The following is a 115,343-nucleotide window of genomic DNA, read 5'->3' on the forward strand; positions in this document are numbered from 1 at the left end:
GGACCGCGACTACGCTTGCGGCGAAATCCAGACCAAGCAGCGCTTCGGCTACGGCACCTACGAGGCGCGCATGAAGACCGACACCGGTCCCGGCCTCAACGCGGCTTTCTTCTCCTATATCGGACCGTCGGACAAGCAGCCCTGGGACGAGATCGACTTCGAGATCCTGACCAAGGACACGTCCAAGGTGCAGGTCAATGCCTACATCGCCGGCAAGGGCAAGAACGAGAAGCTGGTCGACGTGCCGGGCGGCACGGAAAAGGCCTTCAACGACTACGCCTTCGTCTGGCAGAAGGACAGTTTGCGCTGGTACGTCAACGGCCAGCTGGTGAACACCATCACCGATCCGGCAAAGCTGCCCAGCCATGCTCAGAAGATCTTCTTCAGCCTCTGGGGCAGCGATACGATGACCGGATGGTTGGGCGCATTCGCCGATCCCGGACGCAAGCTTTCGCTGCAAATCGAGCGCGTCGCCTTCACCGCGCAGGGCGAACCCTGCCAGTTTCCGGAATCGCTGGCATGCAGCGTAAAGTAGAACCTATTGGGAAAGTCGATTTGAACCGGCCGGGCCGACCACGGTCCGCTGCCCTGGACAGGAACAAAACAGAATGAATTTGACGGTGTTTGGTATCGGCTATGTCGGTCTCGTGCAGGCTGCTGTGCTTGCCGAAGTGGGCCACCAGGTCGTCTGCGTCGACATCGACGCGAACAAGGTCGAGCGGCTCAATCAAGGTCTCGTCCCAATTTTCGAGCCGGGCCTGGAAAGCATCGTCAGGGAGAACCATGCCGCCGGCCGCATCAAGTTCACCACCGACGCGGCCGCCGCCGTCAGGCATGGTGAAATCCAGATGATCGCGGTCGGCACGCCTCCCGGCGAGGATGGCTCGGCCGATCTCAAATATGTGCTGGCGGTCGCCGAGGCGATCGGCCGGGAAATGGATGCGCCCAAGATCGTCGTCGGCAAGTCGACCGTGCCGGTCGGCACCTGCGAGAAGATCAAGGCCAGGATCGCCGAAACGCTGAAGAAAAGAGGCCGCGAGGACCTGACCTTCGACGTCGCTTCCAATCCGGAATTCCTCAAGGAAGGGTCCGCCGTCGCCGATTGCATGAGGCCGGACCGCATCATCGTTGGCACGTCGAGCGAGGCCACCGAGGCGGTGATGCGCGAGCTCTACGCCCCCTTCAACCGCAACCACGAGAAGATGATCGTGATGGATGTGCGCAGCGCCGAATTCACCAAATACGCGGCCAATTGCATGCTCGCCACCAAGATCAGCTTCATGAACGAAATGGCGAACCTTGCCGAACAGCTCGGCGCCGACATCGAGGAGGTTCGCAAGGGCATCGGCAGCGATCCGCGCATCGGCTACCACTTCATCTATCCGGGCCTCGGCTATGGCGGCTCCTGCTTTCCCAAGGACGTGCGCGCCCTGATCAAGACCGCCGAAGGCGTCAAGTTCGACGCCAAGCTGCTGCGCGCCGTCGAGGAGCGCAACAACGAGCAGAAATCCGTGCTGTTCGACAAGGTGAACCGCTATTTCAAGGGCAACCTCAAGGGCAAGACCTTCGCGCTCTGGGGCCTGGCTTTCAAGCCCAACACCGACGACATGCGCGAGGCGCCCGCCCGCACGCTGATGGAGGCACTCTGGAACGTCGGCGCCACCGTGCAGGCCTATGATCCCGAGGCGATGCAGGAATGCCAGGCCATCTATGGGCTGCGCGACGACCTGCTTCTGTGCGGCACCAAGGAAGCGGCGCTGCGCGGCGCCGATGCGCTGCTGATCGCCACCGAGTGGAAGAGTTTTCGCGCGCCGTCCTTCGACGCGCTGAAGGACGCGCTGACCACGCCGATCATCTTCGACGGCCGCAACCTCTATGATCCCAAGGTCATCGCCCGCCACGGCATCGAATATCACTCGATCGGCAGGATGGCGGCATGAGACCGGGTTTGGGCAATCCAATGTGGGATCGCCGCGGCCGGCCGGTGTGCTTGCCATGACGAACGCACAAGACCCGGAAAGGAGTTGCGGCTGATGGTGCTGGACGTAAAGCCGGAGCAGATCACCAAGGACCACTTCGACGTTGTCGCGATCGGTTCCGGTTTCGGTTCGGCCTTCTTCCTGCACGAATTCACGAAGCGGCGTAAGGCGCGCATCCTGCTCCTGGAATGGGGCCGGCACAACACGCATGAATGGCAGCTCAAGCAGAACGTCAACACCGACATCGAGGACGAGTCGACCTACAAGACCAATTCCGACAAGCCCTGGAACTACACGATCGGGCTGGGCGGCGGCACCAACTGCTGGTTCGCGCAGACGCCGAGGTTCCATCCCAACGACTTCAGGCTGAAAAGCACTTACGGCATCGGCAATGACTGGCCGATCAGCTATGACGACGTCGAGCCGTTCTATTGCGACGCCGAAGACATCATGTCGATCTCGGGCGATCCCGACATGGCGGCGATGCTGCCGCGCTCGAAGCCCTTTCCGCAGCCGCCGCACCGCATGTCGACGCCCGACCGGATGATGAAGGCGGCGCAGCCAGGCCAGCATTTCGTCATGCCCACCGCGCGCGCCCGCGTGCCGACCGCGCAGCGCACCTCGTGCTGCGCCAACCTCAGATGCTGGCTATGCCCGGTCGACGCCAAGTTCACCGCCAATAACGGCCTGATGCATGTCTTCGAGCATCCCGACGTGTCGGTCTGCCTCGGTTCGGAAGTGCGCCGGCTCGACCATGTCGGCGGGACGGTCCGCTCGGTCACCTTCGTCCACGCCGGCAAGGAATATCAGGTCAGCGGCGACCTCTTCGTTCTCGGCGCCAATGCCATCCAGAGCGCGGCGATCATGCTGCGTTCCGGCCTGGGAGGCGAATTCGTCGGCCGCGGCCTGCATGAATCCTATGGCTGGAATTTCGAGGTCTATCTCGACGGTGTCGACAATTTCGACGGCAGCACCATCACCACCGGCTTGAATTTCGGCCTCTATGACGGTCCGCACCGGTCCGAGCACGCCGCGGCGCTGGTCTATTTCGAGAACCGCTGGCAACACGGCATGCGCGCCGAGAAGGGGCGGTTGCGCCAGGCGCTGCCGCTCGTCGTGGTGACCGAGAACCTGCTCGACCATGAGAATTTCGTCACGCTCGACGAGGACGACAACGCCTTCGTCAGCTTCAAGGCGCCGTCGGACTACGCGGTCAAGGGCATGGCGCGGGCGCTGGAGAAACTGCCCGGGCTGCTCGCCCCGCTGCCGGTCGAACAGCTTTTCGATCGCGGCATCCGGCCAACCGAATCGCATGTCCAGGGTACGCTCCGGATGGGAACGGGCCCGGCCGATTCGGTGGTCGACAGCTGCATGATTCATCACCAGCTCAGGAACCTGGTCGTGGTCGGAACCAGCACATATCCGAGCTGTTCATGCGCCAATCCGAGCCTGACCGCGGCAGCGCTGTCCCTGCGGGCGGCGAGCCGGATGGCGTGAGAGGAGCAAACCAGATGATAGAGATCTCGCGACGCTCCGCACTGGCCGTCATGGCGGGCGGGGTGGTATCGACCGGCATTGCCTACGCGGCAGTGTCCTCGTTTTCGGATGAGGATCTGGTGCGCGTCACGCTCGAGAAATATTTCGGCAAGCTCAACATGCGCATCGAGCATTTGCAGCAGTTCGTCCTGGCGTTCCGCGACAGGAACCCGTGGATATTCCCGAGCAAGAAACTCAGCGACGCCGTCACCTTGCTCGAGGAGACAAGGCTGGGCAAAGCCCGCGCTCTGCTGCCGGAGCAGAAGAAGCAGGACCTCCTACATTTCGACCGCTGGCTGATCGCCGAATTCCACATGCTGACCGACTACGCCTGGCGCAGTTCGCCTGGCGATCCGATCCGGTTCACCGGATGGCAGCCATGCACCAATCCGTTCGCCAATCTCGAGCAACAGAGTGCCTGAGGCGGTGCCGGAGCAAGCTCTCCGGCCACATTGAACGAAACGCGAAAGAACCAGGAGCCATGACCATGAAAGTTCTTTTTGCAGGCGGCAACGGATACACGCCCGAATTCAGCGGCGGCGTCCAGTCGAGCACCCATCATCTGGCCGAGCAGTTGATCGAGCACGGCCATGAGGCGGCCGTACTGGCCGCCCTGTTCGGCGACGGTGTCTTCGGCTTCAAGGCGCGCGCCAAGATGAAGCTGCTGCGTCAGCCGGCGGTCATCGACAGTTTTCCCGGCTATCCGGTGGTGCGGGCCTGGTTTCCCTGGAAGGCGGCCGACTTTGCCGTCCGCAGATTGAAGCCGGACGTGGCCGTCGTCCAGTGCCATAAGTCGGTTCCGGTGGGCAAGGCGCTGCAGGCCGAAGGCGTGCCGCTGGTCGTCTATCTCAGGAATGTCGAGTTCCATGAGCTGGGCGGCGATCTGCGCGAGCTGCATTCGGCGCTCTACATCGCCAATTCGCAATTCACTGCGCGCGCCTACAAACAGAAGTTCGGCATCGATGCGGCGGTGCTGCCGCCGACCATCAATGCCGCCCTCTACAGCACGCCGACCACGGGCCAGTTCGTCACCTTGATCAATCCGTACGAGGAGAAAGGCTTCGAGCTCGCCGTGCGCATCGCTGGCGCCTGCCCCGAGATTCCGTTCCTGTTCGTGGAGAGCTGGAAGCTTGCCGACGATCATCGCGCCCGCATCGAGAAAACCATCGCCCCGTTCTCCAACATCAGGCTGGAGAACCGCACCGGCGACATGAAGACCGTCTATGGCCGCACCAGGATCCTGCTGGCGCCCAGCAAATGGGAAGAGGCCTGGGGCCGTGTGGCCTCGGAAGCCCATTGCAGCGGCATTCCCGTCATCGGCTCGCGGCGCGGCGGGCTGCCCGAAGCGATCGGCCCGGGCGGCGTGGTGCTGGATTACGATGCGCCGCTCGCCGACTGGATCGCGGCTGTCAGGCTGCTGTGGAACGACCGCCAGGAATATGACCGGCTCTCGGCCACGGCGCGCAGCTTCTCCGAGCGTCCGGAGCTCGATCCGGACCGCCAGTTCCTCACCTTCTTTTCCATACTGGACAAGGCCACACAGCAGCGTTCGCGACAGGCGGCGTAGCCAGGGCTCAGGCTGGCACCGGACCTGGCAGCCCTGTAATAGGAATTTTTTCTTGACAGGGTGAAGGCAGCTATGGTAGATTTTTGGTCATGGTGCTGAGTTGCGCCGGAAACCCGCCGCACAGGCGGGTTTTTCGTTTGATGCTTCTCGACCGGCACGCCGGCGAAACACTCCGAAGGAACCCGTTAATCTGGATTCGCAGCCTTGGCGGATCAGGCCAGGCGCTTGACCCGGCTTTTCAGCGTCTCGTAGCCGCGGGCGCCAAGCAGCGCGCGGGCAAGGGCCTTGGCGGCGCCCTTGCGGCCTTCCTGTGATTTGGCCTGTCGCAACCTGGCCGGCAGGTTGCGCGCCGCCTGGCCGAGCGCCGGGAGCGACAGCGCGTTGGGAAAGCTGACCATGTGCGTTTCGACGCACAGCACCGGTTTGCCCGACAGCTCGGTGATCCTCAGCGCCTGCTCGTGCTCGCTCTCGATGAACAGGATGGCATCGGATTTGCGGTAGAATTCGGCCTTGAAACTGCCATGCGCGCCAAGCCGCTGACGCTCCGCCTTGCTCGGCAGGTCGAGCATGATCAGATGATCGTACTTGATCTCGTGCTTGGCCAGCCATGCCTCGGTCAGCGCGCGGTATTTCTCCAGCCGGCTGGTCACCAGCCAGCCGATCTTGCGGGTCGCAGTGTGGAGCGGCCGCGCTTCGCTAAGGAATTTCTCGTAGGCCGGACCATCGTCGTTTTCCGCCTCGGTCGGATCGAGGCACAGCACCCCGTCTATGTCGACGCAGCATTGCGCCAGGAATTTGTGGTGCATGAAGTTCCACTGGAACATGCGCGGATGCGGCACGACCTCGAAGACGACATCGGTCTCGGCATGCTGCGGCTCAAGCCCGAACACGGCGGCAAAGGTGTAGTCGGCCTCGATGCCGGCACCCTCTATGCGGGCGCGGGCGTCGCGCATGGCGTTGCCGCCGGAGACGCTGTCGTCGATCACCAGCACCTTGCGCATTTCCGCGACCTTGCGGTCGAGCACCGCACGGCGCTTGGTGATGCCCGATGTGTAGACGCGACCCTCGAGGAAGGAGTCCAGGTCGGTCATAGGTATGTTCGCCGCGAGACTGACCAGCGTCGCCGCCAGCACGCCGCTTCTGGGGACGCCGACCACCAGGTCGATGTCGCGCGGCAACCGGTGAAGGTTGCTGACGATCGCGTCGTTCATGTCTGAGATCGATCGGTAATGCATGGATCAGGCCTGATGCTCGGGTGAACGGTAAGGGTCGAAAGCGCCAAAATTATTGCGCCTCGCGCGGTGCTGCCGCCGGCGGCCTTGCCGGCAGCATTTTCAAGGCCTCGCGCAAGGCTTCACGGCCGGCTGCGAAGGCCAGCGCGATGACGATGGTGATGAGATAGGCAAGGATCGCGCCGCTGGCCAAGGCAATGACATGCTGCTGCGGCAGCAGCGGCTTGACCAACCAGACCACCGCCAGCGCCACATGCGCGCCGAGCACGAACGGCGTCGCCGCGCGAAGCACGTGGCTTGCCCGCAGCGGCCCGCTCCTGCCGACATAGAGCCACAGGAAAGGCGTGCGCAGATATTCGCTGACGGCATAGGCGATCGCCACGCCGAGCGCGCCATAAGGCAGGCCCAGCACGAAAGCGAGCACCGACGTCGCCGCCGTGATGATGCCCCAGCGCATGAAGTCGCCGGAACGGCCCTGGCTGACGAACAGCCATCCGGCCGGATTGTTGAGCGGCTGCAGCAGCCCGGCGAAGCCCAGCGCCAGGAAAATCGAGGCGCTTGCGCGCCATTGCTCACCGAGCACGAAGGGGATGAGTATGTCGGACATGGCGGTGGCGAAAGCGACGCCGGGAAGCGCCACCAGCAGGATCAGCGGCATGACGCGAAGATAGGCGCTGCGGTAGCGGTCGGGCTCGTCCTTCAGCCTGGAAAGGGCCGGCACCATCACCTTCGACAGCGGGTTCGTGATCTGGCTCAGCGGGAACAGGAGCAGCTTGTAGGCACGGTCATAGAGGCCGAGCTGCGCCTCGCCCCAGTATTTTCCGATCAGCACGTTGTCGAGATTACGGGCAAAGAAATTGGCGAAGTTGAAGCCGGTTATGCCGGCGCCGAAATTGATCAGCTCGCTGATCCCGGCGACCTTGCGGGGCAGGCTGGGCCGCCAGCGCGAACTGGCCCAGTAGCACAGCGTCGGCAGCACGGCTCCGGTCAAGGTGCCGGCGAAAAGTGCCCAGTAGGAGCGGTCGACGAATGTCCAGGCGATCGACACGGCAAGACCAGCCACGGCGCCTGCGACATCGATGATGGCCAGGCGGCCGAACTGCATGCGGCGGGTCAGGAGCGCCAGATGCTGCGCACCGAGGCCGTAGGCCATGATCTGCAGGCCCAGCGCCGCCACCAGGCCAGCCACACGCGGTTCGCCGTAGAAGGCGGCGACCAGCGGTGCCGCGCCGGCAAGCACGCAGGCCAGGATGGCGCTGACGGCGACGTTGATCCAGAACAGGTAGTTCACCTCGTCGTGCCGTATGCCCGATTTCTGGATGGTCGCCTGGGTGAGGCCGAAATCCTGGAACAGCGCGATGAAGGCCAGCACCGGCGCGCACATCGCCACGACGCCGAAATCCTGCGGCAACAGGAGACGCGACAGCACGATGACGGAAATGATCTGCGTGGCGACCCGCACGGACTGCGACAAGGCCGTCACGACCGCGCCACGCCCGACCGATTTGCGCAGCGAGCCTTCTGGCGGATCGAATGGATTGGCTTCCAAATTCAGGATTCCTGATTCTTGTGCAGGTTCCGACCAGGAACCCTGCAACCGCCGCCGCGGCCAAATTACGGCATTTATTTTGCAGTGCAACAAAAAACGTGGATTTTGCTACGCTGCACCAAAAATGTTGCGATGCAGCAAGACCTGTACTAGGTTCGCCGTGGGTGGGCCAACAGCGGTCGAGTTTTCATGCTGAATGTCTTGTACCTTGTGCATGACGTTTCCGACCCGGCAGTGCGCCGGCGGATTACCATGCTCAGGGCAGGTGGCGCCCAGGTCACGCTCACAGGCTTCCGTCGCACGGCAAATCCCATTGCCGACGTCGAGGGATTGCGGCCGCTGGATCTCGGCGCGACGCGTGACGGGCGATTCGCCCAGCGTCTGACGGCAGTCGCCAAGGCGGCGGTTTCGATCGGCACCAGGCTCCGCGGCATGCCGAGACCCGATCTCATCATCGCGCGCAACCTGGAAATGCTGGCGCTCGCCCGCCGCGCCAACACGGCGTTCGGCGCGGCGGTGCCGATCGTCTATGAATGCCTCGACATCCATCGCCTGATGCTTCGCAGCGATGCGGTCGGCAGGGCGCTGCGCGCCACGGAACGTTACCTTGCCAGGGACGTAAAGCTGCTGGTGACCAGCTCGCCCGCGTTCACCGCCAATTATTTCGCGCCGTTCGGCCAGGTGACGGCGCCGGTCGAACTGGTCGAAAACAAATATTTCGAGGCAGCGGCGATCCTGCCGGCCGAGCATGAGATGGCCGAGGCGCCTGTCGCGCCACCCTGGCGCATCGGCTGGTTCGGGGCATTGCGCTGCCGCCGCTCGCTCGAACTCCTGGCCGATTTCTCGCGCCGCGCCGACGGCCGGTTCGAGATCGTGCTGCGCGGCCGCCCGGCGTTGACCGAATTCCCGGATTTCCACGCCTTCGTCGAGGCCGAGCCCTGGCTTTCGTTTCGCGGACCCTACCGCAACCCGGAGGACATGGCGGCGATCTACCGGGACGTGCATTTCTCCTGGGCGATCGATTTCTTCGAGGCGGGCCAGAATTCCGAATGGCTGCTGCCCAATCGCCTCTATGAAGGCTGCCGATTCGGCGCGGTGCCGATCTCGATGGCCAACACGGAAACTGGGCGGTTCCTCGGCCGGCAAGGCATCGGCATTCTGTTGCCCGAAGCCTCACCCGACGCGCTCGAAGCCGCCATCGGCAAGATGGAGGAGCGCCGCTTCAGCACGTTGAAGGAGCGCGTTCTGTCGCGCAACCCCAGGATATGGAGCTATGATCGCAGCGATTGCCAGGCGCTGGTCGACAAGCTTCGAAGCCTGGCCGCCATGCGCCAACCCTTCGCGGCCGAGGCTTTGGCCTAGGATGGAGATCGCCCGATGATGCAAGCGCTCCCCTCCAGCCTGATCGTGATTCCCTGCCTCAACGAGGCAGCCCATATCGGTGTGCTGCTCGACCAGCTCAGCCCCGCGGCCGCGAGGCTCGGCGCCAGGATCGTCGTTGCCGATGGCGGCAGCACCGATGGTACCCCGGCCATTGTCGGCGAGCGTGCGAAGGAAGATCCCCGCATCATCCTGCTCCACAATGAAAAGCGCATCCAGAGCGCGGCGATCAATCTTGCCGTCGCCAGATTCGGCGATGGTGCCGAATATCTGATCCGCATCGATGCCCATGGCGGCTATCCCGCCGACTATTGCGACCGGCTGGTCGAGGAAGCGCTGGCCACGGGCGCCGATTCTGTCGTGGTCTCGATGCTGACCAGCGGCAGCGGCACCGTGCAGAAGGCGGCCGCGGCGGCACAGAATTCAAAGCTCGGCACCGGCGGTTCCAAGCACAGGCATCTGTCCGCCGGAGAATGGGTCGATCACGGCCATCACGCGCTGATGCGGATTTCTGCCTTCCGGGCCGTCGGCGGCTATGACGAGACGTTCAGCCATAATGAGGACGCCGAGCTCGACTACCGGCTGAGACAGGCCGGCTACAGGATCTGGATGAGCGGCAGGACGCAGATGGTCTACTATCCGCGCGCGTCGCTCAGCGGCCTCTATTTCCAGTATCTCGGCTACGGCCGCGGACGCGCCAAGAATGTCCTGAAGCACCGCGTCATCCCGAAGGTCCGGCAGATGGTGCCGCTGCTGGTGTTCCCGGTGGTGGTGCTCGCGGCCTTTTCCTTCGTGCACTGGCTGGCGGCGGTGCCGCTTTTGATCTGGGCATCCGTATGCCTCGGCTATGGCCTGTGGACGGCGGTAAGCCAGCGCAATGCCGACATCGCGCTTGCCGGCGTCTCGGCGATGGTCATGCATTTCGGCTGGTCCGTCGGTTTCTGGCTGCAGCTTCTCGGCCTTGGCAAACAGCGCGGGGTCGCGTGATGGCGGTTCCAGGCAAGAACCGCAGCATCGATATCGGCGTGTGCACGTTCCGCCGGCCGGAATTGGCCCACACGCTGCGCTCGCTCGACGCCATGGACAGGCTGGCCGGTTTCGATGTCCGTGTCATCGTCGCCGATAATGACGACACGCCGAGCGCCAGGGATCTGGTGACGACGCTGGCGCGCGAACTGACGCTGCCGATCAGCTATCACCACTGCCCGGCGCGCAACATCTCGATCGCCCGCAATGCCTGTCTTGACGCCAGCACGTCGGATTTCGTCGCCTTCATCGATGACGACGAGACGGCTTCGCCGCGTTGGCTTGCCGAGCTCGTCGCAACAGCCCAGGCAAGTCGCGCCGCCGCCGTGCTGGGCCCGGTCAAGGCGCGCTATGGGGCCGATGCGCCGGACTGGATGCGGCGTGGCGACTTCCATTCGACCTTGCCGGTCTGGGTGCGCGGCGAGATCCGCACCGGCTACACCTGCAACGTGCTGCTCGACATGGGGTCGGACAGCCTGCGCGGGCGCCGCTTCAGCCTGGCGCGTGGCCAGACCGGCGGCGAGGACACCGAATTCTTCGACCAGATGCACAAGACAGGCGGCACGATCGCGTTTTCTCCGGAGGCTTGGGTGGACGAGGTCGTGCCACGGACCAGGGCCGCGTTCGACTGGCTTGGCCGCCGCCGCTTCCGCGTCGGGCAGACGCATGGCCATCTCCTGGGGCGCAATGCGAGCGGCATTGGCCTGCTCAAACAGGTCGCCATTGCCTCGGCAAAGGCAGCCTATTGCTTCGCCGCGGCGTTTCCCTTCCTTGCCAGCCCCGTGCGGCGGAACCGCAGCGTGCTGCGCGGCATTATGCATGTCGGCGTCGTCAGCGGCCTTGTCGGCATCCGCGAGATTCGTCTCTACGGCCAGCCCTCGCCACAGGAAGGAGGCAAGCGTGCAGCCTGACGTCAGCTTCGTCCCGGACGTTTCCTTCGTCATTGCAGCCTACAACGCCGAGGCGACCCTCGACCGGGCGATCGCCAGCGCCATCGCGCAGAAGGGTGTCAGCATCGAGGTCGTCGTCGTCGACGACAAGTCGCGCGACGCCACGCTCGACGTGGCAAGGGCCTATCCGCAGGACATCGTGCGCGTCGTGGCGCTCGCGCAGAACAGGGGCCCCGGCGGCGCCAGGAACGCCGGCCTCGAGGCTGCCCGCGGCCGCTGGGTCGCGGTCCTCGATTCCGACGACGCGGTCTATCCCGGCCGCATCGCCGCCATGATCGCGCGGGCTGAAAGGGCGGGCGCGCAAATCGCCGTCGACAACCTCCAGGTCGTCCGCGAGGACGGCGTGATCGAGGATGCGATGTTCCCGACGCGCTATCTGGAGGAATTGGGCGAGATCTCGCTGGCCAGCTATATCGCCGGCAACGTCGTCTTCGAATCGAAGTTCAATCTCGGCTATCTCAAGCCGATCTTCGAGCGCCGCTTCCTGGAAGAAAACGGACTTCGCTACGACGAGGACCTGATCATCGGCGAGGATTACATTTTCCTGGCCAACGCCCTGGCCAAGGGCGGCAGGTGCGTGGTCGAGCCTGACATCGGCTATGTCTATCACATCCGCAGCGGCTCCATTTCGCGCGTGCTCGAGCCTCATCACGTCGAGGCGATGCGCAAGGCCGATGCGATTTTCGCTCAAAGCCATCAGATGGACGCGGCCGCGCAAGCGGCCTTCGCCCGGCGCAGCCGCAGCCTGCGCAAGGCGGCTTCGTTCCTGTCGATGGTCCAGCACATCAAGGCGCGGTCCCCGCTCAAGGCGATCCGGACGGCGCTCAGCGACCCGGCGGCGGTCAGCCATATGGGCATGCCGATCGCCGTGCGGTTGCGACGAGTAGCGGCACAATTTGCCGTAGGGGCGGGGAGGTGAAGATGCAGGCACATGGAGGGATTTTTCCTGGCCTGCGAATGGACTGAAGTCGATCTCCTCAGAAGGAATTTGCGATGAAGAAAATCAGGAAGGCCGTGATACCGGTGGCGGGGCTTGGAACGCGGTTCCTGCCGGCGACCAAGTCGATGCCGAAGGAAATGCTTCCCGTCGTCGACCGGCCGGTCGTGCAATACGCCGTCGATGAGGCCTTCGAGGCCGGCATCGAGCACATCGTGTTCGTGACCGGCCGCAACAAAGCGGTCATCGAGGATTATTTCGACCTGCATCCGGAATTGATCGGAACACTGGAGCAGAGCGGCAAGAAGGCGCAATTGCAGTCGTTGGAAAGCCTGCTGCCGGTGGCCGGCGCCACCAGCTTCATCCGCCAGCAATCCCCGCAAGGCCTTGGCCACGCCGTCTGGTGCGCGCGCGAGGTCATCGGCAACGAGCCCTTCGCCCTGCTTTTGCCTGATATGGTTTCGTTCGGCGGCCGCGGCTGCCTGGCCGAGGTCGCCGACCTCTATGCCGAGACCGGCGGCAACGTCATTGCGGTCGAGCGCTGTGACCCGACCGAGACCAACAAATACGGCATTGTCGGCCGAGGCGCCGACATTGGCGGCGGTTTCGAGGTGACGGCGATGGTCGAAAAGCCGGCGCCGGCCAACGCGCCGTCGAATTTCTACATCAACGGCCGCTATATCCTGCAGCCCGAGATCTTCGCCCTGCTCGGCAACCAGCAGCGCGGCGCCGGCAACGAGATCCAGCTGACCGACGCCATGGTCCGCCTGGCGCAGGAGCAGTCCTTCTTTGCCCAGCCTTTCAAGGGTCGCATGTTCGACTGCGGCTCGAAGGAGGGCTTCATCCAGGCCAACATCGCCTTCGCCTTGGCGCGCGATGACATGAAGGGTCCGGTTTTCGAGATGCTCCAGGAGTTCGTCCGGTCGCATGAACGACAGGAAGAAGCCGCATAATGCCCATCTTTCGGGAGCATTGTCGGACGGCTGACGGTGCGATGCGCGGAACGCCCTGTGGCGTCCGGCATGGAATTTGCGTTGCTTTTTGGCAATGCTCCCGATCTTCGAAGTGCCTGGGAGCCAAGGCATGATCCCGGAAAGCGCAAGGCGGTTTTCGGAAAAGATCATGTTCAAACAGTGAGATAGAGCCCATCCCGATGATTGGGATGGACGGGCTCTGGAATTGGACCGAAGATGAACTATGCCAACTTTCCTCTCGACAAGAGGATGCCATTGCCGAATTCGGAAGCAGGAGACGGCGAAGACTTCATCGATGTCGAGCGGCTGCTTGGCATGGCAGCGCGGCAGGCCAAGGTGGTTGTCCTGGGCGCGGTCATTGGTCTTGTCCTGGGCCTGCTCTATCTGCAGACCACGCCGCCCAAATACCAATCGGTCTCGAGCGTGCTGATCGATGAGGGGCTGAACAAGATCGTCGATGACATTTCGGCGGCGTCGACGACCATGCAGACCGATTCGGCCATCCTGAGCCAGATCGAAATCCTGACCTCGACGCGGCTTGCCGCCGTGGTCGTCGACAAGCTGAAGCTCGACCGCAACGACGCGTTCATGAACCCGCCCCAGTCGGCGCTCGCCCAGGGCATCGGCCTGATCCGCGGCCTGATCCAGTATGTTCGCCCCAGTCCTCCCATGCCGGGCGTCGGCGACGTCACCAAGCTCGACCCCGCCACCCGCGATGCGCTGATCGCGACCTCTCGTCGCGACTACGCTATCCTCAAATTGCAGAACGAGGTGCAGGCGGAGCGCGTCGGGCGAAGCTATGTCATCGCGCTCGGCTACCAGGCGACGGACCCGGCACTGGCGACCGCGATCACCAAAGCCTATGCCGATGCCTATCTCGCCGACCAGCTCGACGCCTCCTTCGATGCCACCGAGCGCGCAGCGGTCTGGCTGCAGGGCCGGCTGACGGAACTGCGCGAAAGCTCGCAGGCGGCATCGCTCGCGGTCGAGAAATTCAGGGCCGAGCACGGCCTGTCCGCCAACAGCGACGGCCAGCTGATGAGCGCCAAGCAGCTTGCCGACCTCAACGCCCAGCTTATCGTGGCGCAGGCCGATACGGCCCGGGCCAGCGCCCGCTACCAGCAATACAAGTCCATCGTTGAAAGCGGTTCGGAGAACGCCTTCAAGGATGCCGCCATATCGAGCGACCAGCCGAGCAGCTCGGTCATCGCGGCGCTTAAGACGCGCTATCTCGCCGTCGCCAAGCGGCAGCAGGATGTCGAGGCCAATTTTGGGCCGCAGCATCCGCAGGCGGTGGCGCTCGCCAAGGAGAAGGCCGACATATCGGCGCAGATATTCGGCGAGTTGAAGCAACTGACCGAAAGCTATCGCAACGAATATGAAGTGGCGCTGGCGCGCGAGACCGCGCTCAGGGCCAATGTCGCCGCGGCGCAAGGCAAAAGCGCCATCGACAACCAGTCGCAGGTCAAGCTGCGTGAACTCGACCAGAAGGCGACGGCGCTCTCCACGCTCTACCAGACATTCCTCGGCCGCTACGAGGAAGCCGCCCAGCAGCAATCCTTCCCGGTCGGCAAGATCCGCATCATCTCGGATGCATCGACGCCGCTCAGCGCCTCCAGCCCGCGCACGGTGGTTGTGCTGGCGCTCTCGCTTGTGCTGGGCACGTTGATGGGTGCCGGGCTCGGCGGCCTGAACGAATTCAACGAGCGTTTCTTCAGGACCGGCGAGGATGTCCGCGACCGCGTCGGCCTCAAATTCCTCGGTTATCTGCCTGTCATCGGCGGCAAGACCGCCAGGGAGGAAAAGCCGGCCGACCCGGATCTCAAAACCGCCAAATCGCCGGCCGCGGCCGAAAAGCGCGCGCGCATGCGCGTCAGCGTCGATGCTCCGGCGTCGATGTTCTCCGAGACGCTGCGCAGCGCAAAGATCGCCTTCGACGTCGTCATGGAAGGGCAGGGCAGCCGCGTCATCGGCGTCATCTCGGTCCTTCCCGGCGAAGGCAAGTCGACGGTCGCGGCCAATCTGGCCGGACTGCTCGCCGCCAACGGCGCCAGGACGCTGCTGATCGACGGCGACCTGCGCAATCCGGGCTTGAGCCGCAGCCTCGGCATGGAGGCCGAGCAGGGACTGATGGAAGCGGTGGTGAGCGGCCAGACCTGGCAGTCGGTCGGCAAGATCGACCGGCAGACGAAGCTGGCGATCATTCCGGCCGTGCTGCGCGGCAATTTCTCGCATACCAGCGAGCTTCTCTCCTCGGCCGGCATGCGGCGCTTCATCGACAACGCCAAGGAGACCTTCGAATACATCGTCGTCGATCTGCCGCCGCTGGGGCCTGTGGTCGACGCCAAGGCCTTCGCGCCGCTTGTCGACGGCTTCGTGCTGGTCACCGAATGGGGCCGCACGCCGCGCGCGATGGTGAGGTCGATGCTCGAATCCGAACCCTATGTCGCCAACAAGATCGTCGGCGCGGTGCTGAACAAGGTCGATCTCAAGAAGCTCGCCAAATACGGCTCGTTCGGAGCGTCCGAAAAATTCTTCGGCCAGTACTCGAGCTATTATCTCGACAAGACCGAAGTGCGCAGCAAGACAACGGTCTGAGTTCAACCGTGGCGATTTCCGTGCCTGAGTGACGAGGCAGGTCATCGCCTATGTGGCCACGGCGGGCTACAGTGGGAGTCTAAACCCGGGCATCATCCGGCAGGCAATGTCAGCTTACGCGGCCAATAGCGGCTGGCCACCAAAAGACTGAGATGGACGACAACTATTCCGAGGATGCCTGCCAAAGCCTTCAGCGAGCCGTCCGAAAGGCGCGCATGCCGTCCGGGTTCGAGGAGCTGCATCAGCTCCAGCACAGTGGCTACGACGACAACTATAGTGACAGTTCCAGCCAAGCGGTTTGGAAAGCCGAGCCCCATCGCCACGCCGAACAGAACGTAGGCGAGGGCGCGTTCGAAATCTGGGTCACCCAGGTGGGGCCGCATCTGGATTGGCGACAGCGTCGCGAAGACAATGACGGCGAGCAAAGCAAGGGCGGCAATGCGAGAGATGAGGGTCATTGCCGTTCGTAAAGCGAACAAGCCGGCGAAACAAGTACGGGCATCTTCAAGGGTCGAATTTATAACGAGGTAGCTTCCGTACTGCTTGGCGGATTCAAGCAGCCGCGCCCGATCCAAAGACGCCATGCTAGCCCGTGACGCCCGGTTTCTTTGGCTGATTGGCGATGTCTATGAAATGACATCCGGAGCAATATCGGATTGTGCGGAATCGACGCGCTTTGAGGTTGGCGACATGGATTGGAAGCAGGTCGGCCCCAGAGCAGATCAGTCTATTTCGCTTGCCAGCGATTTCGACGGCAGGTCGGTCGTCCGCTCTGGATGGACGGCGGTGTCGATCCAAGCCCTGGTCAGTTTGAGTTCTGACCGGGTTTCGCAGACAGCGCGATCGGGTCGGTTTCGATAAGCCGAAGCGACCGCACCATGTTCGCCGTTTGCGTCTTGTACTTGAGAAAATGCGGTGTGGTCAGATGGGCTTCGTACGCCGTCTGATCGGCGTAGCATTCGATCACGCGCACCTTTTCAGGCGCACCTTTTTCCGACACGGCATGAAGGAAAAGCACGCCCGGCTCGATTCGCACGGAGGCCTCGATCTCTTCGGCAATCAGGGCCTTGTAGCTGTCGATCTGGTCAGGATCGATTTCCAGTTCGGCTATCCTGACGATCCGCATCGATTGGTCCCTAACTTTGTACAGGGCCGCGACTCACTATCCAGGCCTCGGAACCCTGCGGCTGGACAGTGCGCTCCTGCGAGGAAGGCACCGAGGTGCCCGTTGGTCAATTGGTCAACAAGATCGCGACTAGGCGGCCCTGAGCCGGTAGCGGAACACCGTGTGGTCGAGCAGCAGCCGGATGCGCGGTTCGGCTTCGGTCGCCACCAGCCAGCTTGCCGCGATCATGGTCGCGCCGACCATTGCCATCGACAGGAGATAGGGAAATCCCGCGCCGACCATCGCGCCGAGCATCGCCGCGCCGATGACGTCGTGGATCAGATAGAGCGGGTAGGTCATCAAGCCGATCCGGCGCCAGCCGCTCCAGCTGAGGTCGAGCCGCAGCGACCACGCCATTAGGGCGATGGCGACCAGGAAGACAAGGATCGGCGGCGCATAGGGCATCGCGGCACCGACCTTGATGCTGTGGACGTCGACCGAGCTGGCGATTTGCAGCACGCCCCCGCCCAGGAACAGCAGGCAGAAGGCCAGGCGCGAGGCCGTCACCGCCTTGAACCGCATCAGCCAGATGAGCACGCCGACGGCGAAAAAAGAGCCATGGTGCACCAGGACGAGCTGCAGCCAGCGTGTCTCGGCGAGGTCGGACCAGCCGAGCGGATAATAGAGGCACCAGAACAGCGTGCTGACGAGGCCGATCGCGATTGCCACCGTCTCCATCAGGTGGAAGCGGCCAAGCCGCAACAGGGTCCAGACGACAGCGTAGAAGGCGATCTCGATGCCGAGCGTCCAGTAGACGCTGTCCACCCAAGGGCCGTAGGGCGCGAAAAGGCCGGTGCGAACGAGCCTGATCACGGCATCGGTTGGCCAGCTCAGACCGGTGAGCAGCAGCACCGCCGCGGTCACCGGCGCGCAGATCCAGACCGCCGGCGCCAGCCTTTTCACCCTTGCCTCGAAAAACCGCAGCGGCGTCGAATTCTCGGCGCTGAAGGCGATGACGAAACCGCTGATGACGAAGAATATCTGCACGCCGACCCAGCCGGAGCCGACCAAGGCCATTTCGGGATGGGGCGGGATGCCGCCGGTCGCGCGCGCCGAAACCCCGTCAGGGAATGCCCATACCCAGAAGCCATAGTGATAGAACATCACCATGACGGCGGCCAGGAAACGCAATATGTCGACGCCGCCGAATGTCGCCTTGTGCTGAGCCATGCCGTGCCTTTGGAATGGCCCCCCAAGCCAAACCCTAGAGTCTGTTGTTGCATTGCACAACAAAAGATTGGCCAGATGTGACAGTTGGCGCCGACCGCTCAACAAACGGAAGGATCGGGTCTGCTGCGCCCGATCATCTAGACCCCGATGCCGCGCTCCTTCAGCACGGCCGTGATCTCGTCGAGGATGACCGGGTCGTCGATCGTCGCCGGCATGGTCCAGTCTTCCTTGTCGGCGATCTTCTGCATGGTCCCGCGCAGGATCTTTCCCGACCGCGTTTTCGGCAGCCGCTTGATCGTCACCACCGTCCTGAAGGCGGCGACCGGGCCGATGCGCTCGCGCACCAGCCCCACCACTTCGCTCTCGATAAGGCCGATCTCGCGCGAGACACCAGCGTTGAGCACGACGAAGCCGAGCGGAACCTGGCCCTTCATCGCATCCGCGATGCCGACGACGGCGCATTCCGCGACATCGGGATGCGTTGCCAGCACCTCTTCCATGGCGCCGGTCGACAGCCGGTGGCCGGCGACATTGATGATGTCGTCGGTGCGGGCCATCACGTAGAGGTAGCCGTCCTCGTCGATCATGCCGGCATCGGCCGTCTTGTAGAAGCCGGGGAACTCGTCGAGATAGGCCTGGCGGAAACGGGCGTCGGCGTTCCACAGCGTCGGCAGGCAGCCCGCCGGCAGCGGCAGCTTGACCACGACATTGCCGAGCGTGCCGCGCGGCACCTCGTGGCCGGCATCGTCGAGCACGCGGATGTCGTAGCCGGGCATCGGCACGCCGGGTGAGCCGTATTTTACCGGCAGCAGGCCAAGGCCCGCGGGGTTGATGGTCATTGGCGAGCCGGTCTCGGTCTGCCACCAATGGTCGATGACCGGCACGTTCAGTTTTTGCTCCGCCCATTTGATGGTTTCGGGATCGGCGCGCTCGCCGGCGAGGAACAGCGTTCGGAATTTCGACAGGTCGTATCTGGCGACGAATTCGCCCCTGGGATCCTGCCCCTTGATGGCGCGGAACGCCGTCGGCGCGGTGAACAGGGCGACCACGCCATGCTGCGCGATCACCCGCCAGTAGGTGCCGGCATCGGGCGTGCCGACCGGCTTGCCTTCGAACAGGATGCTGGTGCAGCCATGCAGCAGCGGCCCGTAGACGATGTAGGAATGGCCGACCACCCAGCCGACGTCGGACGCCGCCCAGAACACTTCGCCGGGCTTGACGCCGAACTCGTTTTCCATCGTCCATTCGAGCGCCACCATGTGGCCGCCATTGTCGCGAACGATGCCCTTGGGCTGGCCGGTCGTGCCTGACGTGTAGATGATGTAGAGCGGGTCGGTGGCAAGCACCGGAACGCAGTCGACATTGGCGCCGGCCGCCCGCTCGCGCGCGACCGCGTCCGCATAGTCGATGTCGTAATTGTCCCTGAGCTCGCAGCGCAATTGGTCGCGCTGCAGGATCAGGCAGGCGTCTGGCTTGTGGCGGGATATCTCGATCGCCTTGTCGAGCAGCGGCTTGTAGGCGACGACGCGGCCGGGCTCCAGGCCGCAGGAGGCCGAAATGATCACCTTCGGCCTGGCGTCGTCGATGCGGGTGGCGAGCTCATGCGAGGCAAAACCGCCGAAGACGACCGAATGCACGGCGCCGATGCGGGCGCAGGCAAGCATGGCGATGGCCGCTTCCGCCACCATCGGCATGTAGATGATGACGCGGTCGCCCTTGCCGACGCCGCGGTTCTTCAGCACCGAGGTCAGCGCCACCACTTCGCGTTTGAGCTCGGCATAGGTGAATGTCTTCACGGTGCCGGTGATGGCGCTGTCATGGATCAGCGCGATCTGGTCGGCACGCCCGCCGGCGACATGCCGGTCGAGGGCATTGTAGCAGGTGTTGCAGGTGGCGCCGGTAAACCAGCGGCCATAAACGCCGGCTTCCGCATCGAACACCTTGTCATAAGGTGTGTACCAATCGATGGCGTCGGCGGCATCCGCCCAGAACTTTTCCGGGTCGCGTTTCCAGCCGTCATAGACCTCGTGATAGCGTGAAGCCATCCATTTCCTCCCCAGGAAGATTTGCCGTCCTGGCGATAGCCTATGCTGTTTTTTCCGGCGATGTCTTCCCTCAATTCGTCTGATCCGGTCCGGTCCTGGCCACAAAGGTGCGACATCGTGGCCTCCGGGAAGAAAAGCACGGTCCGGCCCGGGCGTTCCCATGTGGCCGTGTGCACCGGCGCGTCAGCCGGTGGTCTCGTCGTCGGGCATGGTCACCGCGATCGAGCAGCCGTCTTCCGGGTCAGTCGATCCTTTTTGTGCTCACCATCACCGGCCGGATCGGCGGCGCCGGCGGCAGCAGGTCGCGAATGTCGGCGAAGGGAAACATCGGCTCGAAGCGGAAGGCTTCGGCCTGCGATCCCGGCGCGCCGTTGCACTGGCCGGCGCGAAAAAAATTCTGCGTGCGGGCGATGTCGACGAAGCGCTCCGGATCCTGCGACTGGTGCAGGCGGATCGCCTTGGCCTTGATCTCGGCCTGGGCTGATATCTCGACATAATGGGTCGGGGAGAATCCGGTGCCGCCCATCGTGTCGGCATGCAGCACCGGTACGGCGAACGACGCCGCGATGCGCACGGCGTCCGACAGCGCGCGGTGGTCGGCGTGATAGTCGTTGGACGCATGGGTAATCACCAGATCCGGTCCGGTTTCGCCAATCAGCGTCTTCAGCGCGCCGATCAGCGCGTTATCCGCCACCAGCCTGCCGTCGGGAAAGTCGAGGAAGCGCGGCGCCGCCCCGAGCAGCGCGGCCGCGGCCGTTGCCTCCTCGCGACGGACACGGGCGAGAACCGTGGGATCGCTCTTGCCGCCCCTGGCACCATCCGTGGCTATGGCAAAAGTCAGTTCTGCGCCTTGCGCCGCATAGGCCGCCATCGTACCGAACATGAATATCTCGATGTCGTCAGGATGCGCGCCGAGCGCCAGTATTTTCAACGCTTCTCTCCCCGGAAATGGAAAAACGTGACGAACGGAATCCTGCTCGCCCTGATCGCCTATGCAAGCTATTCGGGCAGCGATGCCGTTGTCAAAAGCCTGGGCGGGCAGTTCACGGTGTTCGAGATCGGTTTCTTCTCGATATTGTTCGCCGGCTGCTTTCTCTTCTTCACCCGGCCGGCGGACGAGCGTTGGCGTGATTTCTGGCGCACCAAACGGCCTTGGGCGGTGCAGGCGCGCGCCTGGGCCGGCATCGCCTCGGGCGTGCTCAGCGTCTATGCCTTCACCACCATTCCACTGGCCGAAGTCTACGCGCTCGTCTTCCTGGCGCCGCTCTGCGTCACCATCCTCTCCACGGTCGTCCTCAAGGAAAAGGTCGGGCCCTGGCGCTGGCTGGCGGTGGTCGCCGGCTTTGCCGGCGTCATGTTGGTGGTGCGACCGGGTTTTCGCGAACTCAATCTTGGGCACCTCGCCGCCTTTGGCGTGGCCTTTCTGGCAGCCGCCAGCGTCATCCTGATGCGCTCGCTGGCAAAGCAGGAAAAGCGCACGACCATGCTCGGCGTGCTGATCGGCTACGGCCTGTTGTTCAACGGCATCGGCATCGCCGCCACTTCGTTCACGCTTCCCGACGCAAGGCAGCTTGCATGGCTGATAATGGCCGGCGCCTTCACCGCATGCGGACAATTGCTGCAGCTGCTGGCCGTCAAATACGCGCCCGCCAACCGGATCGCGCCGACGCATTATTCGCAGATGGTCTGGGCGGTCATCCTCGGTGCGCTGTTCTTCCGGGAATATCCTGACTGGCTGTCGCTGGTCGGCCTCGCGGTCGTCGGTGGGTCCGGCCTGCTCACCATGGTGCGCGAGGAAGTACGGTTGGGCACGGTGCGCTGGAACCCGTTTTCGCGCACCCGGCTTTGATCTCGCGCCGGTTGCATCGCGACCACGAGCGCTGATATGCGGGCGCGATGACGACAAAAGCCTTGCCGGAGCTTCCGGTATCCGCCGTGCTGCCGGCGCTGGGCCATGCGCTCGGCTCCGGCAACGGCGCCGTGCTTGTGGCGCCGCCCGGCGCCGGCAAGACGACGCTGGTGCCGCTGGCGCTGCTCGATGCGCCATGGCTGGGCACGGGCAAGATCGTGCTGCTGGAGCCGCGACGGCTCGCCGCCCGCGCCGCCGCCCGCCGCATGGCCGAATTGCTTGATGAGGAGCCCGGCGGCACCGTCGGCTATGCCATGCGCATGGAGAACCGCACTTCGGCCCGGACAAGAATACTGGTCGTCACCGAAGGTGTGCTGGCGCGGATGATCCTTGACGATCCCGAACTGCCCGGAATCTCGGCCGTGATCTTCGACGAATTCCACGAGCGCTCGCTCGACGGCGATTTCGGCCTCGCTTTGGCGCTCGACGTGCAAGGCGCGCTGCGGCCGGACCTGCGCGTCTTGGTGATGTCGGCGACGCTGGACGGCGCCCGTGTCGCGAAGCTGTTGTCGGGCGCGCCGGTGATCGAAAGCGAAGGCCGTGCCTTTCCCGTCGACATCCGCTACGACGAACGGCCGGCCGGCATCGCAATCGAAGATGCCATGGCCAAGGCGATCCGCTCCGCTCTTGCCGACGAGAGCGGCAGCGTGCTTGCCTTCCTGCCCGGCCAGCGCGAGATCGAGCGCACCGCCGAGCGGCTTGCCGGCAAGGTCGGCGCCGACACCAATATCGTGCCGCTCTACGGCATGCTCGATGGCAAGGCGCAGGACGCGGCGATCAGGCCGGCGCCGGCGGGCCGCCGCAAGGTGGTGCTGGCTACGTCGATCGCCGAGACCTCCATCACCATCGACGGCGTGCGGGTCGTCATCGATTCCGGCCTGTCGCGGCTGCCGCGCTACGAGCCGGCCAGCGGCCTGACGCGGCTGGAGACGGTGCGCGCCAGCAAGGCCTCCGCCGACCAGCGCGCCGGCCGTGCCGGACGCACGCAGGCCGGCGTCGCCATCCGACTGTGGCGCGCCGAACAGACGGCGTCGCTTCCGGCCTTCACCCCGCCGGAAATCCTCGAGGCCGACCTTTCCGGCCTGCTGCTCGACTGCGCCGCCTTCGGTGTCGCCGATCCGACGAGCCTCGCCTTCCTCGATCCGCCGCCGGCCCCGGCGCTCAACGAGGCAAGGGCGCTGCTGCGCGCGCTTGATGCCATCGACGAGGCGGGGCGGCTGACGGAAGCGGGCGCCGCGATGCGCAAGCTCGCTCTGCCGGTGCGGCTGGCGCATATGGTCGCCGAGGCGGCCCGCGGCGGCCATGCCGGCGAGGCGGCCATGCTCGCGGTGCTGCTGACCGAGCGCGGGTTGGGCGGTGACGGCGCCGATCTCGAACGCCGGCTGATGCGCTTTCGCCAGGAAAGATCGCCGCGCGCCACCGCCGCGCGGCAACTCGCCGAACGCCTGGCGAGGCAGGCCTCTTCACCCTCCCCCTTATGGGGGTCCGAAGGACGGGCGAGACCCGTGGCTCGCCCCGGAACGTCGATCCGCGAAGCGGAGCGGGGCGGGGGGCTTTGGCGCCGCACCCCCACCCCGGCGCTACGCGCCGACCCTCCCCACAAGGGGGAGGGTGGCAGCGCTGGTCCTCTCCTCATCCATGCCTGGCCCGACCGCGTCGCCAAGGCGCGCGGCGAGCGCGGGCGTTTCGTGTTGGCCAACGGCTCCGGTGCCATGCTCGATGCTGCCGATCCGCTTGCCGGCGAGGCGTTTCTGGTTGTCGCCGACCTGCAGGGCAAGGCGCAGAATGCGCGCATCACGGCGGCGGCGGCGATCAGCGAGGACGATATTCGTTCAGCACTGGCGGACAGGATCGAAACCCGCAGGCAAACGAGCTTCGATCGCGAGCGCCGCGCCGTGCGCGTGCGCGAAACCGTACGCCTCGGCGCCATCACGCTGGCCGAGCGCATGCTGCCTCCGCCAACCGGCAATGAGGCCGACCGCGCCATGCTTGACGCCTTGCGCGAACATGGACTTTCGCTGCTGAGCTGGAGCAACGAGGCCGAGACGCTGCGCCAGCGCCTGTCCTGGCTGCATCGCGGCCTTGGGGCGCCGTGGCCCGATATGTCCGACACGGCACTTATCGATCGCCTCGACGACTGGCTGCTGCCGTTCCTGTCGGGTGCCGCATCCTTCTCGGCCATCGATCCGGGTGTCGTCCCGGCCGGGCTGACGGCGCTTGTGCCGCACGATTTGCAGCGCCGGATCGACGCGCTTGCGCCGACCCATTTCGACGTGCCGTCCGGCAGTCGCGTGCCGATCCGCTATGACGGCGAATGGCCCGTTTTGGCGGTTCGTGTCCAGGAACTGTTCGGCCTCGACCGGCACCCTGCAATCGCAGGCGGCACCGTGCCGCTGACGCTCGAACTGCTGTCGCCCGCGCACCGGCCGATCCAGACGACGCGCGACCTGCCCGGTTTCTGGCGCGGCTCCTGGGCCGATGTGCGCGCCGACATGCGCGGCCGCTACCCCAAACACGTATGGCCGGAAAATCCGCTGCTCGCCGCCGCCACCAGCCGCGCCAAGCCGCGCGGGACGTAGTTGCTTGGCGATTGGCGCAAACGCCATCGCTTCGTCATCCACCTAGCGCTCGCCGCTTCGCGGCTGTATTTCATGGCCATGATCAACGTATTGCGTTCTCCCGACTTCCAGCAGAGCCAGCGACTGCGCCTCAACACGCTGATCCGGCTGCGCTGGCTTGCCATTGTCGGCCAGAGCGTGACGGTGCTTTTCGTCGCCTACGGCCTGAAATTCCCACTGCCGGTCAGCCTGTGCTTTGCCCTGATCGCCTGTTCGGCCTGGATGAACCTGATCCTTGCCTTTCGGTTCCCGGCCGCGCACCGGCTCACGCCGTTCGCCGCCTTCGGCATCCTGATCTTTGATAGCCTCCAGCTTGCCGGCCTGCTCTACATGACCGGCGGCCTTACCAATCCGTTCTCGCTGCTGATGACGGTGCCCGTGGTCATTTCGGCGACGTCGCTGCCCTTGCGCCTGACCGCGGTGCTTGGGGGGCTGGTGATGACGACGGCGACCTTGCTGGTCTTTTTCCATTTGCCATTGCCCTGGCATGAAGGCGCGCCGCTGGCGATGCCCTTCATCTATGTTGCCGGCATGTGGATGGCGGTGCTGTCTTCGATCGCCTTCACCGCCATTTACGCCTTCCGCGTGGCCGCGGAAGCCCGCCTCCTGGCCAATGCGCTCGCCGCCACCGAACTGGTGCTCCAGCGCGAGCAGCATCTGTCGGCACTCGACGGGCTGGCCGCCGCCGCCGCGCATGAGCTGGGCACACCGCTCGCCACCATCACGCTTGTCGCCAAGGAGATGGAAAAGGCGCTCGGCAAGGACGCGAAATACGGGGAGGATGTGACGCTGCTGCGCTCCCAGAGCGAGCGGTGCCGCGAGATCCTCAAGCGCCTGACCAGCCTGTCGTCCGAGGGAGAGGCGCATTTGTCCCGCCTGCCGCTGACCTCGCTGGTCGAGGAGGTCACCGCGCCGCACCGCGACTTCGGCATTTCGATCAAGCTCAGGCCCGGCGAGCGCAGCGGCCCCGAGCCGGTCGGGCGCCGCAATCCCGGCGTCATCTACGGCCTTGGCAACCTGGTGGAGAACGCCGTCGATTTCGCCCGCGAGAGCGTCACCGTGCGCTGGAGCTGGGACGAGGCCACCGTCTCCTTCTCGATCATCGATGACGGTCCCGGCTTTCCGCCCGAGATCATCGACCGCATCGGCGAGCCCTATATGTCGACACGCCAGGGCACGGAGGCCGGCGGCGGGCTGGGGCTGGGCCTGTTCATCGCCAAGACATTGCTCGAGCGATCGGGCGCCACGCTCGACTTTCGCAATTCGAGCGGACTGGGCGAGGGCGCCATGGTGCGGATTTCATGGCCCAGAAATGTTTTCCTGAACCCGGAATCGGCGCCCGCGACGATGTTTGACACCGCGTAAATTGGACAATCGCGACGCAAAACTATATCTGCGTAAAATTAAGGCAGCAGGAATTTCAAGACGATGACAGGCGATGAAAACAGTGGCGCAATGGTTGAGGGCGAGGACACCTCGCTTCTGATCGTCGATGACGACAAACCGTTCCTGACCCGTCTGGCCCGCGCCATGGAAACCAGGGGGTTCGTGGTCGAAACGGCCGAGAGCGTCGAGGAGGCGGTCGGCAAGGCACGCGCCAATCCGCCCGCCTACGCGGTGGTCGATATGCGGCTTGGCGACGGCAACGGCCTCGACGTCGTGGCCGCCATCCGTGAGAAGCGCGAGGATTCCCGCGCGATTATCCTGACCGGCTATGGCAACATCGCCACCGCGGTGACGGCGGTGAAGCTCGGCGCCGTCGACTATCTATCGAAGCCGGCCGACGCCGACGACGTCTTTGCCGCGCTCACCCGCACGGCCGGCGAGCGCGCCGCACCCCCGGAAAATCCGATGTCGGCCGACCGCGTGCGCTGGGAGCACATCCAGCGTGTCTACGAAATGTGCGAGCGCAACGTCTCCGAGACCGCGCGCCGCCTCAACATGCATCGCCGCACCCTGCAGCGCATCCTGGCCAAGCGCGCGCCGCGCTAGGAGCGCGATGCGCTGAGCATTCCTTCGGACCGGTTTCTGCTTACGGGGAAGCATCCAATTGTCGAACTCGGCCCCGCCCCTCATTGCCCTGCCGGGCATTTCTCCCCGTATAGTGACGGGGAGAAAGAGGCTGGCCGCAACGCTGGCGCCCATTCCGCAACGCTGGCGATTGGCGAAACCGGCGATGACAGCGTCCCTCTCCCCGTCACTATACGGGGAGAGGATGCCGGCAGGCAGGTGAGGGGCGGCGCCAGCGTTTGGAAAGGCAACGGAGGGTGACATGCGGGACTTGAAACAGCGGCCGGTTTCCGTCTTGCGCGAATTTCTCGACAGCGAGGCGGCCGGCGGCATCATGCTGATGGTAGCGGCGGCATTGGCCTTGATCGTCGCCAACTCACCGCTCTCCGGAACCTATTTTGCCGTCCTCCACGCCTATCTCGGCCCGCTCAGCGTGTCGCATTGGGTCAATGACGGGCTGATGGCGGTATTCTTCCTGCTCGTCGGCCTGGAGATCAAGCGCGAGATGCTGGACGGCCAGCTCTCGACCTGGCCGCGCAGGGTGCTGCCCGGCATCGCGGCGGCCGGCGGCATGGTGGTGCCGGCGCTGGCCTATGTCGCCATCAACCGTGACAATGCGGGCGCGCTGTCCGGTTGGGCGATCCCGACCGCTACCGACATCGCCTTCGCGCTCGGCGTGCTATCGCTGCTTGGCAGCCGCGTGCCGGCCTCGCTGAAAATCTTTCTCACCGCCCTTGCCATCATCGACGATCTCGGCGCGGTGATCATCATCGCGATCTTCTACACGAGCGGTCTGTCGCTTGCCTATTTGGGCGCCGCCTTCGCGGTGATCGCCGCGCTTGTCGTGCTCAACCGCATGCGGGTGATGAGCCTCGTGCCTTACCTCGTGCTCGGTGCGATCCTGTGGGTGCTGGTGCTGAAGTCGGGTGTGCATGCCACGCTTGCCGGCGTGGCGCTGGCGCTAACCATTCCGCTCGAACGCACAGCCGGCATCGAACACGATCTCGACCATTCGCCGCTGCACCGGCTCGAGCACGGCCTGCACGCAATAGTGCCCTTCGTCGTCATCCCCATCTTCGGCTTTGCCAATGCCGGCGTTTCGCTGGCGGGCCTCAGCGTCGGCGCGCTGTTCGAGCCGCTGACACTCGGCGTTGCCGCCGGCCTCGTCGTCGGCAAGCTGGTCGGCGTGTTCGGCTCCTCCGCGCTTGCCATCCGCTTCGGTCTCGCCGACCTGCCGGCCCATGCCGGCTGGCTGCACATGATCGGCATCTCGCTGCTGTGCGGCATCGGCTTCACCATGAGCCTGTTCATCGGCCTGCTCGCCTTCGCCAGCGACACGGCGCTGCAGGACGCGGTCAAGGTCGGCATTCTCTCCGGCTCCCTGGTCGCAGCGCTGCTCGGCGCGGCCGTCCTGCTGATGGCGCCGGCGGCGAGCGGGGCGGATGAAGGCGAGGAGTAGAGGTCCACAAGCGCAGGTTCTGCGAGGCAGCCTACTCGCTCTCCCCCTCCAGCGCCGGCACGGCCACTCCGGCGAGTTCCGCCGCCAAAAGCCGCGCGGCACCGGCCCGCGCGATGCGCAGCATCAGCGCCTTGCGCGTAGCCGCCGCCATGCGGTGCTCGGGCGCCTCGCGCAAAATCTCGGCGCCATAGCCGTCGGAGAGGATGAAGCCGCATTCTTCGGGAAAAATCTCCGCCGGCACGCCGGGATGGGTGGCGAAGAAGAAGCGATCCGAGTGCAGCCGGTAGTCGGGCCATTTGCGGTCGACGCGAAAATCCTCGACCGAGGACTTGATCTCGATGATCCAGATGTCGCCCTGGCGGGTCAGCGCCACGAGGTCGGCGCGGCGGCCGGTCGCCAGGGACAGTTCGGGCAGCACATGCGCGCCCATTTCGCGGAGCAGCCGCTGCACCCCGCGCCGCACCAGCATGGCGCGTTCAGACTGGCGGCCATCGATGAGCGGGTTCAGGGGAATCGGTGAGATGATTGGCATGACGGGACCATGCCAGATTTTGTTCACGATTTGAACCCGTACCGCTCATTTGGTGGCCACCCAAATCAATGGGTGCTCGATGGCATGAGCAGGCACGGAGAACCGTATGGCCACCTTCACTTTCCGTGATGGGTGAACGTGGCGGGACGACCTACGGCGCGGGAGAAGTCCTGGCGTTTATGAGCGACCAGGCCCCGTCGTTTCGATCGTAACCGGCACGCCCTGGCGCAACGAGTTGCTGACCGTCGAAACCGCGCTGGCACGGTCAATGATCCTTTGGGGATCGGACCCGTCCAAGGTCTCGCAGGAAACCGTCATCCTTGCTGCGGTCGCCAGCAGGGGCTTGCCGTCGAGATCAAGCCTCACCGAGACGGCGATCCTGCCGAGTTTCACGCCGATCTCGTCGGCGACATAGCGAAGGTCGTTGCAGAAGCAGCCGCCAATCGCCAGCGCCAGCAGCTGGCCGCCATTGAAGCCCAGGCCCATGCCGCCGGCCTTGCCCTCGGGCCGGTCGACGACGATCGTGTGGCCGCCGGCCCAGCCCATGGCGGCTTCGGTGCCTTCGACATTGTGCAGTTCGACAGTCATCGAGGCCATCGGCATCCTCCCTCCGTAGCCGAGAGGCGTCGGGCCTCGCCGGCACGGATCTATGCGACCGTGACGGCTTTATCGCCGAGCGGCGCGGTTCCCGCAATGTCATCGATGATCGGGCAGTCCGGCCGGTCGTCGCCATGGCAGGCCTGGACGAGCTTCTGCAGGGTCGATCGCATCGACTGCAGCTCGCGCACCTTCTCCTCGATCGCCCTGACATGGGCGGTGGCGATCTCGCGCACGTCGTGGCTGGCGCGGCTGCGGTCCTGGTAAAGCGCCATCAACTGGCGGCAATCGTCGATGGAAAAGCCCAGGTTGCGGGCACGGCGCAGGAAGGTCAGCCGATGGATGTCGTCGCCCGAATAGTCGCGATAGCCGTTGCCGGCACGCGCAGGCGCGATCAGGCCGATTTCCTCATAGTAGCGGATGGTCTTGGCTGGCAGACCGGAACGCTGGGCGGCGTCGCCGACATTCATGGTTGTTCCTCGATTCCTGCTGGCCCGAGAGTCATGGCCATTGAATTTCCTTCACAATCCGGTGAAGGCTGTTGCCGAAATGCCGCAGTTGCTGGCTTACCGGCAGGTGAGGTCTTGCATATAGGCATCGCGTACTTGGCAAGCAAAGCAAATGCCAGCATGAATGATGGCAAGAAAGCGGCCGACTCGTGCCGCGGATGTTTGGCGGGGCACGGATCACCTCATGCGCATGAAGTCGCTTGCAGTAATTGCCGCACTGGCGCTGTCCACCGCACTCGCCGGTTGCAGCACCATTGGCGGGCAGATATTCTCCAACGACTATGGCGCGGTGACCGACGCCGGCTACCAGCTGCCGCGCATCCCGATCGAAAAGGTGCCCGCGAAGTATCACCGGCAGGAGGTGAACTACGACACCAAGGAAAAGCCGGGCACCATCATCGTCGATACGCAGAACAAGTTCCTCTACTTCGTCGAGGGTGACGGCCGGGCAATTCGCTACGGCATCGGCGTCGGCCGCGAGGGCTTCGAGTGGCATGGCACCGCCCATGTCGCCATCAAGCGCGAATGGCCGACCTGGACGCCGCCGTCGCAGATGATCAAGCGCCAGCCGGAACTCGCCAAGTTCGCCGGCGGCATGGAGCCGGGCCTGAAGAACCCGCTCGGCGCGCGCGCTCTGTACCTGTTCAACAAGGGCGGTGACATGGGCTATCGCCTGCATGGCAGCCCGGAATGGAACTCGATCGGCAAGGCGATGTCGTCGGGCTGCATCCGGCTGATGAACCAGGACATCATCGACCTTTACGATCGCGCCGAGGTCGGCGCCAAGGTCATCGTTCTCTGACCGTGACCGCGAGGTTCATGGTCAAAACCGTTCGTACGCGGACCGTCTAGGCAACAACGGACGTCCCCAACAAAAAACCGGGCAATTCGGCCCGGTTTTTTGTTGCTTGCTTTTTGAGAATCGTCGCCGCGCTCGGCGAAGACGAATGGTCAGGCGACCTGTTCGACCTGCTGGACCTCGGGAACGAAGTGGCGGAGCAGGTTCTGGATGCCGTGCTTCAGCGTCGCCGTCGATGACGGGCAGCCGGCGCAGGCGCCCTTCATGTGCAGGAACACGGTGCCGTTCTCGAAGCCGCGGAAGGTGATGTCGCCGCCATCCTGGGCCACTGCCGGGCGCACCCGTGTGTCGAGCAGCTCCTTGATGGTGATGACGAGTTCCTCGTCGGCCTTGTCGTAGAACTCGCCGGTCTGGCTAGTCTCCGCGGCGGGGCCGGCATTGGCCATGACAGGCGCGCCGGACATGAAATGCTCCATGATGGCGCCCAGGATCGCCGGCTTCAGATGCTGCCAGTCGGGCCCGTCCTTGGTCACGGTGATGAAGTCGTAGCCGAAGAAGACGCCGGTGACGCCCGGTATTTCGAACAGCCGGCCGGCCAGCGGCGAGGCCGTCGCCGCACTGTCGGCATCACGGAAATCGGCGGTACCTTCCAAGAGCACTTCCTTGCCGGGCAGGAATTTCAGCGTCGCCGGGTTTGGCGTCGATTCGGTCTGGATGAACATGGCCGTCTCCGTGCCCGTCTCGGGCAGATAGTTTGGAATAATTCTAAATAAGCTCTATCGGCTGGACATTCAAGCGAAACGCGTCGCCCGAACGGCTGGCTGGCAGAATGTTTTTGCTACTCCTGCCAAGCATTATGAAGTGTGTCGAGATTCGGGTCAGGCCGAGTCGAAAATGTGGTTTCCGAGAACCGGAGCGGAGCGTACTTGAAGTACGTGAGCACCGGAAGCGCAGGAACCCGCCATTTGTAGGCCGGCATCACCCGAATATCGATACACTTCAGGCGAGGCTGTCGATCTCCTCGTCCGAAAGGTTTTGCGGCACCACGGTCACCGGGATAGGGAAGGCGGCGCCCTTGCCGGCCACCGCGCCGACCAGCGGCCCGGGCCCTTCCTTGCCGGCGCCGGCCGCCAGCACCAGGATGGCAATATCCTGATCTTCCTCGATCAGCTTGTGGATCTCTTCGGTGGGCTTGCCCTCGCGCACCACCATCTCGGGTTCGATGCCGAGCTTCTGGCGCACCTTGTTGGCATAGCTGTCGAGCGCGGTGCGTGCGGTGGCGGTCGCCTCCTCGCGCATGATCTTCTCGACGCCCAGCCAGTGCTGGAAATCGTCCGGTTCGATGACATAGAGCAGCACCAGCACGCCGCTGGTGCTCAGCGCCCGCTTCGAGGCGTAGGCGACGGCGCGCTCGCATTCGGGCGTATCGTCGATGATCGCCAGGAACTTCCGGCGATGTCCGGCTTCGCGGCTGAGGCGTTTGGAGACCATGTCTATTTACTCGATGTCATTTCGGCCGCAATCTGCCACTGCGGCTGACCGGCGGCAAGCCGCCGGTCTTTGGCCGGTATGGTGCGGGGCATAAGGATGCGGATCAGTCCTGCAGCAGCCCGATGATGTCGCGCACCGTCTTCATCGTCGCTTCGGCCAGCACGCCGGCGCGCTCGCCGCCGTCCCGCAGTACCGCGTCGACATAGGCGCGGTCATCGGAAATGCGGCGCATTTCGGCGGCGACGGGAGCCAGTTTTTCGACTGCCAGGTCGGCCAGTGCCGGCTTGAACACCGAAAACTGCTGGCCGCCGAACTCCTTCAGCACCGCCTCTTTCGATATGTCCGCAAGGCCGGCATAAATGCCGACCAGGTTTTCCGCTTCCGGCCGGGTGGCGAGGCCGTCCACTTCGCTCGGCAAGGCTTCCGGATCGGTCTTGGCCTTGCGGATCTTCTTGGAGATGGCGTCGGCATCGTCGGTCAGATTGATGCGCGACAGATCCGACGGGTCCGACTTCGACATCTTCTTGGAGCCGTCGCGCAACGACATGATGCGCGCCGCCGGCCCGCCGATGACCGGCTCGGTGATCGGAAAGTAGCCGTTCACAATTTCCTCTCCGACCTGCATCTCGACGCCGACGCCAAGACCGGCGATGCGGTCCGAAAAGTCGTTGTTGAATTTCTGGGCGATGTCGCGCGTCAGTTCCAGATGCTGCTTCTGGTCCTCGCCGACCGGCACATGGGTGGCGCGGTAGAGCAGGATGTCGGCTGCCATCAGCGAGGGATAGGCAAGCAGGCCGAGCGAGGCGTTCTCGCGGTCCTTGCCGGCCTTGTCCTTGAACTGCGTCATCTTGTTCATCCAGCCGATGCGCGCCACGCAGTTGAAAATCCAGGCGAGCTCGGCGTGCTGCATCACCCGCGACTGGTTGAACACGATGTGCTTCTTCGGATCGATGCCGGAGGCAAGGAATGCCGCGGTGATGGAGCGCGTCTGGTCCTTGAGGTCGTCGTAAACCAGCTGGGCCGTCAGCGAATGCAGGTCGACGACGCAGTAGATGCAGTCGGACGTCTCTTGCAGGGCGACGAATTTCTTGATGGCGCCGAGATAATTGCCAAGATGCAGATTGCCGGTTGGCTGGACGCCGGAGAAGACGAGTGGCTTGAAGGCGGACATGGTTTCCTCGTGGCTTGTGGAGGGCCGTATAAGCGTGATTCCGAAAAGTTGCAGACTTTTCGGAGCCAATCACGCGGCTGGAAACCGCGTGCGGCGAAAGTCTTGCGACGGCGCGCTTATGGACGAACATGACGCTGCGATCAAGACTGCTATTGCAGTCGGACTGCCCGGCCTACTCGTCCAGCTCGGCGTTTACGGCTGGTGGTGTCGCTTTGCCTGAGCCGCGCTTCACATTGCGGCGGATCATGCCGAAATCGGCGCCGCCGCTGGCAAAGGCCGTGACGAAGTAGAGCAGCGCCCCGCCGGCCACCAGCCCCAGCAGCGTCGTCGCCTTGACGACCAGCGGCGAGCCGGAGCCGAGGCTGGCGCTCAGCCAGTGTTCGGCGAAATAGAGGGCGACGCCCATCACCCCCGCCGAGAGCACCAGACGCGGAATGCGCTTCAGAAGCGGCACGTCGCGGCCCCAATGGCCGCGCCGGATCAGCACCCCGAGCAGCATCAGCGCGTTGACCCAGCCGGCCACCGCCGAGGCCACGGCGATGCCGGGCGCGCCCATCCTCGGAAACAGCGTCAGCGCGGTGGCGACGTTCACCGCCACCGAGATGGCGGCGAAGATCATCGGCGTGCGTGTGTCCTCGCGGGCGAAATAGCCCGGGGTGAACGCCTTGATCAGCACGAAGGCCGGCAGGCCAAGCCCGAAGATCGCCAGGATCGCCGCCACGACAGGCGTCGAATGGTTGGCGGCGAACGCGCCGCGCTCATAGACCAGCCGCACGATCGGCTCAGACATGACCCAGAGCGCCACCGCAGCCGGCAAGGTCATGAACAAGGTGAATTCGACCGAGCGGTTTTGCAGATTGGCCGCCTCGATCAGATTGCCCGACTTCAGCGCCCGCGACAGTTCCGGCAACAGCACGATCGCAACGGCGACGCCGACCACGCCAAGTGGCAGCTGGTAGACGCGGTCGGCATAGGCGAGCGAGGAGACGGCGCTGTCCTGCGCCGAGGCGATGGCGGTGCCTATCAGCTGGTTGATCTGGGTGATGCCGCCGGTGATCGCCGCCGGCAGCGCCAGGATCAGGAGCCGCTTCACGTTCGGCGTCATCTTCGGCCGGCGGAAACCGATCGAGATGCCGGCGTTGCGAACCGCCACCCAGACGATGGCGAGCTGCACGAGGCCCGCCGCCAGAACGCCCCAGGACAGGCTGAAGCCGACGGCATGCGCATCCAGCCCATGATACCAGGCATAGCCAAGCACGCTGATCAGGATGATGTTGAGAAAGGCAGGCGCGATCGCCGCGGCGAAATAGCGGCGTAGCGAATTCAGCATGCCCGCCATCATGGCGGCCAGCGACATGCAGATGAGATAGGGGAACATGATCGTCGCCAGAGTGACGGTCGTCTCGAACTTGCCCGGCGTGTCGGCGAAACCCGGCGCCACCAGGTAGCGCACGATCAGCGGCATCGCCAGTTCCATGGCGATGGTCAGCGCCAGCAGCGCCGTGAACAGCACCCCGAACACTTCCTCTGAAAAGCGCTTGGCGCCGTCGGTGCCGTGCGTCTCGATCTCCTTGGCGAACAGCGGCACGAAGGCGGCGTTGAAGGCGCCTTCGGCGAACAGCCGGCGAAAGGTGTTGGGAAACTGGAAGGCGGCGTTGAAGGCGTCGGCCACCGGTCCGGTGCCCAGTGCTGCCGCCATCAGCATCTCGCGGCCGAAACCGAGCGCGCGGCTCATCAGCGTGCCGGAAGCGACCGTAGCGAATTTCTTGACGAGGCTCATGCGTTTGGAGACTGCCTGCGCGATTGGGACAAAGTGATGGTGGCGCTCACTCGGCGGCGGCCCTGGTCCTGCTGCCGCGTTCGGAGGCCGTGCCCTCGAGCGTCGCCGTCAGCCGGTTGCGGATGGTGGTGGTGCGTGACGGGCTGTCGATCTTCTGGCCGGTGAGATCGGTGACATAGAACGTATCGATCACCTTTTCGCCGAAGGTGGTGATGTGGGCCGACGCGATGTCGAGCGACAGGTCGGACAGCGTTCCGGTGATCTCCGACAACAGGCCCGGCCGGTCCAGCCCCTCGACCTCGATCACCGAAAATCGGTTCGACAGCGTGTTGCGGATTTCGGCGCGCGGCGCGATCCGGAAGACCTTGGCGCCGCGCTTGGGCTTGGTGCGCTTCTCGATCATCTCCGGCAGCCAGCTTTTGCCCGACAGCACGTCCTCGATCAGCCGCCCGACGCGCTCGGCACGCCGGCGCTCGTCCTCGTCGCGATCGAACTCCCTCGAGATCAGGATCGTGTCCAGCGCGCGGCCGTCCGAGGTGGTGAAGATCTGCGCGTCGACGATGTTGCCGCCGGCCGCCGCACAGGCGCCGGCGATCACCGACAGCAGGCGCGGATGGTCCTGCGCCAAAACGGTGATCTCGGTCACCGCCTCGAACTGGTGCGTCTTGACCATGGTGGCGAGCTTGTTGCCGGACGCATCCGCCTCGCGGATGAATTCGGCGTGGCGAAGCTGGTCCGGCAGGTCGACGGTCAACAGGTAATTCTCATAGTGCAGGCCGACATAGCGTTTGCGGATCTTGTCGGGCCAGCCGGCGAGGGCTTCGGCCAGGCACTCGCGCGCCGCCGCCGTGCGCTGGGCGCGCGACACTTCCGAGAAGCCGCCGGTGAGCAGCAGTTCGGTCTCGTAGTACAGCGTGCGCAGCAACTGGCCCTTCCAACCGTTCCAGACGCCCGGTCCGACGCCCCTGATGTCGCAGACGGTGAGGATGAGAAGCAGCTTCAGCCGCTCGACGGACTGCACGATCGAGGCGAAGTCCTCGATCGTCTTGCGATCGTTGAGATCGCGCGTCTGCGCCGTCATCGACATGACCAGATGGTTCTCGACCAGCCAGGCCACCGTTTCGGTGTCGGCGGTCGAAAGTCCCATATGCGGGCAGATGCGCCGGGCGATCCGCGCGCCGGCTTCCGAATGGTCCTCCGGCCTGCCCTTGGCGATGTCGTGCAGCAGCACGGCGACGTAGAGCGCTTCGCGGCTCTTTCTCAGTCCCGGCATCAGCGAATGCGACAGCGGATGCACCTTCTCGCCGTCGCCGCGCTCGATCTCGGCCAGCACGCCGATGCAGCGGATCAGATGCTCGTCGACCGTGTAGTGGTGGTACATCGAGAACTGCATCATGGCGACGATCTTGCCGAAATCGGGGATCAGCCGGCCGAGCAGCCCCGCCTCGTTCATGCGGCGCAGATTGAGCTCGGCGTTGCGGTCCGAGGTCAGGATGTCGAGGAACAGCCGGTTGGCCTCCTCGTCGCGCCGGAGCGATTTGTTGACCAGGCCGAGCGAGCGGGTGAGCAGCTTCAGCGCGTCGGGGTGAAACTCCAGCCCGTGCTTGTCGGCGAACCAGAACAGCCTGAGCAGATTGACCGGATCGCGCTCGAACACCTGGTCGTCGGCGATGTTGATACGGTGGTTGTCGACGATGAAATCCGACGTGCCGGCAAGCTTGCGCTTGCGGCGCTGGAAGGTGAGGAAGATGCGGTTGAAGCCCGGCACATGCTTGGCCTGCTCCTCTTCGAGCGCGGCGCAGAAGATGCGGGTCAGGTCGCCGACATCCTTGGCGACGAGGAAATAGTGCTTCATGAAGCGCTCGACCGCCGACAGGCCGGGATGCGTGGTGTAGCCCAGCCGCTCCGCGATCTCGCGCTGGATGTCGAAATGCAGCCGCTCCTCGGCCTTGCCGGTGAGGAAATGCATGTGACAGCGCACGGCCCACAGGAAATCCTCGGCCTTCTGGAACTCGCGGTATTCGGCCTGCGTGAAGACGCCCTTCTCGACCAGCTCCTCGCCGGTGCGCACCCGGTAGAAATATTTGCCGATCCAGAACAGCGTCTGCAGGTCGCGCAGGCCGCCCTTGCCGTCCTTGACGTTGGGCTCGACCAGATAGCGGCTTTCGCCGGCCTTGGCATGGCGCTCGTCGCGTTCGGCGAGCTTGGCCTGCACATATTCCGGTCCGGTGGTGCGCACCACCTCATGGTCGAAGCGCAGCATCAGTTCGTCGTAGAGCTTCTGCTCACCCCACAGGAAGCGCGCTTCCAGGATCGAGGTGCGGATGGTGATGTCGGTGCGCGACAGCCGCAGGCATTCCTCGATGTTGCGGGTCGCGTGGCCGACCTTCAGCCCGAGGTCCCACAGCATGTAGAGCATGTATTCGACTGTCTGTTCGCCCCACGGCGTCTGCTTGTAGGGCAACAGGAACAGGAGGTCGATGTCGGATCCCGGCGCCAGCGTGCCGCGCCCATAGCCGCCGACCGCGACGACGGCCATGCGTTCGGCCACCGACCGGTTCTTTACCCGGTAGACATGGGTCGCGACAAAATCGTAGAGCGCCCGGATCAGCTCATCCATCAGATGCGACAGCCGCTCGGCGCAGGCATTGCCGCCGCCATCCTGCTTCAGCATGGCCTCGGCTGTTTTGCGGCCCGCGGCGAGCCGGCCCTTGAGAAGCTGGAGAACCCCGGCGCGGGCGGCCGATCCGGAGCCGTCCCCGGTCGTGGCCGCCGTCAGCGCGGTCATCTCGCGGCGCAAGGCGTCGCCGTCGATCAGTTCATCGAGCTTCAGGGAGATTTTCGCCATGGTACCGGTTGGCCTTGCCTTTTGGGCGGCGTCTATAGCGCGTTTCCGCGGCGCTGGGTATGGGGGCGGGTTGACGCGTTTCCATGGTGCGGGACACCCGCGACAATAAAATTCAAGCCAGTCCTTGACCTTCCAGTTACTGGAAGGACTACCTCCGGCTCGAAGCAGTTTGATAGAGGCATTCGAAATGACGCATTCAGATCACGATCATCACGCGCATGGTGGTTGCTGCGCGGCAAAAGGTGCGGCCGTGGATGCGGGCGCCGTCACACGCGATCCGGTCTGCGGCATGACCGTCGATCCAGCCGCCGGCAAGCCGGTATCGCAGCATGCTGGCCGTCTCTATCATTTCTGCAGCGAAAGCTGCCGTTCGAAATTCCGGGCCAAGCCGGAAACATACCTGACCGCCACCGACCCCGTCTGCGGCATGAGCGTGGACCGCGCCACGGCAAAGCATTTTCTGCGCCATGACGGCCAGGGCTTCTATTTCTGCTCCGCCGGCTGCAAGTCGAAATTCGAGGCGGCGCCGCAAACCTATCTCGGCGACCGGCAGGCGCCGGAAGCGATGCCGAAGGGCACGCAATACACTTGCCCGATGCATCCCGAGATCATCCGTGACAAGCCCGGCTCCTGCCCGATCTGCGGCATGGCTCTCGAGCCGATGGGCGTTCCGACCGGTGACGAGGGGCCAAATCCCGAACTGGTCGATTTCACCAGGCGGTTCTGGGTCAGTGCGGTGCTCTCGGTGCCCCTTCTCATCGTCGCCATGGCGCCGATGATCGGTCTGTCGTTCGAGAACCTGATCGAGGACCGGACAAAGGTCTGGATCGAGCTGGCGCTCGCAAGCCCGGTCGTGCTTTGGGCCGCATTTCCGTTCTTTCATCGCGGCTGGGACTCGATCCGCAACCGCAGCCCGAACATGTGGACGCTGATTTCGCTCGGCGTCGGTGCGGCCTATCTCTACAGCGTCGTCGCGACGCTGTTCCCGGACATTTTTCCGCATCAGTTCCGCGGCCATGGCGGGGCGGTGCCGGTCTATTTCGAGGCCGCAGCCGTCATCGTCGCGCTGGTCTTTCTCGGCCAGGTGCTGGAACTGCGCGCCCGCGAAAAGACCGGCTCGGCGATCCGCGCCCTGCTCGACCTTGCGCCCAAGACCGCCCGCCGCATAGGAGAGGACGGTTCCGAGAGCGATGTGCCGCTGGACAGCGTCAAGGCCGGCGAGCGCCTGCGCATCCGGCCCGGCGATGCCGTGCCGGTCGACGGTACCGTGCTCGAAGGCCGCTCTTCCATCGATGAATCGATGATCACGGGCGAACCGTTGCCGGTCGAGAAGGCCGAAGGGGATGCCCTCACCGGCGGCACGCTCAACAAGAATGGCTCGCTGATCATGCGCGCCGAGCGGATCGGCGCCGAGACCACGCTCTCGCGCATCGTCGAGCTGGTCGCCAAGGCGCAGCGTTCGCGCGCCCCGATACAAGGCTTGGCCGACCGCGTTTCCTTCTACTTCGTCCCGGCTGTCGTTCTGGTCGCCATCGCCGCGTTCGCCGCCTGGGCGGTCTTCGGCCCAGAGCCCAGCCTGATCTTCGCCATCGTCTCGGCGGTCTCGGTGTTGATCATTGCCTGTCCCTGTGCACTCGGCCTCGCCACGCCGATGTCGATCATGACCGCCACCGGACGCGGCGCGCATGCCGGCGTGCTGATCAAGGAGGCCGCCGCGCTCGAACGCTTCGCTTCCGTCGATACGCTGATCGTCGATAAGACGGGGACACTGACCGAAGGCCGGCCGAAACTGACGGATGTCGTGGCGGCCGATGGGTTTTCGGAGGAGGAATTGCTGGGCCTCGCCGCGAGCCTGGAGAAGGGCTCGGAGCATCCCCTGGCCGAGGCTATTGTCGAAGGCGCCGCGACCCGCGGTGTAAGGGTCGCCGAAGCCAATGGCTTCGAGGCGGTCACCGGCAAGGGTGTTTCCGGTGCCGTTTCGGGCAGGAATGTAGCGCTCGGCAACGCCGCGATGATGCGTGATCTCGGCGTCGACGTGTCCACCGTTTCGGCCGCGGCCAAGGCGCTGCAAGGCGATGGCAAGACGGCGATGTTCGTCGTCGTGGACAGGAAACTGGCCGGCATCGTCGCCGTCGCCGATCCGGTCAAGGCGACCACCGCCGAGGCGATCAAGGCCCTGCACGACAGCGGCTTGAGGATCATCATGGCGACCGGCGACAATGAGCGCACGGCAAACGCGATCGCCAGAAGCCTCGGCATCGACGAAGTCCGCGCCGGCCTATTGCCGGAACAGAAGGGCGCGCTGGTCGAGGAATTGCGCGGCAAGGGCGCCGGCGTCGCCATGGCCGGCGACGGCGTCAACGACGCACCGGCCTTGGCCGCCGCCGATGTCGGTATCGCCATGGGCACCGGCGCCGATGTCGCCGTCGAAAGCGCCGGCATCACTTTGGTCAAGGGCGACCTCAACGGCATCGTGCGTGCCCGCACACTGGCGCAGGCGACCATCCGCAATATCAGGCAGAACCTGTTCTTCGCCTTCCTCTACAATGTGCTTGGCGTGCCGGTCGCGGCCGGCGTGCTCTATCCGCTGACCGGCACGCTGTTGTCGCCGATGCTGGCGGCGGCGGCGATGAGCTTGTCGTCGGTCTCGGTCATCGCCAATGCGTTGCGGCTGAGGACATTGAAACTTTGAGCCGATCCCCCAAATACGAAACCCGATCAACAGGAGACCATCAATGACCTTGGCCAAGAAAATCGTGCTGCTGCTGATGGCGGCTGGAATGCTGGTTGCCGTCTTTCTCGAAAGCGTTCCCGCACAGAGCGAAGAGATGAAGCACGACATGGCCGGCATGGCGACGGGGGCGGAAGGCCCGTCGACCGCAGGCTACAAGGCGGCTATGGACAAGATGCACGCCGACATGATGGCCTCCAAATACACCGGCAATGCCGACGTCGATTTCGTCCGCGGCATGATCCCGCACCACCAGGGCGCCATCGACATGGCCAAGGTCGAACTCGCCAACGGCAAGGACCCCGAGATCCGCAAGCTGGCCGAGGCGGTCATCAAGGCGCAGGAAGCCGAGATCAAGCAGATGCAGGACTGGCTCGCCGCCCATCCGGTGAAGTAAGCTTTCGCGGCTCGGGCGAGAACGCCTCTGGATTTCTCGCCAAGTCTGTGATGCGATCCGGTCTCAATGGGAGCCTGCCATGCCATCGAGCATCAGAACCACCACGCTGCCCTCCGGCGAAGCCGTTCCCGTTCTCGGCCAGGGCACCTGGAAGATGGGCGAGGATTCGCGCCGCCGCGCCGAGGAGGTGAATGCCCTCAAGCTTGGTCTCGATCTCGGCGTCAAGCTGATCGACACCGCTGAAATGTACGCCAGCGGCGGCGCCGAGGAGGTGGTGGCCGAAGCCATCGCCGGGCGGCGCGCCGAGGTCTTCCTGGTCTCGAAGGTGCTGCCGTCCAACGCCTCGCGCGCCGGCGTGCAGCGCGCCTGCGAAAACAGCCTGAAGCGCCTCGCCACCGACCGTATCGATCTTTATCTGCTGCATTGGCCGGGCAGCGTGCCCCTGGCCGAAACCGTCGAAGCTTTCGAGGCGCTGAAGAAAGCCGGCAAGATCCGCCACTGGGGCGTCAGCAATTTCGACATCGGGGAGATGGAAGAGCTGGTCGGCCTGCCCGACGGCGGCAACGTCCAGACCAACCAGGTGCTCTACAATCTGGTCCGGCGCGGCCTTGAGTTCGATCTGGCGCCCTGGAGCCGGAAACGCGGAATTCCTTTGATGGCCTATTCGCCGGTCGAGCAGGGCGCCTTGGCGCGCAATGCCAGTTTAGACGCGGTCGCAGACCGCCACGGTGCGACCGCGGCACAAATCGCGCTGGCCTGGGTGATGCACCAGGATGGCGTCATCGCCATTCCCAAGGCCAGCAGCCAGGACCATGTCCACCAGAATGTCGCGACACTCGACATCGAGCTTACGCGCGAAGACCTCGCCGACCTCGACCGCGCCTTCCCGCCGCCGAGCCGCAAACGCGGGCTGGAGATGATCTGAGCGTTGTCGGTGAAGCTGCCAATCTCCCCCCTCAAGGGGGGAGATTGGCGGTTTCGGCGATACCGCCATGCCAGCAGGTTCAATTTACATCCCTGCCAGCCCCTTCAACCGATAAAGCGCTTCCAGCGCTTCCCTCGGCGTCATCTCATCGGGATTGATGTCACTGAGTGCGACGCCCAGCGCGTCGCTCTTGACCGGCTTCTGCGCTTCCCGCTTCACCGCCACTGAAAACAGCGGCAGGTCGTCGACCAGCCGATTGGTCTTGCCCGAAACCTCGCCTTCCTCGAGCTGGTGCAGCACTTCCTTGGCACGGTCCACCACCGCCTCCGGCAGGCCGGCGAGCCGCGCCACCTGGACGCCGTAGGAGCGGTCGGCCGCGCCCTTGCCGACCTCGTGCAGGAAGACGACGTCGTTCTCCCATTCCTTGACCCGCATGGTGACGTTGTGGAGCCGCGCCAGCTTGCCGGCAAGCGAGGTCATTTCGTGGAAATGCGTGGCGAAGATCGCCCGGCAGCGGTTCTTCTCGTGCAGATATTCCACCGCGGCCCAGGCGATCGACAGGCCGTCGAACGTGGCGGTGCCGCGGCCGATCTCGTCGAGGATTACCAGCGCCCGTTCGCCGGCCTGGTTGAGGATCGCCGCCGTCTCGACCATCTCGACCATGAAGGTCGATCGGCCGCGCGCCAGATCGTCCGAGGCGCCGACGCGGGAAAAGAGGCGGTCGACGACGCCGATATGAGCCGATGTCGCCGGCACGAAAGAGCCGGTCTGGGCCAGGATGGCGATCAGCGCGTTCTGCCGCAGGAATGTCGATTTACCGCCCATATTGGGGCCGGTCAGCAGCCAGATCGCGCCGTTCTTGGCGCGGTCCTCCGGCGACAGGTCGCAGTCATTGGCCACGAACGGCCCTTCGCCCGAGCGCCGCAGCGCCTGTTCGACCACGGGATGGCGCCCACCCGAAATCTCGAAGGCAAGGCTGGCATCGACCAGCGGCCGGCACCAGGCCTCGCTTTCCGACAAAAGCGCGAGCGCCGCCGACACGTCCAGCACGGCGAGCGCATCGGCCCCGGCGCGGATCTTCTCCGCTTCGCCGACCGCTTCCGCCGTCAGCGCGTCGAAGGCCGCAAGCTCGATGCTCAGCGCCCGGTCGGCGGCATTGGCGATCTTTGTTTCCAGCTCCGCCAGCTCCGTCGTGGTGAAGCGCATGGCGTTGGCCATGGTCTGGCGGTGGATGAAGCGCGCCTTGGCGCCGTCGCTGCCGGTCATCACGGCGTGGTGGTTGGCGGTCACCTCGATGTAGTAGCCGAGCACATTGTTGTGCCGGATCTTCAGGGACCGAATGCCGGTCTCCTCGATCAGCGAACGCTCCAGCCCCGCGATCACTTTTCGCGACTCGTCGCGCAGCGCCCGCATCTCGTCGAGCTCCGGGTGGTAGCCGCCACGGATGAAGCCGCCGTCGCGCTTCAGCAGCGGCAGTTCCTCGCCAAGCGCCTGCGTCAGATGCCCGGCAAGCGCTTGTGGCAGCGCCCGGATCGCGGCGAGCGCCGCCGCCAATTCCTGGGGCAGGGCGGTCGCGGCAAAGATCTCCGCGATCGCGCCGGCCGCCTCGAAGCCGGCGCGCAGCGCGCCGAGGTCGCGCGGGCCGCCGCGGTTGAGCGCCAGCCGCGACAACGCGCGCGGCATGTCGGCGACGCTCTTCAGGCTCGACCGCACCGCCTGGCAAAGCCGCGTCTCGGAACGGAAGAACGACACCGAATCCAGCCGCGCGGCGATTGCCGCCGGGTCGGTCAGCGGCGCCATCAGCCGATCGGCGAGCAGCCTGGCGCCGCCGCCGGTCACCGTGCGGTCGATCGCCTTGAACAATGAGCCTTCGCGGCTGCCCGACAGCGTGCGCAGGAGTTCCAGGTTGCCGCGCGTCGCCGGGTCGATGAACAGGGTCGAGCCGGCCTCCTCGCGCTCGGGGCGCGACAGCGGCGGCCGCTCGGCCTTCTGCGTCTTTTCGACATAGGCGATGGCGCCCGAGATCGCCGACAGCTCGGCACGGGAAAACGCACCAAAGCTGTCCGGTGTCGCCACCTCGAAGAAGCGGGCGATGCGCGCGGCCGCCGAGGCCGAATCGAAAAGGCTCGGCGGCTGCGGGTTGGCGACGCGGCCGAGCATGTCGAATACCGGTCGCAATTCGGGATCGTGGAACACCGGATCGGCGACGATCAGCTCGCGCGGATCGACGCGGAAGATGTCGGCGAGCAGCCGGTCTGCGGTGGTGTCTGTGACCCGGAAAGCGCCGGTCGAAATGTCGATCCAGGCTAGGGCAAAGCTCCCCTGGTTCCCGGTCGCGCCGCCGCGCTCCCCGCCTCTTGCATCGCTGCTGCCCTTCACCCGTCCCAGCGCCATCAGGAAGCTCGATTCCGACGGCGCCAGCAATTTGTCCTCGGTGATGGTGCCAGGCGTCACCAGCCGCACCACATCGCGGCGCACCACCGATTTGGAGCCGCGCTTCTTGGCTTCGGCCGGATCCTCGATCTGCTCGCAGACGGCGACGCGGAAACCCTGCGCGATCAGTTTCTGCAGATAGTCGTCCGCCGCATGCACTGGCACGCCGCACATCGGGATGTCGTGTCCCTGATGCTTGCCGCGCTTGGTCAGCACGATGCCGAGCGCCCGGCTCGCCTTCTCCGCATCCTCGAAGAACAGCTCGTAGAAATCGCCCATCCGGTAGAACAGCAGCGAATCCGGGTTCGCCGCCTTGATCTCGATGAACTGCTCCATCATCGGCGTGACGCCGCCAGCGGCTGCCGGCGTGATCGCCTCGGGAGCGTCCGGTTCGTTTTGAATGTGCATGTTCATGCGCTCACGCTAGCAGATGTGGCGGCGGGGTTTAATGCCGGCCATTGGAAAAGCAGGGGAAGAACGGAGATCAACCACCATTGAACGCCATGCGTCCTTCCGACGCCAGTTCGGTAACGCTTGGCGGTTTACACGCGGCGGCGCGTAGTCTTAATTCGGAATCACACAAGGCACCCGCCTCAAGGAGGTGCCGCATGGCGAGGAAATCAAAAGCATCATGGCAAGGAAAACCGAAAACAGCGGTCCGTCCGTCAGCGCGCAGGAAGCGCTCGAATTCCACGCCATGGGGCGGCCCGGCAAGCTCGAGATCGTCGCCACCAAGCCGATGGCCACGCAGCGCGATTTGAGCCTCGCCTATTCGCCTGGCGTCGCCGTGCCGGTGCTGGCCATCGCGGAGGATCCCAGCCGCGCCTTCGACTACACGTCGCGCGGCAACATGGTCGCCGTCATCTCCAACGGCACCGCGATCCTGGGCTTGGGCAATCTCGGCGCGCTGGCCTCCAAGCCGGTCATGGAGGGAAAGGCGGTGCTGTTCAAGCGCTTCGCCGACGTCGATTCCATCGACCTCGAGGTCGACACCGAGGACGCCGACGAGTTCATCAACTGCGTGCGCTTCCTTGGGCCCTCCTTCGGCGGCATCAACCTGGAGGACATCAAGGCGCCGGAATGCTTCATCATCGAGCAGCGGTTGCGCGAGCTGATGGACATCCCGGTCTTCCACGACGACCAGCACGGCACCGCCATCATCTCGGCCGCCGGCCTGATCAACGCGCTGGAGATCACCGGCCGCGACATGAAGACCACCAGGATGGTCTGCAACGGCGCCGGTGCGGCCGGCATCGCCTGTATCGAGCTGATGAAGGCGATGGGCTTTGCGCCCGAAAACATCATCCTGTGCGACACCAAGGGCGTGGTCTTCCAGGGCCGCACCGAAGGCATGAACCAGTGGAAGTCGGCGCATGCGGTCAAGACCGATGCGCGGTCGCTGGCCGAGGCGCTGGACGGCGCCGACGTCTTCCTCGGCCTTTCCGCCAAGGGCGCGCTGACCACCGCCATGGTGCGTTCCATGGCCAAGAACCCGATCATCTTCGCCATGGCCAACCCCGATCCCGAGATCACGCCCGAGGAAGTGGCGGAGATCCGCACCGACGCCATCATGGCGACCGGGCGTTCGGATTATCCCAATCAGGTCAACAACGTGCTCGGCTTCCCCTATATTTTCCGCGGCGCGCTGGATGTGTGGGCCACCACCATCAATGACGACATGAAGATCGCCGCCGCGCGTGCGCTTGCCGACCTGGCACGCAAGGACGTGCCCGACGACGTCGCCGCAGCCTACCAGGGCAACCGGCCGAAATTCGGCCCCAACTACATCATCCCGGTGCCGTTCGATCCGCGCCTGATTTCGGCCATTCCGCTGGCCGTCGCCAGGGCGGCGATGGATTCTGGCGTCGCCCGCAAGCCGATCCTCGATCTCGACCGCTACGCGCAGGAGCTGTCGGCCCGCCGTGATCCGATCGCCTCGACCTTGCAGCGCATCTATGACCGTGTGCGCCGCCAGCCCAAGCGCATCGTCTTCGCCGAGGGCGAGGAGGAGCAAGTGATGCGCGCCGCCGTCTCCTATGTGAACCAGCGGCTCGGCACCGCCATCCTGCTCGGCCGCGACGACGTCATCAAGGAGAACGCCAGGCACGCCGGCATCGACCTCGACAAGCAGGGGCTGGAGATCATCAATGCTCGCCTGTCGCGCCGCAATTCGGTCTATACCGATTATCTCTACGAGCGCATGCAGCGCAAAGGCTTCCTGTTCCGCGACTGCCAGCGCCTGATCAACAACGACCGCAACCATTTCGCCGCCTGCATGGTGGCGCTGGGGGATGCCGACGGCATCGTCACCGGCGTCACCCGCAACTATTCCACCGCGCTCGACGATGTCAGGCGCGTCATCGACGCCAAGCCCGGCCACCGCGTCATCGGCGTGTCGATCGTTTTGGCGCGCGGCCGCACCGTGATAGTCGCCGACACCGCCGTGCACGACATGCCGAACGCCGAGCAGATCGCCGACATCGCCGAGGAGGCGGCAGGCTTTGCCCGCCGCATGGGCTATGAGCCGAGGCTCGCCATGCTCGCCTATTCCACCTTCGGCCATCCCCACGGCGAGCGCTCCGAGCGCATCCAGGAAGCCGTGCGCATCCTCGACAAGCGCCGCGTCGATTTCGAGTATGACGGCGAGATGGCCGCCGACGTCGCGCTCAACGCCCGTGCCATGGCGCAATACCCGTTCATGAGGCTGACCGGCCCGGCCAATGTGCTGATCATGCCGGCCTTCCACTCCGCCTCGATCTCCACCAAGATGCTGCAGGAGCTCGGCGGCTCGACGGTCATCGGCCCACTGCTGGTCGGGCTGAACAAGCCGGTGCAGATCGTCTCGCTGAACGCCAAGGACAGCGATATCGTCAACATGGCGGCGATCGCGGCCTACACGGCGGGGACCTGAGGAAGGTCCGCGCGTCGGATGCGAAAGCTGCGGCGGATCTGGTCGCGCTTAATCCGCGGAAAACACCCGCGCCGCCTCGACGACCTCCTTGACCTGGTCTTGCCGCAGCAGGTCGATGGGAATGCGCTCGTCGAGCAGCGCCGAGGGGCGGGTCAGCCACAGCCATGCCAGCCTCGGATTGCCGATCAACGACAGCACGTCTCGAATGCCCGCCACCGGCCTGCCGTCGACGAACTGCGCCAGGGGGAAGACATGCCGGCGGCCGCCCTTGCGCAGGGCGATGACGTCGCCGCGCCTTTGCCAGCGATGCAGCGTCGAGCGGGCGATGCGCAGGTTTTCTTCGAGATAGGTCGAACCGGCGACGCGGCCGGCCCAATCCTCGATCAGCATCGATTCGAGGTCGTCGGACTCGGAGGAGGGTGTCTGATCGGCCAGCAAAGCCATCGGCGGATTTGTGGCGCCGGCTTCGCTGCGGCGCGCGGCTTCCGCCGCCAGCGCGCGCACGAATTTCGAGGCAAGGCCGGGCAGGTCGGCATGGATCGCATCGATGGCCCGCTGGTGCTTGGGCGACAGCAAGGTTACGGCGGCAGCGACACTGCCGGCGATCTTGCCCACCGAGACCACGGTGGTTTGGTTGATAGCCTGGTCATAGTGGGCAAGCGCGCGTTCGACGTCCTCCGCGACCATCTCCGCGAAGTCGTCCTGCCCGAGACTGGCTGTCTGAAATCTGTTCATGCATCTGTCTTCTGGCCGCGTGCGCTCCTCCCTGAGCCGCGACCCGGTTGTTGAATTTCTAGTGCGGAAGACGGAAATCGCGGCGGCAACGGACGCGGCCGCCCGACAGCTTGCTTTCTTGCATCTTGGCACCCCAGCTGGTTGAGGGGCGCTCAAATGTCAGTCAAAGGGCGCCCAGATTGCGTGTAGGTGCGATGTGTGACAGCCGCGCGACGGTGAAGCTGCCGATCTCCCCCCTCGTGGGGGAGATGCCCGGCAGGGCAGAGGGGGGCGCGAAGGATCGCTAGGTTGCGGGGGTTCCCTTCCGCGTGCCCATACTCTTCGAACTGGCGCCCCGACATGACAGTACGCTCATGCCGTTCATTTCGGGCTTGGCGGCAGTGTAGAACCCTGGAGATGCCAGCGGGACAGCGCCCCCCTCTGGCCTGCCGGCCATCTCCCCCACGAGGGGGGAGATCGGCAGCTTCACCGTCCCCCTACAGCAGCCCCGCCAGCTCGGCCTCGCGACGCAGATTCTGCCTTGGCCTCGGCCCGATCTGCTGGATCACCAGGCCGGCCGCCAGTGAGCCGAGATCGCCGCAGGTCTTGAGGTCGCGGCCCTGCGTATAGCCATGCAGGAAACCCGCGGCATAGAGGTCGCCGGCGCCCGTCGTGTCGACCAGCTCCTTGATGGCGGTCGCCTGGATGACGACGGTCTCGTCGCCGCGCGCAATGACCGATCCTTTTTCCGAGCGCGTCACGGCGGCGACCTTGCAGTCCTTGCGGATCCGGGCCAGCGCCTCGTCGAAGGACGAGGTCTGGTAGAGCGACTTGATCTCGTGGCTGTTGGCGAAGACGATGTCCACGGTGCCCGAGCGCATCAGCTCGAGGAACTCGTCGCGGTAGCGGTCGACGCAGAACGAATCCGACAAGGTCATCGACACTTCACGGCCCGCCGCGTGCGCCAGCTTGGCCGTCTGCCGGATCGCCTCCTTGGCGCGCGGCGGATCCCACAGATAGCCCTCGAAATAGGTAACCTTGGCGCCCGACGCCTTGTCGGCCTCGACATCCTCCGGCCCGAGCTCGACGCAGGCGCCGAGATAGGTGTTCATCGAGCGCTCGCCGTCGGGGGTGACGAAGATCATCGAGCGCGCCGTCGGCGGCTCGCCCTGAAGCGGCTTGGTGTCGAAGGCGACGCCCTGGGCATGGATGTCATGCGCATAGATCTCACCGAGCGCGTCGTTGGAGACCTTGCCGAAGAAGGCGGCGCGGCCGCCGAAGGAGGCAACGCCGGCCGCCGTGTTGCCCGCGCTGCCGCCGGACGCCTCGATCGCCGGGCCCATGCGGCTGTAGAGCAGTTCGGCGCGGTGCGTGTCGATGAGGTTCATCGCGCCCTTGATGATGCCATTGGTCTCCAGGAATTCCTCTTCGCACTGGGCGATGATGTCGACAATCGCGTTGCCGATGCAAAGCACGTCATAGTCCGGCATCAATGTCTCCGCCAAAATCCGCGCCGGCTTCTTGCCATGCCGGCCGGGCGCGGGTCTAGCGATTTGCAACCGGTTTGCCTAGGCCATGTTCATATCGCCTGACGCCTAGGCGCTACGACAATTCGGTCGTGGCCGAAGCATTTCACCGCGGCTTTGCCTAAAAAGGGCCGTTCGATCCCGGCCCGAAGGCGGCAAACCCATGCCTGCAAGAAACGACATGAACACCGATCTGGCGCTGCTCGCCCTCCTGGCGGTGCTTTGGGGCGCCTCCTATACGTTCATCAAGATCGGCGTCGAGACGATCCCACCGGTGACGTTCATCGCCGCCCGCACCTTGATCGCGGGCGCGATCCTGCTGGCCATCATCCGCTGGCGCGGGCTCGCCATGCCGGGCGATGCAGCGAGCTGGCGTCGTTTCGCCTTCCAGGCGTGCCTCAACAGCGTCATCCCGTTCACCCTGATCGCCGCCGCCGAGCGCTCGGTGGATGCCGGCCTCGCCACCATCCTCAACGCGACGTCGCCTATCTTCACCTTCCTGTTGACCGCGCTCATCACCCGCCATGAACCGGTGACGCTGCGCAAACTGATCGGCGTCGGCGCCGGCATTGCCGGCATCTGCCTCATCGTGGGCACACAGGCGCTGGGCGGTCTCGGCCATGAACTTTGGGCGCAGCTTGCCATCGTCCTTGCAACGGTCTGCTATGCGGGGGCGGCGATCTTCGGCCGAGGCTTCAAGGGCCTCGACCCGATGCTGCCCGCCGCCGGCTCGATGCTCTGCGGCGCCGTCATCCTGGTGCCGCTCAGCCTCGCCGTCGACCAGCCCTGGACCTTGGCGCCGTCGACGGCGTCGATCCTGGCCTTGCTCGGCCTGTCGGTGTTTTCGACCGCGCTGGCCTTCGTCATCTATTTCCGCCTGATCCACACGCTGGGCTCGGTCGGCACGACCTCGCAGGCCTATCTGCGCGTGCCGATCGGCGTCGGCATCGGCGCCGTTTTCCTTGGCGAAAGCCTGGGTTCCACGGCCTGGCTCGGCATGGCCTTCGTCGTCGCCGGCGTCGCGGCCATGACCATTCCCACCCGCAAGCCGGCGCTCGCACAATAGGCAGACAGGGCAATCGCCTCAGACCACATGGCTCCGATTGTCGAGGTAGCGCCGCCCCTCATCCGCCTGCCGGCGTTCGTCACTCGAAAAGCCAAGCAGTTGGCTTTTCGTCCGCTTCGCGGACGCTCCTCAACTCCCCGTAAGTGACGGGGAGAAGGGCGCTGTCATCACTGGTTTCGCCAATCACCACGTTGCGATGGAGGCACCGGGGTTGCCGCCAGCTCCTCTCTCCCCGTTCTACGGGGAGAGATGTCCGGCAGGACAGTGAGGGGCGGCGCCGGCGCTCGCAAGAGGGGTGATGCGGAGAGTTCGAAACCTGAAACGACCGCCTTGACCCACGGCAGGCAATAGAGCTTGTGACCGGCGAACCTGCTGCCTATTCTCCCAGGGGCAATCCGTCGAAGCGAGGAAGCACCGTGATCTCCAGCGCCGCCCGCGCCGCCGCCGGCCAGCTGTTCTCGCCCGAATTGCGCGCCGTCTTCCTCAAGACGTTAGGCCTGACTGTGCTTGCTCTGGTCGGCCTGTGGTTCGGGCTGACCAGCCTCGTCGAGTGGCTGGCGCTGCCATGGCTGCACACACTCTTTCCCGGCCTGCCGTCCTGGGCCGGTTGGCTGGGCGGCATCGTCGCGGCCATCGCGCTTGCTTTCGGCATGGCGCTGCTCGTCGCGCCGGTCACGGCCGTCGTCGCCGGTCTGTTCCTCGACGATGTCGCCGAAGTGGTGGAGCGTACCGATTATCCCGGCGATCCGCCCGGCCGCGCCATGCCGGCCCTGCGCTCGCTGGTGTTGGCGATAAAGTTCTTCGGCGTCGTCGTTTTGGGCAACATCGTTGCCCTGCTGCTCCTGCTGGTGCCAGGCATCAACATCGCCGCCTTTTTCATCGTCAACGGCTACCTGCTCGGGCGCGAATTCTTCGAATTCGCCGCCATGCGTTTCCGCCCGGAAGAAGAGGCCAGGGCCTTGCGCCGGCACCATGCCGGGACGGTCTTTCTCGCCGGCCTGGTCATCGCGGCCTTCCTTACCGTGCCGCTGCTCAACCTGGTGACGCCGCTCTTCGCCGCAGCCATGATGGTGCATCTGCACAAGGCGATCTCGGCCCGGCCCGATCGGGGGAGCAAGCCGTTCCGTTGATGCGCCAGTCCCTACCGCAGCAGAAAGCCGCGCCCCAGTTCGTCGTCGGGCTCGACGATGAATTCCGCCCGGCCGCAATAGTAGGCGCGGCCGCCGACGCGGGCGATGATCGCTTCATGCGGTCCGGCTTTCGCCATCCGCGCCACCGCGCCGGAAAAGCGCGAGCCGGCGATGCTCTCGAAAGTGCGTGTCTGGCCTGTTGCGATCTCACCTTTGGCGTGCATCGCCGCCAGCCGGGCGGTCACGCCGGAACCGGTCGGCGACCGGTCGACCTGCGCCTCGGCGAAGACGCAGACGTTTTTCGTCGGCTCACCCGAAAACGTGTCCCGCCCGTCCGTCAAAATGGTGCCGTAGAGAAAGGCGAGGTCGACATGGTCGGGGTGTGACAGGGGGAATTCCTGCTTCAGCCTTTCGGTCAGCGCCGTCGCCGCATCGACGAAATCGCGCACCCGATCGCGGCCGAATTCCAATCCGAACTGGTGGCAGTCGGCCAGCGCGTAGAAGGCGCCGCCATAGGCGATGCCGAAGCCGATCGCGCCGTAGCCGGGCAGCTCGATCCTGCGGTCGCGTGCGAACAAGAAAGCCGGCACGCTGTCGAACGACACAGCACCCGCCTTGCCGTCGCGCACCTCGACCGAGGCGACGACCATGCCGCAGGGCGCCTCGATGTTGACCATCGTCACCGGTTCCCGCTTGGTCACCAGCCCTTCGTCGACGGCATAGCGGCCGAGCGCGACGATGGCGTGGCCGCACATGGTCGAATAGCCCTCATTGTGCATGAACAGCACGGCAAGGTCGGCGCCCGGCAAATCGGGCTCGACCAGCAGCGCGCCGTACATGTCGTAATGGCCGCGCGGCTCGAACATCAGGATTTTCCGGAGATGATCAAGATGGTCGCGCACATGGGCGCGCTTTTCCAGGATCGTGCCCTTCGGGATATCGGGGTAACCCCCGGTGACGATCCTCAGCGGCTCGCCGCCGGTGTGCATGTCGACGACGGTCAGCGTCATGTGTTCGGCCCGCTTATCCCGATTTGCCAAACAGCGCCTGCAACTTGCCGAAGGGCATGGCGGCGCGGGCGAAGCCGAACGTGCCGTCCTGCTGGATCTCGCGCGCCGCCGTTTCCAGCATGCCATAGGCGAAGTTGGTGAGCCACGGCCCAAGCGAAACGCGCTTTGCCCCGGCCGCGGTCAGATCGGCAATGGTGAAGTCGGGCCTTGCCATGACGTTGACCGGCTTGCTCACCGCCGAGCAGACCGTGCGCACCATCTCGACGTCGCCGATGCCCGGCGCGTAGAGCACGTCGGCGCCCGCCTTCTCGAATGCCTGCAGCCGCTTGATGGTGTCGTCGAGGTCGGACTTGCCCCAGAGGAAGTTCTCCGCCCGCGCGGTGAAGACGAAATCGCGTTTCAGCGCGCGGGCCGCTTCCGCCGCCGCCGCGACGCGCTCCACCGCGTGCGAAAAATCATAGATCGGCTTGTTCGGGTCGCCGGTGTGGTCCTCGATCGAGCAGCCGGCAAGGCCGGCGGCTTCAGCCGCGAAGATGGTTTCGGCGGCCTGCTCGGCGCTGTCGCCCTTGCCGCGTTCGAGGTCGGCCGAAACCGGCAGCTCGGTTGCCGCCGTCACCTCGCGGCAATGATGGATCATCTGGTCGAAGGTCACCGCGCCGTCCGGCAGGCCGCGCGAGAAGGCGAAACCGGCGCTGGTCGTCGCCAGCGCCTTGAAACCGAAGGATCCAAGCAGCTTCGTCGTGCCGACGTCCCACGGGTTGGGCATGACGAAGGTCGAGGCATGCAGGTCGCGAAAGATCTTGCCCTTGTCCATGGAAGTTCCCCCATCGTGTTGAGTGCGATGGCGCGGATTTTAGCTTGCCCGCCTTGCCCGGGCAAACGAATGCGGTTGGCTCAGAAGCGTTTCGCGTTCTCTGCTGACAATTCGTCCGGCGCGTCCCTGCAACCCCGTCAAAACCGGCGCCGATCAGTGGATCGGCACCAGTCCGGCCAGTGTGCGCATGTCGTCGAACAGGATGCCGCCGGCTCGCATCAAGCCGTCACGGTCGCTGTAGGGATCGCCATGATAGGAAAATACCCGCATGCCGGCGGCGATGCCGGCCTGCGTGCCGGCGACGCTGTCCTCAATGACGATGCAGTCGGCAGGCGCAAAGCCCATCGTCTTGGCCGCATGCAGGAACAGGTCCGGAAACGGCTTGCCGCGCGCGACCATGGTCGAGGAAAACATCGCATGTTCGAACAGCGGCAGCAGGCCGGTCTGGCCAAGCGTGATGTGCATTTTCGACACCCTGGCCGAGGTGGCGACGCAATAGGCGATGCCGGCCGCGCGGACAGCCTCGACGAACTCCCGGACATAGGGAATCGCCTCGACCCCATGGGCGAACAGGTCCGGCAGCCCTGCATTCCAGCGCTCGACGAAGTCGGCGCCGAGCCTGACGCTGGTCTCTTCTTCGATCTGCTTCTGCACCGAGACCATGCTGCGGCCGGAGAAGTTCTTGCGGCAATGTTCAAAGCTGGTGGGATACCCGGCTTCGCTCAGCCATTCGGCGAGACGCCGGTTGGCCAGGTTCTCGGTATCGACCAGAATTCCGTCGCAGTCGAAGATGACAAGTTTCGGTATGTTCATCAGGCCGTGCCGGTCGAGCCGAACCCGCCCGAACCGCGCGCCGTGCCGCCGGCCAGGGCGCGCTCTTCGACGCCCGCCTGCGTCACCGCGGCGAACACGATCTGGGCAATGCGCATGCCGCGCGTCACCGCAAAATCCTCGTCGCCGAGATTGACCAGCAGCACTTTCACCTCGCCGCGATAGTCGCTGTCGATTGTGCCCGGCGTGTTGAGGACGGTCAGCCCGTGTTTGAAGGCAAGGCCGGAGCGCGGCCGCACCTGGCCTTCCATGCCTTCGGGAATTTTCAGGATCAGTCCGGTCGGCACCAGCGCACGTTTTCCCGGCAGGATCAGCAGCGGCCGATCGTCGGGCACCGCCGCGCGCAGGTCCATGCCGGCGGCGCCGGGGCTTTCATAGGCAGGGAGGGGGAGTCCTTCCGCATGCGGTAACCTTACGAAGCCGACGGTCGGACCGATGACGGAGGAATTTTGGATGGCTGCGCGCATAAAATCGATCCTATCGGCGCGATTGCCGATTCGGTCAATTCGCCCTCGACCCTATCAACGGCTTTCTTTCGGGCATCACTATGGCCGGAGCCAATCCTTAGCGCACTTCCATCGGCACCACTGTGGTCTCCTTGATCTCCTCCATCACGAAGGACGCCGAAACGTCCGACAGCGCCACCTTGGCGATCAGCCGCTGGTAGAGCCGGTCATAGGCCTTCACGTCGGCGACGCGGGCGCGCAAGACATAGTCGAGGTCGCCGGACATGCGGTAGACTCCGGTGATCTCGGAAAAGCCTGTCACCGCCGCCCGGAATTTCTGCAACCACTCGGGATCATGATTTGAGGTCCGGACCAGGATGAACACGGAGAGGCCGAGCCCGAGCTTCTCGGCATCGACCAACGCCACCCGGCCAGTGATGACGCCATCCTCCTCCAGCCGCTTGACGCGCCGCCAGCAGGCGTTGCGCGACAAGGCTACCCGTTCGGACAGCTGATCGACCGACAACGTGCCGTCGCGTTGCAATTCGGCGAGCAATTTCCGATCGATTTCGTCGATTTCGATGGCCATGTGGGATGTTTGTCCCACGAACAAGCAAAATACAAGGACATTTTGAGACCGATGAACCGACGAACCGTGCCAGGATACCCCATATCAGGAACTTTAAGCGCTGAAGGGGAAGCAGCATGTCGGTCGCAAGGATTTTCACCTCCCATCCGGCCAAGGTCGGCGAAACCTATTTCGGTCACATGGCCTTTGCCGCCTGGTTTTCCTCGCGCCTGCTGACGGCCGCCGGGGCCGCCCTCGTTCACGCTTTCTTGCCATTTCTGTTCGAGACTACCGCCAGCCGAATCGTCCGCGAACTTTACGAGCGGACGCACAACAGAGGTTCGCACGCGGTCAAGGAGCCCAAGGCCCTTCCGGACCGCGCCTAGGAACGGACGAAGCGATGTGCCGGTGGGCGGCCTATCTCGGTGAAGCGGTCTTCCTCGAAAACATCCTCACGGCGCCCTGCCACTCGCTGATCGCCCAGAGCCATTGCGCCGAGGAAGCCAAGTCGCCGACCAATGGCGATGGTTTCGGCCTTGCCTGGTATGGCGACCGGCCCGAGCCCGGCCTCTACCGCGACATCCTGCCGGCCTGGTCCGATCCCAATCTGAAGAGCTTGTGCCGACAGATCAAATCCGGATTGTTTCTCGCCCATGTGCGCGCCTCGACCGGCGGCGCCACCAGCCGCATGAATTGCCATCCCTTCATCTCGGGCCCTTGGTCGTTCATGCACAACGGCCAGATCGGCGGCTTCGAGAAGATCCGCCGCGCGCTGGAAAATTCGCTGTCCGACGCCGTCTTCGACCAGCGCGAGGGCACCACCGATTCCGAGCTGTTTTTTCTCCTGATGATCGACGAAGGGTTGGCCGCCGATCCGAAAGGCGCCGTCGCCCGTGCCACCAGCCGCGTGCTGGAGGCTTCGCGGCGTGCCGGCATCGAGCCGGCGCTGAAGCTGACGGCCGCCTTTTCCGACGGGCAGGCGCTCCACGCGGTCCGCTACGCCACGGATGACCACGCGCCCACCCTCTATACCGCCGCCAAGGGCGGCGGCCGCTGCATCGTCTCCGAACCCTTCGACCGTGAAGGCGGCGACTGGCAGGCGATCCCGCCATCGAGCTTCGTCACCATGACCAGGGATGGCGTGAATATTCAGCCGTTTGCGCCGGCCCCGGCGAAGCTGGCGCTGGCCGGGTAGCCTCCTCGCGGCGCGAATTGCCGTAGAGAGCCGTCCACCAAGCTATTGAGCGAACCGACCCAATCCATAGGACGCCAGCAGCGGATCGCGCTCGCCGTCGAGGATTTCGCGCGCCGCGAACAAGCCGACCGCCGGCGCCAGCGTGATGCCGGAATGCGTGACCGCGATGTAGAGGCCGTCCATGCCCTCGGCGCGGCCGATGATCGGGAAGCCGTCGATCGGCGTCGGCCGGTAACCGACCGTATGGAAATCGAGTTCCAGGCCATCGCCGCCGCGCAGCATGGCTTGCACCGCCGCAAACAGCTCGCGCGCCGTCGCCGCCGCATCCATCCCCGGGTCGGCACCGCCAAAATCAGACCCGGCGATGATGCGGCCTTGCGCCGTCTGGCGCATGTGCAGCCGCTCGGCCAGCACCAGACCGTTGAGCAATTTTCTGTAAGGTCGCGAATGGACGATCAGGCCGGGCGGCATTTCGATCGGTAGCCTTATGCCGGCCGTCGCGGCAATCTCCGGCGAGCCGACGCCGGCCGCGATCACCACCTCGTCGGCTGCAAACAGCCCATGCGACGTGTCCACGCCCGTCGTCCTGCCGCCGGTTTGGACCAACGCCGTAACCGTGCTGGAGACGAAGCGCGCACCGCGCCGTTCGGCGTCGGCCAGCAGCGCGTTCGTCGCTGCGACCGGCTCGGCGACACCCTCCTCGGCGACATGTAAGGCAAAGTCGGGAAGCCCGGCGAGATTGGGCTCGATGCCGACCGCGCCGGCGCGGTCGACCCGCCTGATGCCATAACCCCAGGACGAATGCTCCGCCGCATAGGCCTCCAATTTGTCCGCCGGCAAGTCCCAGCACAGCCCGCCGCACCAGGCGAGCGGAAGGCCGGGCAGGTCCTGCGCCAGCCGCGACCATTCCGCCATGGAGCGGATGCGCAGCCGGAAATACGGTTCCGGATTGCCCCAGCTGGCATTTATCCAGGCAAACGAGTTCGGCGTCGCCACGCCGCCGGCAGCGCTGTCGGCAATGACCGTCACCTGCGCGCCCGCCTTGGCCAGGTGCCAGGCGATCGAGGCGCCGATGATGCCGGCGCCGATGACGATCACTTTCTTGCTCATGCAGGATCTCCATCGAACAGGTCTTCTGATGCCATCGCGTCTTCCCTATCTCAAGAGCCGGCGGACCGATCCGGGCAAATCTGTTCGACAGGCCGGGAAAGCGCTGCTAGAAGCCCGCGCCACAGACAGGATTTCATAAATTGGCTGAAGACATCGAACAGGCGGTATCGCGCCGCCGTACTTTCGCTATCATCGCCCACCCGGACGCCGGCAAGACGACGCTCACCGAAAAGCTGCTGCTGTTCGGTGGCGCCATCCAGCTTGCCGGTGAGGTCAAGGCCAAGAAGGACCGCATCCAGACCCGGTCGGACTGGATGAAGATCGAGCGCGAACGCGGCATTTCGGTCGTCACCTCGGTGATGACGTTCGAGTATGAGGACAACGTCTTCAATCTGCTCGACACGCCCGGCCACGAGGATTTCGCCGACGACACCTACCGCACGCTGTCGGCGGTCGACTCGGCGGTCATGGTCATCGACGCCGCCAAGGGCATCGAGCCGCGCACGCTGAAGCTGTTCGAGGTCTGTCGGCTGCGCGACATCCCGATCATCACCTTCGTCAACAAGATGGACCGCGAGAGCCGCGATCCCTTCGAGATACTGGACGAAATCGAGCAGAAGCTGGCGCTCGATACCGCGCCCATCACCTGGCCGATCGGCCGCGGCAGGACGTTTTCGGGCACTTACCACCTGGCGCTGAACGCCGTGCGCAAGGGCGATGACGAGAAGGAACGCACTCCGGTCAACGGTCCCGATTCCAACCGCGTCGCCGGCCTGTTGCCGGAAAACGAGCGCGAGGCCTTCATCGAGGAGCTGGAACTCGCGCGCGAAGCCTGCCGTCCGCTCGACATCGACGCCTTTCGCGAGGGCCATCTGACGCCGGTCTATTTCGGCTCGGCGCTGCGCAATTACGGCGTGCGCGACCTGATCGAGGCGCTCGGCGCTTTCGGGCCGCCGCCGCGCGCGCAGGATGCCGACACCCGGATGGTGGAGGCGACCGAGGACAAGATGACCTCCTTCGTTTTCAAGATCCAGGCCAATATGGATCCCAACCACCGCGACCGCATCGCCTTCGTGCGCGTCTGCTCGGGCAAGCTCGAGCGCGGCATGAAGGCCAAGCTGGTGCGCACCGGCAAGCCGATGAGCCTGTCTGCGCCGCAATTCTTCTTCGCCCGCACCCGCGTCACCGCCGACGAGGCCTTTGCCGGCGACGTCGTCGGCATCCCCAACCACGGCACGCTGCGCATCGGCGACACGCTGACCGAGGGTGAGGAAATCCTGTTCCGCGGCGTGCCGAACTTCGCCCCGGAAATCCTGCGTCGTGTGCGCCTCGGTGATGCGATGAAGGCCAAGAAGCTGAAGGAGGCGCTGCACCAGATGGCGGAGGAGGGCGTCGTGCAGCTGTTTTCGCCCGAGGACGGCTCGCCGGCCATCGTCGGCGTCGTCGGTGCGCTGCAGCTCGACGTGCTGAAGGAGCGGCTGAACTTCGAATACACGCTGCCGGTCGAATTCGAGATGTCGCGTTTTTCGGTCTGCCGCTGGATATCGGCTGACGACAAGACGGAAGTGCAGCGCTTCATCGAAGCCCATCGCGGCGACATTGCCCGCGATCTCGACAACGACCCGGTGTTCCTCGCCCAGCACGCCTTCTCGCTGAACTACGAAGCCGAGCGCTGGAAGGCGATCCGCTTCGCCACGATCAAGGACTACCAGGTCCGCGACAAGGCGGCTTGAGGGGCGGTCTTCCCTTCTCCCCGTTCACGGGAGAAGGCCCGAAGGGCGGATGAGGGGCAGCGCCGGCCTCAAAAATCAATGGACAGCCCTGCCCTTCGCAGGCTCAGGGCGTTCGAAGCTCGGAAAAGCCAATCAATTGGCTTTCCGTCCGCTTACGCGGACCACTTCTCACCCCTTCGCCGCCTCTTCGAGCTTGGCGATGTCGATCTTGCCCATCTTCATCATCGCACTCATCACCCGGCCGGCCTTTTCCCGGTCCGGATCCTGGAGCAGGCGCGGCAGCTGTTCCGGCACCACCTGCCAGGAGACGCCGAACTTGTCCTTCAGCCAGCTGCAGGGGCCGGGCTCGCCGCCCTCGGTGAGCCTCTCCCAGAAATAGTCGACCTCTTCCTGCGTCTTGCAGTCGATCGACTGCGACATCGCCTCGTTGAACTTGAATTGCGGTCCGCCGTTGAGCGCCTGGAACGGCACGCCGTCGAGCTCGAACGTGGTCAGCAGCACTTTGCCTTCATCGGCGTGGCCCTTGGGCCAACGCATGACGCTCAGCACCTTCGAATTCTTGAAGATGGAGACATAGTGGTTCATCGCCTCTTCGGCCTGTCCATCGAACCACAGGCAGGTGGTGATCTTTTGCATGTCGTGCTCCTCGGTTGCTTCTTGCTGCTACAATGGAACGGCCGTCTGAGAAAATGGTCCCACTCCCTTGCCGTTGATCCAAGGACGGGCGCCCGGTAGGCGATCCGACACGGGAGGCCATCTTTTTTCGCAAACTCTGAATTTTTCTGGAGAATCTGGCGCATTGCAAAAATGTGGCCAGACAATAATTGCCGGTCTATAACGCCTGCGATCCATATTCAGGGCCGCGACGCTCCGCATCGGGCGCAGCCAGCCAGCTAAGGAAAGTTCATGCCTGCCTATCGCTCCCGCACCACCACCCATGGCCGCAACATGGCCGGCGCCCGCGGCCTCTGGCGCGCCACCGGCATGAAGGACAGCGATTTCGGCAAGCCGATCATCGCCGTGGTCAACTCCTTTACCCAGTTCGTGCCGGGCCACGTCCACCTGAAGGATCTCGGCCAGCTGGTCGCGCGCGAGATCGAGAAGGCCGGCGGCGTCGCCAAGGAATTCAACACCATCGCCGTCGATGACGGCATCGCCATGGGCCATGACGGCATGCTCTATTCGCTGCCGTCGCGCGAACTGATCGCCGATTCCGTCGAGTACATGGTCAACGCCCACTGCGCCGACGCCATGGTCTGTATCTCCAATTGCGACAAGATCACGCCCGGCATGCTGATGGCCTCGCTGCGCCTCAACATCCCGACCGTCTTCGTCTCCGGCGGGCCGATGGAAGCGGGCAAGGTGGTGCTCGCCGGAAAGGCGCAGGCGCTCGACTTGGTCGACGCCATGGTCGCCGCCGCCGACGACAAGATCTCCGACGAAGACGTCAAGGTCATCGAGCGCTCCGCCTGCCCGACCTGCGGTTCCTGCTCGGGCATGTTCACCGCCAATTCGATGAACTGCCTGACCGAAGCGCTCGGCCTGTCGCTGCCGGGCAACGGTTCGACACTGGCGACGCACGCCGACCGCAAGCGGCTGTTCGTCGAGGCCGGACACTTGATCGTCGATCTCGCCCAACGCTATTACGAGCAGGACGACGAGACGGCGCTGCCGCGCAGCATCGCTTCAAAGGGCGCGTTCGAGAACGCCATGACGCTCGACATCGCGATGGGTGGCTCGACCAACACCGTGCTGCACATCCTGGCCGCGGCGCATGAGGGTGAGGTCGACTTCACCATGGAGGATATCGACCGGCTGTCGCGGCGGGTGCCCGTGCTGTGCAAGGTGGCGCCGGCCAAGTCCGACGTGCACATGGAGGACGTCCACCGCGCCGGCGGCATCATGGCGATCCTCGGCCAGCTCGACCAAGCCGGACTGATCAACCGCGACCTGCCGACCGTGCACACATCAAGCCTCGGCGAGGCGCTCGATCATTGGGATATTTCGCGCACCTCAAGCCAGAACGTGCGAGATTTCTTCCTCGCCGCGCCCGGCGGCGTGCCGACGCAGGTCGCCTTCAGCCAGGATCGTCGCTGGGACGAGCTCGATCTGGACCGCGAGACGGGCGTTATCCGCTCGGCGAAGACGCCTTTTTCCAAAGACGGCGGCCTTGCCGTGCTCAAGGGCAACCTGGCGCTCGACGGCTGCATCGTGAAGACGGCCGGCGTCGACGAGTCGATCCTGAAATTCACCGGCCCGGCGCGGGTGTTCGAAAGCCAGGATGCCTCGGTCAAGGCGATCCTGTCGAATGAGATCAAGGCCGGCGACGTCGTCGTCATCCGCTATGAAGGACCGCGCGGCGGCCCCGGCATGCAGGAAATGCTCTATCCGACCAGCTATTTGAAATCGAAGGGCTTGGGCAAGGCTTGCGCGCTGATCACCGACGGGCGCTTCTCCGGCGGCACGTCGGGGCTCTCGATCGGCCATGTCTCGCCCGAAGCCGCCGAAGGCGGCACGATCGGGCTGGTGCGGGAAGGCGACACGATCGAGATCGACATCCCCAACCGCTCGATCCGCCTCGCCGTGAGCGATGAGGAGCTCGCCAGCCGCCGGGCGGCAATGGCGGCCAAGGGCGCTCTGGCGTGGAAGCCCGAAGAGAAGCGTAAGCGCAAGGTGACGACCGCATTGCGCGCCTACGCCGCCTTCGCCACCAGCGCCGACAAGGGTGCGGTGAGGCACGTTCCGGAGTAGCGCTCGAATCGGCCAGGTTCGTGCTGCCCCTCATTGTCCTGCCGGACATTTCTCCCCGTAAGTGACGGGGAGAAAGGGCTATAACCAAAGATTTCGCCAATTGTAGACGTTGCAAAAATGGCGGCGAGGTCGCAGCATCTCCCTTCTCCCCGTCTCTATACGGGGAGAAGATGCCGGCAGGCGGATGAGAGGCGGCGCCACGTGGCAAGATTTTTCGCCCGCCGCGATCACGGCGGCAGCCGACAGGTGCTGATTCTTCGGGGACGACACAGATGGATTTCGACCTTATCGTTCGCGGCGGCACATTGCCTGACGGCAGGGTTGCCGACATCGGCATCGTCGGCGAGACGATCGCGACGATCGAGCCGAAGCTCGATGGCAACGCCGGCACGACGATCGACGCGCGGGGCAATCTGGTCTCTGCGCCGTTAGTCGACCCGCACTTCCATATGGATGCGACGCTCTCCTACGGCATTCCGCGGATAAACGCCTCGGGCACGCTGCTCGAAGGCATTGCTCTGTGGGGCGAACTGAAGCCGCTCCTGACGCATGAGGCGGTGCGCGATCGCGCGCTCGCCTATTGCGACTGGGCGGTGTCGATGGGATTGCTCGCCATCCGCACCCATGTCGACGTTTGCGACGACAGGCTGCTGGCGGTCGAGGCGCTGCTCGATGTCAAGAAGACGGTGGCGCCCTATATCGACCTGCAATTGGTCGCCTTTCCACAGGATGGGCTCTACCGCTCGCCCGGTGCACGGGAAAACACCATCCGCGCGCTGGATCTGGGCGTCGATGTCGTCGGCGGCATTCCCCATTTCGAGCGCACCATGGCCGACGGCACGCGCTCGGTGACCGAGCTTTGCGAGATCGCGGCAGAACGCGGCCTGATGGTGGACCTGCATTGCGACGAGACCGACGACCCGCTGTCGCGCCACATCGAGCAACTGGCCTATGAGACGCAGCGTCTCGGCCTTCAGGGCAAGGTGGCCGGCTCGCATCTCACCTCGATGCATTCGATGGACAATTACTACGTCTCGAAACTCCTGCCGCTGATCGCCGAGGCGGGCGTCTCCGCCATCCCCAATCCTCTGATCAACATCATGCTGCAGGGGCGCCACGACACGTTTCCCAAGCGCCGCGGCATGACCCGGGTCAAGGAGATGCTGGCGCTGGGCATCCGCGTCGGCTGGGGCCAGGATTGCGTGCTCGATCCCTGGTATTCGCTGGGCTCCGCCGACATGCTCGACGTCGCCTTCATGGGGCTTCACGTCGCCCAGATGTCGAGCCCGGCCGACATGGCGCACTGTTTCGACATGGTCACCAACGTCAATGCCGCCATCATGGGGCTCGATCATCTGGGCCTCGCCGTCGGCAAGCGCGCCAGCCTGGTCGTCCTCGACGCCGGCAATCCGGTCGAGGCCATTCGCCTGCGCCCCGAACGCATTTGCGTCATCGCCAGGGGCAAAGTGGTGGCGGAACGAACCAGGCAGGACACCAGGCTTGCCATCCCCGGCAGGCCGGCATTGGTGAACCGGCGGCACGTATCGTCCTAGACCCAGCCGATTTCCGGCGCTGGCCTTGCCGATTCCCGGATTTCTCCTCGTCAAAACGGCCGCTTCCGTCTACGACGCGGCCTGGACAGGCAAGGGATCGGCATGACGCAACCCGTGGCGCAGAATACCACAATCAGGAACGTGCTTCTGGCCGGCATTCTGCTGATGCTGGCCGGCGACTTCCTGTTTGCGCTCAACGACGCCATGGGCAAATGGCTGGTCGCCAGCTTTTCCGTCGGCCAGGTGGTTCTGATCAGGTCGATCGGCGCGTTTTTCGTGCTCGGTCCGATGATCGCCCACCAGGGCGCCGCCAAGCTGTTCCGCATGGAAAGGCCCGAATTGCAGGTCCTGCGCGTCATCATGACCACGCTCGATACCGGGCTCTTCTATGCCGCCGTCGTCTATCTGCCGCTTGCGGATGTGATGAGCTTCTATATGGCCGGGCCGATCTATGTGGCGGCACTCTCGCATCTCCTGCTTGGCGAGAAGGTCGGCTGGCGCCGCTGGATGGCGATCCTGCTCGGCTTCTGCGGCGTGCTGATCATGCTCAAGCCCTCCTCGGCGGCTTTCTCGCTGTCGTCGGGCTTCGCGCTGGCGGGCAGCATTGCCTTCGCTTTCGCCATCATCCTCAACCGGCGCTTGCGCGGCACCAGCGACACCAATCTGGTGACATGGCAGACCATCGGCACGCTGCTGGTCGGCGGCGCCCTGACCATCGGCGCCTGGCACACGCCGTCGGCGCTCGATTTCGGCGCCATGCTGCTGCTCGGCATCGTCTCCTGCGGTGCCCATCTGATGATCACGCGGGCGCTCAAGCTGGCCCCGGCCTCGACGCTGGCGCCGCTGCACTACACGCTGCTTCTATGGGCGGTGGTCTTCGGGCTGGCGTTCTTCGGCGACGTTCCCGGCCCGCGCATCCTCATCGGCTCGGTCATCGTCGTGCTGGCCGGCTTGTTCATCTTCCATCGCCAGAAGGTGGTCGACACGACGGTGCCGCCTGAAAACGTGCCGAAGGGCGTGAATTAGCCCTCGCGGATCGCCGCCAGGTGCCGTGAAAATTCCGGCGTCTCCATCAGCGCCTTGCAGCGCGCGAAGCGGCCGTCGGCATAGGCCCGAAAATCGTCGACGGGATTGTCGTTGGCGAGCTGGATCAGTCCCCACAGTGTCCACAACAGGTCGCACATCCCCTTGTAGATGACGATGCGGCCGCGCTCCGCCGGTTTCGCCTCGCCGCCGAAATAGGCGCGCATCATCTCCTCGTCCTGCGCGGCATCGAACTTGCCTTCGACGGAGAGGTCGCCAAGATCCCAGAGCGGATCGTTCATTCCTGAATATTCCCAGTCGACGATCCACATCCTGTCACCCGCATCGATAAAATTCTCGCACAGCGGGTCGCAATGACAGGCGACGACGGGCAGCGGGTGGGCCGACAGCGCCGCGCGCACGCCACCGGCCTCGCGCACCACGTCGTGATAGCCGGCGGGCAGGGCGACCTCCTTGGTCGACAGCACCTTCAGATAGTCATCGATCATCGCGAACAGTTCGAAACGGAACGGAAACACCGCACCGGACGAATGCAGCTTGCGGAAGGCCGCTCCCGCACGCGCCGGGCTGCCCGGCCGAAGCCTGAATTTTTCCGGCGACATGGTTACGGCACCGGCGATGAAGCGCGTCACCATCACGCCGGTGCCCGGATCGACATGCAGCACCTCGGGGCTGACGCCTGCCTTAGCCGCCTCGCGCGCCGCCACCGCCTCATTGGCGCGGTTGATATATTCCTCGGTGCCTTTGCCTGGAATGCGCAGGCAGAAGTCCCCGGCCTTGAAAACCAGGTTGGTGAGGCCGCCAAGCCGTTCCAGCGTCCCGTTATAGCCGGCCAGCATGGGAATGGCGGCAAGTTTTGTCCGTGCCTCGTCCATTGTCATGCCCGCTCCCCCGCTGTTATTTGTCGCAGAGACGGTTCCACAAAATTCGTGCTTTGGCTATCATCCGTGCGAGACCAATTTAGGGCATGGCGGACAGGACGAAAGTGACCGACAGCAAGCATAAGGGCGCGCTTGGCGCTGCCTACGCGGCCAAGCGCCCGGAAGACATGGCGGCGCTCTATGACCGTTGGTCGCAGACCTACGACAGCGACATGTCGGCCGCCGGCTATCGCCATCCCACCATCTGCCTGGCCTTGCTGGCAAGGCATCTGCCGCGTGGCTCGGCACCGCTGCTCGATGCCGGGGCCGGCACCGGGCTCATCGGCGAATGGCTCGACATTGCCGGCTATCCCGAGGTCGAGGCGCTCGACATCTCGCAAGGCATGCTGGATCAGGCAGAGCGCAAGGGCGTCTATTCGGCCCTGCATTGCCTGGCGCTTGGCGGGCCGCTGCCCTTTGCCGACAATGCCTATGCCGGGGTGATCTCGGCCGGCGTCTTTACCTCGGGCCATGTCGGTGCCGAAGGGCTGGACGAACTGATCCGCATCTGCCGGCCGGGCGGCGTGATCGTGCTGACGGTCAAGAACACGATCTGGGATCTGGGCTTTAACGCGCGGGTCGCGGAGCTGGAGGCGCAGGGGCTGGTCACCCGCATCGAGGAAACGCGCCCGTACGTCTCGATGCCGGGCGAGGCCGACACGGTGCCCAGCCGCTGCCTCGCCTTGCGTGTGAACTGATCAGGCTTTGATCCTGTTCCCGGCCGGATCATACATCGGCTCGAGATGGATCTTTGCCGGCGTGCGCTGCATCGCCACGACCAGCTCATAGCGGCCCGAGGCGAGAAAATCGTCGCTCACGCCGTCGGCATTGCGCACATAGCCATAGCCGATGTTCTTCTCCACGGTGTAGCCATAGCCGCCGCTGCTGAGATAGCCGACCGGCTCGCCATTGCGCAGGATCGTCTCGCGCCCGACGAGCACGATGTCCTGATCGTCGACCGTGAAGCCGGCGAAACGCTTCTTCAATGGCCCGCCAGTGATTTTCTCCAAGGCGCGCCGCCCTACGAAATCCGTGTTCTTGCGAAGCTTCACCGCCCAGCCGAGGCCGGCTTCCAGCGGCGTGTCGTTGGGGGTGATATCGGAGCCCCAGGCGCGATAGCCCTTTTCCAGTCGCAGCGATTCCAGGGCCCGGTAGCCGACCGGGCGGATATCATGTTGCTTGCCTGCCGACATCAACGCGTCGAAGATCTCGCCGGTTGCGGAGATCGGCACGTGCAGCTCCCAGCCGAGTTCCCCGACATAGGTGACGCGCAACGCCCGCACGGTGTGGCCGGCAACGATAATCTCGCGGGCATGGCCGAATGGGAAACCGCTGTTGGAAACGTCGGCATCGGTCACGCCGGCCAGCACTTCGCGGGCGCGCGGTCCCATCAGCGACAGCGTGCCGAAATCCTCGGTGACGTCGGTGAGCATGATATCGAGCTCCTTTTCGACATGGTCGCTGATCCAGGACAGGTCATGGGTGCGGAAGCCCGTGCCGGTGACGATATAGAACCTGTCCTCGCCGAACCGCGACACGGTGAGATCGGCCTCTATGCCGCCGCGCGTGTTGAGAAGCTGCGTATAGGTCAGCCGGCCGGCCGGCTTGTTGACGTCGTTGGCGCAGATCCAGTCCAGCGCCTTCGGCGCGTCGGGCCCGGTCAGCTCGTATTTGGCGAAGGACGACTGGTCGAAGATGCCGACCTTCTCGCGCACATGGCGATGTTCGTCGCCGACGGCTGAAAACCAATTCTGCCGGCCCATGGAATAGACGTCACGCGGCTCGACGCCTTCGGGGGCGAACCAGTTCGGCCGCTCCCAGCCGAGCTTCGAACCGAACACGGCGCGATGCTGTTTCAGCCTGTTGTACAGCGGCGAAACGATGCGCGGCCTGCCGGAAAGATACTCCTCATGCGGAAAGCCGATCGTGTAGTGCTTGCCATAGGCTTCCAGCGTGCGCTCGCGGACCCAGTGCCGGTCGCGGTGCAGGCTGGAAAAGCGCCTGATGTCGACGACCCACAGATCGAACGGCGCCTCGCCATCGACCACCCATTGCGCCAGCACCCAGCCGGCGCCGCCGCCCGAAGCGATGCCGAAGGCGTTGAAGCCGGCGCCGACGAACATGTTGGCGCATTCGGGCGCCACGCCGAGGATAAAATTGCCGTCCGGCGTGAAACTCTCGGCCCCGTTGATCATCTGCTTGACACCGACGGTTTCCAGCGCCGGCACGCGCGCGATCGCCTGGCTCATATGCTGTTCGAAATGATCATAGTCGTCGTCGAACAGCCGGAACTCCCAGTCATTGGGCACGTCGCCTCCGGGGAGATCAGTCGTCCAGGCCTGCGGGTTTGGCTCATAGCCGCCCATCACCAGCCCGCCGACCTCTTCCTTGAAATAGGTGCGCCGGTCCGGGTCGCGGATGGTCGGGACATCGGTCGCTAGCCCGTCGATCTTCTCGGTGACGATAAACTGGTGCTTCACCGGCTGCAGCGGCACGTTGATGCCGGCCATGGCGCCAACCTGCCGTGCCCATTGTCCTGCGCAGTTCACCACCTTGTCGCAGGCGATGTCGCCCATGTTGGTCTTCACCGCAATGATGCGGCCGCCTTTGATCTCGAAGCCGGTGACGCGCACTTCCTCGTAAAGCCTTGCGCCATGCATGCGCGCGCCCTTGGCCAGCGACTGGGTGACGTCGGATGGGCTCGCCTGACCGTCGGTCGGCAGCCAGGAAGCGCCGACGAGATCGCCGGTTTCCATCAGCGGCCACATGTTCTTGACCTCCGCCGGCGACAGCAACTGCATGTCCATGCCAAAGCTCTTCGCTGTCGTCGCCAGCCTCTCGTACTCGGTCCAGCGGTCGGCATTGGTGGCAAGGCGCAGGCACCCGCTCATCTTCCAGCCGGTGGCAAGGCCGGTCTCGGCCTCCAGGCCCTTGTAGAGGTTGACCGAATATTTGAGCACGCGGGTGATCGAGGCCGACGAGCGCAGCTGCCCGACCAGGCCGGCGGCGTGCCAGGTCGAGCCCGAGGTCAGCTTGCCCTGTTCGAGCAGCACCACATCTGCCTTGTGGTCGCGGGCCAGATGGTAGGCCGTCGAGCAGCCGATAATGCCGCCGCCGATGACGACGATCGCTGCCTGGGTTGGCAAGGTCATGAATTCAGGTCCCGTATTTTGTCCGGTAGTTTTCCAGCGCGGCATCGAGCCGCGTCAGGTTCTCTTCCGTGTAGGCGACGTAGTCGATGCCGGGCACGTCGAGGTAGAGTTCCGAAACCATGCTCCACATCGCCTCGCGCAGCAGCGAGGCGCATTGCATGGCCGCATGCGAGCGGCGGATCGCCTCGTCCGGCTCCTTCATGAAATAAGCGGTCAGGAAGGCGAAGGATTCCTCGTCGCTCATGCCGGCGTTCGAGGCGACGCCGGCAAGGTCGAACATCGCGGTATTGAAGCCGGCATATTCGAAGTCGATCAGCCATAGCCTGCTGCCGTCGTCGAGAATATTCGCCGGCAAAAGATCATTGTGGCCGAACACGATCGGCAGCAGTTTCTGGGCGCGTTCGAGCTCGTCGGCCAGCATCAGCAGACGCGGCAGGTCGCTCGCCTTGCGGCTGCCGGCGTCCTCCAGCGTGCGCGCATAGTCGCGGATGACGTGGAACACCCAGAACATGAAGCCGGCACCGGAGACGTGGTTGGGCATCTCACGGTGGAAGCCGCGCATCAGGGCGGCGACACGGCCGAGATTGGCGCGCACGTCCTCAGCCAGACAGGTCTTGGCGCCGAGATACTCCGTCACGAGAATGCCGGGTTCGGCATGGCGGACCGCCGGCGCGAAACCGGCGGCATGCGCGGCGCGTGCGGTCATCACCTCACGCTCGCGAAAGACGTGGTGGAAGGGATAGTCCCTGCCGAAACGCACGACATGCCTCCCGGCCGCGTCCTTAACCCGATAATTGGCATTGCTCAGCCCGCCGGGCAGCGGCTCGATCTCGACGCTGCCTGTCCAGCAAGGCAGGGCGCGGATGCGGTCCTCGGCCGTCATGAATTCGCCCTTCGTCCGGCAAGGCGCCGACGGGGCGGCACCACCGTGGCGACCCGCCGTTTGTCCGGACGCTCGTTCTGGCAAAGACCTCGCCGGCGCGGCATTCGGGATCGGTATCCCGCGCCGCACCGACGAGCCCCACGTGCCGGGCTCTTCGAGGCCGGCATCCGCCCCCGCGGATGAGAAAATTCTTCCAGTCGCCCTCGCGTCAGGCAGTTTCCAGACCTTGGGGCACACAAATTCGGATCAGGCTCCGCTATCGCTTTTCCGTGGCAGTGCGAGCCTGACACGGCATCAGTGTCACGCCGGGTAAGCCACGTTGTCAACGAGATTCTGTGGCTTTTTCTGCTTTCCTGCCCGTATTCTTTCGAGATTCCTTGTAATATGCGGCAGATTTGCCATAGAAGCGGTCACTGCATCATGGCGCGACTGGAAATGACCCGATGAGCCATTCCAAGCGGCACGGCGAAATCCTGCGGTTTCTGCAGGAGGAAGGCACCGTCACCATCGCCAGCCTGGCCGACCGGCTAGGCGTCTCGCTGGAAACCGTTCGCCGCGACGTCAAGCCCCTCACCAGCGACGGCTCGCTCCTGAAGATGCATGGCGCCGTCGGCCTGCCGTCGACGATCGGCGAAGCGCCGTTCGAACGGCGCATGCGCGAGAACGCCGAGGCCAAGCGCCTCATCGCCCGCATGGTCGCCGCCACCATCCGCGACGGCGAATCGATCATGCTCGACACGGGAACGACCACCTCGTTCCTGGCGCGTGAACTGCTCGGCCATCGGCGGCTGACGGTCGTCACCAACTCATCCGACATCGCCCGCACGCTGGCCACCGTCAACGGCAACAAGGTCTACATGGCCGGCGGTGAGCTGCGCAGCGATTCCGGCGCCGCCTTCGGCGCCTCGGCCATCGACTTCGTCAGCCGCTTCTCGGTCAGCCATGCGGTGATCTCGACGGGTGCCGTCGATGCGGTGACGGGTGTCATGGATTACGATCTCGACGAGGCCGAGTTCGCCCGCATGGTGCTGTCGCGCGGCCAGCGTTCGCTCGTCGTCACCGATCATTCCAAGTTCGGGCGCCAAGGCCTGGTCCAGGTCTGCGGCTTCGATGGCTTTTCCGAGCTCGCCACCGACCGGCCGCCGCCGCGCGACATCGCTGCTGGCCTGGCGCAGGCCGGCGCGCGGCTCAGCGTCGCGGGCGAGGCAGCCTGAGCTAACCGAATACCAGCGACTGGTGGGCGCATATGCCGGCGAAGGCGCCGCCCGATACGGCGAAGGCGATGTTGTGCATCGCGCGTGACGCGTCCCCGGCGGCGTAGACGCCGGGAACCGTCGTCTGCTGCCTGTCATCGATTGATATCACCGGGCCAAGGGGACCGTCCGTGAAGCCGCAACCGAGCTGTTCGGCCACCGGGCTCGCCATTGTATTGCGCGGCGCGGTGAATATCGCGCGAACCCCCGCCTTTCGGCCGCCGTCGAGGATCACCGTCAAGCCGCCCGCGCCATCCTCCCGCAGTTCGGCGACCGCAGCGGGTTCGAACCTCACATTCTTGCCTTCCAGGACAGACATCTGTTCGGCATCGGGCTCGATCAGGCGATTGCCGAACAGCGTGACGTCGCCCCAGTCGGCGATCAACTGCGCCTGATGCAGGGACATGGGTCCGGTCGCCAGCACGCCAAGCGGCCCGCTGGAAACCTCGTAGCCGTGGCAATAGGGGCAGTGCAGCACGGTCTTGCCCCACTGCTCGGCAAGCCCGGGAACTTCCGGCAGGATGTCGCGCACGCCGGTGGCCAGAACCAGCCGCGCGGCGCCAAAGGTCTCGCCGCCCTCTGTGCTGATTTCGAAGTCGCTGCTGCTATTGGCGACCGCCTTGTCCGCACGTCCCTTGACAAGGCGAGCCGTCGGATAGGCTAGCAACTGCCGTCTTGCCTCCTCCAGGATGGCGCCTGGCGTGCGCCCGTCTTGGCCGAGGAAGCCGTGCGAATGCGCGGCGAACCGATTTCGGGGCTGGCCGGCGTCGATCACCAGGACGTTGCGCCGGGCCCGGGCCGCCTGGATGGCGGCGGACAAGCCGGCAAAGCTGCCGCCGACGACGGCAAGATCATACTGCATGGCTGGAGACTCCGATGAGGTCGTAACGGCGGCGGAAGTCGGCGGTCAGGTCGGCCAGCGTGATACGGCTGAGCTTCTCCGCCAGCAGCTTCTCCGCCGCGATCCGAAAATCGTCGAGGACGGCGATGACGGCCTGCTCGACAAGGCAGCCGGGGCTCTCCGGCTCGGTGCCGAACTGCAGCAGCGTCTCGCCAAGCGCGGCGCTGATTTCGGCCAGCGAGATCTCGTCGGGCGGGCGCCCGAGCAGCCAGCCGCCGCCATGTCCGCGTGAAGAGGTGACGATGCCGGCATCCCGCAACCCCGCGATGGTGCGGCGCACCACGACCGGATTGGTATGGATGAAGGTGGCAAGCTGCTCCGAGGTCAGCGCCCGCTCGGGCTTCTCGGCCATGTGGACCAGAATGTGCAAGGTGGAAGACAGCCGGCTGTTGCGTTTCATGTAACTTATTTAGTTACAATTCTGGGGGCCGTCAAGTTGCCGATCCGTTTCCACTTCCCAGTGTCGTCCCCGCCGTGTTTAGTCCGGCCATGGCTTTCACCATCCGCCAGTTGCAGTTCTTCATCGCCGTCGCCGAGCAGGGCACGGTGTCGGGTGCCGCGCAGAACCTCTCCATTTCGCAATCCTCGGTCACCGAAGCGATCAAGGAGCTCGAAGGCGATCTCGGCGTCGAATTATTCGACCGCCATCCGCGCGGCCTCAACATCACCCACAAGGGCCACCAGTTCCTGCGTCATGCCACCAAGATCCTGGCCGATGTGTCCGATGCGCGCCGCGCCTTCCTCGGCGAGCAGGCGACAGCGGGCGGCCGGCTGCAGCTCGGCGTCACCTCGCTGGTCGCCGGCTATGTGCTGTCGGACCTGCTTTCCCGCTACCGTCGTGCCTATCCCGGCGTCGAGGTCTCGGCAATCGAGGACAATGGCGACTATCTCGAGCATCTGCTGATCGGCGGCAAGCTGGACATCGCCGTGATGGTCACGTCCAATCTGCGCGACCGAACCGCGCTGCAATCGGAAATCCTTGAAGTCTCGGCTTACCGCCTGTGGCTGCCGCTCGGGCATCCGCTCGCCGGCGCCGACATCATCGGCATCGGCGACATCGCTTCGGAGCCGCTGATCATGCTGACCGTCGACGAGATCGAGGAGAACACCGGCAAGTTGCTGACGGCAATCGGCGCCAAGCCGCATGTCGCCTTCCGCACCCGTTCGGTCGAAGCGGTGCGCAGCCTCGTCGCCACCGGCGCGGGCGTGGCGCTGCTGCCCGACCTCGTCTACCGGCCGTGGTCGCTGGAAGGCGACCGCATCGAGTCGCGCGACGTCTCCGGTGCCCTACCCGTCGTCCAGGTCGGGATGGTCTGGCGCCGCGGCTCCGGCCTGCCGCAGGCTGCGCGCGATTTCATCGGTCTGGCGCAGTCGCAGCGCATGGTTCGCCAGCGCCCCGACAAGAACGGCCGCTAATCTATCGGAAAAACCGATATCCCCCTTCTGATAAATGAATTTGCGAAACCGGGATTTTCACAGCAACTTCGCTTCAGGGAACAAAGCCGCCGCCGAAGCGCGGGCCTATCAATGGGAGATCGATGATGAATTCATTCCTGAAGTCATGCACTGCATTGACGGTCGCGCTGACCTTCTCCGGCCAGGCCATCGCTCAGGTCACGGAACTCGGCAAGGGTGAAGGCGAGGTCGATATCGTCGCCTGGCCGGGCTATATCGAGCGTGGCGAAACCGACAAGGGCTATGACTGGGTCACCGCCTTCGAGAAGGAAAGCGGCTGCAAGGTCAACGTCAAGACCGCCAACACGTCGGACGAGATGGTCTCGCTGATGAACGAGGGCGGCTTCGACCTCGTCACCGCTTCGGGCGATGCATCGCTGCGCCTCGTTGCCGGCAAGCGCGTGCAGCCGATCAACACCGACCTCATCCCGAGTTGGAAGACGGTCGACGACCGCATCAAGGACGCCCCCTGGTTCACCGTCGACAAGGTTCATTATGGCGTCCCCTACCAGTGGGGGCCGAACGTCCTGATGTACAATACCGATGTCTTCAAGGAAGCGCCCAAGAGCTGGAACATCGTCTTCGAGGAGATGAAGCTGCCGGACGGCAAATCAAACAAGGGCCGCGTCCAGGCCTATGACGGCCCGATCCACATCGCCGATGCCGCCAACTACCTGATGTTCCACAAGCCGGAGCTCGGCATCAAGGACCCCTACGAGTTGAACGAGGACCAGTACAAGGCCGCGCTCGAGTTGCTGCGCGTCCAGCGCACGCTGGTCGGCCGCTACTGGCACGATGCCGCCATCCAGGTCGACGATTTCCAGAACGAAGGCGTGGTTGCCTCCGGCTCGTGGCCATACCAGGTCAACACGCTGATCGCGGCCAAGAAGCCCATCGCCTCGACCGTGCCGGAGGAAGGCGTCACCGGCTGGGCCGACACCACTATGATGGAGGCCGACGCGGCACATCCGAACTGCGCCTATATGTGGCTCGAACACTCGCTTTCGCCCAAGGTGCAGGGCGACGTCTCGGCCTGGTTCGGCTCGCTGCCGGTCGTCCCCGCCGCCTGCAAGGGCAACGAGCTCCTGACCGACGAAGGCTGCAAGACCAACGGCTACGAAAACTTCGACAAGATCAAGTTCTGGAAGACGCCGGTGACCAAATGCGCCACCCAGAACGACCAGTGCGTGCCCTATTACCGCTGGGTGTCGGACTATATCGGCGTCATCGGCGGGCGATGATTTTCTTCACCCTCCCCTTGTGGGGAGGGTCGACGCGCAGCGTCGGGGCGGGGCGTCGCGGCGGTCTGTGCCAGAGCACCCCCACCCGCGACTTCGCCGCGACCTCCCGCATCGAGGGGAGGTAAGTGGCGCGCGTTCGCCGTCCAGCCACGATTGCGGGCGACCGAAGAGAACCCAATCGGCAAGAGACTGACACCCCATGACCTCAGCCGTTTCCTTTCAAAAAGTCTCGCGCCATTTCGGCAGCGTGCGCGCCGTCGACACGGTCGACCTCGAAATCGTACCTGGCGAGTTCTTCGCCATGCTCGGGCCGTCCGGTTCCGGCAAGACGACCTGCCTGCGCCTCATTGCCGGTTTCGAGCAGCCGACGGCGGGTTCGATCTCGATCTTCGGCGAGCGCGCCGAGGGCGTTCCGCCTTATCGCCGCAACGTCAACACTGTCTTCCAGGACTATGCGCTGTTCCCGCATCTCAATGTGCTCGACAATGTCGCCTACGGATTGATGGTCAAGGGCGTCGGCAAGGCCGGGCGGCACAAGGCAGCGGAAGAGGCGCTGTCGCTGGTCAGGCTGCCCGGCTACGGCGTCCGCCGCCCCGGCCAGCTTTCCGGCGGCCAGCGCCAGCGCGTCGCGCTGGCCCGCGCACTGGTCAACCAGCCCAAGGTGCTGCTGCTCGACGAGCCGCTCGGCGCACTCGACCTCAAACTGCGCGAGAACATGCAGGAAGAACTGAAGTCGCTGCAAAAGGCGCTCGGCATAACCTTCGTCTTCGTCACTCACGATCAGGGCGAGGCGCTGTCGATGGCCGATCGCGTCGCCGTCTTCAACGACGGCAGGATCATGCAGATCGGCACGCCGGAAGATATCTACCAGCGGCCGAGCACTCGCTTCGTCGCTGATTTCGTCGGTTCCTCCAACGTGCTGCCGCCGGATTTCGTCCAGCGTTATTGCGGCCAGCGCGGCTGGGGCAGCCTGCGCCCCGAATCCATCCGCGTCGGCCGCGCGGCGAGCGGCGAGGGCGTCGCCGCGCGCCTCGTCTCAACTAACTATCTCGGGGCGACCACCAGGCTGGCGCTCGATGCCGACGGTCTGAAATTGCACGCCATCGTGCCTGCCGGTACGGCCTTGCCCAGGGAAGGCGAGGCGGTGGTGCTCACCTTCAACCGCGAGAGCCTGCATTTGATGGACGAGCCGGTGTGATGAAGGCTTGCGCGAAGCACCCCCCTCTGTCCTGCCGGACATCTCCCCCTCAAGGGGGGAGATTGGCTGCCCTTTCGGGTTTCGCCAATTTCCAACGTCGCAGAATTGGCGAGGCCGAGAAATTGCCAATCTCCCCCCGTGAGGGGGAGATGTCCGGCAGGACAGAGGGGGGCGACGCAGAACGCGGCCTCTCATATAATTCTCTTCAGCACACGGCGGCCCCATGACCATTGCCGCGCTCACCCCCAGCCCAGCCCCTGCCATCCTGCCCGGCAGCGGCGGCATACGCGGCGCGCTCTCCGACCTCTTCTGGCGCAGGCCGCAACTGCTCCTTCTGCTTATGCTGCTGCCGCCGGTCCTGTGGCTCGGCATCGTCTATATCGGCTCGTTGTTCGCTCTTTTGGCGCAGAGCTTTTTCTCGATCGACGAGTTCTCCGGCCTCATCAATCGTGAGTTCACGTTGAAGACCTATGGCGACCTGTTGCAGGCCGCCAATCTCGACATCATCCTGCGCACGGTGACGATGGCAGCCCTGGTGACCCTGGTCTCGGCCGTCGTCGCTTTCCCCATCGCCTACTACGCGGCGCGCTATGCGCGCGGCCGCTGGAAGGCGCTATTCTATCTCGGCGTCATGCTGCCGCTGTGGTCGAGCTACCTGGTCAAGATCTACGCCTGGAAACTGATCCTGGCCAAGGAAGGCATTCTCACCTGGCTGCTCGCCAAGCTGAACCTGTTGTGGCTGCTTGACGCCTGGCTGTCGCTGCCGGTCGTCGGCGGCAACTCGCTGTCGGTGTCGTTCACCGGCACCTTTATCGTTTTCGTCTATGTCTGGCTGCCCTTCATGATCCTGCCGGTGCAGGCAGCCCTCGAGCGCGTGCCCGGCAATCTGGTCGAAGCCTCTTCCGACCTTGGCGCGTCGCCCGGCCAGACTTTTCGCAATGTGCTGTTCCCGCTGGCGCTGCCCGGCATCGTCGCCGGCTCGATCTTCACCTTTTCGCTGACATTGGGCGACTACATCATCCCGCAGATCATCGGCACGTCGCGCCTGTTCATCGGCCAGGCCGTCTATTCGCAGCAAGGCACGGCCGGCAACATCCCGCTCGCCGCCGCCTTCACGGTCGTGCCCATCGTCATCATGGGCTTCTATCTCTGGGGCGCCAAGCGCATGGGGGCCTTCGATGCGCTCTGACCGTGCCCAATCGGCTCCGCTTGGCCTGAAGATCGCTGCGGCCTGCAGCCTGCTGTTCCTGCATCTGCCGATCCTGCTGATCTTCGTCTATGCCTTCACGACCGAAGAGAAGAGCTTCGTCTGGCCGCCGCCGGGGCTCACCACGCAGTGGTTCGCCGTCACCTGGAACCGGCCGGACGTGTGGCAAGCGCTGTCGCTCTCGGTGCGCGTCGCCGCCATCTCAACGGCCATCGCGCTGGTTCTCGGCACGCTGTGCGCCGCCGCGGTGTCACGGACGAAATTCTTCGGCCGTGAAACCATTTCGCTGCTGGTCATCCTGCCGATCGCGCTGCCCGGCATCATCACCGGCATTGCGCTGCGTTCGGCTTTCGCGCTGGCCGACATTCCGTTCTCGTTCTGGACGATCGTGCTCGGCCACGCCACCTTCTGCGTGGTTGTCGTCTACAACAATGCCGTTGCCCGCTTCCGCCGCACCTCGGGCTCGATGATCGAGGCCTCGATGGATCTCGGCGCGGATGGTTTCCAGACCTTCCGGCATATCGTGTTGCCCAACATCGCCACGGCGCTGCTTGCCGGCGGCATGCTGGCCTTCGCGCTGTCGTTCGACGAGGTCATCGTCACCACCTTCACCGCCGGCCAGCAGCAGACGCTGCCGATCTGGATGCTTGAAGAACTGATCCGCCCGCGCCAGCGCCCGGTCACCAATGTCGTGGCGATGGTGGTAGTGCTGGTGACGCTGCTGCCGATCCTCGCCGCCTATTACCTGACCCGCGACGGCGACCAGATCGCCGGCAGCGGGAAATGAAAACAGCGAATAGGAAATAGCGAGTAGCGAAGAGGGAAATCGTTAGCCAAACCCTATTCGCTACTCACTATTCGCCACTCGCTCCTCTTCAAGGAGAACCCAATGGACACCCAGATGCTGATCGGCTCGAAGTTCGAGAAAGGCACCGAGACCGAGGAGCCGGTCCTCGATCCGAAGACCGGGGCGACCATTCTCAATCTCCCCGAGGCGAGCCCGGCGCAGATCGAGGCGGCGGTGACGGCTGCCGGGAAGGCGTTCACGGCTTGGTCGCGTACCACGCCCGCGCAGCGCTCGGGCTATCTCCTTAAGATCGCCGACCGCATAGAGGCCGAAGCCAGGGAATTCGCGGCGCTCGAGGCGCTGAACTGCGGCAAGCCGATCAATGCCGTGCTCAATGATGAAATCCCGGCGATCGTCGACTGCTACCGTTTCTTCGCCGGCGCCGTCCGCTCCATGCCAGGCCAGGTAGCCGGCGAATACCTGCCGGGCCACACCTCGATGGTCCGGCGCGATCCGATCGGCATCGTCGCTTCCATCGCGCCGTGGAATTACCCGTTGATGATGATGGCCTGGAAGCTGGCGCCGGCGATCGGCGGCGGCAATACGGTCGTCTTCAAACCGTCGGAACAGACGCCGCTGACGGCGCTGAAACTGGCGAAGATCCTGGCCGAAATCCTGCCCGAAGGGGTCGTCAATGTCGTGCTCGGACGCGGCGACAGCGTCGGCAATACGCTGATCAACCATCCCAAGGTCAACATGATCTCGATCACCGGCGATGTCGCCACCGGCAAGAAGGTGCTGCAGGCGGCCGCCAAGTCGGTCAAGCGCACGCATCTGGAACTCGGCGGCAAGGCCCCGGTCATCGTCTTCGATGATGCCGACCTCGGCGCCGTGGTCAACGGCCTGCGCGCCTTCGGCTACTACAATGCCGGCCAGGACTGCACCGCCGCCTGCCGCATCTATGCCGGCAAGAAGGTCTACGACAAGCTCGTCGCCGATCTCTCCTCGGCCGTGTCGACCATCAAGTACAATCTGCCGGACGATGCCGAGAACGAGATCGGCCCGCTGATCTCGCGCCGCCAACGCGACCGTGTCTCGAGCTTCGTCGAGCGCGCCTCGGAATTGAAGCACATCGAGATCACCACCGGCGGCAAGCCGGGCGAGGGCACCGGCTTCTACTACCAGCCGACCGTCGTCGCCGGCGCCTTGCAGGAGGACGAGATCGTGCGCCGCGAAGTCTTCGGCCCGGTGGTCTCGGTCACCCGTTTCACGGAAGTCGACGAGGCGGTGAACTGGGCCAATGACAGCGATTATGGGCTGGCATCGTCGGTGTGGACCAGGGACGTCTCGCGCGCCATGGCGACGGCCGCTCGCCTGCAATATGGCTGCACCTGGATCAACACCCACTTCATGCTGACCAACGAGATGCCGCATGGCGGGCTGAAGCAGTCCGGTTACGGCAAGGACATGTCGCTCTACGCGCTGGAGGATTATACCGCCGTGCGCCATGTGATGGTGGCGCACGGGTAATCTGTCTCCTTCCGGCAAAGGCAGATCTTATATGGCTGTGGCCGGCGCCGGCGACCCCGCTTGAGAGGGTCGTCAGCGCCATTCCACTTCGCGATTGCGCTGCATTTGACAGGCACGGCCGCCGAACGGCATCAGCGGCGAGACCCCGGCACTACGCGGCCGTCCGGCCCGGCATCGCCGATGTCGCAGGCTTGATGTTCAGGTTGACCCGGAAGACATTGGATGGGTCGTAGGTTCGCTTAACCTGGCTCAGCCGCTCGTAATTTCCGCCATAGCTCGCCTGCAAGCGCGCGTCTCCTTCATCGTCCATCATGAAGTTCACGTAGCCGCCCTCGCCATTATGGGGATGGACGCTCGCCCAGTAATTCCGTGCCCACGCGGTCAGGTCGGCGGCTTTGCCCGGATCGGGGTCGATGGCGGCGATGACCATCGACCAGCTTGCGTCACGCGCGTTCCAGGCGGTCTCGTCCTTGCCGACGCGGCGGACGGCGCCGTCAATCGGGTATAGATGCATAAGCGACAATTCGCTGGGCGCCTGGGCGGCCTGGGCGATATGGGTCGCGATCGCTTCGTCGGGAAGCGACTTGACGAAATCGCCCTTCCAGTACCATTGCAGGCCTTTCGGAAGGAGCGGGTCGAATAGCGACTGCATCGCCGGGAACGGCATTACGCCCATCCAGTTGAACATTGGCGGCGGCAAGGTGTCCAGCAGCGGCGCCATGGCCTTGCGCCCGTCCTCCTCCGTGCCGTTGTAGCACGAGATGATGGCACAGGCGCGCTTGCCCCAATGCTCGCGCGGGAAAGGATCGCTCGAAGGGACGGATTTGAGGCCGACGAAAGCGCCGAGGTCTTCCGGCGCTTCCGGCAGGTAGTCGCGATAGGTACGCATGACCGCCGACGCGTGCCTGGCGTCCCAGAACACCGGACCGCCGAAGATCATGTTCACCGGATGAGCCTGGAACAGGAAGCTGGTTACCACGCCAAAATTGCCGCCGCCGCCCCGGAGCGCCCAGAACAGGTCGGGATTCTCGCTTTTGCTGGCCTTCGCCATGCTGCCATTGGCCAGCACCAGATCGGCCTCGATCAGATTATCGATGGTGAGGCCGTATTTGCGCGTGAGATAGCCGGTTCCTCCACCGAGGGTAAGGCCGGCGACGCCCGTGGTCGAAACGATGCCGAACGGAACGGCGAGCGCGAAAGGATGGGTGGCGTGGTCCACGTCGCCCGAAGTGCAGCCGGGCGCGACCCTCACGGTGCGGGTTTTCGGGTCGACATGGACGCCTTTCATCATCGACAGGTCGATGACGAGACCGTTGTCGCAAATCCCCAATCCCGCGCCGTTGTGGCCGCCGCTGCGCACGGCGATGAGGAGGTCGTTTATGCGCGCGAACCTTACAGCGGCGATCACGTCGGCGACATCGACGCAGCGTGCAATCAGCGCCGGACTCTTGTCGATCATGCCGTTGTAGACCTTGCGGGCCTCCTCATAGCCGGCTTCGCCGCGCAGGATCAGCTCTCCGCGCAAGCCTTCACGCAGTTTTGCATAGGTTTCGTCGGTCATCGGTTTCCTCCCTGATCGCGCCCGCGCCATATGGTTTCGACGCGACGATTTATCTTGTTGCTTTGCTTGTGCCGTCCATCCGTCGGGTGCGCAGGATGGTGCAGGAGAGCACATTGCACCGATCCGGCTCCTCGCTGCTTCGCCCGAAAGGGCCAGTGGGGAAATGGCCCGGGAGAGCCATAGCGGGCAGGCGGAAGCCGTCATGGTAGCGAAAGCGCGTCGCGTCGAAAGGGACCGATGCGGCGCGCTTCAGATCGTTGTTCTATGGGCACCTTTGGGCGACATGCATTATTCGACGATGCGGAAAATCTGCCAGAGGCTGGTGCCCGACACGACGTAAGGCTCGATCTCCTTGCCCCATTTGGCATGCGCGTCGATCTTGCCGATCCTGGCGAAGAACTCTTCCAACTGGGCCAGGCTTTCGACCTGGTGGTGAGATTCGACCGTCGCCTCCCGCGCGCCGATCGAACCCGTCATGATCTGGAACTTCAGGTCGGCGACGCCGACCTGCGAACCGATCTCGGATTCCCATTTCCGCATGAGGTCGAGCACGGTCTGCTTGTGTCCGAACCTGGCGTCGATCTGCCATCTGGCGCTGAACATGTTTTCCTCCTCCGAAGATGCGGCTGATGCCGCTTACTCGTCCCAGGCCTGCACGACCGTCTGCCGTGCAATCCGCCCGCCCTTGAGTTCCAGCATCGCCGCACAGAACACCTTGGTCCCGTCCGGGTAGGCGCAGGCTTGCGTGAAGGCGAGATTGTCGCCATCGGCAATGGTGGTATCGACCTTGTGGGTCATTGCCCGGCTGCAGATGTCGTCCCAGAATGTGCTGATCGCCGCTCGGCCGCGGATCTCGCGCGGCTTGCTCGGCGGATTATTGCGGTCGACGACCCGCAACACCGCATCGTCGGCGTAAAAGCTCGACAGCATCTGTCCGTCGCGCCCTTCGATGGCTTTCTTGATTGCCGCGCCGTCAACGGTCTGTGTCTTGGTCAGCATTTCGTCCTCCATGGGCCCGTCTTCCCGATCGGGCGGTTGATGAGCAAAGTGCTGCCCGGCGGTCATCGCCGTGCAGCGATAGTGTCACTGCGACTTGGCCTTCACGGCCGCGAACACGTCGTCGGTCTGCTTCTTGAAGGCTGTGAGGTCGACCTGGCTGCCGTTGAGCATCGTCGACCAGTGGCGAACGATCGCGGCCATCGCCACCGCTTCCTTGATCTCCTCGTCGGTCGCGCCGTTGAGCTTGGCGGCCTCGGTGTGGAAGTAGACGCAGTACTGGCAAGGAATCTGCGAGGCGACGGCAAGCCCCATGAGTTCCTTGGTCTTGCCGTCGAGTGCGGTCTTGGGGTTGAGCTGCATCGACTTTATCTCGGCCCAGGCACCGGCGACCGCCACGTCAGGCAAAGTCCTGAACATGTCCGGTACGGAGCCGAGCGTGGCCTCTATGTCCTTGTATGCTGCCGTCGCCGAGGCATCCTCGGCCCGCGCCGGAGCCAGGGCCAGCAAGGCGCCGACGCCGGCCGCGATGACGAGCAATCTGGTCTTGCGACTTGATTTCACCATTTCATCCTCCCTTCGCAGTACCGTCACGGCGATATCGCCTGGCCTGCATGGGAAGAATTGATAATCCCCGACGCCATCGGCCGCTTCGCCCGAAAGCGCCATGGCCTTTATGGCCCGTGCGGGCCAGGGTTGCGTGCCGAAAACGCGGCCGCCGCCGCCCGCGACGGCAGGTCGAGCTTGAGCAATATGTTGGCGACGTGACGCTTGACCGTATGCTCGCTGAGGTTGAGCTCGGCGGCGATCGCGGCATTGCTTTTGCCGTCGGCGATCAGGCTCACCACCTCGCTTTCGCGCGCCGTCAGCGCGGCCGGTTCGGCAGGCCTGGGCTTGGATCGGCAGGCGGGTTCCAGATGCTGCTCGGACGTCGCAAGAACAAACGCCAACGGCTCGTCCAACTCGTCGAGCGCAATGCGTCCGCCATCGATGAAGTGTAGGCCGGAGCCGGTCGCCAGGTCGGAAACCAGCCGCGACGCCAGGATCTCGCCGCGGCTGGCATGGGCCGCAAGTTGTATGGTCACGCGTGCAGTCAAGCCGACCGGCGGTCCGCGCATCTCGATCTCGCCGACATGCACGCCCTGTGCACTGGCCACACCGATCTCCTGCGCCGCTTCGCGCAATGCCGCCGCGCAGCGTATGGCGCGCGCCGGACCGTCGAAGCGCGAGATCATCAGCTCGCCATGCGTGCCTGCGACACGTCCGCCATGGCGCCCCACCAGCAATCGCCAGGTCTCCTGGAATCGCTGGCTGCGCTCGCTCCACATGCGGTCGCCGAGGCGCGCCGTATCGTAGATACGCGTCACCAGCAATGCGGCGAGCACGCGCTCGCTGTCGGCCACGGCCGGCTCGCCGGTCAGGAATTCCTCGATTAGGTCGGCGACCCGGTCGACGTCACCGGTCCATACCGGGTGGTCGCGCCCGGGGATTTCGACAAGCCGGGCGTTCGGGATCTTCCGGGCGAGAAAGCGGCTGGCATCGGGATCGACGCGCGCGTCGTTGCGGCGGTGGATCAGCAGCGTCGGCGCGCTGATCGCCGAGAGTATGCCGCGCACATCTATGCCGGCATTCATGCGCGCCAGCGCCGCCGCCGCCGTTGGACTTGCCGACAGCCGCTCGAACCGCGACCACCAGGCGGCAAAGTGACTGTCTTCGACGCGGCCGGGCGCAAAATGCGGCAAGGTGGCGCCTGTGCCCCAGGCGGTTTCCGTCGTCGCGATGAATGCGTCCAGCCGTTCCGGCGGCATCACCCATCGGTGGAAATGGGCATAGCCGCCATAGAGCGCCAGGGCGCGCGTCCGCTCCGGATACGTGGCGGCGAACAGCATGGCCATCGGAGCGCCTTCCGAGGCGCCGAGCAGGGCCGCGCGGCCGCTGCCGGCCGCGTCCATCACCGCACGCACGTCGTCCATGCGCGTTTCGAGGCTGGGGAGATGGTTGGCATCGACGCGGTCGGACAGGCCGGTGCCGCGCTTGTCGAACAGGATCAGCCTTGAGAAGGCGGAAAGCCGTTTCAGCAGCCTGCTATAGCCTTCATCCTCCCAATGCAGGTCGAGATTGGAGATGAAGCCCGGCACGAAGACGAGATCGAACGCGCCTTGGCCGACCACCTGATAGGCGATCCGCACATCGCCGCTACGGGCGTATCGGGTCTCGATCGGCCTCACGAGTTGTTCCGCCCGGCCTGGCGATTTCGGATCGCTGACCATAGCAGAGCTGCGTCGCGTGCGGCAGCTTAAACTTTAGCGGAAGGAAATATAAGCGGACGCGAACCAATGGCTATTTTTGCGAGACGGCTACGTCGCCTGGGGGAAGCTTGAGCCCGAGCTTCAGATCGGCCTCGGCGGGCGAGACCGGCCGCTTGATCCTGGTCGAGGCAGCCACGACGAGTTCATCGAAGCCGTCGCCGCCGCTGTCCAGCATCTCGAAGAACTGACGCCGCATCCTCGGCTCCCAGAATTTGTTGATATGCTCGGCCACCCCGGCCACGCCTTCTTCGCGCGGCCTGGAGTGGAAAAAGGCCGCGATCTGGTTGGCCATCCGCACCAGCTTCTCGCTGGTGCTCATGATGTGGTCTTCGTCATGCGACATGTTTGGCAACTCCGCGAACCACCCGGTCCGGATGGGTGAAAATATCGAAATCGTCGCCGCGAACCAAGGCCACCAGCGTCATGCCGGCCTGTTCGGCGGTGCGGACGGCGAGCGCGGTCGGCGCAGAGACGGCAATGATGAAGGGCGAGCCGATCGTCGCCGTCTTCTGCACCATCTCGACGGAGACGCGCGACGTCACCACTACCGCGCCGGTCGCGCCGTCGATGCCGGCCTTGGCCAATGCACCGGCCAGCTTGTCCAGTGCGTTGTGACGGCCGACATCCTCGCGCGCAATGACGGTGCCCTTGCCGGGGATATAGAAGCCGGCGGCGTGCACCGCGCCCGTCTCGCTGTGCAGCGGCTGCATCCTGGAGAGAAGCTTGACGGAACGGACGATGTCGCCGGCATCAAGCGTAAGTTTAGACGCACCAACCGCATCGACCGAGCGCATCGCTTCCTCGATGGATTCGATGCCGCAGAGCCCGCAGCCAACCGGTCCGGCGAGCCTGCGCCGCCGCGTCTCGAACCGCGTGTTGGCCTGGTCCTTCAGTCGAATCTGGATGTCGATGCCGGCGCCGAGATCCTCGACCTCGATCGCCTCGATTTCGTCGGGTGAAGCGATGATGCCTTCGGTCAGCGAGAAACCGAGTGCGAAATCCTTCAAATCGGCCGGGCTCGCCATCATCACCGCGTGCGTCGTGCCGGCAAAGGAGAACGCCACCGGCGTTTCTTCCGGCACCATGCGGCGGGCCGCTGCCGTGCCGCTGGCGCGGCGAGCGAGACGGGACATTTCGGTGATGGCGGGGCGTTTGCGAGTCACGAGACGCACCCCTCGCGCCTTTCTTCTCCCCCGTCGATCGGGGAAGAGGTATCGAGTGAAGCTCGACGCAATGGTGGTCGATCAACCATCAAGATTGAAGCTCTTATTGTCGAATGCCTCGTCCAAGTTCTACTCCGCCGCTTCCAGCGGGGCGATGCGGCGGCTGTTGCGCGCTTGCTCGTCATAGTCGCGTTGCCATTCCGATGGTCCGTTGGAGGCACCGACCTGCACCGCCGTCACCTTATATTCCGGACAGTTGGTCGCCCAGTCCGAAAAGTCCGTGGTGATGACGTTGGCCTGCGTGTCGGGATGGTGGAAGGTCGTATAGACCACGCCCGGTGACACCCTGTCGGTGATCTGCGCGCGCAGCGTCGTCTCGCCGGAGCGGCTGGTCAGCCGCACCCAGTCGCCGTCGCGCAGGCCACGGTTCTCGGCGTCGTGCGGATGGATCTCCAGCCGGTCCTCGGAGTGCCACATGATATTGTCGGTGCGCCGCGTTTGCGCGCCGACATTGTACTGCGACAAGATCCGGCCGGTGGTCAAAAGCAGCGGGAAGCGCGGCCCGGTTCGCTCGTCCGTCGCCACATATTCGGTGCGGATGAACTTGCCCTTGCCGCGCACAAAGCCGTCGACATGCATGACCGGGGTGCCGAGAGGGGCCTTCTCATTGCAGGGCCACTGCACCGATCCGAGGCGGTCGAGCAACTCGAAGGAGACGCCGGAGAAGCTCGGCGTCGTCTTGGCGATTTCGTCCATGATCTCGGACGGATGCGCATAGTTCCAGTCCAGCCCGACGGAACGGGCAAGCTCCTGCGTCGCTTCCCAATCGGCGTAACGCGCCTTCGGTTCCAGCACCTTGCGCACCATGTTGATGCGGCGCTCGGCATTGGTGAAGGTGCCGTCCTTCTCAAGGAAGGTCGAGCCCGGCAGGAACACATGCGCGTAGTTCGCCGTCTCGTTGAGGAAAAGGTCGTGCACGACCACGCATTCCATCGCGGCCAGTCCGGCGGCGACATGCTTGGTGTCGGGATCGGACTGCAGGATGTCCTCGCCCTGGATGTAGATGCCCTTGAAGGAGCCGTCGACGGCGGCATCCAGCATGTTGGGGATACGCAGGCCGGGTTCGTCGTCCAGCTTCACGCCCCACAGGCTTTCATAGATGTCGCGCACCGCGTCGCCCGAGACATGGCGATAGCCTGGCAGTTCGTGCGGGAAGGAGCCCATGTCGCACGAGCCCTGCACGTTGTTCTGGCCGCGCAGCGGGTTCACGCCGACGCCCGGGCGACCGATATTGCCGGTGGCCATGGCGAGATTGGCAATCGCCATCACCGTGGTCGAGCCCTGGCTGTGCTCGGTGACGCCGAGGCCGTAGTAGATCGCCCCGTTGCCGCCCTTGGCGTAGAGACGCGCAGCACCGCGGATCAGTTCGGGATCGACGCCGGACAGCTTGCCGACGGTTTCGGGGCTGTTCTCCGGCAGGGCGACGAAGGACGCCCAGTCCTGGAATTCCGTCCAGTCGCAGCGCTCGCGGATGAAGGCCTCGTCGAACAGGCCTTCGGTGACGATGACATGTGCCAGCGCCGTCAGCACGGCGACATTGGTGCCGGGCTTCAGCGGCAGGTGGTAGTCGGCTTCGATATGCGCCGACTTGACCATCTCGGTGCGGCGCGGGTCGAGCACGATCAGCTTGGCGCCCTGGCGCAGCCGCTTCTTCAGCCGCGAGGCGAAAACCGGGTGTGCGGAAGCCGGATTGGCGCCGATGATGACGGCGACGTCGGTGAATTCGACGGAATCGAAATCCTGCGTGCCGGCCGAGGTGCCGTAGGTCTGGCCGAGCCCGTAGCCGGTCGGCGAATGGCAGACGCGCGCGCAGGTATCGACATTGTTGTTGCGGAAGCCTTGGCGCACCAGCTTCTGGACCAGATAGGTCTCCTCATTGGTGCAGCGCGACGAGGTGATGCCGCCGATCGCCGTGCGTCCATACTGGTACTGGATGCGGCGGAACTCCTTGGCCGTGTGGGCGATCGCCTCCTCCCAACTCACCTCGCGCCAGGGATCGCTGACCTTCTCGCGGATCATCGGCGACAGGATGCGGTCCTTGTGAGTGGCATAGCCATAGGCGAAGCGGCCCTTCACGCAGGAATGGCCGTGATTGGCCTTGCCCTCCTTGTAGGGCATCATGCGGATGACCTCGTCGTCCTTCACTTCGGCCTTGAACGAGCAGCCGACGCCGCAATAGGCGCAGGTGGTGACGGCCGAGCGTTCCGGCAGGCCCTTGGCGAGCACTGTCTTCTCGCGCAGCGCATCGGTCGGGCAGGCCTGCACGCAGGCGCCGCAGGACACGCATTCGGAAGCGATGAAATCCTCGTGCATGCCGGCGACCATGCGCGATTCGAAGCCGCGGCCCTCGATCGTCAGCGCGAAGGTGCCCTGCACCTCTTCGCAGGCCCGCACGCAACGCGAACAGACGATGCATTGCGCCGGATCATAGGTGAAATACGGATTGGATTCGTCACGCGCGACGTAGTCGACGGCCAGCGAGCCGTGGCCGGGCGCGACGCCATCCTCCTTGACGTGATTGCGGCCTTCGACGCCGTAGCGGTTCTCGGTCAGGCCAACCGACTTCGCCACCGCGTCGAACTCACTGGCGCCGGTGCCGGCCTTCTCGTTCCAGCCCACCGGATGGTCGGAGACATAGAGCTCCATGACGCCGCGGCGAATGGCGTCGAGCCGTTCCGACCGCGTGCGCACCACCATGCCTTCGCCGACAGGCGTCGTGCAGGACGCCGGCGTGCCGCCGCGCCCTTCGATCTCGACCAGGCAAACGCGGCAGGAACCGAACGAGTCCAGCATGTCCGTGGCGCATAGCTTCGGGATCTCGACCCCGCTTTCCATCGCGGCGCGCATGATCGACGTGCCTTCCGGCACGCTGATGCTGCGGCCGTCGACGGTCAGCGTGATCCGCTTCTCAGCCTTCGATTGCGGAGTTCCGTAATCGATCTCTTCGATAAGCGTCGGGAAGTCGGCCTTGATGTTCATCTGCCAGCTCCTATTCAGCAGCCACGCGCGCCGGCGCGGGCTTGAAATCCTCGGGGAAATGCGTGATCGAGCTCATCACCGGGTAGGCCGTGAAGCCGCCCAGCGCGCAGAGCGATCCGAACTTCATCGTGTTGCAGAGATCGGTAACCAGGGCGAGGTTCTTCTCCGGCTCTATGCCGGCGGCGAGCCTGTCGATGGTCTCCACCCCGCGCGTCGAGCCGATGCGGCAGGGCGTGCACTTGCCGCAGCTTTCGATGGCGCAGAACTCCATGGCGAAGCGCGCCTGCTTCAGCATGTCGGCGGTGTCGTCGAATACGGTGATGCCGGCATGGCCGATCAGTCCATCGCGCTTGGCGAATTCCTCATAGTCGAACGGTGTGTCGAACAGCGCGCGCGGAAAATAGGCGCCGAGCGGGCCGCCGACCTGCACCGCCTTCACCGGCCGGCCGGTGGCCGTGCCGCCGCCGATATCGTCGATGATTTCGCCCAGCGTCATGCCGAAAGCCGCCTCGAACAGGCCACCGCGCTTGACGTTGCCGGCGATCTGGATCGGGATCGTGCCGCGCGAGCGGCCCATGCCGAAATTCTTGTAGTAGGCGGCGCCCTTGTCCATGATGACGGGCACCGAAGCCAGCGAGATGACGTTGTTGATCACCGTCGGCTTGCCGAAAAGGCCCTGGATTGCCGGCAGCGGCGGCTTGGCGCGCACCACGCCGCGTTTGCCTTCCAGGCTGTTCAGAAGCGAGGTCTCCTCGCCGCAGACATAGGCGCCCGCGCCGACGCGGATCTCCATGTCGAAGGCGGTGGCCGAACCGAGCACGCTGACGCCGAGCACGCCGGCCTTGCGGGCGACCTCGACGGCCTTGTTCATGACCGCCACCGCATGCGGATATTCCGAGCGGATGTAGACGAAGCCCTTGGTCGCGCCGGTGGCGATGCCGGCGATCGCCATGCCTTCGATCAGCACGAAGGGATCGCCCTCCATGATCATGCGGTCGGCGAAGGTGGCGCTGTCGCCCTCGTCGGCGTTGCAGACGATGTATTTGCGCTCGGATGTCGTATCGAGCACGGTCTTCCATTTGATGCCGGTCGGGAAGCCGGCGCCGCCGCGGCCGCGCAGGCCGGACTCCGTAACCTGGCTGACGATCTCTGCCGGGGCCATGGCCACCGCGTTCTGCAGGCCCTTCAGCCCGCCAAGCGACTTATAGGCGTCGAGTGACAGCGGGTCGTTGATGCCGCAGCGCGCGAAGGTCAGACGGGTCTGCTTGGCCAGGAACGGGATCTTGTCCGGCGCGCCCAGCCAGCGCTTGTGATGGCCGCCGGTGAGAAAGCCATTGTCGAACAGGCTCTTGACGTCGGACGGCTTCACCGGCCCGTAGGCGACGCGGCCGTTTGCTGTGGCGACCTCGACCATAGGCTCTAGGAAATAGGCGCCGCGCGACCCGTTGCGGACGATCTTGGCCTCAACGCCGCGCTCGGCGAGTTCAGCGCGAACTGCCTTGGCGACCCTTTCGGCACCGAGCGCCAGCGCGCCGGAGTCGCCGGGAATGTAGATGCGCGGGATCATGAGCGCACCTTTGCGACGATTTCTTCGATCTTCTCGTTGTCGAGCCGCCCGATCACCTCGCCATCGAGCATCGCCGAGGGCGAGCAGGCGCACAGCCCGAGGCAATAAACCGGCTCCAGGGTCACCGAACCGTCTTTCGCCGTCTCGTGGAAATCAATGCCGAGCAATTGCTTGATCCTGGCGGCGACCACGTCGGAACCCATCGACTGGCAAGCTTCGGCCTGGCAGAGCTTGAGCACATGCCGGCCTGCCGGGCGGGCGCGGAAATCGTGATAGAAGGTGACGACGCCGTGCACCTCTGCTCTGGAAAGGTTCAGTCCGTCGGCAATGACCGGGAGTGCTGCCTGCGGCACATGGCCGAACTCTTCCTGAATGTTATGGAGGATCGGCAGCAGCGGACCTTCGAGATCTTTCAGCTCCTGGATGATCGCGGCCGTGCGCGATGCGATCTCGGTACTTGCAGGCTGCATCGTCACGCAGCGCCCTCCCTGGTCGGTGGCTTTATCGCTAAGTCTTTACAAAATCAGGAGAAACCCCTGAAATCAATAAAGCTGATCCGTCGTTCGATAGAAATTTTCTATCGAGTTCCAGCACCTGTATTCCCTAACCTAGCGGTGGGCGCGGAAATCGTCTGCAAGCGCCATCGCCTCGTCCAGCAGCGCCGAAACCAGCGGCGTATGCGGTTCGCGCAACGCGGCCACCAGCCCGACCGTGTGGCTGGCGTCCGGCTCGACGATCGGGATAGCCCTGATAGGTTCGGAAAAGCCGAACGTTTCCGTGAGGTTGAGCGGCATGATCGAGGACCATTTGCCCGTGCGGATATGCGAGAACAACACGATCATCGAATTGGATTCCAGCGTCGGCCGGACCTCGACACCGGCCTCGGCCAGGTGCTGGTCGATGATGCGGCGGTTCTGCATGTCCGGGGTCAGCAGGCAGAGCGGCAGGTGGCTGATCTCGGCCCATGTCACCTTGTCGCGGTCGGAATAGGGGTTTCCGATGGCGGTGATCAGCTGATAGCGCTCATCGTAGAGTGGTACGCTGGTCACTCGTCCGAGCGGTTCGTTGTCGAGATAGGTGACGCCGGCGTCTATATCGAAATTGCCGAGCAGCGACAGCACTTCGATCGAGGTCCGGGACAGTACCGAGAAGGTGACGCCGGGGTGTTTTTCGCGGAATGGCGTCGTCAGCCGCGCCACCATGGCGAGCGCGGTGGGAATGGCGGCGATGCGGATACGTCCCGACAAGCCGTGCCGCGCCGCCCGCATCTCCTCGCGCATGGTTCTGGTATCGCCGACGATGCGGCGCGCCCACACCAGCACCTGCTTGCCCTCCGGGGTCAGGCCCTGGAAGCGCGAGCCGCGCAGGACCAGCATCACGCCCAGCTGACCCTCAAGTTGCTTGATGCCGGCCGACAAGGTGGGCTGGGTGACGCCGCACACTTCGGCAGCCCGCCCGAAATGCTCTTCCTTGGCCAGCGCGATGAAAAATTCCAGCTTGTCGATCATATCTGAAGCTAACCGCCGCCGCCGCACCGCGCCAGAGGGCTGCCGGCCACTGCGATGTCGATCGCCCCAAGCCGATGCTTGATCGCAGAAACCTATCGGTCGACGAGATTGAGGATGTTGCCGTCCGGATCCTTGAACCAGGCGACCTTCATGCCGTGACCGACATGGATGTCGCCTTCCAGGCTCAGGCCGGGCATCTCGTAGTGCTCGAACGCAACGCCCTTCGATTTCAGCCCGCTGACGACGGTGTCGATCTCATCGCCGACCGTCCACGTCACCGCCGTCGCCTTGTTGGTTCCGGCGAACTGAGAGCGATAGACATTGATCGTGGTGTCGCCGCTTTTGTACACGATCAGTTCGCCACCCTCGTCATGCACCTGTTTCAGGCCGAGCGTCCCCTCGTAGAAAGCCTTTGCCTTCGCCAGCTCTTTCACCGCGAGGTTGGCCGTCGCGTTGCTGTTTGCAAGCATGATCGTTTCTCCTTCGCTGCTTGTCGTCCCCGGCGTCTCCTTGGAAATAGGTCGCTCCGGTCGCTTGACGACCCCCGCTTTGCCGGCGGCCAGCCAATTGCGAGCGGTGCCTGCAATTGGCTGCATCCACATCTTTCAGCCGGCTTACTGTTCCCCATGGGCGCGTGCGGCGCTATGTGGATGGAACTGGTGCGCCGGGAGGGACGAACATGCTGGGCTGGTTCCGCAAGCTGTTGCCGCGCGAAGATCGCTTCTTCGACCTATTCGAGCGGCATTCCCGCACGGTGGTCGGTGGCGCGGAGGCCCTGCAGCAGCTCCTCCTGGGCAAGGACATCGAGCATTGGTGCCAAAAGATCGTCGATCTCGAGGACGAGGCCGACCATATCACCGCCGAAGTCCTGCTTGCCGTGCGGCGCTCATTCATCACGCCTTTCGACCGCGGCGATATCAAGGACCTGATCCAGTCGATGGATGACGCCATCGACATGATGCACAAGACCGTCAAGACGGTGCGGCTGTTCGAGAAGAGGGAATTCGATCCGCTGATGCAGGAAATGGGCGCCGTCATTGTCGATGCCGCCAGGCTCGTCGCGGAGGCGATCCCGCTGCTGGCCAAGGTCGGCGCCAACAGTGCGCGCTTGAACGAACTCGCCGAGGAAGTCATGCGTGCCGAAGGCCGAGCCGACGATCTGCATGAGCAGGGCCTGAAGGATCTCTTCAGGCGGCACGGCCGCAGCGATGCGATGGCCTATCTGATCGGCTCGGAGATCTATGGCCAACTGGAGAAGGTGGTCGACCGCTTCGAGGACGTCGCCAACGAGATCAGCGGCATCGTCATCGAGAACGTCTAGCGATGGAAGTCGCGATCGCCTTTCCCTTGCTGGTCGGCCTCGTCGCCGTCGCGCTGTTCTTCGATTTCCTCAACGGCCTGCACGACGCCGCCAACTCGATCGCCACCATTGTCTCGACCCGGGTGCTGAGACCGCATTACGCGGTGTTCTGGGCGGCCTTCTTCAATTTCATCGCCTTCATGTTCTTTGGCCTTCATGTCGCCGAAACCGTGGGCAAAGGTATCATCGATGCAAGCATCGTCACCCCGGCGGTGATCTTCGCCGCCCTGGTCGGCGCCATCGTCTGGAATATCGTCACCTGGATCGCCGGCATCCCGTCGAGCAGTTCGCATGCGTTGATCGGCGGATTGGTGGGGGCAGGCGTCGCAAAGGCCGGCACGGGTGCCATCGTCTGGGCGGGGCTCGGCAAGACGGTCGCCGCCATCGTCCTGTCGCCGGCGACGGGCTTTGTCCTGGCGCTTCTCCTGATCCTGGTGGTTTCCTGGCTGTTCGTGCGCCAGACGCCGTTTGCCGTCGACAGTACCTTCCGTGTCATGCAGTTCTTTTCCGCCTCCCTCTATTCGCTCGGTCATGGCGGCAACGATGCGCAAAAGACCATGGGCATCATCGCCGTGCTGCTCTATTCCCAAGGCATGCTCGGAACGGATTTCTACGTGCCGCTCTGGGTGGTCCTGACTTGCCAGTCGGCATTGGCGCTGGGCACGCTGTTCGGCGGTTGGCGCATCGTCCACACGATGGGCTCGAAGATCACCAGGCTCAACCCGATGCAGGGATTCTGCGCCGAGACCGGCGGCGCCATCACCCTCTTCGCCGCGACATGGCTCGGTGTTCCGGTTTCGACCACGCACACCATCACCGGCGCCATCATCGGCGTCGGCGCCGCCCGCCGTGTCTCGGCGGTGCGCTGGGGCATAGCCGGCAACATCGTCATCGCATGGGTCGTCACCTTGCCGGCGACGGCGGCGATTTCTGCACTGACCTATCTGGCGGTTCGCCTGGCAGGCTGATGTCGCGGCCTGGCGCTTGGAGCCGCCGGCGATCTGCACTATGTGAGCAGCAGCCGAACGCCAGGGAAGCAACAGCCATGTCCGTCACCAAGGAAACCGTCATCGAGCGCCTGAAAACGGTCAATGGCCCCGATTTCACCGGCAACATCGTCGACCTCGGCATGGTTTCCGAGATTTTCATCGCCGATTCGAAAGTGTTCTTCTCGATCACCGTTCCGGCCGCCAGGGCGCAGGAGATGGAGCCATTGCGCGCCGCGGCCGAGCGTGTCGTGAAAGCTATTCCAGGTGTCGCTGGCGCCGTCGTCGCCTTGACGGCGGAGAAGAAGGGCGGCGGCATGGAGGCGCCTGTCGCGGCGCGCCCGGCGCCACGTCCCGCCCCGCCCGTTGCCGCGCCGCGCCCGGCGCCCCATGCGCCTGCCTCGCACAGCCAGGGCAAGCGCGGCGTGCCCGGCATCGAGGCGATCATCGCGGTTGCGTCCGGCAAGGGCGGTGTCGGCAAGTCGACCACGGCCGTCAATCTGGCCCTCGGCCTCGCCGCCAACGGGCTGAAGGTGGGCGTGCTCGATGCCGACATCTATGGCCCGTCCATGCCAAGGCTGCTCAACATCCGCGGCCGGCCGCAGACCGTCGACGGCAAGATCCTGAAACCGATGCAGAATTACGGTCTCAAGGTGATGTCGATGGGCTTCCTCGTCGACGAGGAAACGCCGATGATCTGGCGCGGGCCGATGGTGATGTCGGCGCTGACGCAGATGCTGCGCGAAGTCGAATGGGGGCCGCTCGACGTGCTCGTCGTCGATATGCCCCCCGGCACCGGTGATGCCCAGCTCACCATGGCCCAGCAGGTGCCGCTGGCCGGCGCGGTCATCGTCTCGACGCCGCAGGATCTGGCCCTTATCGATGCTCGCAAGGGCCTCAACATGTTCAGGAAGGTCGACGTGCCGCTGCTCGGCATCGTCGAGAACATGAGCTATTTCCTCGCCCCCGACACCGGCAAGCGCTACGACATCTTCGGCCATGGCGGCGCACGCCGCGAGGCCGAGCGCCTCGGCGTCACCTTCCTTGGCGAGGTGCCGCTGGAGATGGGCATCCGCGAAAGCTCGGATGAAGGTGCGCCGGTGGTGGCATCGAAGCCCGACAGTGCCGAAGCGAAGATCTATCGCGATATCGCTTCGAAGGTCTGGGACCGGGTCAACGAAGAGCGCGGCGCGGCCGCGGACGCCGTGCCGAGCATCGTCTTCGAGTAATTTTCGTCCAGGCGGCGCTAACGCTGGATAGACCAGCCTAAGCAGCACCCACCTTCTCGCCGAAGCTCGAAAAGAATTGTCCCGCCAATTTCTTCGAGGTCGACTCGATCAGCCGGCTGCCGAGTTGGGCGATCTTGCCGCCGACCTCGGCCTTGGCCGCATATTTCAGAACGGTGGTGCCAGGTCCATCCTCGGTCAGCGTCACGTCGGCGCCGCCCTTGGCGAAGCCGGCGATGCCGCCCTTGCCTTCGCCCTGGATCGTGTAGGCATGCGGGGGATTGAGATTTCTCAACGTCACCTCGCCGTTGAAGGTCGCCTTGATCGGGCCGATCTTCAGCACCACCGTCGCCGCCATCTCGGTCGGCGACTTCATTTCCAGGCTTTGGCAGCCGGGGATGCTTTCTCTCAGCACCGCCGGATCGTTCAGCGCTTCCCAAACTTTCTGGAGGGGTGCGGCGATGCGCTCCTCGCCCTCGATCACCAAAGCCATCAGAACCTCCCGGACGACCAATGTCGGATTGTTGGTAGCGTGCGGCCCGATTGATGTCTATCGCACCAAAGTCCGGATTCAGATCACGCGTGCCCCTTGCCTGCATCCGCGCGTTGTCATATCGATTTGTCATACAAATACGGAGACCATGATGGCCGGCGCCCCCACAGGAAAGAAAAAGTTTCGCTCGCAGGAGTGGTTCGACAACCCCGACAATCCGGGCATGACGGCACTTTATCTGGAGCGCTACCTGAATTACGGGCTGACGCGCGCCGAACTGATGTCGGGCAAGCCGCTGATCGGCATTGCCCAGACCGGTTCCGACCTGTCGCCTTGCAATCGCCACCACATCGAGCTCGCCAAACGCGTGCGCGAAGGCATCGTCTCGATGGGCGGCATTCCTTTCGAATTCCCGTGCCACCCGATCCAGGAGACCGGCAAGCGCCCGACCGCAGCTCTCGACCGCAACCTTGCCTATCTCAGCCTGGTAGAAGTGCTCTATGGCTATCCGCTTGACGGCGTCGTGCTCACCATCGGCTGCGACAAGACGACGCCGGCGCTGTTGATGGCGGCGGCGACCGTCAACATTCCGGCCATAGCGCTGTCGGTCGGTCCGATGCTTAACGGCTGGCACAAGGGCAAGCGCACCGGTTCGGGCACCATCGTCTGGGAATCGCGCCAGCGCCTGTCGGCCGGCGAGATCGGCTACGACGAGTTCATGGACATCGTCGCCTCCTCGGCGCCGTCCACCGGCTACTGCAACACCATGGGCACCGCCACCACCATGAACTCGCTGGCCGAGGCGCTCGGCATGCAGCTGCCGGGTTCGGCCGCGATTCCGGCTCCTTATCGCGAGCGCGGCCAGATCGCCTACGAGACGGGAAAACGCATCGTCGATATGGTGCACGAGGATTTGAAGCCCTCCGACATCATGACGCGCAAGGCGTTCGAGAACGCCATCGTCGTCAATTCGGCGATCGGCGGCTCCACCAACGCGCCGATCCATCTCAACGCCATCGCCCGCCATCTCGGCGTGCCGCTCGACAATGACGACTGGCAGAAGATCGGCCTCGACGTGCCGCTCATCGTCAATCTCCAGCCGACGGGCGAATATCTGGGCGAGGACTACCATCACGCGGGCGGCGTGCCGGCCGTGGTGGCGGAGCTCATGAAAGCCGGGCTGCTGCCGCATCCGGATGCTCTGACCGCCAACGGCAAGACAATGGGCGACAATTGCCGCGATGCCGTCAACGAGAACCGCGAGGTCATCCGCACTGTCGCCGAGCCGCTGAAGGCCAATGCCGGCTTCATCAATCTCAAGGGCAATCTGTTCGATTCGGCAATCATGAAGACCAGCGGCATCTCGCCCGAATTCCGCGAGCGCTATCTCTCCAACCCGAAGGACCCCGAGGCCTTCGAGGGCAATGCCATGGTCTTCGACGGTCCGGAGGATTACCACGCCCGCATCGACGACCCGGCGCAAGGGATCGACGAGCACACCATCCTGTTCATGCGCGGCGCCGGTCCGGTCGGCTATCCCGGCGGCGCCGAGGTCGTCAACATGCAGCCGCCGGCCTATCTCATCAAGAAGGGCATCCACGCGCTGGCCTGCATCGGCGACGGCCGCCAGTCCGGCACGTCAGGCTCGCCCTCCATCCTCAACGCCTCGCCGGAAGCCGCCATCGGCGGGGGGCTTGCGTTGCTCAAGACAGGCGACCGCGTTCGCATCGACCTGAAAAAGGGCACGGCCAACATTCTCGTCACCGATGACGAGATCACCCGCCGCCGCGCCGAGCTGCAGAACAATGGCGGCTACCATTATCCCGAGCACCAGACACCATGGCAGGAAATCCAGCGCGGTATGGTCGACCAGTTCTCGGGCGGCATGGTGCTGAAACCGGCGGTGAAATACCAGGACGTCGCTCATACGAAGGGCGTGCCCCGGGACAATCACTGATTATTCCCCGGACAATCATCGATCGTTTCAAGCGATAATTGACGGATAGCGATCGCCGATCGGCGGCCTGATCGGCCGCCGGTCGTCTTTCCGTTTCGCGGCCTGCCACAGGCCGGGGACATTGCGTCCTTGACAAGCCTGCCCAACAAATCCACCATCGCTGCAAGGGGTTCATCGCGACGACCCCGTGAGGCGTCAGCCCAACGTTCGCGTCCAGGCTTCTCTTTCAGGAGGTGGACGCCATGCCGTCAACAACCGCTGTCACCGTGCCGCAACTGATCCGTATGGTCGGTTTGCCGGGCGCGCCTGCAATCCTCGATATCCGTACCGAGGACGACTACAACGCCGATCCACGTTTGCTGCCGGCGTCGTACCGGCGCGATTTCAAAACCGTCCAGACTTGGGCAGCCGACTTCGCCGGTGGCCGCGTGGCGGTCGTCTGCCAGCAGGGAAAAAAGCTCTCGCAAGGCGTCGCCGCATGGTTGCGTCATGAAGGGATTGCCGCCGAATCGCTCGAAGGCGGCTTCGAAGCCTGGCGGGACGCCCACGGCCTTCTGGTCCGTGCCGACAGGATGCCGCCTCGTGACGACAAGGGCCGCACCGTCTGGGTGACGCGGGCCCGGCCCAAAGTCGATCGCATCGCCTGCCCCTGGCTGATCCGCCGTTTCGTCGATCCTCAAGCGGTCTTCCTGTTCGTCGACGCCGCGGAAGTGCCCGATGTCGCCGATCGTTTTCAGGCCGTGCCTTTCGACATCGACAATGCGTTCTGGAGCCATCGCGGCGAGCGCTGCACCTTCGACACGATGCTCGAGGAGTTCGGGCTCGAATCCGAAGCGCTCGACCGCCTCGCCGTGATCGTGCGCGCAGCCGACACGGCCAGCCTCGACCTGGTTCCGCAGGCGGCGGGATTTCTCGCCGCCTCGCTTGGCTTGTCGCGCATGTTTCGCGATGACCTGCAACAATTGGATGCCGGCATGCTGCTTTACGACGCGTTCTTCCGCTGGTGCCGCGACGCCACCGACGAGACGCACAATTGGCCGGCGGGAGCGAAGGCGTCATGAACTCCCTCCTTTCCGAGGAAAGTGCCGACCTCATCGAGGCGCCCGCGGTCCCGAGCTTCCGCGAGGCCACGAAACTCTGGGCGAAGATCGGGTTGCTCAGTTTCGGCGGACCGGCCGGGCAGATCGCGCTCATGCACAGGGAATTGGTCGAGGAAAAGCGCTGGATCGGCGAGCAGCGTTTCCTGCATGCGCTGAACTACTGCATGCTGCTGCCTGGCCCCGAGGCCCAGCAACTCGCTATCTACATCGGCTGGCTGCTGCACAAGACGGTCGGCGGTCTTGTCGCCGGCGTCCTCTTCGTCGTGCCCGGCGCGCTCGTCATGCTGACCTTGAGCATTCTCTATGCGCTCTATGGTGATGCGCCGCTGGTCGACTCGCTGTTTTTCGGGGTGAGGGCGGCAGTGCTGGCGATCGTGGTCGAGGCCGTGATCCGCATTGGCCGGCGGGCCTTGAAGAATCGGGTGATGACGGCGATTGCGCTTTGCGCCTTTGTCGGCATCTACGTGCTCAACGTCCCCTTTCCGCTCCTCGTCCTGTTTGCAGGACTGGTGGGGTGGGTCGGAAACGGCATCGCGCCGGCCCTGTTTTCTGGCGCCGCGCATGGCAAGGACGACGCTCCCGACGCCACGGGCGCGGTCGATCTGATGTTCGAGCGCGGCGAACTGGCCCACACCAGGCCGACGCGATGGCACGCGCCGCGCACCATCGCGATCTGGCTGCCGATCTGGCTTGGACCGGTTGTGCTGATCTGGGCGTTCACATCGGCAAACAGCGTCTGGACGCAGATCGGCGGCTTCTTCAGCCTCATGGCGGTCGTCACCTTCGGCGGCGCCTATGCCGTTCTGGCCTATGTCGCGCAAGCGGCCGTCAGCTCTCTTGGCTGGCTTGCGCCAGGCGAAATGGTCGATGGCCTGGGCCTTGCCGAAACCACGCCTGGACCGCTCATCCTGGTCCTGCAGTTCGTCGGCTTCCTTGCAGGCTTGCGCCATTCCGGATCGCCATATCCGTTGTTTGCCGGATCGCTTGGAGCGTTGCTTACGCTTTGGGTTACCTTCACGCCGTGCTTCTTCTGGATATTCCTCGGCGCGCCCTACATCGAGGCGCTGCGCGGCAACAAGGCATTGTCGGCGGCATTGGGCGCGATCACCGCGGCGGTCGTCGGCGTCATCATGAATCTGGCCCTGTGGTTCGCCTTGCACGTCATCTTCCGCGACGTGCGTGCGACGGGGCTCGGAACGGAGGTGCCGGTGCTGTCCTCGATCGACTGGCGTGCCGCGCTGCTGTCCTGCGCTACCATGATCGCCATCCTCAAGCTGAAAATCGGCATGCTGCCGACGCTTGCCGGATCGGCCCTGGCGGGTGTCTTATTGCTTGCGGCGAGTGGGTAGCTTCGGCACGGAGGAGACCATGGAAACGGTCAACGTTCGCTATATCGTCAATGACGTCGACAGGGCGATCGCCTTCTACCGCGACCATCTCGGCTTCACGGTCGCCATGCACCCGGCGCCGTCCTTCGCCATGCTTTCCAAGGGCAACCTGCGGCTTCTGCTCAATGCCGCTGGCGGCCCTGGTGGGGCGTCGCAGCCGATGCCCGACGGCAGCGTGCCCGAACCCGGTGGCTGGAACCGCATTCAGATCGAGGTCGAGGATCTCGAAGGCGTGGTTCGCAAGCTGAAAACTGCCGGCCAGGCTTTCAGGAACGACGTCGTCAAGGGCATGGGCGGCAGCCAGATATTGCTGCGGGACCCATCCGGCAATCTGGTGGAACTGTTCGAACCGGGGCGCAGATAATGCGTCGCTGTCACGAATAGCCAGCTGACATGGGCAGAAACCACCTGCACGGCATTTTGCATTCCGTTGCCAGGCCACTCAACAGATTGGACCATGATGGCCAAACGACGCTCTTCCCTCGGTTTCCTCGGCATGTTCGGCCGTTCAAGCGATCTCAGGCAGCTCGATGCCGCATTGCGCGGAGCCGACTTGCATCCCGCCCTTGTGCCGGAGGGCGTAAAGCTCACCATCGTCAACCTGATGAAGGATCACTGGCCCGACGAGCCGCCGCCGCAGGCTTATGCGCAAGTGGCGTGTTTGTTCAGCTATTGTATTGCTGGGCCTGAGGCATTCGAGCGCTCTCATGGCGCGCAGCCGCGGCAGGACGTGGAGCGTCGGATAGAGGCCGCGGTCGATGCCGGAGACAGTTTCGACGCCCAGATCGTGCTGATGGCGCTACACGCCAAGCTGGTCAATACCGAGGTCGTCGAACATTATGGGCTGAGCGCGGATTAACCTATTTTCAAAGGGGGGCGTTCTCAGCCGCCCATGCCGTTGCGCGGCAGCTTGATCATGTCGCCGAAGCGGGCGCGCAGCCTGTCGTCGAGCGGCTTCGGCACATGGCGCGGGAAGCGTTCGGCGAGGATGCGCTTCTTCTCGACGATCGCCCGCTGCAATATGTCGGGTCGGCCCTTCTCGTTCCATTCCTTCGGCGAAAACCGGTCGCCGACGGCGGGGTAGAAATATTCGGTCTGCATCAGCTTCAGCGTCTGCTCGTTGCCGAGATAGTGGCCCGGGCCTTTCAGGCAGACATCAGCAATGGTGTCGATCGACAGCGCGTCGTCCGTCACCTCGATGCCGCGCACGCAGCGCAGGCAATGGCCCAGCATGTCGTTGTCGATGATCAGGCTTTCCAGGCAGAAGCCGAGCAGGGACGCATGCATGCCGGCCGATTCGTAGACCAGGTTGAGGCCGGAAAGGCCGGCCATCACATTGGTAATGCCTTTTTCATAGCCGGACTGGATGTCGGGCAGTTTCGAATCCGTCATGCCGGCGGCCGAACCGCCTGGCAGGTCGTAGAACTGCGCCATCTGCGCGCAGGCCGCGGTCAGCACCGCCTGTTCGGCCGAGCCGCCGGACATGGCGCCGGTGCGCAGGTCCGACACGAACGGCCAGGTACCGAAGATCGCCGGATGGCCCGGCTTGATGGTGTTGACATAGACAAGGCCGGCCAGCACTTCGGCCACGGCTTGCACCACCGCACCCGCGATCGCCGCCGGAGCGGTGGCCCCGGCCTGTCCGGCCGAAAGCAGCAGGATCGGGATGCCTCCTTCGACGCAGGCCTCGAGCACGCCGCAGGCGTCCTCGGCGAATTTCATCGGCGGCACGACGAAACAGTTGGAGTTCGACACGAACGGCCGGGCCCGGAAATTCTCCTCGCCACCGGCGATCGCGTAGAGCATTTCGAGCGCCGGTTGCACGTTCTCCCGCACCGTGAAGGACGTGCCGACATGCTTGGACGTGCCCATCACGCAGGCATAGAGCGTGTTGAAGTCCATTTCGAGCGGATCGGGAATGTCGCGCGGCACCATGGGCCGCTGGAAGAAATGGATGTTGTCGAGCCCGTCGACGATGCGCGCGGCATCATAGATGTCCTGCAGCAAGGATTCGCGATACTCGCGCTTCTCGACGTCGACAAGATGCACGGCAGCACCCGCCGTGCCGTAATGCACGCGCTTGCCCTGGATCACCATGTCGTGCTTCGGGTCCTGGCCGTGCAGCGTGAAATGCCGCGCCGCCCGCTTGATCGTGTCGAGCACCAGTGCGCGCGGGAAACGGATACGGCCGTCGTCGCCATGGCTGGCGCCGGCCTTGGTCAGCGCCTCGATGCAGGACGGGATTGCGTTGGCGAAGCCGACCGTCTCCAGCAGGGTCAGCACCGCTTCGTGGATGCGCTCGCAATCAGTGCCGCGCAGGGGGCCATAGCTCCCCCCCTCAAGGCCGGCGCGAACCGGCCTGATGTCGTCGGCGAGCGGCGCCGCCCGAATGGCGCGACGCGCTTCGCGTCCGCCGGAGCGGCGCGAACGCTGGTCGGCCGCTTCCTGCTTTTCGACAGCCACTGACATGGAAGCACTCCACCTTTTCTCGGAAGCAGGGCGGCGGTTGGTCCACCATCGGCTGCTTCGTCCCCTTTAGGCCTCGACTATGCCGCCGGCATTGGCACAGCCTATGAGCCAGCCGGTCCGGTTGCATATGCCAGTGCTAAAGAAGCAGGAGCCGCTGTTGCGCGGCTCCCGGGAGGTGGTCAGGCCCAGGTGATCAGGCGGCGGCCGGCCTGCGGCCCGCGGCGGTTGCAAGTTCGCGGATACCGGGCTCGATATGCTGCAGCGCGATCGAGGAGATGCCCAAGCGCATGAAACGCGAAGGCTTTTCGGTGCGGTCGAAGAAGCGGTCGCCCGGCTCGATGATGACGCTGCGCGAGGCGGCGGCCTCGGCCAGTCCGCGGGAATCGGTGCCGCGCGGTCCCTCCAGCCACAGCGACGTGCCGCCGGCCGAGTCGGTCGAACGCCACTCGGGCAGGAAAGCGGAAATCGCATGGACCAGGCGCTTGCGCCGCTCGTCGAAGGCGCTCGACAGCCGCCGCACCAGCGCTTCGTGGTGGCCGAGCGACAGGAACAGCGCGACCGCGCGCTGGTTGTTGGCCGGCGGATGGCGCAGCATGAAGCGGCGCAGCGCCCTGAGTTCGGCGATTAGTCCAGCCGAGGCCACGATGTAGCCAAGCCGCAGGCCCGGAGCCAGCGTCTTCGACATCGAGCCGACATAGATCACGCGGCCGGAGCGGTCGAGGCTCTTCAAGGCTTGCTGCGGCGCCTCGTCGAGAAGCTGGCTGTCATAGCCGTCCTCGATGATGATCTGGTTGTAGCGGTTGGCGCGCGCCAGAAGGTCCTGCCGGCGTTCCGCCGACAGCGGCACCATGGTCGGGCAATGATGGCTGGGCGTGACGAAGACAAAGCCGGAATCGTTGGGAATCGAAGAGGTTACGATGCCGGACTGGTCGACCGGCACCGGCTGGATGTCGGCGCCGGCGAGCCGGAAGATCGAGCGTGCGTCGGGGTAGCCCGGATCCTCCATCGCCACCTTCGAGCCCTTGGTCATCAAAAGCGTCGCCAGCATGTAGAGCGCGTTCTGGGCGCCCAGCGTGACGATGATCTCGTCGGGGTTGGCGAAGATGCCGCGCCTGGGCAGCAGCCGCGCCTGGATCTGCTCGATCAGCAGCGGATCGTCGCGATCGACCATGTCGGAGGCCCAGTTGCGGATCTCCAGCACGGCAAGCGCCATGCGGTTGCACTCGCGCCACTCGGCGGTCGGGAACAGCGCCGGATCGAACTGGCCATAGACGAAGGGGTAGGACGACTTGATCCAGTTCTCGTGCTTGGCCGGCGGCGGCATGTCGCTGGCCGCGATCTGCCGGCGTGCCTTCCAGTCGATCTCGTTGGCCTGGTCGGGCGCCTTCTGGTGCGGCTTGGCCGGCGTCGCCAAAACGTCGGGATTGACGAAATGGCCGCGCCGCTCGCGCGCCACCAGGAAGCCCTGGTCGACCAGTTGCTGGAAGGCCAGCACCACGGTTCCGCGCGCCACGCCGAGTTTTTCGGCCAATATCCGGCATGACGGAAGCGGCATCGAAGCGGCGATCTGGCGGTCGAGAATAGCGGCCACGATCGCCTGGCGGATCTGTGCCTGCAAAGTCTGGCCGGATTCGGCCGAAATCCGGAACAGGCCGGACCATATGGCCGTGTCGTTGCGCTGTGGCATGGGAAATGTTCCTCGATGGCCAGCTTTTTTCGTTTGGCTGGACCAGTCGAATGTAACGGTGGCACAAGGGGTTGCGCCAATCAATTTTTCTGATCTTTGGGATTTATGCCAGTGATCTTTCGGCCTTCGCATCCCGTGTAACGCAGTGCGTCATCGCCGCGTATTGACCGGACGGAATTCGGCTCAATAGTTTGGCGCGACGACACGCGCCGGAAACATCCGGTCTGCTAAGATAATTTAACAGTCCCAGGAGCCCGCCGGTGGATCAGTCAGCCTTCCAAAAACAGCTTGCCGCCTTGCGCGACCATCGCGCCGCGGCAGCCGGCGAGATGCGCCAGGCCTTCGCCGCCGATCCGCAGCGGTTCAAGACGTTCTCCGCCAGCGACGGCGACCTGTTGCTCGACTGGTCGAAATGCGCCGTCGATGCGCGCACGATGGACCTGCTGGAGAATCTGGCTGACGCCGCCGATCTCGAAGGCCGCCGCGCCGCCATGTTCGCCGGCAAGAAGATCAACGTTACAGAGGGCCGCGCTGTTCTGCACACCGCCCTGCGCAACCTGACCGGCAAGGGCATCGTGCTCGACGGGCAGGATGTGAAGGCGGAGGTCATCGCCGTATTGGACGCGATGGGCGCCTTCGCCGACGCGGTGCGTTCCGGCAAGGCGACAGGCGCCACCGGCAAGAAGATCACCGACATCGTCAATATCGGCATCGGCGGCTCCGATCTCGGCCCGGCCATGGCGACGTTGGCGCTGGCGCCCTATCATGACGGTCCGCGCGCGCACTATGTCTCCAACATCGACGGCGCCCATATCCACGACACGCTGAAGGGTCTTTCCGCCGAGAGCACGCTTTTTATCGTCGCCTCCAAGACCTTCACCACGGTCGAAACGATGACCAATGCGCAGACGGCGCGCGACTGGGTCCAAAAGGCGCTCGGCAAGGAAGCGATCGGCAAGCACTTCGCCGCTGTCTCGACGGCACTCGACCTGGTGGCGAAGTTCGGCATCGAGCCGGACCGCGTCTTCGGCTTCTGGGATTGGGTCGGCGGCCGCTATTCTGTGTGGGGCGCCATCGGCCTTCCCGTGATGATCGCCATTGGTCCACGCGATTTCCGCGCCTTCCTCGATGGCGCGCACGAAATGGACGAACACTTCCGCACAGCGCCGCTGGCCAAAAACCTGCCGGTGCTGCTTGGCCTTGTCGGCTGGTGGCATCGCGTCGTTTGCAAATACCCGGCCCGCGCGGTCATCCCCTATGACCAGCGCCTGTCCAGGCTGCCGGCCTATCTCCAGCAGCTCGACATGGAATCGAACGGCAAGAGCGTCACCCTGGACGGCGGCCCCGTGGCGACGCCGACCGGGCCGCTGGTCTGGGGCGAGCCCGGCACCAATGGCCAGCACGCCTTCTTCCAGCTCCTGCACCAGGGAACCGATTTCATTCCGGTCGAATTCCTCGCCGCGGCGAACGGCCACGAGCCGGAGCTGAAGCACCATCACGACCTGCTGCTCGCCAACTGCCTGGCGCAGTCGGAAGCCTTCATGAGGGGCCGCACGCTGGAGGAAGCGCGCGCGCAGATGCTGTCCAAGGGCATGAAGCCGGCCGATGTCGATCGCATTGCCCCGCACCGCGTCTTCTCCGGCAACCGGCCCTCGGTGACCATTCTTTATCGCAAGCTCGACCCGCGCACGCTCGGCCGCCTGATCGCTCTCTACGAACACCGCGTCTTCGTCGAGGGAACGCTGTTCGACATCAACTCCTTCGACCAATGGGGCGTCGAGCTCGGCAAGGAACTGGCCACCGGCCTTCTGCCAGTCGTGGAAGGCAAGGAAAGTGCCGCAAAGCGGGATGCCTCGACCGCCGGCCTGGTGGAACACATCCACCATTTGCGTGGTTCGGAGTGACTGAGTTGGCAGACATCAAGGGAATATTGTTCGACAAGGACGGAACGCTTGTCGACTTCAATGCGACCTGGCTCGGGGTTGCCGACTTCATGGCCATGGACGCCTCCGAAGGCGACCGCTGGAAGGCCGACAGGCTGCTTGCGGCCGCGGGCTTCGATTTCGCCAACAGGCGCTTCAAACCCGACTCCATCTTTGCCTCCGGCACCAATCTCGACGTCGTTGAATTGTGGTTTCCGCGCCTGTCCGACGAAGACCAGATGCTGGCCGTCGCCCGCTTCAACCAGATCACCTCGGTGCAGGGCTCGGCGATGGCGGTGGCTCTGCCGGGCATCGTCGAAACGCTCGGCACCTTGCACGCAAGGTCCTATCGGCTCGGCGTCGCCACCAACGATTCGACCAGCGGCGCGGAAAAAACGCTGGTGACGCTCGGTGTCGCGCAGCTGTTCGACGCCGCCTACGGCTATGACGCGGTGGCCAATCCCAAGCCGGCGCCGGATACGATCCAGGCCTTCTGCGATCTCACCGGCCTGAAGCCGACGCAGGTCGCCATGATCGGCGATAACCGCCACGATCTCGAAATGGCGCGTGCCGGCGGCTGCGGCCTGGCGGTCGGCGTGCTCTCGGGCACCGGCACGCGTGAATCTCTGGCCGGAATTGCCGACGTGATCCTGGATTCGGTTGTCGACCTGCCGGATTTCCTTTCAGCGCGGGTCAAGGAGACGATCTGATCTCGTCGCTAGCGGCGTCTCGGCTTCGAAGGAAAAGACGCCGCTCGGCCTGCTTGCGGCGCCCTTCGCGTCGCCGAAATCCGGCACCTGATATTCGGCGAGCAGCCTGAGCCGCGACAATGGTAGATCGGCGCGGCGCGGGTCGCCGATCAGGACCTCGACGCCATCGGCAAGGCAGCGGTCGAGGAAGGGGATCATGCGTTCGGCGACATCGGGTCCGTAGAACACGTCGCCGGCCAGCACAAGGTCGACCGCCGGTGGCGGACCGTTGGTAATGTCTTTGCAGATCACCGAGATCGTGACGCCGTTGTCTTTTGCATTGAGACCGAGCGCGGCGACGCCGTTTCGGTCGATCTCGGCGGCGATCACTTCGCGGGCCCCGGCCTTCGCGGCAGCGATGCCGACAATGCCGGAACCGGCACCAAGGTCGAGCACGCGGCGTCCCCCCACGGTCATCGGATGGTCGAGGACATAGCGCGCGAGCACGGTGCCGCCGGCCCATGCGTAGGCCCAGTAGGGCGGTTGTGGCTCCGGTGCATCTTCCGCATCGCCTTCGGGCTCGACGAGCCGTCTCAATCCGCTGCTGGGGTGCGCCGTGTAAAACCGGATTTCTGGAAGCGCAGGCGCAGGGACAAGGCGCATGTTGGCCTTGATGAACTCGGCCGGGTCGAGGCGCTGGCGCCGGTCCGGCGCATCGTCGCCGGCAAGATCGTGGTCCAAGCCGGCTCCTATTCGCGCAATGCGCGCCGCAGGATCTTTCCGACCGGCGTCTTCGGCAGTTCTGTCCTGAATTCGATGTATCTGGGCCGCTTGTAGCCGGTCAGGTTCTCACGGCAATAGGCGGTGATGGCCTCGGCGGTCAGCGCCTGGTCCTTCTTGACGATGAACAGTTTCGGCACTTCGCCCGAATGCTCGTCCGGCACGCCGATTGCCGCCACTTCGAGCACGCCGGGATGCAGCGCCACGACTTCCTCGAGCTCGGTCGGATAGACGTTGAAGCCGGAAACGAGGATCATGTCCTTCTTGCGGTCGACGATCTTGGTGTAGCCGCGCTCGTCCATGAAGCCCATGTCGCCCGACTTGAAGAAGCCGTCCTTGGTCATCACCTTGGCGGTCTCGTCAGGCCGGTTCCAGTAGCCCGCCATCACCTGCGGCCCCTTGATGCAGATTTCGCCGACCTCGCCGAGCGGCAAATTGTTGTCCTCCTCGTCGCGGATGGCGATCTCGGTAGACGGCAGCGGCAGGCCGATCGTGCCGGTGAATTCGCCGGAGCTGAACTTGTTGGCCGTTGCCACGGGCGACGTCTCCGACAGGCCGTAGCCTTCACTGACCGGGCAGCCCGTCAGCGCCTTCCAGCGCTCGGCGACGCCCTTCTGCACCGCCATGCCGCCGCCCAGCGTCAGGAGCAGCGGCTTGAAGTCGAGCTTGCGGAAATCCTCATTGTTGAGCAGCGCGTTGAACAGCGTGTTGAGGCCTGGAAAGATATGGATCGGATACTTGCCCATTTCCTTGACGAAGCCGGGGATGTCGCGCGGGTTGGGGATCAGTATGTTCTGTCCACCCATTTGCATGCCCATCAGCGCATTCACGGTCAGCGCGAAGATATGATAGAGCGGCAGTGCGCAGATGAGGTTGAGATGGGCGGGTTTTGGCTTGACCGTGTAAGCGTCCTGCAGCCACAGCGAATTCTGCGCGACATTGGCCAGCACGTTGCTGTGCAGCAGGATAGCACCCTTCGAGATTCCCGTGGTGCCGCCGGTATATTGCAGGAACGCGATATCGTCGGCCGCCACCTTGGCCGGCTTGAAACCCATGCCGCTGCCCACCTTCAGCGCCGCGTTGAACTTGACATGGCCGGGCAATGACCAGGCCGGCACCATCTTCTTGACGCGGCGCACCACCAGATTGACGATGCTTCCCTTGAGCCCGCCGAGCATGTCGCCCATGGCCGCGACGACGACGTGCTTGACCGACGTCCTGGCGATCACCGCTTGCAAGGTGCTGGCGAAGTTCTCCAGGATGATGATCGCTTGTGCCCCGGAATCCTTGAGCTGGTGTTCCAGCTCGCGCGGCGTGTAGAGAGGGTTGACGTTGACCACCGTGTAGCCGGCGCGCGCCACCGCCATCATCGCCACCGGATATTGCAGCACGTTCGGCATCATCAGGGCGACGCGTGCGCCTTTGGGCAACCCGGTCGATTGCAGGTAGGCGCCGAACGCCGCCGAAAGCCGTTCGAGTTCCGCATAGGTGATCGACTTGCCCATGCAGGTGAAGGCCGGCTGGCCGGCAAATTGCTTGCAGGCGGCGACGAGGAAATCGCCGATGGAGCTGTAGGGCAGGGCGCCGATCTCGGCCGGCATGTTCTTCGGGTAGCTTTCCAGCCAGGGCTTTTCCGGCAAGCCTGCGGCAAGGGCGGTGAGCGCTTTCGGCAATCGCTTGGCGGCCGCCGGTCTCGAGGCCGCCGGTGCCGGCTTGGCCACGGATGCGGCTTGTGCGGCCCCAGTCTTGCTAGTCCGGGTCGCCCCGGTCTTGCTCGCGCCAGTCTTCGTCGTCCCGGCCTTGGTCGAACTGGTCTTTGTCGTCCCGGTTTTAGCAGTTCCGGCCTTCGCCGACGTCTTTGCGGGGACGGCTTTGGCCGCCGGCTTCGCGGCCGGTTTGACAACAGCGTCCGCCTTGCCGGCGGAAGGTTTCCCTGCGACCTTTGCCTTTGTGCTCTTTGCGCCCTTTGCGTTCTTGGCAGGGGGCGTTGGCTGCTTGTCGGCGCCCGCGGCCGGCTTCAGGGTCGCCTTGGCCGTCTTCGGCGGAGCCGTCCTGTTCGATGCTTTTGCCAACCGTCCCTCCCTGTTTTGTTCGCCCCTGCCGCGCTCGCCTCCTGCTAAGAGAGGCGTCCCCCGCTGCCGACGGTGCCTTGTCTATGTATGGCCTCTATCGGCGGGCGTGCAAGCCTTGCCCCAGCGGCAAGCCGTCGAAAGATTTGCCGCCGAAAATCTTTCCCGCCACGGGCGCAGCGGCCCTGCATCGTCCGGCATCCCCGGTCATATGAAAGCGGGCGCGACGTTGATCTCGTAAGATTGGTGATCAATAAAAAAATGCGGTCGTTAATAATGTTGTGAATAGAAAAAAATACTGAATTTTTCCATTTTTTTGCGGAGAGGAGGATTTTTTTCCCGCTTACCATGGGGTAGGCAAACTGGGTGTTCCAAAGCCGGAGAAACGGTGCTTATATGCGCGCTTCGCGAGCCTGATAGAGGGGCTTGGAAAAACATCAGGGAGTGCTCAATGAGGAAGAAACTGACTTTTGCAGCCGCGTTGCTGGCTGCAAGCGTCCTGGGCGGCGTGGCCAACGCAAAAACCTTGGTCTACTGCGCCGAAGCTTCGCCGGAAGGCTTTGACCCGGCGCCCTACACCGCGGGACAGACGTTCGATGCGTCTTCGCGTACGGTCTTCAACCGCCTCGTCGAATTCGATCATGGCAAGACAACGGTCTCGCCGGGCCTGGCCGAAAGCTGGTCCATTTCCGACGATGGCAAGGAATACACGTTCAAGCTTCGCAAGGGTGTGAAGTTCGCCGCTACCGACTATTTCACCCCGACGCGCGACTTCAACGCCGACGACGTGGTGTTCTCGTTCCAGCGTCAGGTCGACAAGAACGGCCCCTGGTTCCAGTACATACCGGGCATTGCCTACCAGTATTACAATGACCAGTTCGGCGACAACATCACCAAGGTCGAGAAGGTCGACGACCTGACGGTGAAGTTCACCCTCAAGGAGCCGGCGATCACTTTGATCCCGACGCTGGGCATGGACTTCGCCTCAATCGTTTCCAAGGAATATGCCGACAAGCTGCAGGCGGACAAGACGCCTGAACTGTTCAACCAGAAGCCGATTGGCACCGGCCCGTTCATCTTCGTCGATTACCAGACCGACGCTGCCATCCGCTACAAGGCCAACCCCGACTATTGGGGCGGCAAGCAGAAGATCGACGACCTTGTCTTCGCCATCACCACCGATCCGGCGGTCCGTGCGCAGAAGCTGAAGGCCGGCGAATGCAACATCATGTCCTACCCGGCGCCGGCCGACATCGCCGGCCTTCAGGCCGATCCGAACCTGAAGGTCGACGAGCAGGAAGGCCTCAATGTCGGTGCGCTGATGTACAACACCCAGCAGAAGCCGTTCGACGACGTGCGCGTGCGCAAGGCGCTCAACATGGCCATCAACAAGAAGGCTATCATCGACGCGGTCTTCCAGGGCGCCGGCCAGGTGGCCGTCAACCCGATCCCGCCGACCATGTGGTCCTACAACAAGGACGTGAAGGACGATCCGTACGATCCGGATGCGGCCAAGAAGATGCTCGAAGAGGCCGGCGTCAAGGACCTCAAGATGAATGTCTGGGCCATGCCTGTGTCGCGCCCCTACATGCCGAACGCGCGCCGCACCGCCGAGCTGATCCAGGCCGACTTCGCCAAGGTCGGCGTCACAGTCAACATCGTCAGCTACGATTGGGGTGAATACCTCAAGCGCGCTTCGGCGGTCGATCACGACGGCGCCGTCATCGTCGGCTGGACCGGTGACAATGGCGATCCGGACAACTTCCTCGGTGTGCTCTTGAGCTGCGCTTCCGTCGGTTCGAACAACCGCGCGGAATGGTGCAACAAGGACTTCGATGCGCTCATCAACAAGGCCAAGACGGTTTCCGACCAGGCCGAGCGCACCAAGCTCTACGAACAGGCGCAGGTCATCTTCAAGGAACAGGCACCGTGGGCGACGCTCGCACACTCCAAGGTGTTCATGCCGATGCAGAAGACCGTCTCCGGCTTTGCGATGGATCCGCTCGGCATCCATCGCTTCGACGGCGTCGATATCGCCGAATAAGGTTCGCGAAACGGGGCGGCGCCACAGCGCCGTCCCACCTCGCCCGCCATGCTGCGTTATATCCTCGGCAAGCTCGCCCTCATCGTCCCGACCTTCATCGGGATAACCATCCTCGCCTTCGGCTTCGTGCGCATCCTGCCCGGTGATCCGGTGCTGGTGCTCGCGGGCGAACGCGGCCTGTCGCCCGAACGTCACGCTGCGCTGATGCACCAGTTCGGCTTCGACCTGCCGATCTGGCGACAGTACCTGACCTATCTGGCCAATATCCTCAGCGGTGATTTCGGCACCTCGTTTTCCACCAAGACGCCGGTGCTCAAGGATTTCCTGGTGCGGTTCCCGGCAACCGTCGAACTCGCCATCTTCGCCATGATCTTCGCCATCGTCATCGGCGTCGCCTTCGGCATCTTCGCCGCGATCCGCCGCGGCTCCTGGTTCGACCAACTGACCATGGGAACGGCGCTGGCAGGCTATTCCATGCCGATCTTCTGGTGGGGGCTGCTGCTGATCATCGTGTTCTCCGGCATGCTGCACTGGACGCCGGTTTCCGGCCGCATCGACCTTCTCTATTTCTTCAAGCCGGTAACCGGCTTCATGACCATCGATTCCCTGATCTCCGGACAGAAGGGTGCATTCCGCTCGGCCCTGTCGCACCTCGTCCTGCCCACCATCGTGCTCGGCACCATTCCGCTTGCCGTCATCGCCAGGCAGACGCGGTCGGCCATGCTCGAGGTCCTCGGCGAGGACTATGTGCGCACCGCGCGCGCCAAGGGCCTGGCGCCTCGCCGCGTCATCGGGCTGCACGCTTTCCGCAATGCGCTGATCCCGGTCGTCACCACCATTGGCCTGCAGGTCGGCACGCTCCTGACCGGCGCCATCCTGACCGAGAGCATTTTTTCGTGGCCAGGCATCGGCAAATGGATGATCGATGCTATTTCCAAGCGCGACTATTTCACCGTGCAAGGCGGGTTGCTTTTGATCGCGCTCATCGTCATGTCGGTGAACCTCATCGTCGACGTGCTCTATGCCGTCATCAACCCGCGTATCCGGGCGAATTGACATGACCAACGAAGGCCCTGCCACAATCGAAGCCGCGACCGTCGTCAGGCCGCAGGACGCCCGGCTGCAGATGTTCGCCGAGTTCTGGCACTATTTCTCGATCAACAAGGGCGCGGTGATCGGCCTCTTCGTCTTCGCGCTGCTGATCCTGATCGCCGTCTTCGCGCCGCTGCTCGCCCCGCATTCGCCGGACGACCAGTTCCGCGACTTCTTCCTGACGCCGCCGGCCTGGCAGGCGGGCGGCAACGCCCAGTTCCTGCTCGGTACCGACGCCGTCGGCCGCGACATTCTCTCGCGCCTGATCTACGGCTCGCGCTTCTCGCTCGCCATCGGCTTCGTCGTCGTCACCACGGCGCTGATCTCCGGCGTCATCCTCGGCCTGCTCGCCGGCTACTGCCGCGGCTGGGTGGATACGCTCATCATGCGCATCATGGACATCATCCTGGCCTTCCCGTCGCTGCTGCTGGCGCTGGTGCTGGTCGCCGTTCTGGGACCTGGGCTGGTCAACGCCATGATCGCCATTGCCTTCGTGCTGCAGCCGCACTTCGCCCGGCTCACCCGCGCCGCCGTGATGGCCGAGAAGAACCGCGAATATGTCATCTCGGCCAAGGTCGCGGGCGCAAGCCATCTCAGGCTGATGCTGGTCACCATCCTGCCCAACTGCATCGCGCCGCTGATCGTGCAGGCGACGCTGTCCTTCTCCAACGCCATCCTCGAAGCCGCCGCCCTCGGCTTCCTCGGCATGGGCGCGCAGCCGCCGACGCCGGAATGGGGCACGATGCTGGCCGAGGCGCGCGAGTTCATCCTGCGCGCCTGGTGGGTGGTGACCTTCCCCGGCCTTGCCATCCTGATCACCGTCTTTGCCATCAACCTGATCGGCGACGGCCTGCGCGACGCGCTCGACCCCAAGCTGAAGAGGTCGTGAGCATGTCCCTGCTCGAGATCAAGAACCTCACCGTTTCCTTCGACACCGCCGCCGGTCCGTTCATGGCCGTGCAGGGCATCGACCTGTCGATCGAGCCGCGCGAGGTGCTGGCGATCGTCGGCGAATCCGGTTCCGGCAAATCGGTGGCGATGCTGGCGGTGATGGGGCTGCTGCCCAACACCGCGACCGTCAAGGCCGACCGCATGGCCTTCGACGGCGTCGATCTGCTGAAGCTCAGCCCGTCCGAGCGGCGCAAGATCGTCGGCAAGGATATCTCCATGATCTTCCAGGAGCCGATCGCCAGCCTCAACCCGTGCTTCACCGTCGGCTTCCAGATCGAGGAGGTGCTGCGCTTCCACATGGGCATGGACCGCACCCAGCGCCGCGCGCGCGCCATCGAATTGATGAAGCTCGTCGGCATTGCCGATCCGGAAGAACGGCTGAGCTCGTTTCCGCACCAGATGTCGGGCGGCCAGTGCCAGCGCGTCATGATCGCCATCGCCATCGCCTGCAATCCGAAGCTCTTGATCGCGGACGAGCCGACCACCGCGCTCGATGTCACCATCCAGAAGCAGATCCTTGATCTCCTGGTTTCGCTGCAGGCCAAATACGGCATGGGCCTGATCATGATCACCCACAATATGGGCGTGGTGGCCGAGACAGCCGACCGCGTCATCGTCCAGTACAAGGGCCGCAAGATGGAAGAGGCCGACGTGCTGTCGCTGTTCGAGAGCCCGAAAAGCAACTACACGCGCGCGCTGCTGTCGGCGCTGCCGGAGAACGCGGTCGGCGACCGGCTGCCGACCGTTTCCGACATGCTGTTCGAGCCGGCGCCCTCGGCCGCGGGAGCCTCCGCATGAGCACCACCGTCCTCGAAGGCAAGAACATCGTTCGCGACTACCATATCGGCGGCGGCCTGTTCAGCGGGCCGCGCACGGTGCACGCGGTCAAGGGCGTCTCGTTCACCGTGGACAAGGGCAAGACGCTCGCCATCGTCGGCGAAAGCGGCTGCGGCAAGTCCACGCTCGCCCGCATCATCACGCTCATCGATCCGGCGACATCGGGCGAGCTGTTCATCGACGGCAACAAGGTCGACATCGCCAGGGGCGGATTGACCAAGGAGATGCGCCGCAAGGTGCAGATCGTCTTCCAGAACCCCTACGGATCGCTCAACCCGCGCCAGAAGATCGGCGACGTGCTGGGCGAGCCGCTGCTGATCAACACCGACAAGACGGCCGCCGAGCGGCGCGACCTCGCCATGAAGATGCTGAAGAAGGTCGGCCTCGGTCACGAGCACTACAACCGCTATCCGCACATGTTCTCGGGCGGCCAGCGCCAGCGCATCGCCATCGCCCGTGCGCTGATGCTGAACCCGAGCCTTCTGGTGCTGGACGAGCCGGTCTCGGCGCTCGATCTTTCGGTGCAGGCGCAGGTGCTCAACCTGCTCGCCGACCTACAGGACGAGTTCCAGCTGACCTATGTCTTCATCAGCCACGACCTCTCCGTGGTGCGCTACATCGCCGACGACGTGATGGTGATGTATTTCGGCGAGGCGGTCGAATACGGCTCGCGCGACGAGGTCTTTTCAGACCCCAAGCACAGCTACACCAGGACCCTGTTCGCCGCCACGCCGCGCGCCGACGTCGCCAGCATCAAGGCGAGGCTGGCGAAGAAGAAAGCGGCGTGACTCCAATTCGTCATCCTAGGGCGGAGCGCCGCAACGCGGTGCGGAGACCCTAGGATCCATGCCGTTATCTCAGCCGAAAAGCGCTGCGGAGCAGGTTGTGCACCGTGGTAATGCTC

The 115,343-nt window shown here is 64.5% G+C and carries 99 protein-coding genes (1 of these 99 only partly in view); 52 read left to right on the top strand and 47 right to left on the bottom strand.

Going from position 1 to position 115,343, the window contains the following annotated elements; all coding sequences use genetic code 11:
* The 5 genes from FJ940_RS21255 to FJ940_RS21275 all read left to right on the top strand — a co-directional run.
* Positions 1-535: the 3' portion of a family 16 glycosylhydrolase gene (locus tag FJ940_RS21255; RefSeq protein ID WP_140556876.1), read on the top strand. It extends 338 nt beyond the left edge of the window; the window shows 535 of its 873 coding nt (coding positions 339-873); the start codon falls outside the window, past its left edge; its stop codon occupies positions 533-535.
* Positions 536-608: 73 nt separating this feature from the next.
* A complete protein-coding gene (locus FJ940_RS21260; RefSeq protein WP_140556874.1) occupies positions 609-1,940 on the top strand; it encodes a UDP-glucose/GDP-mannose dehydrogenase family protein in 1,332 nt (443 codons plus the stop codon).
* Between the two features lie 93 nt (positions 1,941-2,033).
* A complete protein-coding gene (locus FJ940_RS21265) occupies positions 2,034-3,476 on the top strand; it encodes a GMC family oxidoreductase (protein ID WP_140657808.1) in 1,443 nt (480 codons plus the stop codon).
* A 14-nt stretch (positions 3,477-3,490) separates the two neighbouring features.
* Positions 3,491-3,937 carry a hypothetical protein gene (locus FJ940_RS21270; RefSeq protein ID WP_140497175.1) on the top strand — a complete coding sequence of 149 codons (447 nt, stop codon included), beginning with the start codon at positions 3,491-3,493 and terminating at the stop codon, positions 3,935-3,937.
* 65 nt (positions 3,938-4,002) lie between these two features.
* Positions 4,003-5,082 carry a glycosyltransferase gene (locus FJ940_RS21275; RefSeq protein ID WP_140512933.1) on the top strand — a complete coding sequence of 360 codons (1,080 nt, stop codon included), beginning with the start codon at positions 4,003-4,005 and terminating at the stop codon, positions 5,080-5,082.
* A gap of 212 nt (positions 5,083-5,294) precedes the next feature.
* On the opposite strand, the gene FJ940_RS21280 is transcribed toward FJ940_RS21275, so the two are convergent.
* Both FJ940_RS21280 and FJ940_RS21285 read right to left on the bottom strand, forming a co-directional pair.
* The gene (locus FJ940_RS21280) at positions 5,295-6,317 is read right to left on the bottom strand and encodes a phosphoribosyltransferase family protein (protein WP_140497171.1); all 1,023 of its coding nucleotides are present in this window, start codon (positions 6,315-6,317) and stop codon (positions 5,295-5,297) included.
* A 49-nt stretch (positions 6,318-6,366) separates the two neighbouring features.
* Entirely contained in the window at positions 6,367-7,863 is a 1,497-nt protein-coding gene (locus FJ940_RS21285; protein WP_140657810.1) for a lipopolysaccharide biosynthesis protein, read from the bottom strand.
* 189 nt (positions 7,864-8,052) lie between these two features.
* Here FJ940_RS21285 and FJ940_RS21290 point away from each other — a divergent pair, with 189 nt between their 5' ends.
* From FJ940_RS21290 to FJ940_RS21315, 6 genes are all read left to right on the top strand, one after another.
* Positions 8,053-9,225, top strand: a complete 1,173-nt coding sequence (locus FJ940_RS21290; protein ID WP_140657812.1) for a glycosyltransferase family 4 protein — start codon at positions 8,053-8,055, stop codon at positions 9,223-9,225.
* 15 nt (positions 9,226-9,240) lie between these two features.
* Positions 9,241-10,230 carry a glycosyltransferase family 2 protein gene (locus FJ940_RS21295; protein ID WP_140497165.1) on the top strand — a complete coding sequence of 330 codons (990 nt, stop codon included), beginning with the start codon at positions 9,241-9,243 and terminating at the stop codon, positions 10,228-10,230.
* Positions 10,230-11,180 carry a glycosyltransferase gene (locus tag FJ940_RS21300; RefSeq protein WP_140512939.1) on the top strand — a complete coding sequence of 317 codons (951 nt, stop codon included), beginning with the start codon at positions 10,230-10,232 and terminating at the stop codon, positions 11,178-11,180. The genes FJ940_RS21295 and FJ940_RS21300 overlap by 1 nt, the downstream gene beginning before the upstream one ends.
* Positions 11,170-12,138, top strand: a complete 969-nt coding sequence (locus FJ940_RS21305) for a glycosyltransferase family 2 protein (protein ID WP_140512941.1) — start codon at positions 11,170-11,172, stop codon at positions 12,136-12,138. The genes FJ940_RS21300 and FJ940_RS21305 overlap by 11 nt, the downstream gene beginning before the upstream one ends.
* Before the next feature lie 74 nt (positions 12,139-12,212).
* Positions 12,213-13,109 carry a UTP--glucose-1-phosphate uridylyltransferase gene (locus FJ940_RS21310; protein ID WP_140512943.1) on the top strand — a complete coding sequence of 299 codons (897 nt, stop codon included), beginning with the start codon at positions 12,213-12,215 and terminating at the stop codon, positions 13,107-13,109.
* Positions 13,110-13,346: 237 nt separating this feature from the next.
* Positions 13,347-15,728, top strand: coding sequence for a polysaccharide biosynthesis tyrosine autokinase (locus FJ940_RS21315; RefSeq protein ID WP_140497157.1), 2,382 nt, complete (start codon positions 13,347-13,349; stop codon positions 15,726-15,728).
* Between the two features lie 92 nt (positions 15,729-15,820).
* Here FJ940_RS21315 and FJ940_RS28535 read toward each other — a convergent pair whose 3' ends face one another.
* From FJ940_RS28535 to FJ940_RS21340, 5 genes are all read right to left on the bottom strand, one after another.
* Positions 15,821-16,312: a hypothetical protein gene (locus FJ940_RS28535; protein ID WP_181171602.1), complete on the bottom strand. Its 492-nt coding sequence runs from the start codon at positions 16,310-16,312 to the stop codon at positions 15,821-15,823.
* Between the two features lie 221 nt (positions 16,313-16,533).
* Entirely contained in the window at positions 16,534-16,854 is a 321-nt protein-coding gene (locus tag FJ940_RS21325) for a putative quinol monooxygenase (RefSeq protein WP_140497155.1), read from the bottom strand.
* A 129-nt stretch (positions 16,855-16,983) separates the two neighbouring features.
* Entirely contained in the window at positions 16,984-18,063 is a 1,080-nt protein-coding gene (locus FJ940_RS21330; protein WP_140657814.1) for an acyltransferase, read from the bottom strand.
* A 137-nt stretch (positions 18,064-18,200) separates the two neighbouring features.
* Positions 18,201-20,108: a propionyl-CoA synthetase gene (locus tag FJ940_RS21335; RefSeq protein WP_140657816.1), complete on the bottom strand. Its 1,908-nt coding sequence runs from the start codon at positions 20,106-20,108 to the stop codon at positions 18,201-18,203.
* A 241-nt stretch (positions 20,109-20,349) separates the two neighbouring features.
* Positions 20,350-21,039, bottom strand: coding sequence for a PIG-L deacetylase family protein (locus tag FJ940_RS21340; RefSeq protein ID WP_140580546.1), 690 nt, complete (start codon positions 21,037-21,039; stop codon positions 20,350-20,352).
* Between the two features lie 27 nt (positions 21,040-21,066).
* Here FJ940_RS21340 and FJ940_RS21345 point away from each other — a divergent pair, with 27 nt between their 5' ends.
* The 5 genes from FJ940_RS21345 to nhaA all read left to right on the top strand — a co-directional run bounded on the left by FJ940_RS21345 (position 21,067) and on the right by nhaA (position 28,104).
* Positions 21,067-21,957 carry a DMT family transporter gene (locus FJ940_RS21345; protein WP_140497147.1) on the top strand — a complete coding sequence of 297 codons (891 nt, stop codon included), beginning with the start codon at positions 21,067-21,069 and terminating at the stop codon, positions 21,955-21,957.
* Between the two features lie 47 nt (positions 21,958-22,004).
* Positions 22,005-24,596: an ATP-dependent helicase HrpB gene (gene hrpB, locus FJ940_RS21350; protein ID WP_140657818.1), complete on the top strand. Its 2,592-nt coding sequence runs from the start codon at positions 22,005-22,007 to the stop codon at positions 24,594-24,596.
* A 72-nt stretch (positions 24,597-24,668) separates the two neighbouring features.
* Positions 24,669-26,000, top strand: a complete 1,332-nt coding sequence (locus tag FJ940_RS21355; protein WP_140497306.1) for an ActS/PrrB/RegB family redox-sensitive histidine kinase — start codon at positions 24,669-24,671, stop codon at positions 25,998-26,000.
* Positions 26,001-26,063: 63 nt separating this feature from the next.
* Positions 26,064-26,627 (top strand): ActR/PrrA/RegA family redox response regulator transcription factor, encoded by a 564-nt coding sequence (locus FJ940_RS21360; RefSeq protein WP_140497143.1) that lies wholly within the window; start codon positions 26,064-26,066, stop codon positions 26,625-26,627.
* 280 nt (positions 26,628-26,907) lie between these two features.
* Positions 26,908-28,104, top strand: coding sequence for a Na+/H+ antiporter NhaA (nhaA, locus tag FJ940_RS21370; RefSeq protein WP_140497141.1), 1,197 nt, complete (start codon positions 26,908-26,910; stop codon positions 28,102-28,104).
* 31 nt (positions 28,105-28,135) lie between these two features.
* Here the strand turns inward: nhaA and FJ940_RS21375 are convergent, their stop codons facing one another.
* The 3 genes from FJ940_RS21375 to cueR all read right to left on the bottom strand — a co-directional run bounded on the left by FJ940_RS21375 (position 28,136) and on the right by cueR (position 29,703).
* Entirely contained in the window at positions 28,136-28,636 is a 501-nt protein-coding gene (locus FJ940_RS21375; protein WP_140513550.1) for an MmcB family DNA repair protein, read from the bottom strand.
* A gap of 177 nt (positions 28,637-28,813) precedes the next feature.
* The gene (locus tag FJ940_RS21380; RefSeq protein WP_140512955.1) at positions 28,814-29,233 is read right to left on the bottom strand and encodes an OsmC family protein; all 420 of its coding nucleotides are present in this window, start codon (positions 29,231-29,233) and stop codon (positions 28,814-28,816) included.
* A 50-nt stretch (positions 29,234-29,283) separates the two neighbouring features.
* The gene (cueR, locus tag FJ940_RS21385; RefSeq protein ID WP_140497137.1) at positions 29,284-29,703 is read right to left on the bottom strand and encodes a Cu(I)-responsive transcriptional regulator; all 420 of its coding nucleotides are present in this window, start codon (positions 29,701-29,703) and stop codon (positions 29,284-29,286) included.
* 223 nt (positions 29,704-29,926) lie between these two features.
* Here cueR and FJ940_RS21390 point away from each other — a divergent pair, with 223 nt between their 5' ends.
* Positions 29,927-30,544: a L,D-transpeptidase gene (locus tag FJ940_RS21390; protein WP_140497135.1), complete on the top strand. Its 618-nt coding sequence runs from the start codon at positions 29,927-29,929 to the stop codon at positions 30,542-30,544.
* A 149-nt stretch (positions 30,545-30,693) separates the two neighbouring features.
* On the opposite strand, the gene FJ940_RS21395 is transcribed toward FJ940_RS21390, so the two are convergent.
* From FJ940_RS21395 to FJ940_RS21415, 5 genes are all read right to left on the bottom strand, one after another.
* Positions 30,694-31,263 (bottom strand): NifU family protein, encoded by a 570-nt coding sequence (locus FJ940_RS21395; protein ID WP_140497133.1) that lies wholly within the window; start codon positions 31,261-31,263, stop codon positions 30,694-30,696.
* Between the two features lie 277 nt (positions 31,264-31,540).
* On the bottom strand, positions 31,541-32,032 hold the full coding sequence (locus tag FJ940_RS21400) for a universal stress protein (protein WP_140497131.1): 492 nt from the start codon (positions 32,030-32,032) through the stop codon (positions 31,541-31,543).
* A gap of 103 nt (positions 32,033-32,135) precedes the next feature.
* On the bottom strand, positions 32,136-33,203 hold the full coding sequence (gene trpS / locus FJ940_RS21405) for a tryptophan--tRNA ligase (RefSeq protein WP_140497129.1): 1,068 nt from the start codon (positions 33,201-33,203) through the stop codon (positions 32,136-32,138).
* A gap of 172 nt (positions 33,204-33,375) precedes the next feature.
* Positions 33,376-34,983 carry a murein biosynthesis integral membrane protein MurJ gene (murJ, locus tag FJ940_RS21410; RefSeq protein ID WP_140497127.1) on the bottom strand — a complete coding sequence of 536 codons (1,608 nt, stop codon included), beginning with the start codon at positions 34,981-34,983 and terminating at the stop codon, positions 33,376-33,378.
* A gap of 46 nt (positions 34,984-35,029) precedes the next feature.
* Positions 35,030-37,831 carry a [protein-PII] uridylyltransferase gene (locus FJ940_RS21415; protein WP_140559740.1) on the bottom strand — a complete coding sequence of 934 codons (2,802 nt, stop codon included), beginning with the start codon at positions 37,829-37,831 and terminating at the stop codon, positions 35,030-35,032.
* Between the two features lie 187 nt (positions 37,832-38,018).
* On the opposite strand from FJ940_RS21415, the gene FJ940_RS21420 reads away from it, so the two are divergent.
* From FJ940_RS21420 to FJ940_RS21430, 3 genes are all read left to right on the top strand, one after another.
* Entirely contained in the window at positions 38,019-40,523 is a 2,505-nt protein-coding gene (locus FJ940_RS21420) for a heavy metal translocating P-type ATPase (RefSeq protein ID WP_140657820.1), read from the top strand.
* A gap of 43 nt (positions 40,524-40,566) precedes the next feature.
* Positions 40,567-40,959 carry a DUF305 domain-containing protein gene (locus FJ940_RS21425; protein ID WP_140657822.1) on the top strand — a complete coding sequence of 131 codons (393 nt, stop codon included), beginning with the start codon at positions 40,567-40,569 and terminating at the stop codon, positions 40,957-40,959.
* Positions 40,960-41,038: 79 nt separating this feature from the next.
* On the top strand, positions 41,039-41,884 hold the full coding sequence (locus FJ940_RS21430; RefSeq protein WP_140657824.1) for an aldo/keto reductase: 846 nt from the start codon (positions 41,039-41,041) through the stop codon (positions 41,882-41,884).
* Positions 41,885-41,968: 84 nt separating this feature from the next.
* Here FJ940_RS21430 and mutS read toward each other — a convergent pair whose 3' ends face one another.
* Complete coding sequence (mutS, locus tag FJ940_RS21435; protein WP_140657826.1) at positions 41,969-44,731, bottom strand: DNA mismatch repair protein MutS; 2,763 nt, start codon at positions 44,729-44,731, stop codon at positions 41,969-41,971.
* Between the two features lie 217 nt (positions 44,732-44,948).
* Here mutS and FJ940_RS21440 point away from each other — a divergent pair, with 217 nt between their 5' ends.
* Positions 44,949-47,228, top strand: coding sequence for an NADP-dependent malic enzyme (locus FJ940_RS21440; protein WP_140657828.1), 2,280 nt, complete (start codon positions 44,949-44,951; stop codon positions 47,226-47,228).
* 48 nt (positions 47,229-47,276) lie between these two features.
* Here the strand turns inward: FJ940_RS21440 and FJ940_RS21445 are convergent, their stop codons facing one another.
* A complete protein-coding gene (locus FJ940_RS21445) occupies positions 47,277-47,963 on the bottom strand; it encodes a hypothetical protein (RefSeq protein WP_140657830.1) in 687 nt (228 codons plus the stop codon).
* A gap of 476 nt (positions 47,964-48,439) precedes the next feature.
* Complete coding sequence (locus tag FJ940_RS21450; RefSeq protein ID WP_140523618.1) at positions 48,440-49,432, bottom strand: adenosine kinase; 993 nt, start codon at positions 49,430-49,432, stop codon at positions 48,440-48,442.
* Between the two features lie 217 nt (positions 49,433-49,649).
* On the opposite strand from FJ940_RS21450, the gene FJ940_RS21455 reads away from it, so the two are divergent.
* Both FJ940_RS21455 and FJ940_RS21460 read left to right on the top strand, forming a co-directional pair.
* Complete coding sequence (locus FJ940_RS21455) at positions 49,650-50,534, top strand: EamA family transporter (protein ID WP_224705481.1); 885 nt, start codon at positions 49,650-49,652, stop codon at positions 50,532-50,534.
* Positions 50,535-50,950: 416 nt separating this feature from the next.
* Positions 50,951-51,664, top strand: a complete 714-nt coding sequence (locus FJ940_RS21460) for a sulfate transporter family protein (protein WP_140547615.1) — start codon at positions 50,951-50,953, stop codon at positions 51,662-51,664.
* Positions 51,665-51,675: 11 nt separating this feature from the next.
* Here FJ940_RS21460 and FJ940_RS21465 read toward each other — a convergent pair whose 3' ends face one another.
* The 5 genes from FJ940_RS21465 to FJ940_RS21485 form a co-directional block, all read right to left on the bottom strand.
* Complete coding sequence (locus FJ940_RS21465) at positions 51,676-52,674, bottom strand: proline racemase family protein (protein WP_140657832.1); 999 nt, start codon at positions 52,672-52,674, stop codon at positions 51,676-51,678.
* 13 nt (positions 52,675-52,687) lie between these two features.
* Positions 52,688-53,488, bottom strand: a complete 801-nt coding sequence (locus FJ940_RS21470; RefSeq protein WP_140523629.1) for an oxaloacetate decarboxylase — start codon at positions 53,486-53,488, stop codon at positions 52,688-52,690.
* Between the two features lie 153 nt (positions 53,489-53,641).
* The gene (locus tag FJ940_RS21475; RefSeq protein ID WP_181165289.1) at positions 53,642-54,301 is read right to left on the bottom strand and encodes an HAD family phosphatase; all 660 of its coding nucleotides are present in this window, start codon (positions 54,299-54,301) and stop codon (positions 53,642-53,644) included.
* Positions 54,301-54,786, bottom strand: coding sequence for a dUTP diphosphatase (gene dut / locus FJ940_RS21480; protein WP_140657834.1), 486 nt, complete (start codon positions 54,784-54,786; stop codon positions 54,301-54,303). The genes FJ940_RS21475 and dut overlap by 1 nt, the downstream gene beginning before the upstream one ends.
* A gap of 97 nt (positions 54,787-54,883) precedes the next feature.
* Positions 54,884-55,354 carry an Lrp/AsnC family transcriptional regulator gene (locus tag FJ940_RS21485; RefSeq protein WP_140497095.1) on the bottom strand — a complete coding sequence of 157 codons (471 nt, stop codon included), beginning with the start codon at positions 55,352-55,354 and terminating at the stop codon, positions 54,884-54,886.
* 116 nt (positions 55,355-55,470) lie between these two features.
* Here FJ940_RS21485 and FJ940_RS21490 point away from each other — a divergent pair, with 116 nt between their 5' ends.
* Together FJ940_RS21490 and FJ940_RS21495 are read left to right on the top strand one after the other, a co-directional pair.
* Complete coding sequence (locus tag FJ940_RS21490; protein WP_140512988.1) at positions 55,471-55,719, top strand: DUF6356 family protein; 249 nt, start codon at positions 55,471-55,473, stop codon at positions 55,717-55,719.
* A 14-nt stretch (positions 55,720-55,733) separates the two neighbouring features.
* A complete protein-coding gene (locus FJ940_RS21495) occupies positions 55,734-56,528 on the top strand; it encodes a class II glutamine amidotransferase (protein WP_140657836.1) in 795 nt (264 codons plus the stop codon).
* A 42-nt stretch (positions 56,529-56,570) separates the two neighbouring features.
* Here the strand turns inward: FJ940_RS21495 and FJ940_RS21500 are convergent, their stop codons facing one another.
* Positions 56,571-57,638: an FAD-binding oxidoreductase gene (locus FJ940_RS21500; RefSeq protein WP_140556831.1), complete on the bottom strand. Its 1,068-nt coding sequence runs from the start codon at positions 57,636-57,638 to the stop codon at positions 56,571-56,573.
* A 140-nt stretch (positions 57,639-57,778) separates the two neighbouring features.
* On the opposite strand from FJ940_RS21500, the gene FJ940_RS21505 reads away from it, so the two are divergent.
* Positions 57,779-59,371: a peptide chain release factor 3 gene (locus tag FJ940_RS21505; protein ID WP_140497087.1), complete on the top strand. Its 1,593-nt coding sequence runs from the start codon at positions 57,779-57,781 to the stop codon at positions 59,369-59,371.
* 168 nt (positions 59,372-59,539) lie between these two features.
* On the opposite strand, the gene FJ940_RS21510 is transcribed toward FJ940_RS21505, so the two are convergent.
* Entirely contained in the window at positions 59,540-60,007 is a 468-nt protein-coding gene (locus FJ940_RS21510) for a VOC family protein (protein WP_140657838.1), read from the bottom strand.
* Positions 60,008-60,277: 270 nt separating this feature from the next.
* Between FJ940_RS21510 and ilvD the strand changes: the two genes are divergently transcribed.
* The 3 genes from ilvD to FJ940_RS21530 all read left to right on the top strand — a co-directional run bounded on the left by ilvD (position 60,278) and on the right by FJ940_RS21530 (position 64,701).
* Positions 60,278-62,122: a dihydroxy-acid dehydratase gene (gene ilvD, locus FJ940_RS21515; RefSeq protein WP_140559734.1), complete on the top strand. Its 1,845-nt coding sequence runs from the start codon at positions 60,278-60,280 to the stop codon at positions 62,120-62,122.
* Between the two features lie 272 nt (positions 62,123-62,394).
* The gene (locus FJ940_RS21525) at positions 62,395-63,675 is read left to right on the top strand and encodes an amidohydrolase family protein (RefSeq protein ID WP_140657840.1); all 1,281 of its coding nucleotides are present in this window, start codon (positions 62,395-62,397) and stop codon (positions 63,673-63,675) included.
* 102 nt (positions 63,676-63,777) lie between these two features.
* Positions 63,778-64,701 carry a DMT family transporter gene (locus FJ940_RS21530; RefSeq protein ID WP_140497079.1) on the top strand — a complete coding sequence of 308 codons (924 nt, stop codon included), beginning with the start codon at positions 63,778-63,780 and terminating at the stop codon, positions 64,699-64,701.
* Here FJ940_RS21530 and FJ940_RS21535 read toward each other — a convergent pair.
* Positions 64,698-65,600, bottom strand: a complete 903-nt coding sequence (locus FJ940_RS21535) for a phosphotransferase family protein (protein ID WP_140657842.1) — start codon at positions 65,598-65,600, stop codon at positions 64,698-64,700. The genes FJ940_RS21530 and FJ940_RS21535 overlap by 4 nt on opposite strands.
* Positions 65,601-65,704: 104 nt before the next feature.
* On the opposite strand from FJ940_RS21535, the gene FJ940_RS21540 reads away from it, so the two are divergent.
* Entirely contained in the window at positions 65,705-66,337 is a 633-nt protein-coding gene (locus FJ940_RS21540) for a class I SAM-dependent methyltransferase (protein ID WP_181171796.1), read from the top strand.
* Here FJ940_RS21540 and FJ940_RS21545 read toward each other — a convergent pair whose 3' ends face one another.
* Together FJ940_RS21545 and FJ940_RS21550 are read right to left on the bottom strand one after the other, a co-directional pair.
* Entirely contained in the window at positions 66,338-68,791 is a 2,454-nt protein-coding gene (locus FJ940_RS21545; RefSeq protein WP_140657846.1) for an FAD-dependent oxidoreductase, read from the bottom strand.
* 4 nt (positions 68,792-68,795) lie between these two features.
* Entirely contained in the window at positions 68,796-69,674 is an 879-nt protein-coding gene (locus FJ940_RS21550) for a phosphotransferase family protein (RefSeq protein WP_140497071.1), read from the bottom strand.
* A gap of 443 nt (positions 69,675-70,117) precedes the next feature.
* On the opposite strand from FJ940_RS21550, the gene FJ940_RS21555 reads away from it, so the two are divergent.
* A complete protein-coding gene (locus tag FJ940_RS21555; protein WP_140497069.1) occupies positions 70,118-70,888 on the top strand; it encodes a DeoR/GlpR family DNA-binding transcription regulator in 771 nt (256 codons plus the stop codon).
* A 1-nt stretch (position 70,889) separates the two neighbouring features.
* On the opposite strand, the gene FJ940_RS21560 is transcribed toward FJ940_RS21555, so the two are convergent.
* A complete protein-coding gene (locus FJ940_RS21560; RefSeq protein ID WP_140513006.1) occupies positions 70,890-71,789 on the bottom strand; it encodes an NAD(P)/FAD-dependent oxidoreductase in 900 nt (299 codons plus the stop codon).
* Positions 71,779-72,228, bottom strand: coding sequence for an Rrf2 family transcriptional regulator (locus tag FJ940_RS21565; protein WP_140523665.1), 450 nt, complete (start codon positions 72,226-72,228; stop codon positions 71,779-71,781). Before FJ940_RS21565 ends, FJ940_RS21560 begins: the two co-directional genes overlap by 11 nt.
* A gap of 89 nt (positions 72,229-72,317) precedes the next feature.
* Between FJ940_RS21565 and FJ940_RS21570 the strand changes: the two genes are divergently transcribed.
* The 6 genes from FJ940_RS21570 to FJ940_RS21595 all read left to right on the top strand — a co-directional run bounded on the left by FJ940_RS21570 (position 72,318) and on the right by FJ940_RS21595 (position 79,246).
* On the top strand, positions 72,318-73,244 hold the full coding sequence (locus tag FJ940_RS21570; RefSeq protein WP_140513010.1) for a LysR substrate-binding domain-containing protein: 927 nt from the start codon (positions 72,318-72,320) through the stop codon (positions 73,242-73,244).
* A gap of 125 nt (positions 73,245-73,369) precedes the next feature.
* Positions 73,370-74,524 (top strand): ABC transporter substrate-binding protein, encoded by a 1,155-nt coding sequence (locus FJ940_RS21575; RefSeq protein WP_140513012.1) that lies wholly within the window; start codon positions 73,370-73,372, stop codon positions 74,522-74,524.
* Positions 74,525-74,723: 199 nt separating this feature from the next.
* A complete protein-coding gene (locus FJ940_RS21580; protein WP_140657849.1) occupies positions 74,724-75,722 on the top strand; it encodes an ABC transporter ATP-binding protein in 999 nt (332 codons plus the stop codon).
* A gap of 223 nt (positions 75,723-75,945) precedes the next feature.
* Positions 75,946-76,911, top strand: a complete 966-nt coding sequence (locus FJ940_RS21585; RefSeq protein WP_140556822.1) for an ABC transporter permease — start codon at positions 75,946-75,948, stop codon at positions 76,909-76,911.
* Entirely contained in the window at positions 76,901-77,716 is an 816-nt protein-coding gene (locus tag FJ940_RS21590) for an ABC transporter permease (protein ID WP_140657851.1), read from the top strand. The genes FJ940_RS21585 and FJ940_RS21590 overlap by 11 nt, the downstream gene beginning before the upstream one ends.
* A 102-nt stretch (positions 77,717-77,818) precedes the next feature.
* Positions 77,819-79,246: a gamma-aminobutyraldehyde dehydrogenase gene (locus FJ940_RS21595; RefSeq protein WP_140657853.1), complete on the top strand. Its 1,428-nt coding sequence runs from the start codon at positions 77,819-77,821 to the stop codon at positions 79,244-79,246.
* 151 nt (positions 79,247-79,397) lie between these two features.
* On the opposite strand, the gene FJ940_RS21600 is transcribed toward FJ940_RS21595, so the two are convergent.
* The 12 genes from FJ940_RS21600 to FJ940_RS21660 form a co-directional block, all read right to left on the bottom strand.
* Entirely contained in the window at positions 79,398-80,807 is a 1,410-nt protein-coding gene (locus tag FJ940_RS21600; RefSeq protein ID WP_140657855.1) for an FAD-binding oxidoreductase, read from the bottom strand.
* A gap of 288 nt (positions 80,808-81,095) precedes the next feature.
* Positions 81,096-81,410, bottom strand: coding sequence for a hypothetical protein (locus tag FJ940_RS21605; RefSeq protein ID WP_140580502.1), 315 nt, complete (start codon positions 81,408-81,410; stop codon positions 81,096-81,098).
* Positions 81,411-81,443: 33 nt separating this feature from the next.
* Positions 81,444-81,872 (bottom strand): nuclear transport factor 2 family protein, encoded by a 429-nt coding sequence (locus tag FJ940_RS21610; protein ID WP_224518980.1) that lies wholly within the window; start codon positions 81,870-81,872, stop codon positions 81,444-81,446.
* An 18-nt stretch (positions 81,873-81,890) separates the two neighbouring features.
* Positions 81,891-82,370: a carboxymuconolactone decarboxylase family protein gene (locus FJ940_RS21615; RefSeq protein ID WP_140657857.1), complete on the bottom strand. Its 480-nt coding sequence runs from the start codon at positions 82,368-82,370 to the stop codon at positions 81,891-81,893.
* 107 nt (positions 82,371-82,477) lie between these two features.
* A complete protein-coding gene (locus FJ940_RS21620) occupies positions 82,478-84,031 on the bottom strand; it encodes an alpha/beta fold hydrolase (RefSeq protein WP_140556817.1) in 1,554 nt (517 codons plus the stop codon).
* Between the two features lie 112 nt (positions 84,032-84,143).
* On the bottom strand, positions 84,144-84,455 hold the full coding sequence (locus tag FJ940_RS21625) for a formate dehydrogenase subunit delta (RefSeq protein WP_140559723.1): 312 nt from the start codon (positions 84,453-84,455) through the stop codon (positions 84,144-84,146).
* On the bottom strand, positions 84,445-85,275 hold the full coding sequence (gene fdhD, locus FJ940_RS21630; protein ID WP_140657859.1) for a formate dehydrogenase accessory sulfurtransferase FdhD: 831 nt from the start codon (positions 85,273-85,275) through the stop codon (positions 84,445-84,447). The genes FJ940_RS21625 and fdhD overlap by 11 nt, the downstream gene beginning before the upstream one ends.
* Positions 85,276-85,404: 129 nt before the next feature.
* Positions 85,405-88,314: a formate dehydrogenase subunit alpha gene (gene fdhF / locus FJ940_RS21640; protein ID WP_140657861.1), complete on the bottom strand. Its 2,910-nt coding sequence runs from the start codon at positions 88,312-88,314 to the stop codon at positions 85,405-85,407.
* 10 nt (positions 88,315-88,324) lie between these two features.
* A complete protein-coding gene (locus FJ940_RS21645) occupies positions 88,325-89,881 on the bottom strand; it encodes an NADH-quinone oxidoreductase subunit NuoF (protein WP_140580495.1) in 1,557 nt (518 codons plus the stop codon).
* On the bottom strand, positions 89,878-90,357 hold the full coding sequence (locus FJ940_RS21650) for a formate dehydrogenase subunit gamma (RefSeq protein ID WP_140497038.1): 480 nt from the start codon (positions 90,355-90,357) through the stop codon (positions 89,878-89,880). The genes FJ940_RS21645 and FJ940_RS21650 overlap by 4 nt, the downstream gene beginning before the upstream one ends.
* 132 nt (positions 90,358-90,489) lie before the next feature.
* Positions 90,490-91,389: a LysR family transcriptional regulator gene (locus tag FJ940_RS21655; RefSeq protein ID WP_140497036.1), complete on the bottom strand. Its 900-nt coding sequence runs from the start codon at positions 91,387-91,389 to the stop codon at positions 90,490-90,492.
* A gap of 92 nt (positions 91,390-91,481) precedes the next feature.
* Complete coding sequence (locus tag FJ940_RS21660) at positions 91,482-91,859, bottom strand: VOC family protein (protein WP_140497034.1); 378 nt, start codon at positions 91,857-91,859, stop codon at positions 91,482-91,484.
* Between the two features lie 209 nt (positions 91,860-92,068).
* Between FJ940_RS21660 and FJ940_RS21665 the strand changes: the two genes are divergently transcribed.
* From FJ940_RS21665 to FJ940_RS21675, 3 genes are all read left to right on the top strand, one after another.
* Entirely contained in the window at positions 92,069-92,710 is a 642-nt protein-coding gene (locus FJ940_RS21665; RefSeq protein ID WP_140550195.1) for a DUF47 domain-containing protein, read from the top strand.
* A gap of 2 nt (positions 92,711-92,712) precedes the next feature.
* Complete coding sequence (locus FJ940_RS21670) at positions 92,713-93,717, top strand: inorganic phosphate transporter (RefSeq protein WP_140497030.1); 1,005 nt, start codon at positions 92,713-92,715, stop codon at positions 93,715-93,717.
* 77 nt (positions 93,718-93,794) lie between these two features.
* Positions 93,795-94,964 carry an Mrp/NBP35 family ATP-binding protein gene (locus FJ940_RS21675; protein ID WP_140497028.1) on the top strand — a complete coding sequence of 390 codons (1,170 nt, stop codon included), beginning with the start codon at positions 93,795-93,797 and terminating at the stop codon, positions 94,962-94,964.
* Between the two features lie 37 nt (positions 94,965-95,001).
* On the opposite strand, the gene FJ940_RS21680 is transcribed toward FJ940_RS21675, so the two are convergent.
* Positions 95,002-95,454 carry a carbon monoxide dehydrogenase subunit G gene (locus FJ940_RS21680; protein WP_140580489.1) on the bottom strand — a complete coding sequence of 151 codons (453 nt, stop codon included), beginning with the start codon at positions 95,452-95,454 and terminating at the stop codon, positions 95,002-95,004.
* Positions 95,455-95,605: 151 nt separating this feature from the next.
* Here FJ940_RS21680 and FJ940_RS21685 point away from each other — a divergent pair, with 151 nt between their 5' ends.
* From FJ940_RS21685 to FJ940_RS21705, 5 genes are all read left to right on the top strand, one after another.
* Complete coding sequence (locus FJ940_RS21685; RefSeq protein ID WP_140497024.1) at positions 95,606-97,411, top strand: IlvD/Edd family dehydratase; 1,806 nt, start codon at positions 95,606-95,608, stop codon at positions 97,409-97,411.
* A gap of 242 nt (positions 97,412-97,653) precedes the next feature.
* Positions 97,654-98,472 carry a sulfurtransferase/chromate resistance protein gene (locus tag FJ940_RS21690; RefSeq protein WP_140497022.1) on the top strand — a complete coding sequence of 273 codons (819 nt, stop codon included), beginning with the start codon at positions 97,654-97,656 and terminating at the stop codon, positions 98,470-98,472.
* Positions 98,469-99,860, top strand: coding sequence for a chromate efflux transporter (gene chrA, locus FJ940_RS21695; protein ID WP_140657863.1), 1,392 nt, complete (start codon positions 98,469-98,471; stop codon positions 99,858-99,860). Before FJ940_RS21690 ends, chrA begins: the two co-directional genes overlap by 4 nt.
* Positions 99,861-99,879: 19 nt before the next feature.
* A complete protein-coding gene (locus FJ940_RS21700; RefSeq protein WP_140657865.1) occupies positions 99,880-100,263 on the top strand; it encodes a VOC family protein in 384 nt (127 codons plus the stop codon).
* A 96-nt stretch (positions 100,264-100,359) separates the two neighbouring features.
* Complete coding sequence (locus tag FJ940_RS21705; protein ID WP_140497299.1) at positions 100,360-100,758, top strand: hypothetical protein; 399 nt, start codon at positions 100,360-100,362, stop codon at positions 100,756-100,758.
* Positions 100,759-100,781: 23 nt separating this feature from the next.
* On the opposite strand, the gene FJ940_RS21710 is transcribed toward FJ940_RS21705, so the two are convergent.
* Together FJ940_RS21710 and FJ940_RS21715 are read right to left on the bottom strand one after the other, a co-directional pair.
* Positions 100,782-102,368: a trimethylamine methyltransferase family protein gene (locus FJ940_RS21710; protein ID WP_140657867.1), complete on the bottom strand. Its 1,587-nt coding sequence runs from the start codon at positions 102,366-102,368 to the stop codon at positions 100,782-100,784.
* 193 nt (positions 102,369-102,561) lie between these two features.
* Positions 102,562-104,055: a PLP-dependent aminotransferase family protein gene (locus FJ940_RS21715; protein WP_140497014.1), complete on the bottom strand. Its 1,494-nt coding sequence runs from the start codon at positions 104,053-104,055 to the stop codon at positions 102,562-102,564.
* Between the two features lie 260 nt (positions 104,056-104,315).
* Between FJ940_RS21715 and pgi the strand changes: the two genes are divergently transcribed.
* Positions 104,316-105,959 carry a glucose-6-phosphate isomerase gene (pgi, locus tag FJ940_RS21720; RefSeq protein WP_140657869.1) on the top strand — a complete coding sequence of 548 codons (1,644 nt, stop codon included), beginning with the start codon at positions 104,316-104,318 and terminating at the stop codon, positions 105,957-105,959.
* Between the two features lie 5 nt (positions 105,960-105,964).
* A complete protein-coding gene (locus FJ940_RS21725) occupies positions 105,965-106,687 on the top strand; it encodes an HAD family hydrolase (RefSeq protein ID WP_140497010.1) in 723 nt (240 codons plus the stop codon).
* On the opposite strand, the gene FJ940_RS21730 is transcribed toward FJ940_RS21725, so the two are convergent.
* Both FJ940_RS21730 and FJ940_RS21735 read right to left on the bottom strand, forming a co-directional pair.
* Positions 106,661-107,407 (bottom strand): methyltransferase, encoded by a 747-nt coding sequence (locus tag FJ940_RS21730; protein ID WP_181171797.1) that lies wholly within the window; start codon positions 107,405-107,407, stop codon positions 106,661-106,663. The genes FJ940_RS21725 and FJ940_RS21730 overlap by 27 nt on opposite strands.
* Positions 107,408-107,415: 8 nt before the next feature.
* The gene (locus FJ940_RS21735; protein ID WP_140657871.1) at positions 107,416-109,518 is read right to left on the bottom strand and encodes a long-chain fatty acid--CoA ligase; all 2,103 of its coding nucleotides are present in this window, start codon (positions 109,516-109,518) and stop codon (positions 107,416-107,418) included.
* A gap of 448 nt (positions 109,519-109,966) precedes the next feature.
* Here FJ940_RS21735 and FJ940_RS21740 point away from each other — a divergent pair, with 448 nt between their 5' ends.
* The 5 genes from FJ940_RS21740 to FJ940_RS21760 all read left to right on the top strand — a co-directional run bounded on the left by FJ940_RS21740 (position 109,967) and on the right by FJ940_RS21760 (position 115,227).
* Positions 109,967-111,559 carry an ABC transporter substrate-binding protein gene (locus FJ940_RS21740; RefSeq protein WP_140497006.1) on the top strand — a complete coding sequence of 531 codons (1,593 nt, stop codon included), beginning with the start codon at positions 109,967-109,969 and terminating at the stop codon, positions 111,557-111,559.
* Positions 111,560-111,607: 48 nt separating this feature from the next.
* On the top strand, positions 111,608-112,615 hold the full coding sequence (locus FJ940_RS21745) for an ABC transporter permease subunit (protein WP_140497004.1): 1,008 nt from the start codon (positions 111,608-111,610) through the stop codon (positions 112,613-112,615).
* 70 nt (positions 112,616-112,685) lie between these two features.
* Positions 112,686-113,540: an ABC transporter permease subunit gene (locus FJ940_RS21750; protein WP_181171799.1), complete on the top strand. Its 855-nt coding sequence runs from the start codon at positions 112,686-112,688 to the stop codon at positions 113,538-113,540.
* 2 nt (positions 113,541-113,542) lie between these two features.
* Positions 113,543-114,400: an ABC transporter ATP-binding protein gene (locus FJ940_RS21755; protein ID WP_140657873.1), complete on the top strand. Its 858-nt coding sequence runs from the start codon at positions 113,543-113,545 to the stop codon at positions 114,398-114,400.
* Positions 114,397-115,227, top strand: coding sequence for a dipeptide ABC transporter ATP-binding protein (locus FJ940_RS21760; protein WP_140556803.1), 831 nt, complete (start codon positions 114,397-114,399; stop codon positions 115,225-115,227). Before FJ940_RS21755 ends, FJ940_RS21760 begins: the two co-directional genes overlap by 4 nt.
* The last annotated feature ends 116 nt before the right edge of the window (positions 115,228-115,343 follow it).

Source organism: Mesorhizobium sp. B2-3-7 (assembly GCF_006442695.1).
Classification (GTDB): Bacteria; Pseudomonadota; Alphaproteobacteria; order Rhizobiales; family Rhizobiaceae; genus Mesorhizobium.

Coding starts and splice junctions, on each gene's coding strand:
- FJ940_RS21740 (WP_140497006.1), top strand. CDS start 109,967: ATGAGGAAGAAACTGACTTTTGCAGCCGCGTTGCTGGCTGCAAGCGTC.
- FJ940_RS21710 (WP_140657867.1), bottom strand. CDS start 102,368: ATGTCAGTGGCTGTCGAAAAGCAGGAAGCGGCCGACCAGCGTTCGCGC.
- FJ940_RS21690 (WP_140497022.1), top strand. CDS start 97,654: ATGCCGTCAACAACCGCTGTCACCGTGCCGCAACTGATCCGTATGGTC.
- chrA (WP_140657863.1), top strand. CDS start 98,469: ATGAACTCCCTCCTTTCCGAGGAAAGTGCCGACCTCATCGAGGCGCCC.
- FJ940_RS21465 (WP_140657832.1), bottom strand. CDS start 52,674: ATGACGCTGACCGTCGTCGACATGCACACCGGCGGCGAGCCGCTGAGG.
- FJ940_RS21610 (WP_224518980.1), bottom strand. CDS start 81,872: ATGACCGCCGGGCAGCACTTTGCTCATCAACCGCCCGATCGGGAAGAC.
- FJ940_RS21565 (WP_140523665.1), bottom strand. CDS start 72,228: ATGAAACGCAACAGCCGGCTGTCTTCCACCTTGCACATTCTGGTCCAC.
- FJ940_RS21440 (WP_140657828.1), top strand. CDS start 44,949: ATGGCAAGGAAAACCGAAAACAGCGGTCCGTCCGTCAGCGCGCAGGAA.
- FJ940_RS21290 (WP_140657812.1), top strand. CDS start 8,053: ATGCTGAATGTCTTGTACCTTGTGCATGACGTTTCCGACCCGGCAGTG.
- FJ940_RS28535 (WP_181171602.1), bottom strand. CDS start 16,312: ATGGCGTCTTTGGATCGGGCGCGGCTGCTTGAATCCGCCAAGCAGTAC.
- FJ940_RS21760 (WP_140556803.1), top strand. CDS start 114,397: ATGAGCACCACCGTCCTCGAAGGCAAGAACATCGTTCGCGACTACCAT.
- FJ940_RS21605 (WP_140580502.1), bottom strand. CDS start 81,410: ATGTTCAGCGCCAGATGGCAGATCGACGCCAGGTTCGGACACAAGCAG.
- FJ940_RS21300 (WP_140512939.1), top strand. CDS start 10,230: ATGGCGGTTCCAGGCAAGAACCGCAGCATCGATATCGGCGTGTGCACG.
- FJ940_RS21485 (WP_140497095.1), bottom strand. CDS start 55,354: ATGGCCATCGAAATCGACGAAATCGATCGGAAATTGCTCGCCGAATTG.
- FJ940_RS21530 (WP_140497079.1), top strand. CDS start 63,778: ATGACGCAACCCGTGGCGCAGAATACCACAATCAGGAACGTGCTTCTG.
- FJ940_RS21355 (WP_140497306.1), top strand. CDS start 24,669: ATGGCCATGATCAACGTATTGCGTTCTCCCGACTTCCAGCAGAGCCAG.
- FJ940_RS21570 (WP_140513010.1), top strand. CDS start 72,318: ATGGCTTTCACCATCCGCCAGTTGCAGTTCTTCATCGCCGTCGCCGAG.
- FJ940_RS21550 (WP_140497071.1), bottom strand. CDS start 69,674: ATGACGGCCGAGGACCGCATCCGCGCCCTGCCTTGCTGGACAGGCAGC.
- FJ940_RS21580 (WP_140657849.1), top strand. CDS start 74,724: ATGACCTCAGCCGTTTCCTTTCAAAAAGTCTCGCGCCATTTCGGCAGC.
- FJ940_RS21335 (WP_140657816.1), bottom strand. CDS start 20,108: ATGGCTTCACGCTATCACGAGGTCTATGACGGCTGGAAACGCGACCCG.
- murJ (WP_140497127.1), bottom strand. CDS start 34,983: ATGAGCCTCGTCAAGAAATTCGCTACGGTCGCTTCCGGCACGCTGATG.
- FJ940_RS21510 (WP_140657838.1), bottom strand. CDS start 60,007: ATGCAAAAGATCACCACCTGCCTGTGGTTCGATGGACAGGCCGAAGAG.
- FJ940_RS21600 (WP_140657855.1), bottom strand. CDS start 80,807: ATGACCGACGAAACCTATGCAAAACTGCGTGAAGGCTTGCGCGGAGAG.
- cueR (WP_140497137.1), bottom strand. CDS start 29,703: ATGAATGTCGGCGACGCCGCCCAGCGTTCCGGTCTGCCAGCCAAGACC.
- FJ940_RS21310 (WP_140512943.1), top strand. CDS start 12,213: ATGAAGAAAATCAGGAAGGCCGTGATACCGGTGGCGGGGCTTGGAACG.
- FJ940_RS21660 (WP_140497034.1), bottom strand. CDS start 91,859: ATGCTTGCAAACAGCAACGCGACGGCCAACCTCGCGGTGAAAGAGCTG.
- FJ940_RS21685 (WP_140497024.1), top strand. CDS start 95,606: ATGGCCGGCGCCCCCACAGGAAAGAAAAAGTTTCGCTCGCAGGAGTGG.
- FJ940_RS21455 (WP_224705481.1), top strand. CDS start 49,650: ATGAACACCGATCTGGCGCTGCTCGCCCTCCTGGCGGTGCTTTGGGGC.
- FJ940_RS21575 (WP_140513012.1), top strand. CDS start 73,370: ATGAATTCATTCCTGAAGTCATGCACTGCATTGACGGTCGCGCTGACC.
- FJ940_RS21330 (WP_140657814.1), bottom strand. CDS start 18,063: ATGGCTCAGCACAAGGCGACATTCGGCGGCGTCGACATATTGCGTTTC.
- FJ940_RS21275 (WP_140512933.1), top strand. CDS start 4,003: ATGAAAGTTCTTTTTGCAGGCGGCAACGGATACACGCCCGAATTCAGC.
- FJ940_RS21360 (WP_140497143.1), top strand. CDS start 26,064: ATGACAGGCGATGAAAACAGTGGCGCAATGGTTGAGGGCGAGGACACC.
- trpS (WP_140497129.1), bottom strand. CDS start 33,203: ATGTCCGCCTTCAAGCCACTCGTCTTCTCCGGCGTCCAGCCAACCGGC.
- FJ940_RS21590 (WP_140657851.1), top strand. CDS start 76,901: ATGCGCTCTGACCGTGCCCAATCGGCTCCGCTTGGCCTGAAGATCGCT.
- FJ940_RS21280 (WP_140497171.1), bottom strand. CDS start 6,317: ATGCATTACCGATCGATCTCAGACATGAACGACGCGATCGTCAGCAAC.
- FJ940_RS21430 (WP_140657824.1), top strand. CDS start 41,039: ATGCCATCGAGCATCAGAACCACCACGCTGCCCTCCGGCGAAGCCGTT.
- FJ940_RS21545 (WP_140657846.1), bottom strand. CDS start 68,791: ATGACCTTGCCAACCCAGGCAGCGATCGTCGTCATCGGCGGCGGCATT.
- FJ940_RS21420 (WP_140657820.1), top strand. CDS start 38,019: ATGACGCATTCAGATCACGATCATCACGCGCATGGTGGTTGCTGCGCG.
- FJ940_RS21675 (WP_140497028.1), top strand. CDS start 93,795: ATGTCCGTCACCAAGGAAACCGTCATCGAGCGCCTGAAAACGGTCAAT.
- FJ940_RS21400 (WP_140497131.1), bottom strand. CDS start 32,032: ATGGTCTCCAAACGCCTCAGCCGCGAAGCCGGACATCGCCGGAAGTTC.
- FJ940_RS21585 (WP_140556822.1), top strand. CDS start 75,946: ATGACCATTGCCGCGCTCACCCCCAGCCCAGCCCCTGCCATCCTGCCC.
- FJ940_RS21445 (WP_140657830.1), bottom strand. CDS start 47,963: ATGAACAGATTTCAGACAGCCAGTCTCGGGCAGGACGACTTCGCGGAG.
- FJ940_RS21315 (WP_140497157.1), top strand. CDS start 13,347: ATGAACTATGCCAACTTTCCTCTCGACAAGAGGATGCCATTGCCGAAT.
- FJ940_RS21325 (WP_140497155.1), bottom strand. CDS start 16,854: ATGCGGATCGTCAGGATAGCCGAACTGGAAATCGATCCTGACCAGATC.
- FJ940_RS21560 (WP_140513006.1), bottom strand. CDS start 71,789: ATGCAGTATGATCTTGCCGTCGTCGGCGGCAGCTTTGCCGGCTTGTCC.
- ilvD (WP_140559734.1), top strand. CDS start 60,278: ATGCCTGCCTATCGCTCCCGCACCACCACCCATGGCCGCAACATGGCC.
- hrpB (WP_140657818.1), top strand. CDS start 22,005: ATGACGACAAAAGCCTTGCCGGAGCTTCCGGTATCCGCCGTGCTGCCG.
- FJ940_RS21745 (WP_140497004.1), top strand. CDS start 111,608: ATGCTGCGTTATATCCTCGGCAAGCTCGCCCTCATCGTCCCGACCTTC.
- FJ940_RS21500 (WP_140556831.1), bottom strand. CDS start 57,638: ATGAGCAAGAAAGTGATCGTCATCGGCGCCGGCATCATCGGCGCCTCG.
- FJ940_RS21375 (WP_140513550.1), bottom strand. CDS start 28,636: ATGCCAATCATCTCACCGATTCCCCTGAACCCGCTCATCGATGGCCGC.
- FJ940_RS21265 (WP_140657808.1), top strand. CDS start 2,034: ATGGTGCTGGACGTAAAGCCGGAGCAGATCACCAAGGACCACTTCGAC.
- FJ940_RS21495 (WP_140657836.1), top strand. CDS start 55,734: ATGTGCCGGTGGGCGGCCTATCTCGGTGAAGCGGTCTTCCTCGAAAAC.
- FJ940_RS21750 (WP_181171799.1), top strand. CDS start 112,686: ATGTTCGCCGAGTTCTGGCACTATTTCTCGATCAACAAGGGCGCGGTG.
- FJ940_RS21470 (WP_140523629.1), bottom strand. CDS start 53,488: ATGGACAAGGGCAAGATCTTTCGCGACCTGCATGCCTCGACCTTCGTC.
- FJ940_RS21535 (WP_140657842.1), bottom strand. CDS start 65,600: ATGACAATGGACGAGGCACGGACAAAACTTGCCGCCATTCCCATGCTG.
- FJ940_RS21450 (WP_140523618.1), bottom strand. CDS start 49,432: ATGCCGGACTATGACGTGCTTTGCATCGGCAACGCGATTGTCGACATC.
- FJ940_RS21415 (WP_140559740.1), bottom strand. CDS start 37,831: ATGGCGAAAATCTCCCTGAAGCTCGATGAACTGATCGACGGCGACGCC.
- FJ940_RS21475 (WP_181165289.1), bottom strand. CDS start 54,301: ATGAACATACCGAAACTTGTCATCTTCGACTGCGACGGAATTCTGGTC.
- FJ940_RS21700 (WP_140657865.1), top strand. CDS start 99,880: ATGGAAACGGTCAACGTTCGCTATATCGTCAATGACGTCGACAGGGCG.
- FJ940_RS21295 (WP_140497165.1), top strand. CDS start 9,241: ATGATGCAAGCGCTCCCCTCCAGCCTGATCGTGATTCCCTGCCTCAAC.
- FJ940_RS21390 (WP_140497135.1), top strand. CDS start 29,927: ATGCGCATGAAGTCGCTTGCAGTAATTGCCGCACTGGCGCTGTCCACC.
- FJ940_RS21380 (WP_140512955.1), bottom strand. CDS start 29,233: ATGGCCTCGATGACTGTCGAACTGCACAATGTCGAAGGCACCGAAGCC.
- FJ940_RS21655 (WP_140497036.1), bottom strand. CDS start 91,389: ATGATCGACAAGCTGGAATTTTTCATCGCGCTGGCCAAGGAAGAGCAT.
- FJ940_RS21715 (WP_140497014.1), bottom strand. CDS start 104,055: ATGCCACAGCGCAACGACACGGCCATATGGTCCGGCCTGTTCCGGATT.
- fdhF (WP_140657861.1), bottom strand. CDS start 88,314: ATGAACATCAAGGCCGACTTCCCGACGCTTATCGAAGAGATCGATTAC.
- FJ940_RS21625 (WP_140559723.1), bottom strand. CDS start 84,455: ATGTCGCATGACGAAGACCACATCATGAGCACCAGCGAGAAGCTGGTG.
- FJ940_RS21395 (WP_140497133.1), bottom strand. CDS start 31,263: ATGTTCATCCAGACCGAATCGACGCCAAACCCGGCGACGCTGAAATTC.
- FJ940_RS21490 (WP_140512988.1), top strand. CDS start 55,471: ATGTCGGTCGCAAGGATTTTCACCTCCCATCCGGCCAAGGTCGGCGAA.
- mutS (WP_140657826.1), bottom strand. CDS start 44,731: ATGAACATGCACATTCAAAACGAACCGGACGCTCCCGAGGCGATCACG.
- FJ940_RS21270 (WP_140497175.1), top strand. CDS start 3,491: ATGATAGAGATCTCGCGACGCTCCGCACTGGCCGTCATGGCGGGCGGG.
- FJ940_RS21555 (WP_140497069.1), top strand. CDS start 70,118: ATGAGCCATTCCAAGCGGCACGGCGAAATCCTGCGGTTTCTGCAGGAG.
- FJ940_RS21645 (WP_140580495.1), bottom strand. CDS start 89,881: ATGATCCCGCGCATCTACATTCCCGGCGACTCCGGCGCGCTGGCGCTC.
- FJ940_RS21670 (WP_140497030.1), top strand. CDS start 92,713: ATGGAAGTCGCGATCGCCTTTCCCTTGCTGGTCGGCCTCGTCGCCGTC.
- FJ940_RS21755 (WP_140657873.1), top strand. CDS start 113,543: ATGTCCCTGCTCGAGATCAAGAACCTCACCGTTTCCTTCGACACCGCC.
- FJ940_RS21705 (WP_140497299.1), top strand. CDS start 100,360: ATGGCCAAACGACGCTCTTCCCTCGGTTTCCTCGGCATGTTCGGCCGT.
- FJ940_RS21260 (WP_140556874.1), top strand. CDS start 609: ATGAATTTGACGGTGTTTGGTATCGGCTATGTCGGTCTCGTGCAGGCT.
- FJ940_RS21425 (WP_140657822.1), top strand. CDS start 40,567: ATGACCTTGGCCAAGAAAATCGTGCTGCTGCTGATGGCGGCTGGAATG.
- dut (WP_140657834.1), bottom strand. CDS start 54,786: ATGCGCGCAGCCATCCAAAATTCCTCCGTCATCGGTCCGACCGTCGGC.
- FJ940_RS21615 (WP_140657857.1), bottom strand. CDS start 82,370: ATGGTGAAATCAAGTCGCAAGACCAGATTGCTCGTCATCGCGGCCGGC.
- FJ940_RS21595 (WP_140657853.1), top strand. CDS start 77,819: ATGGACACCCAGATGCTGATCGGCTCGAAGTTCGAGAAAGGCACCGAG.
- FJ940_RS21525 (WP_140657840.1), top strand. CDS start 62,395: ATGGATTTCGACCTTATCGTTCGCGGCGGCACATTGCCTGACGGCAGG.
- nhaA (WP_140497141.1), top strand. CDS start 26,908: ATGCGGGACTTGAAACAGCGGCCGGTTTCCGTCTTGCGCGAATTTCTC.
- FJ940_RS21680 (WP_140580489.1), bottom strand. CDS start 95,454: ATGGCTTTGGTGATCGAGGGCGAGGAGCGCATCGCCGCACCCCTCCAG.
- FJ940_RS21665 (WP_140550195.1), top strand. CDS start 92,069: ATGCTGGGCTGGTTCCGCAAGCTGTTGCCGCGCGAAGATCGCTTCTTC.